This is a genomic window from Metabacillus litoralis, from assembly GCF_020524045.1.
Lineage (GTDB): Bacteria > Bacillota > Bacilli > Bacillales > Bacillaceae > Metabacillus > Metabacillus litoralis_C.
Window position 1 is genome coordinate 115,344 of record NZ_JAIVKL010000007.1, and the last position, 115,343, is coordinate 230,686.

A 115,343-nucleotide genomic window follows, 5' to 3' on the forward strand; every position below is an offset into this window, starting at 1 on the left:
GCCAGTACTTCCAAAAATAACACCAATACCACCGCTGAATTGTGCGAACACAGGCGCTCCAGCTATTCCTACCAATGCATAAATCGTCATAGAAAGTGCACCAAGGCGACTACCTAGTAGTAAACCTGCTAAAATACAGAAAAATGGTTGCATTGATAATGGTACACCTGCTACTTCAAGAAAAGGTGCCCAAGAAGTAATGTTTGCGCCAACTGCCATTAACGCGGCAAACATACCAACTAATGAAATATCATATGTACTTAATTTTTTCATCTTAACTCCCCCTTAGATATAATGATTATGATTAATATCTATAGTTAGAATAATCGAGAAAAAAAATTATGTCAACTTAATTCTAAATATAGTTAACAAATGAGAAAGGAGAGTTTTCTTTATATGTATTTTGGAAAAAAGAAAAACAGAGATAATCAGTCAGAAAGAGTTCCACCAAATCAAAATGTGACCACAACATTTCCTGTTTTACATTCAGGAAATGTGCCTTATTATACAGATCTGTCAAAATGGAATCTACAAGTATATGGGCTTGTTGATAATCCAAAGTTATTTACAATAGAGGATATCATGACTTTTCCTCAAACGGATTTATTAAATGATATTCATTGTGTAACAGGTTGGTCAAAGCTTGATGCAAACTGGCAAGGAGTTAAAACTCAAGATTTAGTAGTAGATGTGAAAATCAAATCTACCGCAAAGTTTGTTATTCTACACGCAGAAGAAGGCTGGACAACAAATCTTTCTATCAGTGATTTCTTAAAAGAAACAAGCCTTATTGCTCATTCATTTGATCATAAAAAATTAACACCTGAACATGGCTATCCACTTAGAGGTGTTTTTCCTCACTTGTATTTTTGGAAAAGCGCAAAATGGTTAAGAGGTATACAATTTACCGAGCATAACCATCCTGGATTTTGGGAGAGAAATGGTTATCATATGGAGGGAGATCCTTTTAAAGAACAAAGATTTAGTTATGACTGATTAAGCTTGGTTTTTTGAAGAAGATTATTTTGAGTGGTTAAAAGCAACAAGGTTTACGAAATTGGCCTTTATTAAAGATGAGTGAGCAAGACATAGATGTGTTATGGAGAATAAGCTGCATATGTTGTTTTGACTAGTCTTGCCCAATAAGGTTAATGGTGGTCAAAATTGTTTAATATTATAACAAAATAATGTGAGAAGATTTAGTGTTATTTCGACAACCTGTAAAATTTTTGTAGTATTTTAACACGAAGAAGCTGTAGAAACTGCAAAACTGACTCATGATTATGAGTCAGTTTTAAGTGATTAAGCCTTAAAATCAACTGATTTTCCAAGGCTAGGGTGAGGTGCTTCTAACATCTTGAGCATCTGCTCACTTGTTTGTTGAGATGCGTCCATTGTTTTCTTTGCTAAAGCAATGCTAATACTTTGACCTAATGAAGCTTGTTTCATTCCAATAGATAAAGCAGCTATATCCATAGAATTCACCTCCATTATAAATATCGGTAAGTTCTTGGATTTATGTAATAGCAAAGTCGATTTTCACTAAGTTTGTTCTTATGGGAAATAATTAGAACCAAGTAAGCCTTTTAAAATACCAATGTCTACAAAAAAAGCTTAGTAAATAATGTCCATAAAGAAAAACAAGAGCAATCCATTGGAAAGCTCTTGTAGGGTTTTATTAAACTTCTTCTAAAATATTTACTGTCTGACTACATTGATTCAGTGCTGCCTCTACAGTTTGTAATGAACTTTGGATCTTTTCTCGATTAGAATCTTTTTCTACTGTTTGAAGAGCATTCTGTAGAGACGTTTTCGCAGTTTCTAAGGCTGAGTATGAATCTTGAACATAACCTCTTGCATTTTTTTGCATATAGAATCCTCCTTTTGTAGATAAAAAAGTGAAAAAATCTTGTTTTGCTTTTCTAGCTTTAGGCACCATCAAATCAAAGTTATATGACTATTTGTAACCAGAAAGTTAAACAACTATTTTTTTGACCAAATGTTTTTAATTGTCGCCTAAAACTATCTTAGCTTGCAGATTTTCTTATCAAAGTTAGTTTGTGAAAAAATAGCAAAAATATGTTCCTTCTTTTAAAAAAGGCTGTTTTCGTAAACTTTGTTGCTTTAACAACTCCAAGTAAACAGCACTATTTAAAGCATGGTGGCATTTTTCTTCATAGGATAGTACCTATTTTGCTATAACAACAATGTTTCCCCTGCATAATTAGGTCAATTAGCAACAATCTTTCAGAAAAGAGCCTTTAAAAAAGGGAGGAGTGATATTACAAGGAACGTTTTAGTGAATGTAAGTCATCATCTGTTTGGGTATTACGATTATGTATTAATTTGATCGAGTCTTGAACACCTGCATTATAAAAATATGGACCAAGCTTTTCTATGCAGAATTCAAGAAACGCTTCACTTGCAATATCACCTATTTGCTCGTTTCTTTCTTCAGAAAAAAAATACTTTATTTCTTCAATGATCACATCTTTATCTTCTTTGCCAATTTTAATAAACATATTTAAACCTCCTATCAATTTCCCTTAGAATAGCATAAAAAAAGAGGATGATAATAGATATCATGCCTCTTTCATATGGATAATTAAAATATTTCAGTTTGTAATTTCACATCAATATTACCGTTTGTTGCTTTAGAGTATGGGCAAACACCATGTGCCATTTTCACTAATTCCTCAGCTTCTGCTAATTCTACTCCATGAATTGCAACTAACAAAGTTGCTTCAAGTTTAAAACCACCATCAGTATCTTTCCCGATTGACACTTCAGCTGTTACTTTTGATTCGATTTTCTTTCTTGCTTGTCGTGCGACTAATCCAAGAGCACTATCAAAACAGGCTGCATAGCCTGCTGCAAATAGTTGTTCGGGATTTGTAGCGCCTTCATCACCTTTGCCACCTAAAGCTTTTGGCATAGATAAAGCTAAATCTAAAACACCATCACTACTTTGAACTTTACCTATACGACCACCCTCTGCAGACGCTTTTGCTGTGTATAATAATTCCATACTTATCCCACCTCTTCTAATGATATATTGCTTAAAATTATATTGTGTACAACTTAATATTAAAACGTTCCATGATAATTGTCAACAATTAGATTGTGAACAATATAAAATAGATATGGTATGATATTGCTATGTTTATTGTTTTAGTAGAAAGGAATTAGCGAGATATGAAAAATGACATTTTATCTTTAGAAAATCAACTATGTTTTAAACTATATACAGCTGAAAAAGAGATCATGAAAATCTATCGTACTTTATTAGAGGATCTTGGTGTAACGTATCCACAATATTTAGCATTGCTGGTTCTTTGGGAGGAACAGGATATTTCAGTGAAAAAATTAGGTGAAAAGTTATTTTTAGACTCGGGAACTTTAACACCAATGCTAAAAAGAATGGAAGCAAACGGCTTGATTACTCGGAAAAGATCTTTAGAGGATGAACGAGTAGTTTTAATTACTCTTACAGAAAAAGGTGAGAATTTAAAGCAAGAAGCTAATTGTATTCCAAAGCAACTTGTAGAAAAGTTAATGTTAAATGAAAGTGACTTAATTCAATTAAATAATATCTTATCATCACTAATTGGCAAGCTTCATTAAAAGGAAAATAAAGAATACTTAGCTTTATATGTGAATTTACACACAAATAAAAAAGCAATCCGAAAACGAGTCGGATTGCTTTGAATTTATTAATTTAATGAATATTCTTTTTCAATGACATCTCTAACTTCTTTATAAGAATAACCTAGATCTTTAGCAACAGCTTCGTATGTGATTTCTCCTGCTATTACGTTTACACCTGCTTGTAGTGCTGGGTTATCACTAATTGCTCTGTATGCGCCTTTATTTGCAATTTGCAGGGCATAAGGAACCGTAACATTTGTTAAGGCAATTGTAGATGTGCGAGGAACAGCTCCTGGCATGTTAGCAACAGCGTAGTGCAATACACCGTGCTTTTCATATGTTGGGTTATCATGTGTTGTAATATGATCAACTGTTTCAACAATTCCACCTTGGTCAATCGCAACATCGACAATAACAGATCCAGGGTTCATGGCTTGCACCATTTCCTCTGATACAAGTGTCGGAGCTTTTGCACCAGGAATTAGTACCGCACAAATTAGTAAATCTGCTTCAGCCACTGCATTAGCAATATTCATTGGGTTAGACATAAGAGTTTTAATTTGTGTGCCAAAGATATCATCTAATTGACGCAAGCGCTCTGCACTTAAATCAATAATGGTCACATCAGCACCTAATCCGATTGCCATTTTAGCTGCATTTGTTCCAACTACACCACCGCCAATAATCGTTACTTTACCACGGTTAACGCCTGGAACACCTGCAAGTAAAATCCCTTTTCCACCTTTAGGTTTTTCAAGGAATTGTGCACCGATTTGTGCTGCCATACGACCTGCAACTTCACTCATTGGAGTAAGAAGTGGGAGTGTGCGGTTAGCCGTTACTGTTTCATAGGCAATTGCAGTGACACCGCTATCTTTTAATGCTTTTGCTAGATTAGGCTCAGCTGCTAAATGGAGATATGTGAATAATACAAGGCCTTTTCTAAAATACTGATACTCAGAAGGTAGAGGTTCCTTTACTTTCATGACCATTTCAGCATCTGCCCACACTTTTGCAGCATCTTCAATAATTTCTGCGCCAGCAAATACGTAATCTTCATTTTCAAACCCACTGCCTAAGCCAGCATTACGTTCTACTAATACGCGATGACCAGAAGCTACTAATTGAGTCACTCCACCTGGAGTTAACGCAACACGATTTTCATTATTTTTAATTTCTGTAGGAACACCAATAATCATAAAAAACCTTCCCCCTAAAAATCCAAGATTTAAAAATCATCTATTTATTATCGCAAGTATAAATAAAATGAATTGAAAAATCTTTGTTTAAAATAGAGAAAGGTTTTTTAGTTGTTTGTGAAAAATCACAAAGACAAGCGATCAAGCTTTAGATCAAGGTAAATTGTTAGCTTTTGATTCATATTCTTCAAGTTAATTTCAGCAATTTCAGATATTCTCTTGAGCCTGTAATTAAGTGTGTTTACATGGATATTTAACGCCTTTGAAGCATCATGTACATGGCTATCTAGATTTAAGAACACTTCAAGAGTTTCCACGAGATTTGAACTATGTTGTTTATCATATTGTTTTAGCTTTTGTAAGGAATAATTAACATAATCAGATTGTTTTCTTAGATCGTAAAGGATATCAAGATACTGATAGATACCAAGCTCTGAAAAACTAGTTAACTCATTCGTTTCCAATGGAAACTTCTTTTTTACTGTTAAAACAGCTTCAGCTTCTTTATAGCTATTCTCGATAAAAGTCGGATTGGTAAAAATGCCACCAATACTTGCCATCACATTTTTGAATGAGTACCGTTCATGTAACTGGTGAAGCATATGTGTTGTAAATTGTTTGATATCAGTAAGTGGTGAAGCACCCTTCGAAGATAGAAGAATGACTAACTCATCAAAATCAATTGTATGAAAAATAATATTTACCTGCTGTGTTGTCTGTAACATATACGATAATTTTTTTTCAGCTGTATCATTTAATTCATGAGGAAATTTGAATACAACAATGGTAAAAGGGACAGGCAAGCTTAAATTTAATTCTTGAAACCCAGTTGTAATTTCAGTTTCAGAAGATATATGACCAGTAAGAAGCTTCCAGAAGAATTCTTGATTTCTTTCCTCTTTTTTTGTTTTTCTTACTTGTAAATTTAACATTTTGTTTTTTACAGCTTGTGCCGCTTTCTTAAGTAGAAGCAATTCGTTTTCTTCAAGATGTTTTTCGATTTCCAGTGCCCATATAAAACCTAACACCTCATTATTTTTCCAAATGGAGATGGCGATTCGATTTCCTAGGCCCACTTCATCAATTTGACCAACTCTTACAGGCTCGTCCGTTTTTAATAGCTGTGGAATCGTTCCATCTTTCCATAAACTATTAATGACTTTTTCAGGAACACGTCTTCCAATAATAGTTGAGATTCTTGCTTGATCTGTGCAATCATCATGGGTGCTATAAGCTAATAACCGATGATTTACATCTTCAATGGTAATTGGACATTGAAGTACCTCACTAATCTTATCCGCGACATCTTCTAATCTTTCAAAATGATATTTAAATGGATCATAAGAAAATCCGTTCATCTTATCCCTACTAACTTAAGCAATTTTTCTATGTTTATTCTGATTTTAGATTAGTATGAAGCAAGAGGTTTGTCAAAGGTACAAATAGTCAATGCATCACTATAACTCAAGTGTGTAGATAAAATACACTTGCTAGTAAAATAAATTGAATAAAGACGGCTTTCTTAGGTTAAATCCTTGTGTAGAGAGGAGTTTCAGGAAAGGTAATGAAGCACCACACCAAGATCAAAAAAATTAAAAGCAGCATCGGTAAGTTAGGATGTAGTTGAGAGGTTAGGGCAATGGTATTTTATAAGTAGAAACCGAAAAATGGTTGTAGGTGTAGTTACGTCGCTCCTGAAATATACTCGGCTAAGCTAATGCGCTGTTCGGAATCTTTGTTCATGACTACGTTTTGTTCCAGATCCATAATAAAACGAGGTCTATTTCTTGTGAATGATTAGACGACGAAGCGTTTTTTTAAAAGTCTTAGTCATTGTATATGACTTGTTTTAGCGATGCTCCTATGTTAAAAATGAAGATAGATAGGGATTAATTGGAAAAAGGAGAACTCAGAAAAATGGACTATTATATTATAACAGGGGCTTCACGAGGATTAGGTGAAGCAATAGTAGAGCAATTAATAGGAAAGGAAACGATTATTTATTATCTATCAAGAACAAAAAATCAAGCATTACATAAGTTAGCTTCATCTAAAAAAGTGAAGCTTTTCTTTGAAGAATGTGATTTATCAAATATAGATCAAGCCCAAGCTGTATTTAAAAAGGTGTTAACTCACGTAGATAATCAAAATGCTAAAAAAATCACTTTAATAAATAATGCTGGTATGGTGAACCCAATAAAAAACGTAGGTACGGCACAAGCAGAAGATATGATCTCAAATGTCCATCTTAATTTGCTTACACCTATGCTTCTTTCAGATATGTTCATCAAGCATACGAAAGAGTTTAATACGAAAGCAGTTATTGCTAACATTACATCAGGTGCAGCCAATCGTCCAATTAGTGGGTGGAGCGTATATTGTAGTACGAAAGCAGGGTTAAATATGTTCACAAATACGATAGGAGTCGAACAGAATGAAGGACAAAATCAAGTGATGACAATAGGGTTCTCACCTGGTGTTATGGATACTGAGATGCAACAAACAATACGTAAAGCTGATAAAGAAGATTTTTCTGCGATAGATCAATTTAAAGAATTTCATGAAAAAGGTATGTTACGATCTCCAAGCTTTGTGGCTCAAGTTTTCGTCCAATTACTTTCTATGACATTAGAAAATGGAAGAATATATGATGTGAAAGAATTTGTGTGAATAATCCATAGATTTCAATAAAATCAAATAATAAGTGGAAGAATTGCTAATTTTTTATAGATAAATCAAAAAAAAGATCGCAAATTTTGTCAAGTGATGCAATAATAAATTTATATAGAGAAAAGGTGAGCTAATAGTACAAATAGCTTACAACACAGTAAAATATTCATTTTGAATTTCTGTAAAAAAGAGAGTGTTGAGGTGGCTGAATATTAAACAATTAAAACAGAAAAAGTTTGCAGTCATCATCTCCGTAACAATGTTAATGATTACGGTTCTGACATCACTCAATTTATACACCACCTATACAAGCACCAAGAAAACAATTGAATTAACTATTGCAAGCCAAGCGATGTCCACAGCTTATGCTGTGTCAAATAATTTCAATGTAAATATGTATGAAGAATATTTAAATGATCAAGATTCAAGAGACAAACGACTCAAATTAGAAGAAGAACTTCATCGAGCGAAAAATCAAACAGGTGCTATATATGTTTATATTCTAGTAAAAGGTCCTCTTGAACACCCTATACTCATTGCTGATGGATTTCCTAAGCTTGACTTGACCACATTAGATGATTGCTGCAAATTTTATAAAAAACCAATTAAGGGATTTTTAGATAATGATCCATTCACATCTAGAATACGTGATGGAGAAAATGGAACATACATAATGTCTGGTGTACCAATTACTAGCACAAAGGGAAAAGTAATTGGATCTCTTGTTGTAGAAACAGGAGTAGCAAAAGTAAGTGAAATGACGAATGAAGTGATAAACCACAGTTTAACTTTTTTCATATATAGTGGCTTAATTATCCTATTTTCTTTTATTATATTTATGGCTACTCAATTCTGGTATAGAAAAGAAGTAACATCGCAAGTTGGTGAAGCAGAAGAAACATACCAAGGTGAATTTCAGTCTATGTTGCAAACAATGCGTTCCATTCGTCATGATTTTATCAATCATATACAAGTTATTCAGGGACTTTTGAAGATTGGTAGAGAAGATCGAGCGTTTGAGTATGTTAATTCTCTTTCAAAAGAAGTAGAAACGATGGAATTACCTTTAAAAATAAAACATCCAGCTCTTTATATTTTATTACAAACAAAATGGGCCAGAGCTCAAAATGATAAAGTTGATATGCATTTGTTAATCGATGACCATCAATTTCCTAAAATTAATTCAATAGATTTAATAAAGATTTTTTCTAATTTAATAGATAATGCGTTTGATGCAACCTTCACATTACCAGAACTAGATAGATTTATAAGTGTTGAGGCAACAGTAACACCAACATCTTATCTATTTAAAGTGGAGAATATTGGTCCAACAATTGCGGAAGATCAATTAACAAAAATTTTTCAAGTGGGCTTTTCAACAAAAATTGAAAGAAATGGCATTCCTAGAGGCGATGGCCTAAGCATTGTGAAGCAGGTTGTAAATAAGTATTCTGGGAAGATATCTGTTCAATCTCAAAAAAATACGACTTGTTTTATTGTTGAAATACCAGTTAAATCTTAGGGAGGATAACTTAAAAGGGAAAACCCTTTATAGATAAGTTATCCTCTTTTTGTTGTTTTAAAGAATAATCTTATGAAAAAATCGAAAAAATGTTCCAAAATTAATTTTTCTTCATATATATGAAAAAAGGTCTTTATTAGCATGTAAGAAAAACTGCCATTTCAGTTGAACAGATAAAATAATTGTGTTAGATTATTCTGAATATCATTAAAAGGAGGATGATCATGCGACGAGTAAAATTGGTGGATGTTTTCACACATCCTATCTCACAAAAATATTTGAATCGTTCTGGTGTTGCCCATGCGATAAGAGTTGCCCAATATGCCGTACAACTCGCCGTAAAGCATGAGGTTAATCCTGATATTGCGGCAAAGGCGGCACTTCTTCATGATATTGGTCATTATGAATGGTATACAGATGGAGAATGGGACTTTGAAGAATACAAAAAAAATGATATACATGCGATTAAAGGTGCGGAGCGTGCTCATAGATTACTGATCAGACTTGGAGAAGATCGTCAACACGCAAAGGAAATTGCTTTAGCGGTATTACTCCATACAGATTCATACTTGCCGGATCAATCAATACAGAAAACTTCCCTTCAACAAATCATAAGCTTAGCTGATGAAATGGATGAGGAGCCATTTGGCAAACATCATTATCGTAGAATTCAACTTGAAGAAGCTTTAAACCATGTTATGCAGCTAGATAAAGAAATTGATCGTCATTTAATAAGCGAGTATAAAAAATCTGTGTAATGAAAATGAAATTATCGTGTCATTCACCTACCTCCCTTCATATAGTGTAAAAGATTCAAGAAGGGAGATTAAAAACATGAATTATTCAAATCAAATGCATGCTGGTCCAGAAATGATTACGTTTGTTGAGCCATATGTTTATCAGACATTACAAACATTAATAGGGAAATTTGCAGTGATTCAAACTGTTAGAGATAGTTTAAGAGGCAAAGTGATGGATGTTAAGCCAGACCATATTGTGGTACAGGTGGGAGATTCAACATTTTTTGTTCGTTGTCAGCAAATCGTATCAGTTATGCCAGATTGACTTTAGAATAAGATTTTAAAACAGGCCAACTAGTGCCTGTTTTTTGTATACATAAATAGTATTAATAAGCCTCTTTTCTGAATGATTGTTGCTTAGTAACCGAAATTTATAGTGTAAACAGTGTTCCATCAGGGGATTATTTTATGAAGAAAAGATGCCTCTAGACTTGATACAGTGCTGATTGCTTCAGGTATTTAAAAGCAACAAAGTTTGCGGAAAAATAGTAATATCTTAATTTTAGAAACATATTGTATTCGTTATAAGAAAAATGTAAAAGTGTAACGTTTGACTGTACGGTTTGGAACGTTTAAAATAATCCTATCAATATTACGAGGTGATAAGATGGGGTTTTGTTGTTTAAAATAGGGGAATTAGCTCAAAAGGCAAATGTGTCTAAACGAACAATCGATTATTATACTCAACTAGGTTTGTTACATGTGGAGACGACCTCTGCCTCTAATTATCGTTTATATTCTGAAAAAGCATTAGATGATATCCGTTTTATAGAATCTTGTAAAAAGTTACATTTGAATTTACAAGAAATCAAAGAACGTCTTGAATTAAAAAGGTTAGATAAGAAATCTTATGAAAAGCACGAAACATGTTTAAGGCTGGCTGAGTTATTAGAAACACATATGAAACAGTTAGAACATGAGATTAATGAATTAAAACCGATATTTGAACAGCTAAGCGAAGATTCACAAAAAAAGATTTCAAACCATATAAATCCACAAAGTAAGGCACTCATGCAGTCTATTGTCTTGTTATTACAATAAACAAAGAGATTAAAATATATAAAGATTATAATAGTAAGAGGAGGAATGGAAAGTGTTTTTCCATCCAATGGATTTTTTAGTATTCGCAGCATTTGGACTGTCAATTTGGGCTCAATTTAAGGTAAAGGGTAATTTTAAGAAGTGGTCCGAGGTAGGGGTATCCTCTCAAAAGACAGGTGCTGAGGTGGCACGTCGCATTCTTGATCAAAACGGATTATACCAAGTAAAAGTAGAGGCAGTAAGGGGAACATTAACAGATCATTATGATCCACTTTCACGAGTGGTTCGACTTTCTGAGCCAGTATACTATGGACACTCTATTGCGTCAGTTTCTGTTGCAGCTCATGAGGTAGGCCATGCAATACAACATCAACAATCATATGGCGCTTTAGTGCTAAGACATAAATTTTTTCCAATTGTTAATTTAACATCAGGTATTGCTCCATTCCTCTTAATTGGAGGTTTATTGTTAGATCAGCTGAATTTAATTGGGCTAGGAATTATCCTTTTTTCTTTTGCGGTAGCATTTCAGTTAATTACATTGCCGGTTGAGTTTAATGCAAGCTCACGTGCAAAAAAATTAATGGTGGCAGAAGGGATTATTCGCAACGATGAAGAACATGGTGTAAATAAGGTTTTAGGTGCAGCTGCATTAACATATGTTGCAGGGGCTTTAATGGCTTTATTTGAGTTGATTAAGTTTATTATGATTTTCTTCCAAGGTAACGAAGAATAAAAAGAGGTTGTTCAAAAAGTCCGGGAAAAAGAACAGTCGAATTTCGGCGTCAGCTTGCTACTCCGCTCCTCACGTATAAATAACATACGCTGTGGTGCTCATAGCTGCACTTCCTTGAACTTCTCGGTTCTTTTTGTCCTCCTTTTTGAACTTGAATGAAGAGGTTGTTCAAAAAGTCCGGGAAAAAGAACAGTCGAATTTTGCATTAGAAGGATATTCCATATTAGTAGGAGGTGACAGGGATTGGTCAGTAAACAGTGTCTTTAATAGTCGTGTAGTAGAGTTACACTGTTGGCCGTCCCTAATTTTGGATATAGTTAATTTGATTATTGTTGCGAGTTTAATTGCACTAACTGCATTTTTCGTTGCATCGGAATTTGCGATTGTTAAATTGAGGAGTTCACGAATTGATCAGTTAATAGCAGAAGGAAACACTGCTGCATTAGCTGCTAAAAAAGTAACTTCTAACCTTGATGGATATTTATCAGCATGTCAGCTGGGAATAACGATCACGGCTTTAGGACTAGGTTGGTTAGGAGAACAAACTCTAGAAAGCCTTTTGCATCCGATTTTTGAATCATTAAACATAAATGAATCTCTAGTAAATGTGTTAACACTTGCTATAGCGTTTATCTTGATTACGTATTTACATGTAGTGATAGGTGAACTGGCTCCTAAAACTGTTGCCATTCAGAAGGCTGAATTTATAACGCTAATCTTTGCGAGACCGTTGATCTTCTTTTATCGTGTGATGTATCCATTTATATGGATTTTAAATGGATCTGCGAATTTACTTGTTCGACTTTTTGGCATGAAACCTGTATCAGAGCATGAATTGGCACATACAGAGGAAGAATTAAGAATTATCCTTTCTGAAAGTTATAAAAGTGGTGAAATTAACCAATCTGAGTTTAAATATGTTAATAGAATCTTTGAATTTGACGATCGTATTGCAAAAGAAATAATGGTGCCTCGGACAGAAATCGTAACAACTTCAGTAGAAAAATCTTTCCAAGAAAACTTGGATATCATGAGAAGTGAAAAGTTCACAAGATACCCAGTGGTTAACGGAGATAAAGATCATATTCTTGGTATGGTTAATATTAAAGAAATTTTCACTGATTTATATTATTTAACTGCAGAACAACGCAAAAATACATCCATTCAAAAATATATTCGTCCTGTGATTCAAGTAATAGAATCGATCCCGATTCATGATCTTTTAATAAAGATGCAAAAAGATAGAGTTCATATGGCGATCTTAATGGATGAATATGGTGGAACGGCTGGGTTAGTAACGGTTGAAGACATTATTGAAGAAATAGTTGGTGATATTCGAGATGAATTTGACCAAGATGAAGTACCATATATCCAAAAACGTGGAGATATGCATTTTATTGTTGATGGAAAAGTCCTAATATATGAAATTAATAATATGTTAAATTTGGATATTGATGATGAAGATATTGATACACTTGGAGGATGGGTCCTTACACAAAATATTGAGAGTAAGCAGGGTGATAAATTAACCTATAAAGGCTTTGAATTTCATATTATTGATATGGAAGGCCATCTTATTCGTTCTGTTGAGATTAGTAGAATCGCTGAACAGGAAAACGAGTCTATTCAATTAGTAGAGGTAGAGGAATAAATATCACGTTTAAAGAAGTCAGCTAAACAATGTCTGGCTTCTTTTTTATAAGCTCTTCTAATTGATTTTTCTCAATTATGACAGACAGAAGGATTAGATAATGATATCAAGCTGTTGCAAAACTATTTTAACAAAAAAGAAACTGAACAATAGTTGTAGGTTTAGTTACGTCGCTCCGGAATTATATTCAGCTAAGCTATAACTTTACTTTGTTTAGCCTTTTTCTAATCACTAATTTATGTCCTAGCCTCATGCCACTACACTTTATATCGTCTTGTTTTCTTCATATGTCTAAAAGCAACAAAGTTTCCGAAAACAGCATTATTAAAAAAGTAACAGAACATATTGGTAAAAACAGGCTAAATATTGTACATTTGTATTAGAATGTAAAAATGTGAAACCTTTAATAGAGTTTATACGTATTTTAGGAAACATACATAGAAGTATATTAAAAACAGTTTTATTTTATAGTGAAGTACATAGTTGTAGTGCCTAGCTCCAGCATCTAGTCTCGAGGAGAAAAGGAGAAACACACCTTCCTTTTTTTCTGGGTCATAAGTCAATGAGAAATTGACGTTTAAGTGACATCTTCTATTCCTCACTATCCTTTGCCCTAGACTAATCAAGGTCTTGCGCTTTTTTAAGATAAAATCATTGAAACAAGGAACATGAGAAATTATTTCAGGAGGAACTTTTGTGTTTAAATCAAAAACTCATTTTTGGACATTACAAATATTATTGCTATTATTAATCGTTTATGTTGGAACAAGGGTTTCTTTTTTATTTGAACCAATAATTGTTTTTGTGACAACGTTGTTCTTTCCAATACTTATTGCCGGGATTTTATTTTTTATCTTCAATCCTTTAGTAAGATTATTGGAAAGAAGTAAAGTCCCGAGAACACTTGCAATATTGATTCCATATATTGTTTTTATTGGTGTAGTATCAGGGCTAGTTGCGTTTATAGGACCTATTGTTTCACAACAGATTTCCGATTTAATAAAAAATTTCCCAAGGTATGTAGAGGAATTTACAGATTTTATTATTGGTATGTCTGAGAAGGAATGGTTCACATGGGTGATGGAACAGCAGTATGTTTCATTAACACAAATGGAAGACACATTAACAGGATATGCAACAAGTTTGCCAGAAAACATTACAGCAAGCTTTTCAAAAGTACTTGGTGTTGTTACGAATATTACCTTAACTATTATTACAGTACCTTTTATTCTTTTTTATATGTTAAAGGATGGTCATAGGCTTCCTCCAACGGCTGTAAAAGTATTACCAACAGCTTATAGACGTGAAGGGTTAAAGATTCTTCAAGATTTATATGAGACTTTAGCAGCATATATACAAGGTCAATTAATTGTCTCACTTGCTGTAGGTTTAGGGTGTTTTATTGGATATACAATCATCGGATTGGATTATGCATTAGTTCTTGGTATTGTTGTTGCAGTGGCTAATATTATTCCATATCTTGGCCCATTTATCGGTGCTGCACCGGCTGTTGTGATTGCTTTGCTTGATTCACCTACAAAGGCTTTATTGGCAGCATTAGTTGTAACGATTGTTCAACAAATTGACGGGAATTTTCTTTCACCACTTATTATTGGAAAGCGACTTAATACACACCCGTTAACAATTATTTTATTGTTAATTGGAGCAGGTAGTTTTGGTGGGATTATTGGAATGATATTGGCTGTCCCTACTTATGCTGTATTGAAGGCTGTCACATTACATATTATTCGCCTTGTTAAATTAAGATCAAAATATAAAGAAGAAATGAAGTCAGAAAAAATAGATATCTAGGCAGAACATCTCTTTCTTAATTCCATATAATAATTTTATCTTACGGAAACAGGAGGAGAAAGGATGCCGGCATTTGTTGGTCCAATTCAATTAAACACAATTGGTAGAAGCGCAATATTTACTGTAGGTGATTCATTTGCTTTATCGCCAAAAAGTCAAAGTCAGTCATCAATAGGTTCTGGTAGTGCAAATACAGGTGATTTTATTGAAAACCAAAATTTCTTTAGCATCTCTAATTTTTATGATGCTGACATAATTGATCAAGTTGACGTGACGAATATGTAAGAGGAAGAAAAAAGGACTTTCATAGAAGTGTCCTTTTTCTTCGGTCTTTTTTAAATGTTATACATACTAAAAATGATTTGTGAAAATGAAAGGATGAAAAAAATGAAGATCAGAAAAGCAAATGTCCATAATGAAAATGAACTAATAACAAATGTTTATATTTATGAGAATAAACAGCAAGAGTATAGTTTGATTGCTATTCCAGAGATAGAATGGTCTACTATCATACCTTATGAAGAAGAAAGGGTTGTTTTAAAAGAAAGATTATCAGATACCCTATCGAAAAGAGTACAACAATCAGCTGCAGAAGAGCTAACAAACAAAATAGCACATTGGGTTGGAGAAATGTAATTGTCATTTAGGTTGTGTCATTTGTTGATTTTTAAATGTGAAGTAAAAAGAACTGTTTCTTCTGTGATTGATAAGAACGCTACACTAAATATATAAAACATTAAGGCTCTGTTAAACTTCGTGGTTGATTTCCGTTACAGGCATTCGCTTTCCCGGGAAAAAATGCAGTTCGTTTTTTCCTAGGTCAGGAAGCCTCCTCGTAAGCTGCGCGCCTGTGGGGTCTCCCTTCGACACGCTTCTCCCGCAGGAGTCTCATATATTCACCTCCAATCAACCAAGTGCTAAAAAACAACCTTAAGCTTTAACATAGCCAACATTAAAAAGAAAGAGGTTAAACTAAATGGAATCCTCTTTCTTTATATTTAAAAAGTCGTTTACTATATCAATGTATTCATCACGAGGGTAGCCTTTATATAATGTTGATGCTAACCTGACCGGATCACCAAAGAAGTAACGTTCATACTGCGTTTGCCTCGTTCCAAAGCTACTCATCGTTAAATCCCATATCAATCTTAAAATCTTAGTTTTTGTTTCAGCATCACAAGCTGTACCTTGATAATAAAGTTCAAGATCATTAAATAAGCAAGATTGAAAATCCTCTTCAGATGGAATCGAAACCAAGCCTCCTGCACCAATCAATTGCAAAATTTCTATCATTCTAGGATACAATTTTGGAAACATATTAACTGCTACATATAAAGAGTGGGTATGTGGAACCATAGTACCCCATTCATCTTCCTTAGCTAAAAGTTCAGCTCGATCTAACAGCGCCTTCAATGATTCTAATCCAATAATCATTTCACTGATTTTTTCTTGTATATGATGGTACTCTGAGAGATTTAACAGTTTTACCATAGATTGCGCAAGCCCTAGAATAAATTCAGATTTAGTTATTTGACGTATTACTACTTGATGCAATGTATGCGCTGTGAAACTACTACGAGAAAACAGCTTCATTGCGATATCTTGACGATGATAAAAAAATACACGCTCCCATGGTACAAACACATTGTCAAAGATAATCATTGTATCAATTTCATGGAATCTTGAAGAAAGTGGATAGTTGAAAGTAGATTCTCCAAGATAATAGGATTCACGGCATATGAATTTTACCCCTTCTGCGTTACTTGGGATACTAACACAAAATGATTGCTCTTGATCATGAATCTTGCCACCAGAAGGAAACAAGATGATTTCATCGGTCATTCCACCTTGTGTAGCTAAAAGTCTTGCTCCTTTAATGAACACACCATCATGGTTTTTCTTTACAATTCTTGCTGCTATAGGTGGTTGAGTAGTTGATTCTTCATAAGAAATGGAGCGATTTATTTGAGGGTTAATAAAGCTATGTGTGAAAGACAGATCTTTTTCACGAGCAGTTTCATAAAGATTAATTAAGTTTTGAGTAAACTGTTCATCTTGATCAGATAAAATACTTGCTGATGCAGTTAAAGTCATGATGACTGTGTTTAAGTAATCCGGGGTTCTTCCCATCATACCTGCTGTTTCCAATGCCCAAGTTTTCATCATATGTCTTCTCGCCTCTAAGTCTTCCTTTGTTCGAGGTTGTAAAAATGAAAGACCAACCCGATTATTTGTAATGGGTGAAATATAGGTCATTTTTTTTATTAAATCTGGCTTAAGTTGTAAGTCATATAATGATGCCTTTGTGATTAACGCACCTTTATATACAGGATGTTCACAAATATTATCTGTGATTTTTTGCCCTTTAATCCAAACATTCGCTTTTAGATCTTTCATTCTAGCTAAGTACTGATCACCATTAATTGCAGGCAAATTCAACAACTCCTTACCTATTGAATACGTACTTACTATATGAATTATGTTCAAAGTAGGTGCAGGATGACTTGATAAAAAAATCTTGTAAGAAATTGCTGAACGAAAGAAAGAGGAATTTCGATATATGGAAATGAATAATTAATTAATATCATAAAAATATTATTGGAAGCGCTTTCTATATGTTTAATTTTGTGCACCAAGGCAAGAATATTGAAATGTTCATATTCGAAAGGTGTGATAAATAATGGTTGAAGAGAATTTCTTTAAAGGTATGTTATGGGCGTCACTATTAAGTATTCCATTATGGTTATCTTTTTTTGGATGGCTCAAACTAACAATAACTTTTTTTAGTTATTTATAAAGCAAACGATCTAAGTTCAACATTTCGTGTATAGGACTTTGTACCCTAGATAATGAATATATTTCTAATAATAGTAAATTATTGTGAAAAATATAGTAGAATAGATGAAGGATGAAAATATGATTCGTATTTTTGGGGGTCAAATATATGGAAGTGTTTGTTGCAAGACAACCTATTTTAAATAGCAATGAAGAAGTTATAGCATATGAGCTTTTATATAGAGGCAGTAAAGAAAACGTTTTTCCAAATATTGATGGTGATCGAGCTACCACAGAAGTTATTATTAATAGTTTTTTAAATATAGGAATGCAAGATTTATCTGAAGGAAAAAAGTGTTTTATTAACTTTACAGATGCCTTATTAAAATCAAAACTTCCTACTTTTTTTAATCCAAGTTCGATAGTGGTAGAAATTTTAGAAAATGTAGAAATCAATCAAGAACTAATTTCAACATGTAAAGAATTAAAACAATTGGGCTATACAATTGCTTTAGATGACTTCAAAGTACAAGAATCTTCAAAATTACTACCTGCACTTTTAAACTATATTGATATTATTAAAGTTGATTTTATGCAATCTTCTCCACAAGAGATTCTGTCTCTTGTTAATAAATATAAAGCGTTAAATATAGAACTTCTCGCTGAAAAGCTAGAAACGAGAGAAGAATTTATTTATGCCAGGAAAATTGGCTATACGTTGTTTCAAGGGTACTTTTTTAGTAAACCGATCATCATTTCAAGTCATGATGTACCAATGTATTTAAAAACTTATTATCATATTTTAGGTGAAATTTCAAAAACAGATCCTAATATTGATGTGATTTCTTCAAATATAGAACATGATATTTCATTATCTTACAAGTTGCTAAAGCTAATTAACTCGCCAGCATTTCGTCCTATCAATAAAATTAAATCTATTAAACAAGCAATTGTATTACTAGGATTAAATGAATTGAAAAAATGGATATATGTTCTTTCATTGAAAAATATAAAAAATGTGAACGACTCTACAATGGAAGAAGTAATTAAAATGTCGTTAGTACGTGCAAAATTATGTGAGCATTTTGCCAATCACATCGGTATCAAACCAACTGCTCCTTATATGTTAACAGGATTATTTTCTTTAATAGATACACTACTTCATAAAGATCTACAGGATGTGTTAAATGAACTACCGTTGTCAGAAGAAATTCAGGATGCTCTTTTAGGAAAAGATAATGACCTTAACAAGATACTGTCATGGTCATTGCAAGTTGAACAATCCGATTGGGAGCTAGATGGAATAAACTTATCTAAAGAAGAGATTAATAGTTATTACGTTAGTGCCATTGATTGGGCTGTACAATTAATGAAATTTGATGATAATCAATAAATAAAAACTAATGTGGACAATGAAATGTTTTTGAAATACTTTATTTTTAGCTATTTGAATTGGTAATTGATCAAGTGATTTAATAAAATACAATTTTTACAAAAGAGATATCAAAATAAAAAGGATATGATTAACTTTTGTAGAATGGTATAAACATAATCACACTTCATTGTATTAACTTCGATTTGAACTAAAGGAGGTTTTTACTCAATGGTAGGGCAACCAACTTTTTTTGTATTAGATGATAAAATGGTTGCAGTATTTTCGGTGTTGCAAAATAATTGCGAAGTGAAAATGGAATGTTTGTTTTCTAAAACAGGAATTGAGGATTACACCTTAGAGTATAAAGGACCTTTAGAAAGAAAATCAGAGTTAATTAATTTAGCAAAAGTAAAAGCACAAAGTATTTTTAAAGAAAATGTTTTTTCAGTTTAATTTCTTGAGGAGAGACTAACACAATTGATGTTTAGTCTCTTTTTTTTAGGGAAATACAAACAAAATGTTTTTTTTAGTTATTTCCTAAACTGCCCTCAAAAAATTGAGCATGTATTCGTATCCTTTTAAAGTCTTAGTGTTTTCCAATTATTACATAATAGATGTTTGAAATGTAGTGGTTACCTATACACAAAATATATATTTTGGACTATTGCGTTTCGCTTGCGGTATCACGCATTGAGTATTACGAATTATTTTCGGTGAAAATCGACCTGATATAGCGTAGTATTTAACTATAGAGAACTAACATGTGAAAGTTGGCCATGCATTCGCGCTTACCAACAGTTAAGGAGGGTGAAATAGTGGATCAGCAAAAAATTGAAGAAATGACAAAGCTGCTACTTCAGATCGAGAAAGAACTAAAAGAAACGAAAGAGTCTCTTCTATCTATTAACGAAAGTATTGATAAATACGATAAATATGGATTTTTAAATGTATCATAAAGAACTTAGCGATTAGCTAAGTTTTTTTTAGAATTAACATTGACATATATTGGTGTTTTAGGTGAAAATATAATAGATTAGTTGTATCATGTATACTTTTGCTACTAAACTAATTAGTAATATAGTAATATATATATAGCAAAAGGGGTGGGTGGTATAGAGAAAATTGAGTCCGGTAGGATTAAGGAAAGTATGTTTAATTTAATTACTACTCAGATAAAACATGATGGACTTAAAAGCTTATTCATATCTTTCTTACAAAATAAAAAAGAATTGAATTTTGCTAAACTCACAATGATACATCACCAAATCTATGATCGGAAGAATCCAGAAATACTCAAACTGGCTGCTGCAGTTGAACTCTTAATATTATCTTTTGATATACTAGACGATCTAGAAGATTTAGATAATATGGAAGAGCCGTGGATGAAGATGGACCATTCAATCGCCTTAAATGCTGCAACAACATTGTATACGTTAAGTCAACAATCAGTGTTAGCACTGTCTTCTCCATATAAACATCAAATTCTTGCTTCGCTGCTAAAGTACTCTTTGCAAGCTATGGAGGGACAGCATGATGATTTGGAGAATAGGATTTCTACTGAGGAAGAATGCCTACAGGTGATGAAAATGAAATCTGGATCGTTAATTGCGTTAGCATCAGTATGTGGTATGCAACTAGCGGGAGAAGAAGAGTCATTAGTTGAAGAGTACGCATACCAAATTGGTATTGCTGCACAAACAGATAATGACTTTAGAGACTTATTCAATCCATTAAAAAATGACATCAAAATTCAAAAGCAATCATTAGCATTTCTTTATTTACAAAGAAAATATAATGAAGACGCCATTGATTTGTTGGATTTTTATCAAAGTGGAAAAGAAATACTAGATGAGTTTGGAAGTATTGAAAATTATAAACAAAAGCTTTTAGATTCTGGAGTTATGCAATACTTAAATGTAGTTAAGCAAATAGCTCTAAACAGAGCTTCAAGAATGATAGATAATTTAAATATAAAAAATGAATATAAAGATTTTGTTAAATCGAATTTAATTACAAATAAAACGAAATAATAGGGAGAGATCGTGTATGCAGGAAATCGTAAACTTTTTAATTGAAAATCCAGAGGTTTTAGAAAAAGTAGTTAATGGACAAGCTAGCTTACTTGGTGTGGATATTGAGGATGTTTTAGGATTAGTTGAAGGAATCGTTGGCTCAGGAAAGTTATTTAGTACTTATTGGATCTAAATATTGAAAGGTGTATGTAATGCGAGGTAATAATAAAAGAATTTACCAAGTAATTGTATTCATTAGTATTATTCTAACAATTTATATTACTTTTATTAATATTAAATATCCTTATGTTGGAGTAAACTTGAATATAAATAAGGAAAATGAAGTAATAGTTACCAACTTAGAGCCAAAATCATGGGCTGAAAAAAAAGGTATTAAGGTTGGAGACGTCCTTGTAAAGGTAAATGGGGGAGATCCATTTGAGCACAAACCAATTATCAAATATGAGGTCTTAGAACAGGTTAATAATTTCACTCTTATTAGAGATGGAGTTGAAAAGGACTATAAGGTGTATACAGCTATACTTAGTACACAAAGTCTTTTTATAATTATAATTCCATTCACTGTGCTTAGTTTATGTATATTCTGTAGTTATTATATTTATAGGTCTAATAAAAATGTTAATTTAAAATCAGCCAACTTGTTGAACTTGTTTTTATTAATTATTGCTTTGGCATATATAAGTGCTACAGGCTCATCAAGAGGCGATGAACTTAGTAGATTTATTAATCTATTTTTATTTGTTCTAGTTCCTGTGAGTTACTTACATTTCCTTTATCAATATTTCATTGAATTAGGGAAAAAAATTTTTAGTTCAAATTATATTATATTTGGATATGTACTTGTAACTATAAATGTACTTGTTGAAATTTTTCAAAAGTTTATTGATTTTAGTTTTCAAATTAATAAATCAATAAATCTAGTCTCATTTTTCGTAATGCTTATAATGACTTTTATCTTAAAATTATCTGCATTGAAGAAAATTAAATATTCTGAACAGTCATATATAATAAAAGTATTAATAGTAACAAATATTTTAGCTTTTACTCCATTTCTAATATTTTATGTTCTACCTTATTTGATTTTCCAAAGGTATATTTTTCCACCAACTTTTCTAGCTGCTTTTCTATTATTAATACCTTTTTCTTTAGTTTATCAATTTTTGGCTACAAAAATTTATGATATTGAATTCATGTTGGGGAGAATTAGATATTATTCCTTATTAGCAATTATCCCAACTTTTATTCTTGTAGGTTCTATGCTTAATTTGAAAGAGAATAATCCTGACTTTTATCAGATAAAACTCTCAATAATAATATATTTAATCTTAATTTTAATTTTCTACATCAAAGAAATCTTTGACTATCGCTTCAGACTGAAGAGATTTTCTGAGAAATATAATTACCAGGATAGTATATTTAAATATACACAAAGTATTCGCAAGGCAAGTACTTTGGAGCAGGTTGTTTCGGAGCTTAAGCAGGTAATTACAGATGTGCTGATTGTTAGTAAAGCTTACTTTATTGAGGTGGATAAGGAAAAAAATATTTCAGCTGTTGATCCACATGCAAAGAATTCAGATTATGGCCAGTATGTTAATGAAATTAAGGATGTTTCGAATGAAATAGGGAAAATTATTGAGGTTGATAAAGGATTTATAATTAACATCGGTGAAACAGATGATAAAAGCTATGTTCTGTTGTGCTTATCAATATTAAATACACCTATTTTAACAAGAGATGAAATTTCTTGGCTAAAGACATTGTCCTTTTATACAAATGTATCCTTGGAGAACTTTCTGAAGATCGATGAACTGATCCAGCATCTGCAGAAGGTTGAAACAGAAGGTCAGAATCCTGGTTGGTTAACAAAATTGTTATTCTCAATCGAAGAAAAACAAAGATCGAATTTAGCGAAAGACCTTCATGATTCAGTTTTGCAGGATTTGGTATCGCTAAAGAGACAGTGTGAAATGGCTTTGGTTGAAGTTGATATGGATTCCGATAAATTGAAAACACAATTGCAAGAAATGAATAGTAATATGACCAAAATTATTAAAACAACAAGGGAAACTTGCCAAGAATTACGCCCGCAGTTGCTTTATGATTTAGGTTTAGTGAAAGCTCTAAATAAACTAGTGATGCAGTATCAAGATATCGTAGATTTCGATATTCGTTTAAATACAGGAAATTTTACGATGAATTTGGATATTGATACACAATTAAATATTTATCGAATTATTCAAGAGCTTTTAACTAATGCACAAAAGCATTCAAAAGCTTCTAGTGTATTAATTATTTTAGTTTGTATTAAAGATAAAATTGTTTTACATTATGAAGATAACGGGATTGGCTTTGAGTATAAAGATATGTATGATCAATCTGAAAGCATGGGTCTCTCAGGTATTAGTGAGCGAGTAAAGGCGCTTAAGGGAACAATTAATATTGAAACTTCAATAGACGATGGATTAAAAATAGATGTAGAAATATAGACTTGGCATATGCCAGGTCTCTTTTTTACAAAGGTAAGAAATTTTGCATATGATTACTTTGTCAAAATTCATCTGTTATTGGCTCTAGGTCACATTCAAAAAAGAATAAAAGGTAATGAGCACCATCTATTCTTAAAGCCTTATGTTTGTCAACTAAGCCTTTAAGCCTTGCGCTTTTTAACAAGAAATGAATAAAGGGTGAAAAAATGATACATATATTAGTGGTAGATGATCATCCAGCGGTACGAGAAGGAACAAAAGCCATTCTAGAGGCTGAGGCTGGAGTACAGGTGGAATGTTTAAATCCACCATATACAGTTGAAGAAATGAAAAACGTAAACTTTACGCCCTTTGATGTGATCCTAATGGATTTGAACTTAGGAGAAATCAATGGAATGGAGATATCTGCAGCAATCTTAAGTCATAATCCTTCTTGTAAGATCATTCTATATACAGGTTATGATGTAGAGGATTATTTTGAGGAAGCACTGAGAATTGGTATTTTAGGAGCTGTGAGCAAAACGGAGTCAAAGGAGAAGCTTCTAGATCATATAAGACATGCTATTGATGGTGAAATCGTTGTTCCATATCAATACTTTAAAAGATTACTTCTTGAACAACGAACAAATACTGTAGAAGCCGATTTAAATAATCAATTATTTAATGAAAGAGAAAAAGCCATTTTACAAGAAGTAGAGAAAGGGCTGACTAATCAGGAAATAGCAGATTATCTTCATCTTAGTAAAAGAAGTATTGAATATAGTTTAACATCTATCTTTACAAAATTAGATGTTAGCAGTCGAACTGAAGCGGTTCTTATAGCAAAAGCAAAAGGGATTATTGATTAAGTAAATTAAGCTGCACTATATTAATTTACAAAATTTATACAATTTCTCAATACTGCCATGATGTTCATCGTATATGATGTCTTTTATATCCTTTTTTTTCTGGAAGGAATTCCAAAAAAGATTAGGGGGTTATAATGGATATTATGGCAGTGCTACCCATTTTACTTCTATTAATGATTTATTTTATATTTGTTGTATATGTGCTAAGAAAATAGAAAATATTTTATTTATCCATTTCATGATCGAGATAAAATTCGTAATTAACGGAATATGGGGGAATATTTCTAGATGGATTATAATGTAAAAAATACCTTAATGGAATCATTAGGAATAGAGGTAATATCAGTTTCAGCTGAAGGTGTTGTAGCGACAATGCCAGTTGATCATCGAACACATCAGCCCTTTGGTTTATTGCATGGGGGAGCTTCTGTTGCACTTGCAGAAACAGCAGCTAGTATTGGTGCATATTACTTGATTGATCAAGAAAATGAAATTTGTGTTGGACTAGAGATTAATGCAAATCATATCCGTGGGAAGAAATCTGGGGTTGTAACTGCTTATGCAACACCAGCCCATCGTGGAAAAACAACAATGGTGTGGGAAATTAAAATAGTTGATGAAGAAGATGACTTGGTTTGTTTATCACGGTGTACCATGGCTGTTTTGAAAAAAAAATAAGAAAAAACAACTTGAACTAGTTTTTTTAAAGACTAGTTTTTTGTTTGTTATTGGGGATCCAACCTTTAGCTTATATTCAACCGATAAAAATCATTCCTATTTGCTACTATCTTGTTTAGAAGCACCTCTTATTGCTTTATTCTTGGCTACCTATGCAAATAATAACGTAGAAGGATTGGCTTTCAAAGCTAACTAGTGTCTTTTTTAGTGTACCTGTTGTAGCTTCTTTTTCAGAATCACCTTTACGAAACAGCATTACTAAAAGAAGCCGCAAATTTCCTTTTGGAATTAGCGACTTCTTTTGGTATCTCAGTTCATAAATTGGTAAGTATCAATTCAATTTTTATTTTTAACTTTTAGGCGAGATTTTTTTAAATCGTCTTGTACACTACCTTTCCATAGTGGAACACCGATGTTATATGCCGCTCTACTAATGAGATGACCTGCAACTGGAGCGGTTAAGAAGACGAAAACAATTCCTAACAAAACCCTAGAATTTGCTTCATGGTCAACTACTAAGTAATAGATGAATAAACCTAGTAGAATACTAATGACTCCTAATGTAGCGCTCTTTGATGCCGCATGATTGCGTGTATATACATCAGGTAGTCGAACAACACCAATTGCAGCCACTAAACTTAGTAAAGCACCTTGAAGAATGAGGTAGCCAACAATAAATTTACCGATTTCTATCATTTTCGATTATTTCCCCCTTCTCTAAGTATTTAGAGAAAGCAACTGTCCCGATGAAGGCGAGTATACCTAATAATAAGATAACTTCAACAAAAGCACTCGTATTAAGTACAATTGATATAATAGCCGTTATTGCAATGAAATTAATTCCAATTGCATCTAATGCGATGACTCTATCAGGTGTAGTTGGACCTTTTACTAGCCGATAAACAAATAGTAGGGTTGAGATTGCGACAATCACAAGAGATAGGGTCATAATAATTTTAAACATTAACGACTCACCTCCATGATTGCTTTTTCAAATGTGTTTTTGATATCTAGCTTTGCTTGCTCAACATCATCGATATCCATTGCGTGAATATATAGTGTTTTGTTGTCATCTGAAACTTCAATAACAAGTGTACCAGGTGTGAGTGTGATGAGATTAGCCAAAATGGTAATCTCCCAGTCTTTTTTTAACTCTGTTTCTAAAGAAAATATGCCTGGTTTCATATTTAATTTTGGTGTTAAAATGACCTTGAAAACAGCTATATTAGATTTTATTAACTCACTTAAAAAAATGAAGACCAGCTTAATTACCGCAATGATATTAAAGAAATAAAGTCGATGTTCAAAAAATCTTCTAAGTGCGAAAATAATTAATCCTCCAAAGAAAAAGCCTTTAAAAAATGCTAAAGAGGAATAATCATTTGAAAGAAACATCCATAGAAATGCTAAGAAAAAGTTTAATAATATTTGAAATGCCATATGCACTACTCCTTCAATACAGCTTGTATATAAATTGTTGGATCAAGCAGCGTATCGGTCGCCTGTGTAATATAAGGTGAAATTGATTCTACACCGAAACCATATGCAATCGATAAAATAAGTAGTATGGCTATAGGTAAAATTAAACCTTTAACTGACTTGTCCTTATATACATCTTCGTTTGTTGGTTCTCCCCAAAAGCCATTTATAAAGATTTTCATAACTGAATATAGAACGAGTAGGCTAGATAATAAAACAACAAAGGCAATTGTGTATTCTTCAGCTTCAAATCCACCTTGAATGATTTTAAGCTTGCCTATAAAACCACTAAGAGGTGGAATCCCAGCAAGAGATAATGTGGAAATAAAGAACATCCATCCTAGCAACGGATGACTTGAAATTAATCCACTAAACTTTCGTAAATTACTCGTTCCCGTAATTGCAATGATAGCACCTACTATGAAAAATAGTGCGCCTTTTATGATCATATCATGAACTAAATAATAAATAGAACCTTCAACACCATTTGGAGTGTTTGCTGCAATTCCAAATAAGATCACACCAACAGCTGTGATGATATTATAAATAATAATCTTTTTGATATCCCAATAGGCAATTGCGCCGATTGCGCCGAAGATAATCGTTAATGCAGCTAGCCACGCTAAAATTTGGTGTGTATACGATGGTTCATGGTAAAAAATCAATGTGTAGACTCTTGTAATGGAATAAATCCCAACCTTAGTTAATAGTGCACCAAACAGTGCAGTGATAACTGCTGGAGGTGCTTGATAAGAACCAGGTAACCAAAAGTATAAAGGGAAAATGGCCCCTTTTAAACCGAATATGACTAAAAATAAGATAGCGATAACGGTTAGTAAACCTGTTTGACCCATATCGGCAATTTTAACACTTAAATCAGCCATATTAAGTGTTCCGGTCACAGCATATAGATAGGCAACGGCAATGACAAATAAAGCAGATGAGATAATATTAACTAGAATATACTTGATTGATTCACGAAGCTGAATTTTTGAGCTTCCTAATACGATTAACATATAAGAAGACATAAGCATAACCTCAAAGAAAACAAACAAGTTAAAAATATCACCTGTTAAAAACGCGCCGGTCACACCTAAAAGTAAAAATTGAACAACAGGATAGAAATAAAACTTTTCCCTGTCTGGTGTTATGGAAGAGAAGGCAAACAGTAATGCTGTCAATCCAATAATACTTGTTGTTAATACAAGTAAACTTGCGTACATATCAGCGACGAGCACGATCCCGTAAGGAGCCTCCCAATTCCCTATGGCTAATGATTGAATACCATTAACATGAACTGTGTGAACAATCATTACAGAAACCACAATTGCGAGAAGAGAAGCAAACGCACTTATTAGCTTCTGTGCTTTTATATTTTTATTAAAAAAAATTAAGATAATCCCAGCTAAGAAAGGGATGACGATTGGTAAGATAATTAAATTATTCATATTGATCAGTTCCCCTTAGTTGATCCATATCATCTGTACCCAATTCTTGGTATGAACGATAAGCAAGAACAAGGAAAAATGATGTCACTCCAAAACTTATAACGATAGCTGTTAAGATCAAAGCCTGTGGAAGTGGATCAACATATACTTTGGCATGTTCTCCTAGTAATGGAGCAGCACCAGTTTTAAGACCACCCATTGTTAAAATGAGTAAATGTGCTCCATGACTTAATAAACCAGTTCCGATAATAATTCTGAGTAAGCTTTTAGATAACATTAAATAAACAGCAGCACTAAACAAAATACCAACAACAATAGACATTAATACTTCCATTATTCCGTCTCTCCAATCGTTTGAATAATGGTCATTGTGACACCGATAACAACAAGGTAAACCCCTAAGTCAAATAAAACTGCGGTAGCCAATGCCGTCTTCCCAAGTAATGGGAGTTCTACATAACTAAATGTTTGTGTGAGAAAAGGGACATTATAGAAAAATGAACCTAACCCAGTTAGAACTGCAATAAGTAATCCAGTTGCAGTCATTTTAATATAGTCAACATTTAATGTCTTTTCGACAGTTTTGACATCATAAGCTAGTAATAACAGTACAAAAGCGGCAGCGGTCATTAATCCACCAATAAACCCTCCACCAGGTGTGTAATGTCCAGAAAAGAAGAGGTGTAACGAGTAAATAATAATGATAAACGCTACAACCTTTGTGACTGTTTGAAAAATAACGTCATTTGTTTTTACATGCGTTTTTTTCACCCTTCTTCCCCCTTTCTAACCTTTAAGCGAATCATGCTATAAATTCCTAAACCGGCAATACCTAAAACGGCGATTTCAAACAAGGTATCAAACCCTCTAAAGTCTACTAGAATAACGTTAACCATATTTTTACCGCCAGCAAGCTTATAACTATTTTCAATAAAATAAGTAGAAATTGTTTCTGACACACGTTGACTGTTTGCTGATAAAGCAATTAATGTCACAATCGTTCCAACACCTAATGAAATAAGAAGATTTGTCAGTTTAAAATTAAGTTTTTTCTCTTTTTTCTTAAATTCAGGTAAATGGTAAAAACACAGTAAAAAGAGAGCAACGGAAACGGTCTCAACAAGTAATTGTGTCAAAGCTAAATCAGGTGCTCTAAATAGAACGAAAAAGAGTGACAATGAATATCCTACTGAACCAAGCGCGATAATTGCTGTTAATCTAGATTTTGAAAAGAGCACAGTAACCGTTCCGATCACCATAACAACAGCAAGAACGGCTTCATAAATACCAATTGGTGCTGTACCTTTTAAAGTAAAGGAAAATCCGTCAGTCAAAATTAGCGTTGTACCTAAAATCAGAATAAAGAACGTAAAAATAATCGCTAAATAATCGCGGATAAATCCTGTCATATAAAATCTTGTAATTTTAAATGTAGATTTATCTAGAGTATATAATGCGGCATCATACCCTTTATTTAAAGCTAGTTTCTCAGGAACTAGCTTATAAATACCACGCCATTTTCTTAGGAAGAAATAGCCTAGAACACCTAATGCAATAACTCCTAATGTCATAAATAACTCTATGGAAAAACCATGCCATGCATATATATGTACATGAAAATGATTTTCATCACCTAGTAATCCTGGAATGATTGACGCCATTGCTGGTTCAATAATTGTATAAGCAAGAATGTTAGGGAAGAAGAAGAAAATAATCACAAGTGATGCCAAAATAATCGGTGAAATTAGCATTCCGATTGGGGCCTCATGTGGTTTTTTCTCTAGCTTTTCAGGCTGATATTTTCCGGTAAATGTTTTGAAAACAAGTACCATGCTATAAATAAATGTAAATATACTACCTACCCAAGCGACGATTGGGAACAGTAGTCCAAGTGTTTCTAAATTAAAAACATCCATTTCAAGTATGCGTATCATACTAGTAAAGAACATTTCTTTACTTAGGAATCCGTTAAATGGAGGCAAACCTGCCATTGAGAAAGCACCGATAATAGAAATGGTAAATGTAATTGGCATAAAACTCATTAAACCACCAAGCTTACGAATATCTCGGGTTCCTGTTTCATGATCAACAATACCAACTACCATAAATAAACTTCCTTTAAAGGTAGCGTGATTAATTAAATGAAAAACTGCTGCAAGTGTAGCGACAGTGTATACACTATTATCAATCGAATCAATTGCTAGTGCTGCTGAACCTACACCAAGCATTGACATAATCATTCCTAATTGGCTGACCGTTGAAAATGCAAGAATGCTTTTCAAATCTGTCTGCTTTACTGCATTAAATGAGCCCCAGAACATCGTGAAGATCCCAAAAGCAGAAACGATCCAAAACCACTCTGGAGTACCTGCAAATACTGGACTAAAGCGAGCAACAATATAGATACCTGCTTTAACCATTGTAGCGGAGTGTAAATAAGCACTAACAGGTGTAGGTGCTTCCATTGCATCAGGAAGCCATATGTAAAATGGAAATTGTGCAGACTTTGTAAATGCACCAAATAAAATAAGAATTAATGCAGGTATAAATAATTCATGCTGCATAATCTCAGGAGCAACCTCAATAATTTCTCTAATGCTGAAGGTATTTGTCATGATGTATAGCATAATAAATCCACCGAGCATTAGTAATCCACCAAAAATCGTTATTAGCATAGATTTTTGCGCACCATAACGAGATTTCTCACGTTTATACCAATAACCAATTAGCAGGAATGAAGATAATGATGTAAATTCCCAAAACGTATAAAGGACAATTAAGTTATCTGATAAAACAACACCTAGCATTGCACCCATGAACATTAATAAATACACATAAAATGTATTAAGTTGCTCTTTTTCCTTTGATAAATAATAAATTGAGTAAAGGATCACAAGTGCACCAATTCCAGTGATCAGCAAGGCGAACAGTAAGCCAAGTCCATCTATGTATGCAGTAAAGTTAATACCTAATGATGGAATCCAACTAGCTGTTTGTTTTATTGTTTCACCATGCATGTTCGAACTTATGAATTGGGTAAAGTAAATGAAAAGTAAAATGGGTAAAATTAAAACGAACCATCCTGTATGAATGTTGCGAAAATATTTATACAGAAATGGAACAAGTATGGCAAATAAAAATGGTGATAAAATTGCCACATGAAGTAATGACATCTTTGAACCTCCTTACAGTTTTGGCAAGTGAAATTTCTATAAGAGCTATTTAATCTGGTTTATGATAATAAGACAGTGTAATCTTCTTCTACTTAGTTATTATGTTCCAGATTATGTATTACTATGAAATAATATCAAATTAATGATCATTTCAAGTTCATATGAACATAAAAATGATAACAAATTTCTGCTTACTTGTATATTATTTATCACCACAGAGCATGATAATTCTTGAGGTGATATTGTGCATAAAATGAAGATATTTATCACAGGTTGTATATTTTCGTCCCTTTTTACTGGTGCATGGTTTGTAAATGAAAAGTTAAGAAGAGAATATGTTGAACAAATTGTTTTTGAAGAATCGATCATTGAATTAACAAATACTGAAACACCTATTGAAGAGATCAATGTTTTTGAAAAGTTTGGACCTCGTGAATATGTTCGTGTAGTACTTAAATAACCATAATTAGAGGAAATGAAACGCGAGTGGGAGCTTCTTCAAACAGAAAAAAACCGGGAGACCCGGTTCAATTTATCCTGATATAGAATGATTATTTGTTGCGTAGATATGTGACTTAGCTTTAGCTTTGTTATGGAATATCATGATGAGCAAAGGAAAAATAAATAACATGGATAGCATAACAAGAGAAAGTATGAGAGAAGGAACTTGAATTTCTTTATGTAACCCCTCTGATTGCTCTGTAAAAAACTTTTCTGCGGCTTCATTTTGAACGATATTAGATAAAATTAGAAATTCATTTTTACTGTTGTCATAATAATATAAATCGTATTTATCAAAATAAAATAGCGAATCTCTTTTTTGTTCATATTTTACAAATGCCATGGTGAAATTAGAATTATATTCTTCTGTTTTTTCTTCATTCTCCTCTGTTTCTGGATCGTCTGCAGAGATTAATTTAAATATTTTCCCATCCATTGTTAGTGCCTTTTCAAATTGAACCGAGCCTTTATTGTAATAATTCACTTCATTTTGTAGCTTTTCTTCAAGTTTACTTTTAAATTCTTTTGAAACGCTTTCATTTTCTGCATGAGTAATATGTAGTGGGGTTAATAAGATAAAACAAATGGTTAAAAAAAGTGCACTTAGTTTTTTCATGCATTTTCCTCCCTAGAAAATATAGTTATCTTAAAATGTATATTTATGATAACTTAGTTAAATTATACCATTATTTATATCCTTGGTTAGAATAGGTAGTAAAGCTTCGGAAAATTGTCATATATTTCTTGTCAAATAAGAGACTCTACTTCATAATGATGTTGAAATTCATTAAATGTATAGTTAGGATCGATAATCATGAAAAATACATACTTCACTAGTTATTTTCCACTTATTACTATTTTATTGTTTAGCACATCTTTATCAATTGCCACAGTGATGCTTGCAATTGATTATTTACAACTACTAGGTATTTATGATGGTATGCTTGAGTTTTTTTCGAATAACGGAATAAAGCTTGCTCTATTTATTATTTTTGCTCTTATTTATTTTATGATCTTCTCTGCATTAAAATTGATTGCAAATACAGTAACAGAGCTTTCGTTATTGTTTTTCTCTAAAGATATAGCGGGAGAAAATCTAACAAAGATAAGAGGAGGTTCCGTCATTTATGTTATTGGGGGAGCCTTATCATTATTATCTATTCAAATTCCAATGCTCATTATTGGCTTGTTTCTCATTTCGACACTCGGATATTTTGTTTATGTCGTGTATAAAATAAGTCATTCACTTACTTCATTTTCTTTGATCGGTTTAGTGCTTTTTCATGTGTTCTTTTGGTTCATATTTATTTTAGGCACTTTATATGTATGTTTTAGACTGTACAACAGCGTGATGGCAAGTTTACCAGTGTGATTTTTAAAGGACGTTTCGAGGGGCTTTTTCTCTAGGTGAAAAATATCTTGTACTTAGGCTAAACACTTTTCGATTAACAAGTCATAAGTTATGCTGATAATAAAATCTAGGATAAAAATCGCTTTTTCATTTCAGGAGTAGGAATCATACATTGATCAGCTTTTCCAAACCATTTATAGCGATTTTTTGCAACAAAATGGTAGACCGCATCACGAAGGGGTTTGGGTATAAGAATGAATGGATATAGAATGACCCAAAATCCGCCAAGCCTTTTGCATACTTTTAATGCTGCGGTAGACTTAGTGAAAACATGATTTTTTTCTATCATAACAATGCTATCAAAATGACTTGTTGGCATGTGCATCATTTCAAGAAGGTTTTGTCCCGTTGTGGATTGAAGTGAAGCAAATTTAAATGCTTCCTTCTTATCACAGCGAATCACAAACTGAACAGTTTGATTACAAAGATTACAAACACCATCAAATAAAAGTATTGGTCCTTCTACATCCTCAATCATTGGATAAACCATCCTCCTTCATTAGCATTTATAATCATTAATTCATTATTTCTCTCCATATAAGTACTTGTGGATTGCTAGAGTAGATATGACTTACATTTCCACCTGAATCTCTACCTACCCAAACAGCAGCAGTATATCTGTCTGTTAATCCAACAAACCATAAGTCTTTATAATCGTTGGTTGTACCAGTTTTACCCCCGACATAGCTTTTAGAAATAGCTGCCTTTTGCCCTGTTCCACTTTTTACTACAGAAGAGAGTAGTTCCTTCATTTCTTTATTTGTCGATTCCTTCCAAGCTCTTACTGGTTCCTCTTGCCATTGATATATAGTTTTTCCATTTAGATCAGTTACTTTTGTAATGGCATGATTTTCGTAATATAAGCCATCATTTCCAAAGGTAGTATAAGCACTTGTAAGCTCAAGTGGTGATACACCATACTCAAAGCCTCCTATTGCTGATGCGAGTTTATAATCACTTTTAGAGATCTTATCAAATTTAAAGGGAGTTAAATAAGAAAATCCTTTTTCAATGCCGATTTTGTCAAGCATTCGAACAGCAGCAGTATTGTAAGAATACTTTAGTGCTGTTTCTAACGTCACCATTCCATAATTTCGTTCATTATAATTTTTAGGGCAATACCCATCTTTACAAAATTCCCTTGCGTCTATTTTAGAACTTGTAGTCGCTCCAGTAATGTCAATATATGGTGCATAATCTAGTATAGGCTTAATAGCAGATCCAGGTTGTCTATACGCTTGATAAGCTCGATTAAAGGCGAATTTTTCATAATTCTTACCCCCGAATAATGCAACAATATGATGTGATTGATGATCAATTACAGCTGCAGCTCCTTGAACTTGATCATAAGGAAGATTCTTAGATATGGACTGAGTAAGTTTCTGTTGAAGATTAGTGTCTAAAGCGGTGTGGATAATTAATCCACTGCTAACTATTTGATTGATCTTATCTTCAATTTGTTTCTCAATCACTTCTTGATTTTCTCCAGTTGCAAGTTTCTGAGCAAAACCTTCTTTTTCAATAATCATTTGTTTTAGTTCATGGTGAACATAAGTGACATAATCTGCTTGTGTGTCGATGCGTTCCTTTAGAGATAACTCAATTGGAAATTGAATAGAACGTTCTAGCTCATCCTTTGAAAGATACCCATTATTGTGAAGGAGTTTTAGTAATCTTTCTTGTCTTTCCTTAGTTGCAGTAAAATTTTTAATAGGATCATACATTGTTGGATTGTTAGGTATTGCACTTATAAATACAAGCTGAGCTGTATTCAACTCTTGAATTTGTTTATTAAAATAATAAGTTGAAGCTGTTCCAATCCCATATGTGCCATTAGCAAAATAAATAGCATTTAGATAGCTTTCAAGAATTTGTTCTTTAGTGAAGTTTTTTTCTAATTGGTATGAATAGAGAAGTTCGCTTAATTTTCGATTGTAAGATTGTTCATGTGATAAAAATACATTTCTTGCAAGCTGCTGAGTAATTGTGCTTCCACCTTGCTCAACAGATTGTGATTTAGCATTTATCATAACAGCTCTTAGCATTCCTTCCGCATCAAAACCGATATGGTTAAAAAAACGTTGGTCTTCAGATAGAATATAAATGTTTTTTACAGTATCAGGAATATTTTCATACTTTGTGAACACTCGATTTTGTTGTTGTGATGTAACCTCAGAGATAAGACGTCCATCGCGGTCAAATATAAAACTATTTTGTGGCAAATTTAAAGAATCAATGGGTATTTTTTCATCTAATACAGTACCTAATCCTTTTATAGCTTCTGATTCTTTACCTGCAGCTAATCCGCATAATAGGAAAACAGGTACCATAAACAGAACACAAAACCATCCAAATAAACTTCTCATGTTCTTCACATTCTTTCTAAAATAATGATTTTTCCTAGTCTTATTGTACCTAATTATACAATAATGCTGGAGTGAATTTCATATAGGTTATTAGTTATATATTGAGTATACCATTTTTCAGGGAAATTCTAAGCGAGCTAAGAATGAGAAAATCTTTGAAATTAATGCCTAACTTAAGAGGTCATTGAATATATTTCTTAGAAATAAATCTGTTTAGCAGTAAAAATAGTCAAGGGGTATTTCATTATTTTTTGAATATTTAAGTTCTTTCTCTGCTTACGATGATATAATAATAGAAACAAATTTTTCATCTTAATTAGAAGGGAGGGAAGGATAAAGTTGGCAGAATTAGAGCATTTATTGTTTATTGATTTTGAATTTACGATGCCAGAAGGAAAGTCTAATCCGAAAGGTTTTTTTCCAGAAATAATTGAAGTAGGAATTGTTTCGGTTGTTAATCAAACAATTCAAGACCAATTCTCCTCATTCGTAAGGCCGAACCACTTCCCGAAATTAACAGAACGTTGTAAAACATTTCTGCAAATCTCCCAAGATAAAATTGATAGTGGAATGACCTTTAATGAATTGATAAAGGTATTAGAAAATTATAATTTATTCCAACCAGTTACAGTTATCACTTGGGGAAATATGGATATGAAGGTTCTCCGTCAAAACTGTCACAGCAGTAATGTAGATTTTCCTTTCACTGGGAAATTTAGGGACTTATCAATGGAATATAAAAAATTCTTTGGCGATCGAAATCAAACAGGCTTATGGAAGGCAGTGGAGGATTATGGTAAAAAAGCGACGGGGAAACATCATTGTGCATTAGATGATGCGATGACTACTTATAATCTGTTTAAGTTGGTTGAAGAAGATAAAAGGTACTTACAAAAACCAAATCCTCCAACAATCGGTGATCGAATTGATTTTTCAAAGGTACTAAAGAAATATGCAACATAAGAATAGGACAAATATAACTCACATATTACTAATATTTATCACCTTACTCAATAACAAGAGTTATCGACAAACGTTTAATTTCTTGATTCTTAACCTTAACTTGTGCTGAATCAACCATTTCACACTTCAGCTTAGTAATTATTCTGAAATTGTTATTGAGTAAGATGTTGTTATTTTATCATTTTCGAAAGTAATCCTTTTCTAAACCCCTTATTTTATTTAACGATTCTTCAGCCCAAGGTGAATCATTCTCAATAAGTTCCTCTTTCATGGTAGTGATCGCTTTTTTTAATGATTCCATATAATCAGGAATCTCATTTCCAAAAGGTTTAACCATTTGTTTAGGTATATTTGTTTGTTCATTATATGCTAATGCTCTACGCTCATGAAAAAGTTGCACATCAACTTGCTTTGGATTGTGTAAATCACCTTGTTGGGGATGCTTTAAAACAGCCTTAATTTTGACTAAATAATGGCTAGGTCGAATATCTGTGATTTCACCAATATACTTCCCGGTTTTGTAGATTCCTGTGACAATGTGACCAATTTGTTTATCTTCCATTTTATTCATCCCTCTCAAGTAACTTTTTACCAACACATATCCATTTAACATTACCATGATTGAACTTAAAAAGTAAGGTATGTATGAACGTTTCATGACATTTAAGAATGGACCATAAATAAACTAGTGATTCTGTTTAAAACTTGCTATAGTATGTACAAAGAAAGGTCGTGAAATGATATGCAACTATTTATTCCAATTATAGGTTTGTTTTTATATTTCCCAGAAGATAAAACAGAATATATCCCAGCTGCCATTACAATGGTCGTCTTTACTATTGCCGCTATTTTTGCATTTCGTTATATTGTTAAATTATCAAAAAAAGAACAAGGTAAAGTAGATGAGCTTGTTAATTCTATAAACAATAAGGAAGATCAAAAATAATTATTTACCCAGTTCCGTATAAAAAGAAATAAAAAAACAAACAATACCCTTTAGCCAACGTATTAAAATGGAGGGTATTATGAAACGTAAAGTCTACTTGTTATTTGTTTTGTTCTTTATCTTGTCAGGATGTATGGAAAAAGAAATAACAAAAATGGAAGTTGAAATGTTTAACGCTACTGGTGATTCGTTAGGGACGATAAAGGTGGATGAACAATCTGAAGGTGTGCAATTAACCGTTTTACTGGAAGGTCTTCCACCAGGCGAGCATGGATTGCATATACATGAAAAAGGAACATGCAAAGCACCGGATTTTAAGAGTGCTGGCAATCATTTTAATCCTGAAGACTCTATGCACGGACTATTACATCCTGAAGGTGCACATGCTGGTGATTTACCAAATATTATCGTTGAAGATGGTAAAGTTGATGCTCAATTAATGGCACCACAATTAACGTTAAAGAGTGGGAAAAAGAATTCTTTATTACGAGTGAAAGGTACAAGCATCATTATTACAGAAGGTAAGGATGATGGAATGACTCAACCTTCAGGTGATTCGGGAGCTCGGATAGCATGTGGAGAAATCACTGATAAAGAAGCAAAAAGAGAAGATAAAAAAGAAGTAAAACCTCCTGAAGAGGAATGAGTGGTACCCGTTTTGTTTGATGATATGCCTAAAAAGGTTATTCATTAGAACGTATGAAAATTTGATTATGAACTCAATCTGCTGTCACTCAGAGCTAGCTGAAAATAGCAGAGAGTGTCGTTCATTAGGGATATTTATAGGAGTCCGAACATGTAGTAGATTTAATGAGGCTCCAATGACTGCCTTTAGGAAGGTTACTGAATAAAAGTATAATTTGGACTTTTTAATAACCTTCCCAGGGGAACTGGATACTGTTTTAAGTACTACAACAGAAATCATACTTAGGTAGATACAAGAAAACAGCACCTCAATAATCAACCCGTTTCTGTTTTCTCTATTGGTGATTCGATTGTTAAGTGACTGTTGTTGTTACTCGTGTCTATGTAAAAAGGTAAAGTTATGGTTGCACGAGTTCCTTTATTAATTTCACTAGTATAACGTATGGAACCACCATGATTTTTTAATATCGAATAGGTAACAGTCAAACCAAGTCCTGTTCCTGTATTTTTCAATGTGAAGTATGGTTCACCAAGTCTAGCAATTTGATCTTCCGACATTCCCATACCATTATCAGATATTTTCACAATAACCGTTTCATCCCTCAAAAATGCTTCGACTGATACTAATCCGCCAGATTCAGGAACAGCTTCTATTGAGTTTTTCATAATGTTGATGAATACCTGTTTTAGCTTTGCTTCATCTCCGAACACATAAATATTTTTTTCAATATTATAATCAAATGTAACTGCCTTAAAATTTGCATATGAAGTTAAAAGAGCTGTTAAATCATTAAGCGTATTTGATAAATTGACTTTTTTCATTGTTATGTAGTCTTTACCAGCGAGACTTAGATAATCAGTTATGATGGATTGAGCACGATCAAGCTCTGAAATGACTAGGTTCATATACTCTTTTTTCTGAACAAGGTTTGTGTCTGGTGAATTTCCGATTAATTGAATGAAGCCTCTTACTACCGTTAATGGATTGCGTACTTCATGAGCCACACTTGCGGCAAGTTCACTAACAATTGAGAGTTTTTCGGCCTTCGCAAGTTCACTTCTTAATAATGCATTTTCTCTCATATATTCAATCAGGTAGACAGCAATTATTAGAATAATGATAAAAATCAAAACTGAAATACTATGAGAGATTATGTTATTCGCTGATAAGTGACGAATATGTAAAGCGCTTACAATAATAAAATTCACCATGGATAATAGCAAGATATAAAGACCATATAAAAGTGATGTTGTTAATTTTTGCTTTAAGGTTTTCTTATGCCAATTTTTCTTCATGAGACTGGAGAAAATAGCAAATGCTAAAATGAAAATTAAAATATAAAACCATTGAGCATGTGAAGAATGAAGAAAATAAGCAAATGTTGTTAAAGTTGTTAAAAAGCCAGCCAGATTTCCTGCATAGACAAAACTAATAAAAAGCGGAATTCCTTGGAGGTTAAAAAAAATACCATCCACAATTTCAATAGGCCATATAACACAAAATAAAGATGAAGAAACGGTACTGCAAATGATGATTACTTTATTAGGCTTAAGAACATGAGTGTGATCTTTACTTAACCAAAATAAATGGTAACTAAAGATGGGAAATAAAATAAATGCTACTTGCAAAATAATATCTTTAATAAGCGCCATTCAAAAGTCACCTTTTAGTAGTTATTTCCTTAATTATATCACCAGTTTATGGCAAAATCCTCAAATTTTCAATAAAATTTTACAATAGCTCTATAGAAGTGATAAATAAATATTTTAAGATAATATCAAGTAATTGCTATTACTTGGTTTTATTAAATTTGATCTAGGAAATGTCCCTATTTAATTTTCTTGAAAAATTTTAAGAAGTAGTTATTTATGGCTCTTTTCTGAAAGATTGTTGCTCATTAACCTAATTTCCTGTGAGTAACAATGTTTTTATTATAAATAAGTACTATTCTAAGAAGGAAAGATGCCACTAGACTTTATATAATGCTGTTTTCTTCATGACTAAAAGCAACAAAGTTTACGAAAATAGCCTTATTTATTGATCTGTACGGGCATAATGAGGTGTTTTTTTTGTTTTTAGAAGAATTCAATCCTAAATTCGAGTTCAATCAGCTAGGGATAAGTCAAATAGGTGAAGAACAACTTTTTCCTATTTGACTTATACTTGTCGCTAAAAAGGTTATTCATAGTATGATTGTTTTCAAATGTGAACTCTTGAAAACAAACAATCTATATTACTTTTTTAAAGCTATTTTTAGTCTTTCTAACCCATCCTGTAATGTTTTCTTTGAACAAGCTATATTCATTCTAAGGAAACCTGCACCATTATCTCCAAATTTAGATCCTGGTTCCAAAGCTAGTTTCCCTTTCTTTAGAAGGAGGTCTTTAATTTCATCATCAGACTTATTTAATGCTCGTGCATCTAACCAAATGAGGTAAGTTGATTCAGGTCTCATTACTTTTATATCGGGTAAATGCTTGTGTATATATTTTTCAATTAATAAGACATTTTCCTCTAAATAAATGAGAAGTTCATTAAGCCAATTTTCTCCATGTGAGTAGGCAGCTTCCATTGCTTCCTGACCGAGTGTGTTAATTGTTATTAAACCAAATTTTTGTTGTGTTTCGTTATATTTTCTTTTTAACGAATCATTAGAAATAAGAACAGCTGAAGCTTGAAGACCAGCCAAATTAAACGTTTTACTAGGAGCTATACAAGTTATTGTGATATTCTCTATTTGTTCATTTACAGAGGCTAAAGGGGTATAGCTATTATTAAATAATAATAAATCCGAGTGAATATCATCAGATAAAATGAGAACATTGTGTTTGACACAAAGATTCCCGATTTTTGTTAATTCATCTTTACTCCATATCCGCCCACTAGGGTTATGAGGATTACATAAAATAAATAGCTTTGTCTTGGGGTTGGAAAGTTTTTCCTCAAGATCTAGAAAATCAATTTCGTAGCGAAAATCATTATTTAGAAGTAGCTCATTGTAAAGTACTTTTCTTTTGTGCTTTTTAGTAATTTCAAAAAATGGATAATAAACAGGTGATTGTACAACAACATGATCTTCTTCAGAAGTAAATGCTTCAATGGCTAAGCTAAGAGCAGTGACTATACCAGGGCTATATGTAACGATTTTCCCATCAATATCCCAGTTGTGGCGTCTTTTTAGCCATTTTTGAATAGCTTTTTCCATACTAGTGCCGGGCATTGTATATCCAAAAATTCCATGATCAACCCGAGAATGAAGAGCATCAATAACATCTTCTGGAGCAGGGAAATCCATATCTGCAACCCACATTGGAAGAACATCATCTACTCCAAAGATATTTTTAGAATAATCCCATTTAACAGAGTTTGTGTTTTTACGACTTATTACTTGATCAAAACGACTCACTGCCACCACTCCTGTATGATTTATTATTTTATTATTCGAAAATTAGAAGTCTCCAATATGGTTACAATTTTCAAGATAACTCCCATAGTTAAAACCTACTTATTACTATCATAATTGTGATACAATGACAGTGCAAAAAATAAGATTAAAAAAGGTGAAAATGATGGAAGCACAGCACACAAACATAAAATTGATGGAACTGTTATTACAGTGGGATCCATTAGGTTATGGTGAAGGAAGTTATGAAACAGAAGTGGTTGATGTGTTACAGGCAGTCCATGTTTATGATGAAGTCAAGACTCTTGCTAGGAAAATTCAAGCTATATATGAGTTTTCATTTGAAGAGATCATTCCTTTACAATCATGTGAAGAACTATCAACCAAGCTAATAATGATAAAAAATAACTTTAGTTGTGAAATATAATATGGCTATAGGCAAAATGTAACCTCTGTTTCCTTTTGCTTACATTTTGCCATTGACTATTGAGCTTGAAATAAAAAGTTACCAATCTTTTCTGAAACGTGCTCTGGTTTTTCCTCTGGTACAAGATGACCAGTATGCTTAAAGGAAACAAATGTTGAATTTGGTAAATCTTTACGCAGTCTCTCACCTATGTGAATAGGTACAACTCTGTCTTCGTTTCCCCAAATTAGAAGACTAGGTTGTTCGATTAAGTTTAAATCCTCAGTTGATAAATCACCTTCATGATCACGAATCATTCTGTTTAATGCCATAAAAATACGATCATCTGTAAAAGGCTCCATATAACCATCCATCATTTCTTGATCAATAAGGCTACGATCATGAACGACATTATGCAAATTTTTAAGAATTCCTTGACTAGCTAACCAATGCTTAATGCCTAAATAAAAATAAGGAAAATACGAACCAAACTTGAGTGTTGGACTTACTCCCTTCATGTAACCTGAGCTACATAAGAGAACAACTTTGTGAAAGAGGTCTGGCCTTTGTTTAGCAGCATTAAGTGATACTTGTCCACCCATAGAGTGGCCTACAATAAAAGCATTTTTGATTTGTAGGGCTTGAATTAGTTCAATAACGATTTTAGCCATATTTGTATAAGAGTGAACAAATTTTGTTGATTTTTCAGTTTTTCCAAATGGCGGAAGATCAATAGCGACAATTGTGAAATCCTTCTGTAATATTGGAATAATTTTACGGAAGCTAAAGCTAGAGGATAAGAAACCATGTATCAAGACAATTACTGGATTAAGGCGATTTTTTTCATACATTTCATAATGAACTTTCACACCAAGAATGTTCATAGTATTGCAATGAAAATTGCTTTTTTCCATAAGCATTCACTCCATTTTAGTATATATATAAATTTGCTCTTATGATAAAATGTTTATTTATTACTTAAATATAGAAATCTTCGACAAATACAACGAATGTTACGGTTGATCTAAAAATAGCGTTAAAAAATGAACGTTGATAGTAAAGAGACATCTCATTAAAAGTTTATTATATTTTGACCGAAATTACGTGAATTACACATGTAAAATCTACCCGTAATTCTTCAATTGAAACATATGAAAAACAAGTTAGTAGATGTTATAATTATCTGAAGATTTGAAAAGTAGGAGTGGTGACAATGAAGTTTACCGAAAAGGAAGTTGAAATATTAGAGATATTGGAGGACGATTGTCGCTTATCTGTGGAACAAATCGCCAAAATGATTGATACACCAGAGTCAGAGACAAAAGAAATGATTCGCAACCTCGAAGATCAACGAATTATTGTTGACTATACAGCACAAGTCAATTGGCGCAAAGTAGATGGTCATGAAGGTGTTAAAGCGATGATTGATGTGAAGGTCCAACCAAAACGTGGCGTGGGCTTTGATGATATTGCTAGTCGAATTTATCGATTTAAAGAAGTGAAATCTGTTTACCTAATGTCAGGAGCTTATGATCTTTCTGTTATTATTGAAGGTAAGTCAATGTCAGATATTGCTCATTTTGTTTCTGAAAGACTGTCTACCCTTGACTCTGTTTTATCAACAACAACTCATTTTATCTTAAAGAAATATAAACATGATGGCACTATATTCGAACAAGATGATGAGGACAAGAGAATTGTGGTGTCTCCATGATTGAGCCGTCTCATTACATCGCAAGAACTGTCAGAGAATTAAAGCCATCTGGAATTAGAAAGTTTTTTGATTTAGCTGCAAGTATGGAAGGCGTCATTTCACTTGGTGTGGGAGAGCCTGACTTTGTGACTCCTTGGTCTGTTAGGGAAGCTTCGATTCTTTCCCTTGAACAAGGTTTTACTTCTTATACAGCAAATGCTGGATTATTGGAGCTTAGAGAAGAGATTGGTTATTATCTGCAGGGGAAAACGAAAGTCTCCTATAATCCAAAGGAAGAGATATTAGTGACAGTAGGTGCAAGCCAGGCGCTGGATATTGCTTTAAGAGCAATTGTAAATCCTGGTGACGAAGTAATTGTCATAGAACCAAGTTTTGTTTCTTATTCTTCTTTAATATCATTAGCTGGTGGTGTTCCAGTTTCTGTACAAACAAGTGGAGAAATGGAATTTAAACTACAGCCTGCTGAATTAGAAAAAGCGATTACTGAAAAGACAAAAGCAATCATTTTATGTTCACCAAGCAATCCAACTGGGACTGTTCTAGAACATGAAGAACTGGAAAAAATAGCTGAAATCATTGAAAAGCATGATTTACTTGTTATATCAGACGAAATTTACGCAGAGCTGACGTATGATCATGAATATACAAGCTTTGTGTCAATAAATGGAATGGCTGAACGAACAATACTCGTATCAGGCTTTTCAAAAGGCTTTGCTATGACAGGGTGGAGATTAGGTTATATTGCTGCGCACAAGGAATTTTTGAGTGAGATGTTAAAGATTCATCAATACTCAATGATGTGTGCTCCAACTATGGCACAATATGCTGCAATTGAAGCAATGAAAAATGGTAGAGAAGATGTACTTTATATGAAAAAAAAATACAAACAACGTCGAAATCTAGTTGTTAGTGCTTTAAACGAAATGAACTTGGATTGTCATTTACCTGGAGGCGCATTTTATGTTTTTCCGTCAATTCAAAAAACAAATCTATCTTCAGAAGAATTTGCAGAAAAGCTATTGATGGAGGAGAAGGTTGCTGTTGTACCAGGTAATGTTTTCGGTGAAAGCGGTGAGGGGTTCATTAGATGTTCTTATGCTTCATCTTTAGAACAATTACAAGAGGCATTAAAGAGAATGCAGAGATTCGTTGAAAAGCAAATATAATTAGTAACATCTACCGAACAAATCGAAATCCATGTTACTCAAAAAAAAAGCTGACCAATTAGTGGTCAGCAAATATAGAGAAACAAAAAGGGGGGGATACTAGAAAGCCTTATGCTTTTATCTTTCCCCTTTTTTGTGTTTATAAACATAACTTCAAAAAAAATCTTCACTTCGCCCCCTTCTTACAAACAGGAAACTTGTTTGATTTTAAGATACTTGCTTTCCAAGGAAGGATTGTGAAAATACGATCTTTCTAAATTCATTCTATACATACCCCTATCGTCATTTTGAGAGCTCATTCTCATGAGAGTTATGTAAGAGTTTCAACAGACAAGCTCCTTCCTTATGAATCTTTTAACTACATTTAATTTAGGCTATGTTAAGGCTTAATGCTAATTTTCGGCACTTTGTTGATTGGAGTGGAGGAAAAAAGGTGCATTTTTCCCGGGAAAGCGAATGCCTGTAAAGGAAATCAACAACAAAGTTTAACAGATCCGTAATTTGAATAGCACTTATTTTATTTAATATCACTAAGTGGTGAAACAAACCACAGTAATTGTCCGTTATATTAGATGAAAGAGGAGGGTAGCTAACATGAGTGAAGAAGACATAATAAAAAAAGCCAAGCAGGGAAATATAAATGCCTTTCAACAATTAGTAGAACTTCATTATCCAATTGTTGAAAAATTTGCTTATCAGCTAGGAAATAGACAGGAAGAAATTGAGGATATTACGCAAGAAGTGTTTATTCGTGTGTATCGATTTCTTGATCAATTTACGAAAGCAAAATTTTCAACATGGTTATATAAAATAACACTTAATGTCACAAGAGACTTTGCTAGAAAAAGACAATCAAACATTCGTAAGGTGTTTAAAATACAACAGGATTTTCGCAATGAAGATTATCCTGAAATAGAGTCAAAGATCATCAGAAATGAAGAAGATCGAGTATTACACATATCCATACAAAGATTGGATGAAAAATATCGCATACCAATTGTTCTGTACTATTTTCATGATAAAAAATATGAAGAAATCTCTGAAATTATGTCAATTAACATATCGACTGTAAAAACGAGAATAATGCGTGGTAAAACATTACTGAAAAAAATGATGGAAGAGGTTATCAAGAAGGAAGGTGATACACATGGATGAGAAATTATTTGAAGAACGAATGGATCGGTTAAAGAATTCATATGAAAAAATACAGCCTGTTTCTTCTGTTGAACATATTATAAATAATGTAAAACTGACTGAGGTACCAAAAAAACGGAGAAAATTACGTCCTCTAACATATGTAGCCTCTTTTATAGGTGTTCTCTTAATAGCTGGAATCTTAGGTACACAGTTAGTTTCTCAATCAACTAAGAACAGTGGTGAAAAGTCACCTACAATTGATAATCAAACCGTTACAGAAACGGACATAGAAGATTCGATAAATGAAATAAGAGGTTTTTATGAAAGAAATCTTGATGAATTAAAAGAGATGTTACAATTTGAAGATGTTGAACAATATAAATTCGTACAAGAAGCTAAGAACACAGTGGAGAACTTTGAGGAAAGAAGGGAATATTCCTCACAAGAAGAACTTCAAAATTATATGAAGAATGTAAAAAATATTATTTCCTTGAGAGTATCAATGCCAAATGAAGAATTAATCATTTTAAAAGAAAAAGCTGAAAATGAAAATAAAATAGATGAAACACAACTAATTAGCTATTTAATAAAAATGGAGCTGCTCAAGGAACATTTTAATGAAAAATGGGTTAATGTAAGGCAATTTCCGACTGAAGGTAACTTAGTAACATATGTGGATAAGCTAAATAAACAAGAAGTTGAGAATGGTTCTGATGAATATCTAAATTTAATTGATACTTTAAGATCAAATGGATATCGTTTTATTTTTGTTCCTGAAGGTGAAGGTCAAATTGATATAACAATTGATCCGCAAATCATTCTAGAAACATTCGAAGATATGCTTAGTGATCAACTTATTGCTTACCTACGTTATAAAAGGGATGTTATTGAACAAGGATCTGTGTTAGGTGTAACTCAAGAACAATTAACAACTCGTGTCATGAAATTGGAGGAGACGATCGTTGCATATCCACATTTCGAGAAAATTGCTGACTTGAAAATGGAGTATCAAAAACACCTCATTCATTTTATACAATATAGTGATGAAAAGAGTCTGAATGAATTTGTAAGGAATTATCCACATTCCTTATCTGCAAAACAAGTAGGTGAATTTTTAAATGCAGATGAAATTCAAGAGTTTGTTCCTGGTCAAGAAATGAGAGAAAGGATTAGTTCTAAAATATCACCAGAGTTAAAAACAATTCCAGGAAATTATGTGCAATTATTTCCATTGACTGATTCTTTACTGGCAGTTTATCAGGAGTATAAAAATACACGTAATGATGAAATTCTTCAAGGGCCTTTTTTAGGTACAAAAAGCTCAATAGAAGTCTCAATTGCACGGATGTATATGTATGCCTTAGAAAATAAAGATTATGAAACAGCCTTTTATTTAACTTACGATGGCGAGGATTCCAAAAGACCAGGTTTAGAACGATTTAAAAGCGAGATGGACCAATCCGCTGTAGATTATCAAGAGCTGTCAAATAAAGTAATCAAAGTCAATACAACATATAAGGAAAATGGCAGATTAGTACAGCACATATTTACGACAGAAGATGGAGAATCAATAATCTTCAATATGAAACGTAATAGTGAATTTGAAAAGCTTAGGATTGATTATCTTCCATTTCCATAAAGCAACGACTTTGATCGTTGCTTTTTTGGTTATACTACATGTGAAAAGATATTTTTGAAAAAAATGAAAAGTTGTGATATAATTTTATATTGCGTATAAATAGACATTTAATATAAGAAAATTAGGAGTGTTATTATGACAACAAATTACGAAATAGGCAGTGTTCATACAGGAAAAGTAACAGGAATTCAACCATACGGAGCGTTCGTTGCACTTGATGAAGAAACACAAGGATTAGTTCATATTTCAGAAATTACTCATGGTTTCGTTAAAGATGTTAACGAGCACCTAAATGTAAATGATGAAGTACAAGTAAAAGTACTTTCTATTGATGAAAAATCAGGGAAAATCAGCTTATCAATTCGTGCAACTCAAGAAGCACCTGTAGAAGAAAAGAAAGAAGCACCAAGAAAGCCTAAAAAGCGCCAAGCTACAGTAAAAGCTGAAACTGAAACTCCACAAGGTTTTAACACATTAAAAGATAAGTTAGAAGAGTGGATTGAGCAATCTAAGCGTGAAGAAGTAAAAAAATAATTAAATGTAGAAATAAAAAAAGGTGATCGCATAGTGCGTCACCTTTTTTTATTTCTACTCTTCGTGCTAAGCGGTAGCTTAAGCTTTTAAGCCAATACGTCCAGAAGGTTAAAGAACAACCTTCCAGCCGTCTTGTCTTATGCTTGTCGCCTATAAACGGGCAGCTTCCGCTTTTCTTATTGGCTAGCTGCAGCTGCCATAGGCTCGAGTCATAAGCCAATACGTCCAGAAGGTTAAAGAACAACCTTCCAGCCGTCTTGTCTTATGCTTGTCGCCTATAAACGGGCAGCTTCCGCTTTTCTTATTGGCTAGCTGCAGCTGCCATAGGCTCGAGTCATAAGCCAATACGTCCAGAAGGTTAAAGAACAACCTTCCAGCCGTCTTGTCTTATGCTTGTCGCCTATAAACGGGCAGCTTCCGCTTTTCTAATTGTCCAGCTCCAGCGCCTAACCCTCGAGTCATAAGTCTAATAGGAATTGAAGGTAAAGAGCACCTTCTATTCCTATTCGCCTTATGCTTTTCGGGTCTGAACAAGGCGCTTCCGCTTTTCTTATTACCTTGCTTCTGGGCGTGGTTCTCTTGCTACTTCTTCGGATGGTTTGAATAGTAAGCCAAGGTTGATTAGACCTGCTATTCCAACTAGGCCATAGATGATTCGGGATAGTGCTGATTCTTGGCCGCCGAAGATAGCTGCGACTAAGTCGAATTGGAAGAATCCGATTAGTCCCCAGTTAATCGCCCCTATTATTGTAAGTACAAGTGCTATACGTTGAATTGCGCTCAATTTTACAACCTCCTTAGTTAATAACTACATTTTTATGATGTGAAGAATATCAAAAACTATTCATTAAAAATTTTTAAAGAAAAGCACTTTTCTTTACAATTATTATTGAAATCTACATAATCTATAAATGGAGGCGATATTTAATGGAAAACTTTACATACTTTAATCCAACAAAATTAATTTTCGGAAAAGACCAAGTGGAACAATTGCAAAATGAGGTGCCTAAGTTTGGTGACAAAGTTCTGATTGTTTATGGTGGGGGCAGTATTAAAAGAAATGGTCTCTATGATCAAGTTTTGAACATTTTAAAAGATAAAAATCTTCAACTTTTTGAATTAGCTGGTGTTGAGCCAAATCCAAGATTATCAACTGTTCATCGTGGCGTTCAATTATGTAAAGAAGAGAAAATAGATTTTATATTGGCGGTTGGTGGCGGAAGTGTCATTGATTGCACAAAGGCTATTGCAGCTGGCGCTAAATATGAAGGTGATGCTTGGGACATTGTGACAAGAAAACATATTCCAACAGAAGCCTTACCTTTTGGGACAGTTTTAACTCTTGCTGCTACGGGTTCTGAAATGAACTCTGGATCTGTTATTACTAATTGGGAAACAAAAGAAAAATATGGTTGGGGTAGCCCACTGACATTTCCAAAATTCTCAATATTAGATCCTGTTAATACTTTTACAGTTCCTAAAGATCAGACTGTTTATGGTATGGTTGATATGATGACACATGTTTTCGAGCAATATTTTCATCATACAAAAAATACTCCATTGCAAGATCGCTTTTGTGAGTCCTTATTAAGAACGGTGATAGAAACTGCTCCACAGCTATTAGAAGACTTAGAAAATTATGAGTTACGTGAAACCATCTTATATTGTGGTACGATCGCTTTAAATGGCCAATTACAAATGGGTTATCGTGGTGATTGGGCGAGTCATAATATTGAGCATGCCGTTTCAGCTGTTTATGATATTCCTCACGCAGGTGGATTAGCTATCATCTTCCCAAATTGGATGAAGCATAATTTAAATGAGAATATCTCACGTTTTGTTCAATTGGCTGTAAACGTATTTCATGTTGATCCAACTGGAAAAGACGATAAAACAGTTGCTTTAGAAGGAATCGAAAAACTACGCGAATTTTGGAGTAGTATTGGAGCTCCAAGTCGATTAAAAGATTATAATATAAATGATGAAAATATAGATGTAATGGCAGACAAGGCTATGGTGAATGGTCCATTTGGAAACTTTAAAGCTCTTCAAAAAGAAGATGTTGTAGCAATCTTAACAGCGTCACTTTAAATAATAAGAAGCTGGGACATAATTAAGTGATTTACAAAAATTCGAACAAAGTAATACTTAGAGGTTGAATTGACGTAGACTCCTGCGGAAAAGTGGTGTGATTTTAGGAGCGTCATAACAACATTTTCAACCATTGTTCGTTTTCTATTTTGTTAAATTTCTTTTGTTCCAGCTTCTTCTTTTTTTTTATCACTCTTGAAAAGGGTCATAATATTATTTAATAATGCCTATTACAAATTAATATAGCGTTTAACGCGCTTACATTATGAACTTTGCTTGATTTAAAGGACTAGTTTAGATAAAGTGATAATAGCGATAAATTCAAGATGAAAATGGAGGGAATATTAATGACACATGTACGTTTTGATTATTCAAATGCATTATCATTTTTCAATGAGCATGAAATTACATACTTACGTGACTTTGTAAAAGTTGCACACCATTCAATTCATGAACAAACAGGTGCAGGAAGTGACTTCCTAGGTTGGGTAGATCTTCCGAAAGATTATGATAAGGAAGAATTCTCACGCATTCAAAAAAGTGCTGAGAAAATTAAATCTGATTCAGATGTTCTTCTTGTTGTAGGTATTGGTGGATCATATTTAGGGGCACGAGCTGCAATTGAAATGTTAAACCATTCTTTTTATAATTCCTTATCAAAAGAACAAAGACAAGCTCCACAGGTTATTTTTGTTGGAAACAACATTAGCTCTACATATATGAGAGATCTTCAAGATTTATTAGAAGGAAAAGATTTTTCGATCAATGTTATTTCTAAATCTGGTACGACAACAGAACCTGCATTAGCGTTCCGTATTTTCCGTAAAATTCTTGAAGGAAAATATGGGAAATCAGAAGCGAAACAACGTATATATGCTACAACAGATAAAGCACGTGGAGCACTAAAAACGTTAGCTACAGAAGAAGGCTATGAATCATTCATCATTCCTGATGATGTTGGCGGACGCTATTCTGTATTAACAGCAGTAGGATTGTTACCAATCGCTGTTACAGGTGTAGACATTCAAGCGATGATGAACGGTGCTGCAGCAGCTAGTGATGACTTCGGTAAATCTGAATTAGAAGAAAATCCTGCGTATCAATATGCTGCAGTTCGAAATGTTCTTTACAATAAAGGGAAAACAATTGAAATGCTTATCAACTACGAGCCAGGTCTTCAATACTTCTCTGAGTGGTGGAAGCAACTATTTGGCGAAAGTGAAGGGAAAGACCAAAAAGGTATCTATCCATCATCTGCAAACTTCTCAACAGATCTACATTCATTAGGTCAATATGTACAAGAAGGTCGTCGTGATCTTTTTGAAACAGTTATAAATGTTGAAAATTCTAGACATGAATTGATTGTTGAAGAAGAAGAGAATGATTTAGACGGATTAAATTACTTAACTGGAAAGTCAGTTGATTTTGTTAATAAAAAGGCATTTCAAGGAACAATGTTAGCACATACAGATGGCGGTGTGCCTAACTTAGTTGTAACAATTCCTGCTATGGATGCTTACACATTTGGTTATTTAGCTTACTTCTTCGAAAAAGCATGTGCAATGAGTGGATACTTATTAGGTGTAAATCCATTTGATCAACCAGGTGTAGAAGCGTACAAAGTAAACATGTTTGCTTTACTTGGTAAACCTGGATTTGAAGAGAAAAAAGCGGAGCTAGAAAAACGTTTAGAAAAATAATATTATAGGAAGTCAACATTAACAAAGTTGGCTCCCTTTCTGTTTGATTTAGTTAATAGCGGGTCAAAGAAGAATCCTTTTGAATGCATTTTCTCATGATAGGAAAAGCTATAAAAAAGGGGGTATTTTAAGTGATTGAAATTCCGTCAAAGATAGAAAATCAAAGCTTTCAGTTATATTTCTTAGAACAAAAACTTAAACCATTAGGGTATGATATTGGTGGAAATTGGGATTATGACCATGGATCATTTGATTATAAGATTGATTCTGAGGTGGGTTATCAATTTCTAAGAGTTCCTTTTGATGCTGTAGATGGACAGCTTGATTCACATAACACAACAGTCAAAATCGGTAGACCATTTCTATTATCCCATAAATATCAAATAGGACTTGATGATCATGTACACATTGGGAATTTTAGTGCTTCATTTGATCAATTCCAGGAGCCGCAGGATAAGGATGCCACCTTCCCAGAAGAATATATTGATCTAGGGAAGGCGCTTGTGAAGGAACTTGAAGCTGAATTAGTTGATTAATGAGTAAAAACAATAAATGCATCATTATTTTCAATAACGTAGGAGAGGGGCGGATTAACTTTCGTTTCCTCTCCTCTTTTTATCCCAATTAATATCGATTCATCTTCTAGTAGTTGATGACTAGCTTCTTTGAATGTTTTACCAATAAATGCGTTTGTTACTGGTAGAACTTGAAATAAATTTCCACTCGCAGGATTTAACTCTGAATAAAATTGCGATAATCCATTTTTTGCAAGATAGCTACTCATAATAAAATGGCTAGTTAATTTATAGGTTTTTATGATTTCATCTGCACCTGCTCTTGATGCATTATTAAACTGTTGCTCAGTTAGAAGCTCTATTACACAATATAATTTAGGATTTACTCCTTTTAAAGATAAAAGAATAAGAATTGAATGCATATCAGCATCATGTTCATTTTTATGTTGATCAGCGGTAATAATAGCTGCATCTGCTTTAAGGATATTAGCTTTATGAAGAGTTTGGTCATTTGCTGGGTTACCTCGAATAAAATGAACATTTTCAATTAATGGTGACTCAGTTAAAGAATCATCGATTAATACAATTTGCTTATAAGGTTTAACAATTCTAAGAGAATCAATCATTTCATTAGCTTTTTCATTCCATCCAATTAAGACAACATGATCCGTACCTTTAAATGTGACACGTCCTTCTAAATAGTTATGTTGTTTTTTAATAGCAGCTGCAGATATACTGGCGAAGTATGCAGTAACAAAGCTTGCTCCGGCTAATATCATAATCATCGCTACTCCTCTACCTATGTAGGTTTCAGGAACATAATCACCAAATCCAACAGTTGAAACTGTAACAAGAGCCCACCAAATACCATCAAAAGTTGTTGGAAATTCATTAGGTTCGACTAATGCAATAATCTCACCTGAAGTTAGTATGATTAAAAGAACAACAAGGGTAATTCGATAATGAATAGGCCAACGCAACCATTGGGTAATTATTTTATTTGTTTTTGCCACTGGAATCATCCTTCTTGGTTGGTAAAAATGATAATACTTCTTTTACGATCGTATTAATTTTAGATGTTACTTCTTCTTTTCCATAAACCTCGATTGCTTTTTCAATACTTTTTATTGTTTCTTCTGAAAACTCAATGATTGCTTTATCTTCTTCAGAATCATTATAAAATTCTATAAAAGAATCTAGACCCTCATTCATTTTGTCAATTGCTTCGCTTAGTAACTTTTTTTCATCGTCGTTTACCTTCAATGTACCACCACTCTCAAAGGGTAATAATTTATTCTTACTATAGTATGTACAGTTCTTGGTATTCCTTGCAGAAAACCACTAAATGGAGGTAGAAAAAAGTTTTCTTTGCTAGAAATTCTGATATTGACCAAACTATAACTAAGAGTAGAAATCAAAAGGAGTGTGATACAGTGTTTTTTCATCCGTTGGATTTTTTGATCTTTATTGCATTTGGATTATCAATTTGGGCTCAATTTAAAGTGAAAGGAAACTTTCAAAAATTCGCGAAAGTAAAAGCTTCCTCAGAAATGACAGGAGCTGAAATCGCTAGAAAATTACTAGACCGAAATGGATTGATGGATGTAACAGTCGAGAATGTCAGAGGAACGTTGACAGACCATTATGACCCAATTAAGAAAGCAGTTAGATTATCTGATTCTGTTTATCCAAGTCATTCAATTGCGGCTATTTCTGTAGCAGCTCATGAAGTAGGACACGCCATTCAGCATAGCGAAGCATACGGAGCACTTGTGTTAAGGCACAAAATGTTTCCTATTGTAAATTTCACTTCAGGAATTGCTCCGTTTTTATTAATAGGTGGTTTTTTGTTAGGTAGTTTAAATTTATTAGGATTAGGAATTATTTTTTTCTCTGCTGTAGTCGTATTTCAGCTTATAACACTTCCTGTGGAATTTAATGCAAGTAGTAGAGCTAGGTATTTAATGGTATCAGAAGGAATGATCATGAATGAAGAAGAAAATGGAGTGAAAAAAGTCCTGAATGCAGCTGCTTTAACTTATGTGGCAGCAGCATTATTATCACTGCTTCAGCTATTAAAATTTATAGCCATCTTTTCGCAAGGAAATCGAGAGTAAGTAAATGTAGCTGGGACAAAAGTATATTAACAAAATAAAACCGAACAATGGTTTTAGGTGCAGTTGCGACAATCTTGAAATATACTCCACTTTACCCGCCTTAAAGAATAGAGCCATTATTAATATAAACACATTGTAGAAGGAAAATATGTCGTAATTTGTCTTTAAATATGCTAATAATAGTGATAAAGAATTAGAATGTACGAATGGTAAAAAAAAGAGAAATATGAAATACGTTTATGGTAGGAGAGACCAATGAATAAATACTTACAAACATTAGTTAAAAATGTACGAAAGCAACTTGAATCTTGGTTAAATGAGCAGCAAGTTATTGAACATAAAGAGTTATTCCGCTTTTTACACTCTATTTCAGGTACAGCTTCTACTATTGGTTTTACAGTAGCAGGAGAAATGGCACAAAAATTGATGAATCAAATAAAAGAAAATGAAGAAAAAGTGTGGACGAAAGAAGAATTACAAGCATTTTTATTTCCCTTAATCTCAATTTTTTATTATGAAGAATTTTCAAATGTAGATGAAATAATAGAAAAACAAAAAAATATCGAAGATCAAAAGCTAATTTTAGTTATTGATGATGATACAGCTTTATTAATGTATATAAAAGATCAATTAGAAATGAACGGTTGGGTTGTTATTGCAGTGGCAGACTCAGAAAGAGCTATTAATTCCTATTATGATCTAAATCCAGATTGTGTCATTATAGATCTTCATATGAAAGATAAAAATGGCTTGGAAGTTTTATTGCATTTAAAAGACCAAATGAACCAACAATTTATTCCAACAATTATGATTAGTGTTGATAAATCAAAGGCCATGAGAGTAAGAAGCTATCAGTTAGGGGCAGATGATTATATAGAAAAACCACTAGAAATGGATGAATTTATTGTTCGTATTAATCGACAGCTAGAAAGAAAGCAAGCGATAGATGATTTAATGTTAATAGATGAATTAACAAGGGTATATAACAGAAAATATTTGTCCCAAACTTATGAACGATTGATTAGCCATTTAAAAAGGCAATATGAAACATTTAGTATGGCTATGTTAGATTTAGATCATTTTAAACAGATAAATGATTCTTATGGACATGTTGTAGGTGATAAGGTTTTAGCGACGTTCGCTGAAATCATAAGAAATGGCTTACGACTTAATGATATTATCATCCGCTATGGTGGCGAAGAATTTATCGTCTTGCTTCCTGATACAAAAGCAAAAGAAGCACAGATTGTGTTGGATAGAGTTTTGAAAGAATTTTCTAATCACTCTTTTACATCAAATCAGGGTGAAGAATTTACTTGTACATTTTCCGGAGGAATTCATGAAATTCAGCTAGATCAGCAAGATATGAAGAAAAATATTGAAATGGCCGATAGTGCTTTATATGAAGCGAAAGTTGCTGGTAGAGCACAGTTAAAGCTGGTGCCTGTTAATAATGTACACTATCATAAAAAGCCTATACACATCGGCATTATAGATGATGATCCGATTATCCGTACAATGTTAGAAGATTTAATCAATAAAAGTAAATATACCGAGGGATTCACTTTGGACATACAGTGTTTCAAAGATGGAATGGAGTTTTTCGAATCAAACTGGCATGAACAAAAAAATGAGCCTTATTTAATCATATTAGATGGTATGATGCCAAGAATGGACGGATTAGAGGTATTACAAAAGCTTAGAGAATCTCGTTATCAGGAGCGTATAACAGTCATGATGCTCACTTCCCGAAAAAGTGAACAAGATATTTCAAGAGCATTGCAACTTGGAGCTGATGACTATATTACAAAGCCTTTCAAATTAATGGAACTTGAAACAAGGCTAGGCCATTTAATAAAAAGGATGAAGTGAAAATGATTGAAGTGGGCATTGTATTTTTATTTCTTTTACTATTAGTGTTATTTTTCATTTTACTAAGTTTGTTTATTTATTTAATGATTGAGAAATATATAAATAATCAGTCTAGGAAAAAAATTAATGAGTTGAAGGAAACATATCGACTAGATATGTTTCATTTTTTACAAACTGGAAAAGACGATGAACTTAGTCCGGTAGGAAGCTCCGAGAAGTTTATTGCTTTCTTAGAGCTTCTTAGTGAATATGCAAATGTGTTAGATAGTATGGATGTAAAACAAAAAATAAGTGAATATGCTAAAAAATATTTCACAAATCATATAAAAAAGGAACTGAAAAAAAGGCGTTGGAGCTTAAGAATGAATGCTTTATATATGATAGAGGATTTCCATATGGATCACCTTAATAGTTCCTTACATGAATTGTATAACAAGAAAAATCTTACTATTGCTGAAAAAGCTCAAATTTTAAGGATGTTTGCAAAATTTAATGACAATAGATTGACTAGTTATCTGCAAAAATCGGATCCGGGATTATCAGATTTTTCTATTTTAACCATTTTATCCATTATGAATGAAGATAACTTTGAGATACTTGTTGAAGATTTTGTCAATCTAGATAAAAGAACTCAATTTATGATTATTGATACGATTGGAAAAGAACAATTGATACAATATCATCCTTTATTGGCTAAACTTCTTGAAAGTAATGAGGAAGAAATGAGAATTAGAGCGCTAAAAGCATATTCAAATATGGGGGCTCCTATCGATAAAACTCAATTAGCAGAATTTTTCTCTTTTGAAAGCTGGCAAGTTAGGATGATGGCAGCAAAAGTTGCAGGTACGCAGAAATTAACAAACTATAAAGGTAAATTAATAGAGTTACTATCTGATCAAGAATATGTTGTGCGTGCTGAAGCGGCAAAAGCTATTATTCAATTCAAGGATGGATTTGATATTCTCAAACAAGTGATTGACGAAACAGAAGATGACTTTGCTAGAGATATGGCTTTAGAATGGCATGAAAAGAAAAGAGTTGATTATTATTAACTGGGCTGGAATGATCGTTTTTGTTAACTGGTTTGTTTTCATTTACATGTTTATCATCATCATTGTTTATGGATTTATGTTATTCATATCTTTATTACAAATTAGAAGAAGATATGAGCTAGATAATTTTGAACCTTATGAAGAGCTTTTGCAATCAGAATACACGAAGCCAGTATCCATCTTAGTTCCAGCATACAATGAATCTGTTGGAATTTACGGAACAATTCGTTCACTAATAAGCATCGAATACCCAGAATATGAAATTATCATTATTAACGATGGATCAACAGATGATACTCTTGAAAAGCTAATATCAAAATTCAACTTAGTAAAAGTAAACCGTGTGATACGTAAACAGCTAGAAACAAAAGAAATTAAAGCTGTTTATAAATCAGAAATCTATCCTAATTTAATCGTGTTAGATAAAGAAAATGGTGGAAAAGCCGATGCGCTTAATGCGGGAATTAATTTGTCAAGATATCCTTATTTTTGTTCACTAGATGGTGATTCAATTATTGAACGAAATGCTTTTTTAAAAGTTTTAAAACCAATTATTGAGTCAGATGATGAGGTCATTGCCTCTGGGGGTAGTGTTAGAATTGCAAATGGCTGTGATATTCAAAATGGTGATTTAATAAGTGTAGGTTTATCGAATAAACCTATTGTCGTTATGCAAGTAATCGAATACTTACGTGCATTTTTAACCGGGAGAATTGGATTAAGTAAAAATAATTTGCTCCTTATTGTATCGGGGGCATTTGGTGTTTTTTCTAAGAAATGGGTAGTTGAAGCTGGAGGTTATGCCCATACTGTCGGAGAAGATATGGAACTTGTTGTTAGACTTCACAGACTGAATAAAGAAAAAAAGCAAAATAAAAAAATTGTCTATGTACCTGATCCTGTTTGTTGGACAGAAGCTCCAGAGTCTTTAAAGTTCCTTCGCAGACAGAGAAAAAGATGGCATAAAGGACTATTTGATAGTCTCTGGAAGCACAAAAAATTAATGTTTAATCCTAAGTATGGTTCAATAGGATTGTTTTCAATGCCATATTTCTTTTTTATTGAATTTCTCGGACCACTTATAGAGTTAATTGGTTATATTTCTTTAGTTATTTCTATTTTCGCAGGAAAGATTTATTTTGAATATGCTATTATATTCCTCCTTCTTTCTTTAATTTATGGATCAATCTACTCCATGGCAGCAGTGTTACTTGAAGAATGGAGTATGGAAAGATATCCAAAGGTCAAACATTTTACCATTTTGTTTTTGGTTTCATTAACAGAAACCTTCTGGTATCGTCCATTAACTGTTATATGGAGAGTAGAAGGGATTATTGAAATGATATTTGGTAAAAAAGGCTGGGGAGAAATGGTTAGGAAAGGTGTGTCAAATGACTAAGAAAAAGATTCTATTGGCAGTTAGTATTCTCGGACTTCTTATTTTATTTACTTCTCCATTATGGACATGGCAAATAAAAAAGACTGAAAATATGAATGTTTTGATTATTGATAAAACAGTACCTGATCAATCATACCGTGAACATAATGGGTTAATTTGGTTATTAAATCATTTGAAAATTAAGAAAGATAATAATCAAAAATATAATGTGAAAGAAGATTATGTAGGCTTCGTCCCAACTGATCAGCCACCTAAATTTAACGTTAGAGAATTCCCGGATGATTTATCGAAATACGATGTCCTTTATGTCGCAGACGGGTATGGTGTGTATAAGGATGAATATTTAGATGGAGGCGAAGAAGGTGATCGTTCTGAGCTTTTATACGGTGGTATTAAGCAAGAAGAAGTAAATGCGATAAATGCATCTTTAATTGAAAATAATCAAACATTAATAGCAGAATTTAATACATTTGGTTCTCCTACAGAACCTAGGGTTAGAGAGAATTTCTATCATTTATTGAATTTAGACTGGACAGGCTGGATGGGTCGTATTTTTAATGATCTTAGCAATAAGGAAGTACCAGTTTGGGTAAAAGATAATTATGAGAAGCAATATGGAGAGAAATATAGCTTTACAGGAACAGGGTTAATTTTTGTCAGTGAAGAGGATGAGGTGATTGTTTTTACTGACAAAGAGTTAAAGAGTGAGTTTGTGACATTTAATTTTACTGAAAATGGTCAAAAACAATTTAATATGAACGAGCAAATACAGTATAATTACTGGTTTGATATTGTAGAAGCAAGAAATGAAGAAGAAGTGCAAGCGACTTTTGAGCTTTCTTTATCTGACAAAGCGAAAGCAGAGTTAACTAAATATGATATACCGCTAAAGTTTCCTGCAGTTATTCATCATCAAGATCGATTATATGATACGTATTACTTTGCAGGTGATTTCGTTGATCATGATAAAATTCCTAGTATTTATCAAATTTCAGGCTTAACATGGTGGCAAAAAATGTTTTCTTTTGAACAAAAGGGTAGAACGGATACGTTTTTTTGGAAAGCATATGTACCAATGATGAAAAAAATATTAGCTGAAACACAAGATAACACTTCTGAGTCTGAGCTAGCACATGTGGAACCTGAGGTATTGGTTAAAGATGGAATGAAATTAATAGGATCAACAAATGACAAGTATCTACAGGTATATAAAGACGGTGCTTGGGAGGACATCCTCATTAAAGGTGTAAATATGGGGATTGCTAAACCAGGAACATTTCCTGGTGAAACAGGTATTACAAAGGAAGAGTATGCACGATGGTTTGATCAAATTAGTGCAATGAATGCAAATGGTTTAAGGGTTTATACGATTCATCCTCCTGCTTTTTATCAAGCATTGTATGAACATAACTTAAATAGGGAGGATCCACTCTATTTATTTCACGGTGTGTGGGTAAATGAAGAAACATTTCTTGAAAAGAAAAATGCATTTGACCCCGCTGTGATAACTGACTTTAAAGAAGAAATACAGAGAACAATTGATATTATCCATGGAAATGCAACAATCGAACCCAGATTGGGTCATGCTAGTGGCAAATATGAACATGACTTATCTCCATATTTATTAGGGTGGGTGATAGGAGTAGAGTGGGATCCTGAAGGAGTAGTCGGTACAAACGAAAGTAATCCAACCATTTCAAGTTATGATGGTAAATATATTACAACTTCAGGCGCTTCACCATTTGAAGCATGGCTTGCAGAAATGATGGATTTCACTGCGACTTATGAAGCAGAGACTTATGACTGGCAACATCCTATGAGTTTTACTAACTGGGTAACCACTGACTTACTGGAGCATCCTGCAGAACCAAGTGAAAAAGAGGATATGGTATCAGTTGATCCAAATCTGATTAAAGCAACTTCCTCCTTTTATCCAGGATTATTTGCGTCGTATCATATTTATCCATACTACCCAGACTTCTTAAATTATGAAGAAGAATATGTTCAATATGTAGATCACCGTGGAGAAAAAAATAATTATGCTGGTTATCTTCATGATATGAAAGAAAATCATGATATACCATTGCTGGTAGCTGAATTTGGAATTCCAGCATCCAGAGGAATGACACATGAGAATGTATATGGTCTTGATCAGGGAAATCACTCGGAAAAGGAACAAGGAGAGTATATAGTGAGATTGTTTGAAGATATTGTTGAAGAAGATATGGCTGGTGGAATGATATTCACATGGCAAGATGAGTGGTTTAAACGAACATGGAATACGATGGATTATGATAATCCTGATCAAAGACCTTTTTGGGATAATATACAAACAAATGAGCAGCATTTTGGTTTACTTAGTTTTGATCCTGATAAAAAGGATACTCAGCTACAAATAGATGGAGATCATTCCGATTGGATGGCTAGAAATGCTGAACCGATTTATAAAGCAGAAAATAATCCTATAGAAAATGTTTATCTATCAAGTGATAGTAGAGGTTTATTTGTGCGGATTGATTATAATGAGAAGCTTTGGAATACTGAAGATTACAACACATACCTTCTACTCGACACAATAGGCAATCAAGGACAAACGAGCATTCCGGAAGTTGAAGGAATAGAAGAACAAGGAATTGACTTTCTTGTAGAGTTAAAGGGTGAAAATAATTCGAGAGTATTAATTGATAGCTACTATGATACGTATTATTATCACTATGGTCACATACTGGAAATGATCGATAAAAAAACATATGCAAATCAGAAAAATAACGGAAATTATCATCAAATTCACTTAACTTTAAACAAAGAACTGACGATAAATAAAGAAGAAGGTCAAGTTACGATTCCATTCTCTGATTATGAAACAGGTGAATTACAATATGGAATTGGAAACCCAGAAAAAGAAAATTCTAATACCCTTTCTGACTACTATATTAAGGACGGAACATTAGAAATCCGATTACCTTGGTTATTATTAAATGTTAAAGATCCTAGTCAGAAAGAAATTATGGGTGATATTTGGTCAGAAGAAGGTCTGGATAGTAAGCAACTCATTGATTTATTAAAATTGAAAGTAGTTTTAACGAACAAGAAACAAGAAGTACTACAAACAGCACCCGAACAAACAGGTAACTGGTTAAATTATAAATGGGAAAATTGGGATATACCAGTTACTCATGAGCGATTAAAAAAATCCTACTATGAATTGCAGGAAGCCTACGAAGGTGCCACAGTAAAAAAAGATTAACCAAAACGATACGCTCAGACTAAATGTTTTATATTGAGGTCTGAGCGTTTTTTAACAAGGCTGTTTTCACAAACTTTGTTGCTTTTAACAACTCCAAGTAAACAGCACTTTATCAAGCATGATGGCATCTTTACTTATTAAAATGGCTCTGTTAAACTTTGTTGTTGATTTCCGTTACAGGCATTCGCTTTCCGCGGGCGGTCAGGGAGCCTCCTCGGCGCAAGCGCCTGTGGGGTCTCCCATTGACACGCTTTTCCCGCAGGAGTCTCATGCCTTTCACTCCAATCAACAAAGTGCTAAAAATCAACATTAAGCTTTAACATAGCCATTAAAATAGTAATTATTATGCTATAAGAACAATGGGCAGACAGCAATATAAGGGCAATTAGCAACAATCATTCAGAAAAGAGCCTTTAACAATTAAGGGAGAGGAGTTTAGTAATGGCTAAAATATTACTTGCAGAAGATGAAGAAGTTCTGCGTATGCTTGTTGTTGATACATTAGAAGATGAGGGATATTCAATAGATGAAGCATCTGATGGAGAAGAGGCATATAGCCTAATTAAACAGAACCAATATGATTTAATTTTATTAGACTATATGATGCCGGTATACACAGGACTTGAACTGATTGAAATGATTCGCAAAGATCAAAATTCAACAAAAATTATGATGTTAAGTGCGAAAAGTCAAACAGCAGATCAACAAAAAGTGTTGGATGCCGGAGCGAATTATTTTATGTCAAAACCATTTAGTCCGATTCAGCTAGTAGAAAGAATAGAGGAGATTTTAGGTGAATCTGAATAAATATCTAAAAACTAGTTTAGCAAAGCAATTTAGTTTATTAACAGCTACGATTATTATTGCATTTAGTTGTTTAATTATTTCTTTATTAATACATCAAAACAAATTAACTCTTGATTTTCATGAGCAAAATGAGCAATTAGAAACGAAACTTGATTTATCTTCAGACTTAGATTATGCCTTTAATTTAGCTATTTCAGAAATGAGAGCACATTTTGCGTATGAAGCCGATTCTTACTATGAAAATGTCAAAAAACAAGAAGAAAAAATTGAAGATAAAATGGTGCTTTTACAAAAATACTCAGATAATGAGGAGGATATTTTATTTTTACAAGAAGTTCAAAGGTTTTATAGCTACTATTTTGAAGATGTTATGCCTCGATCTAAGCAACTTTTTGATGATGGCAAAAAGGCTGAAGTAATAGCTATTGCAACCGAAAATGCTTCTGACAGAATTAGAGCGTATCAATCAAGTTTAAAACAATACACAGACAGTCTTCAACAAGCAATAGAAGATAACTACCAACAGCTTGAAAGAAATATCCTTTATAGCCAAATAGCTTTTGCAGCAGCACTATTTCTCTTAATCATTGCAATGGTTATTTACACTAGAATGATGTTAGTTAGAATTGGGAAACCATTAAAAAATCTTACACTTGCTGCGGGACAAATTGCTGAGGGAGAAACAGTCATTTTTTCTGAAACAACAAATCGTCAAGATGAATTAGGTCTCTTATCTATTGCTTTTGAGAAAATGTCAAAAAGTATACAAGATAAAGAACAGGATTTAAGTGCACAAAATGAGGAATTACTTGCTCAGCAAGATGAACTTCAAGCACAGCAATCAGAGCTTGAAGAAGCACTAGAGCTAACACAAAAGCGTGAATTGGATCTGAAGCTTCGAAATGATTTGGTTAAGGGTATCTCCAATTCCTTAAATAAGAAAGAAGTGCTTTCAAGTATTGTTGAGACAATGTGCCAAGTCATGAAAGCTGATAAAGGAATCATTGTTACTCTTGATAAAGGACATGATCATGCAAGCTTTGGTTTATCAAAGCAGGGAGAAGAACAGTTTATTAGGCAGCTTGAATCTGGATTAATTACTAGGTTGGTTCAAACGAGAAAACCGTACACAATAAAAAGAGATTGTTATGTAGAAGAAATGGCCTATCACACTTCTAGCTCTTATTGCTATGATATGTACATGCCTATTCCTTCATCATCAGGTAATGTCGAAGCAATTATGATGTATTCGCGATTTTCTGATCAGTTTGATGAAAGAGAAATAGTCGAATATGAAGCATTAAGTAAACAAATAGCGATCTCATTGGATAAGATAAAGATTTATGAACAGTCAGAACAAGAACGTTTATTAGTTCAAGATATTTTAGATAATATTAAAGAGGGAATACAGCTTGTAGATACGACAGGAACTGTGATCCAAATGAATGAAAAGCTATCTGATATGTTTCAAATTCAAAGTGATTCAGACTCATTTATTCAAAGCACGTACGAAAAATGGGTGAAAATATTATCAATGTCAGTTGAAAATAAACATGAACTCAAGAAGTTTCTTGACAAGGTCATAATTGAAGGTAAATTTGCGGAATCATCTTTTATTTATCATCAACAAAGTCCTGTGAAACGAGTAGTCCAAATTTATTGTGAGCCTTTAACAAGAAAAGGAGAAACGTTCGGTACTGTTATCGTACACAGAGATATCACAAAAGAATACGAAGTGGATTTAATGAAATCAGAGTTTGTGAGTACTGTTAGTCATGAATTAAGAACACCACTTGCAAGTGTGCTTGGTTTTACAGAACTAATGCTTAATAAAGAATTAAAACCAGAAAGACAGAAGAAATATTTAACAACTATTTATCAAGAAGCTAAGAGACTAACAGCTCTTATTAACGATTTCTTAGATGTACAACGAATGGAAGCTGGCAAGCAAACCTATGATAAAAAATATGATGATATCTTGCCTCTTCTAACATCTATCGTTGAAACGAATCAAATAAATAGTCCAAATCACACCATACATGTTACAACAGAAACAAACAATACTATGGTATTAGGTGATAAGGATAAAATAAGCCAAGTTTTTAATAACTTACTAAATAACGCTATTAAATATTCACCTGATGGTGGAAATGTATATGTAGATGTATACGAAGATGGTCCCAACTTGAAAATAGCAGTTAAGGATGAAGGACTTGGAATTCCTGCAGAAGCTATAGAAAAGTTGTTTACTAAGTTTTATCGAGTCGATAACACAGATCGACGAAGAATTGGTGGAACTGGATTAGGCTTGGCTATTGTAAAAGAAATTATGAAAGCACATGATGGAGAGATCTCTGTGCAATCAGAACTTAAGGAAGGTAGCACATTTACTGTAAGTTTTCCACTTGTTATTGGTATACAGAATCCTTTCCAAGACTCTAGCCAAGTTAATGATAATAATAAAGTAAATGTAATTATTGTTGAGGATGATAGTAGTCTCGCACAATTGTTACAAGCAGAGCTAGAAGAAAGTCATTTTCATGTAAAAGTATATAATGATGGAGATACAGCATTAAAAGCAATAAAAACGGAACAACCCGATGCAATCGTTCTTGATATCATGCTTGAGGAAAAAGGAATCAATGGCTGGGATATAATCAAGGAATTAAAGGAAATTGATCAATTACAATCAATCCCAATTTTTATTTCTTCAGCTTTAGATGAAAAAGAAAAAGGTCTTGCATTAGGTGCTAATGAGTATTTAGTTAAACCATATCAACCTAGCAAGTTATCGAAGCTTATTCTTCAGACCTTGCTAAAAAAAGATTGGAGCGGTCAAATCCTTGTTCCAAGTGAAAGTAATGATGAAAACTCTTATTAAAGAATGAAAGTTAGTGAAAAAAGAGGTTGGGACGTACTTAAATAAGTCATTCAAAAGACGAACTAACCTAAATTCAGTTAAGTTGAAAGAAACAAGTTTGTTCCATTGCGCTGCAGACATAAGATTCGCCGGGGAGGAAGCTAAGCCTCCTCGGCGCAAGCACCTGTGGGGTCTCAGCCTTTCCTCTGCACCCGCAGGAGTCAAATGTCTTCCGCTCCATTCCACTAGTTCTTAAAAATAGTGTGCAAAATCAAAAAAACTATTGAAGACTGTAAACCCGAACTATTAGGCGAATGTTTAATTGACATATCACCTAATGATTCGGGTTTTTCCTTAGCTTAAATACTTATTTTAGTATGTTGTTTTTACAAGTTTTCGTAAATCTGTGTTGCTGATTTCCGTTACATGAATTCACTATTTTGTCTAGAAAAATTTAACCTCTTTTGCTTCTGTTGAAAACTCCCTAATAGAAGCATTTTAAGTAGGGAGTAAGTAACTTGTGAAAAGATCAACGATTCGGTAAGGTTGAATAAATATTACTGGAAATGATTATATACCTCTTATAAGTTTACAAGCTGTGTAATAACGGTAATATATAGGTAGGTAATCAGGAAGGGTGGCGTTAGATATGGTAAAAAAACATTCGATCAAAACAAATATGCGAGATGAAATGATTGATATTACAAATATTGTTCAAGAATTTGTTTATGAAGAAAATATTCAAGAAGGTGCAATTATTGTTTATTGCCCACATACTACTGCAGGTATCACAATTAATGAAAATGCAGATCCAGACGTGAAGAGCGATATGTTAAGAAGATTTGATGAAATCTATCCGTGGAATGTTGTAAAAGATATGCATGCTGAAGGAAATACTGCTTCACATATGAAAGCGAGTACTGTAGGAGCTTCACAAACGATCATTGTTACAAAAAGGGGATTGCTGTTAGGTACATGGCAAGGAATTTATTTTTGTGAATTTGACGGACCTAGACAGAGGGATTTTTACCTTAAAACTTTAAATTAATGGATGTATTTAATTCTTACTTTAGTTACTTTCTTTATGGTAAAATGAGTAAAATAAATGAGAACTTGTTCGTTTGAGGTGATGTATGGAATTTTTACTAATTCTTATTATCTTTCCAGCTTTGATTCTGCTTTTATCAACATTTGGATATATGATTACAAAAAAAAGTTATGTAACACCAGCACTCATTTTTGTTGTATTTTCTTTTATAATGTTGATTTTCTTTAATGAGACTTTTTTTATATGGGTGATTGCTTATACTGTGTTGTCAATTATCATGACATCTTTACTAATCTTATTTAAAAAGTTTTATTCCAAAAAATAAGTGATCTGATACGTTTAGGTAAAAACTTAAAGTTTTTACTGACAACGCCGTTTGTTGGACTACATCAATAATGGTCTTCGATTTCTATGAAGATAAAAGCTAGCACATAAGTATTTCGATAATAATAAATCCGAATTATTAGGTGGTATTTCAGTTGATCTTTTCCTAATAGTTCGGATTTTTATTTTTAAAAATATTTTTTTGATTTTGCCTGCTATTTTTAATAACTGACGAAATGGAGCGGAAGTGCTGAGACCTAGAGGTGTAGCCGAGAAGAGGTTTAAGTCTCCCCGGCTATTTTTGAGTCTGCAGCGCAATGGAACGAATTTGTTTGTTCCGCCTTATCTGATCAAGACCATTATGAATGATTTCTTTAATTATGTCTCAGCCACTAAAAATGTGATAGTAGCAGTTATTTGTACTTAGAGAGAAATTAGTAATTAAAGTATAAGCTTAGGTAAAAAGGATGTTTTGTTATAGTGATACGATATTACGTCCAACTCTCACTACAATAGAGTTTGTTGCGATGAAAGTTGTTTCGTTATTTCGTGAATAAACTCGAGAAAATTGATATAAATAGTTATCATCAATTCGTGTGACTTGTGATAATAAATGGGCCGATTCGGTAGCCTGTGCACTTCTTCTTTTATTTAACGCTTCAATTATACCTTCAGCTGTTTTAATGCCTATACCATGACCAAAATATAAATCATTTCCTAAATCAATGGCATTTTCTCCTTGCCACTGAGGAGTATTTGGATTGAATTGTGGATTATTAAAATATAAACAATCTCCGGGTAGATAATCATTTCCCCGATTTGTATATATGGGTAAATCTTCATCTGATTGCCAGTCACGTAAATATAAGCCTTGGTACAGTCGATCAAATTGTCTTGAATCTATTGAGGATAATACACCTGTATAAAAGATAATAACCATAGCTGTTGCACATTCAAAACCATATAATAGGCCATTTTCATAAATATCTTTTATTGCCACAGACGGTTTTACGCCGGATTTAAGTTTAAAGCCACCTTGTGCTGTTAACTGCCAATAGTTTTCATTACAATGTGCTCTTTCAAATGTAGTGAATTTAGCTTTACTAGCATATAGATTACGTGCCGAGTTAATGATTTCTAATCGAAGATGGAGGACAAATTTTAAATGTTCATGATTTAAAAAAGAATACTTATTATTGTAGCGACTCATCTTTGCAATTATTTCATTTTGCTCTGTAGAATAGGAAGATGAGGTTAGTTGGTTTTCACTTTGAGGTTGATTTCTAATGATAATCATAATTACCCTCCGATATATAAGTCATAATAAAGTATATGGTTAAGAATCATTGTGTAGAAATAGGAATTAAGATGAAGAACTAAAAAAAGGATAAGATCCTAATGAAGAGAATCAAACCCTTTTTTATGAATTATTTTTGATTTTCAGGAATTTCTTTTTCGTCAAAGGTTTCTGCTAATTTTCTTAGGTCAGTTGTTAGTTCATCATCTGCCATCGGAAGGCCATGTCCACTAATTGCGACAGTAGGTTTTAATGCTTCGAGTTTCTTAACAGACTCTGATGCTGCTTTCCAATCGGTGGTGAAGTAAGCAGGTGGTCCGTGCATTTCTTGTTTTTGTGTCATAACATCATATAGAGATTCCTGTTCCACAGTTGTAAAAGCATCTCCAACTACTAGTGCCGAATCACGATCTCTAAAAAGAGAGATATGTCCTGGTGTGTGCCCAGGAGTATGAATAAAACGCCAATCTTTTAGTGGAGGCACAATTCCGTCATCTTGAAGCAATTGTAAATGGGTGCTGATATCTATACTATGTCTAGGGAACATAGGAGACATTTTCGCCACCAAACCCTCGACTTCAGGATTTGGTGGTGGATAATCGGATTTTCCTGTTAAAAAGGGAGCTTCTAAAGAATGAGCATATACTGGTACATCCCATTCTTTTATTAAGTCATGAATTGCTCCAACATGATCAAAATGTCCGTGTGTTAATACAATGTTAGTCGCTTTGGCATTTTCACCAAATCTCTTTTTTGCTTCATTTATGATCAGGTCAGCTGACCCAGGCATTCCCGCATCAATTAAGACAAATTCGTTTGTCTCTTTCGGATTACCTATAAAGCAAATGTTGACAATTTGTACAGATAAACAAAATACATCAGGTAGAACCTCAATTCCCATCCCACTTGTTATTGAAGTCATAGGCATTTTTTCCATAATCACCCTCCATATATCAATTTCTATGATAGTATCTCTAATTCCCTGAAGTAGTATGAGTGTTTTTAACTTCGCATGTGGATAAAAGGTTTTAACGATAATTTAGTTGCTTTATAATAAGAGAATGAAAGAAATAATAACAATTTATGTAGGGAGAGTTTTTTCATGTATATCGTACATTCAACCTTCCATGTTCCAGTGGACAAGGTAGAAGAAGTCATTACAATATATCGGACTCGATCAAAGCTTGTTGATCAATATGATGGGTTTAAATACTTTCAGTTATTGCAAAATGAAGTGAAAAAAGGCGAACTCACTGTACAAATCGCTTGGAAGTCAAAAGAGGATTATGTGAATTGGGTAACAAGCGATGCTTATAAAAAAGTCCATGAATTAGAAAAGAATTATCCAGATCAAGAGCTTGCTTCTATAAAGCCTATTGTTCAACGATTTGAAGTGGTAGCAGAATGAAACAGGAGTTTGTAGCTAAAGTAATTGAAGAAGTTGTAGAAGGAATTTATAAAGCCTATCCTATGTTAGAAGAGAAATATGGCAGTGTGGGCCGAGAAAAATGTGTAGAAGATAACTATCATCATTTTAAGCACCTCGACACAGCATATGCTTTGAATGAAACAAAGATATTTACTGACTACGCTCTATGGTTAAACAATATTTTGACTTCACGTGGAATGAAGGAAGATCATCTTATTGACAATTTCGAACGAATACATCTTTCATTACAAGCTTATGATGATGAAGAAATTAGCAGTTACAGTGGGTATTTAACCTCTGCAATAGCAACATTACAAAAGGAAAAGCAAAAAAAGGGGAAATGAGCTCTTTTTTTGCTTTTCTTTTTCTGTTTTTAGGTGGATTAAATTCAACAAATTTCACATGAGAGAATTAGGACTTTAAAGACACAAAAAGGCATCTCGAAAATTTCGAAAGAAAAAGTATCAAACATCGGATCAGGTCAATTTTGTCTTAGTAATCCTTATATATAGGGATTGAAAGGTTATATAATTCGCCTAAGTATTATTTATTGACAGAATTCCGATAACGTTTTATAGTTAAACACGTTAATAGTTAAAGTGTTGAAGTAGATTAAAGTGGGTGGCATAAAAAATGAATGATAAACATATAGAAGAATTGATTAATCGATATCTAGTTGTATCTTTTTCTGTGACCAAAAAGGGTGAAAACCTTGTGAAAGATAGTATTGGGGAATTTATTACAAATGACCAACATTATACATTAAGGTATATACATAAAGTGGGTGTATGCACTTCAACAGAGCTGGCAGAAGAATTTGATGTAAAGCGAAGTGCTATTACAGCGATCATCAATCGTTTAACAGAAAAGGAACTAATAAAACGAACACGAGATGAAAATGACCGACGAGTTATATACTTGACATTAACTGAAAAAGGTACTGAGTTATATGTGAACACAGAGGAGAAAATCCGTAAATTAGTAGAGTCAATTATTACAAGTTTTGATGAAAGTGAAATTACCTCTTTTGTAGAAACATATGAAAAATTAAATACTTTATTAGACAATTTAAAAGAATGTAAAATGGAGGAATAGAATTTGAACACAATAATTAAAGGAAAATGGTTTGTCATTATTGGCTGGATTGCTGTTGTCGTAGGTTTATTTTTTATTGCTCCTAACATGGCAGATTTAGTTCGAGACAAGGGTCAAATTAGTGTACCTGATGGTTATTCATCATCATTAGCAGATGAAATATTAGCCGAAGTTCAGGCGGATGAAAGTGTTGGTGACATAACACAGGCTGCACTTGTTTTTCATAATGAAGATAAATTAACGAATGATGAAATAAAAGAAGCAGAAAAAGCTGTTTCGTTACTTGAAAAAAATAAAGAGCTTGATGTAACAGAGATATTAACTCATTTTAATGAGGAAAGCCTAAAAGATCAGCTTGTTTCAGAAGATGGTAAAACCATTCTTGCTTCAGTTTCTATTAATAGAAATGATCGAGAAGCCAAAGAGTTATCCGCACTATTATATGATGTTATTGAAGAAATCAATGTTGAACACTACTACACGAGTGGATGGATGATTGATCAAGATGTTATGACAAGCTCGCAAGAAGGATTGAAGAAAACAGAAGGTATTACCGTTGTCTTTATATTAGCGGTCTTACTACTTGTTTTTAGATCATTAATTGCACCAATCATACCGTTAATTACAGTAGGGATCACTTATTTGGCATCACAGTCAATTGTGTCAATACTAGTTGATCAATTGAATTTCCCCATTTCTAATTTCACGCAAATATTTTTAGTTGCCGTATTGTTTGGGATTGGAACAGATTATTGTATATTACTTTTAAGTCGTTTTAAAGAAGAACTAGCACATCGTGAAAGTGTAACAGAAGCCATTGTGGAAACATATCGCAATGCTGGTAGAACTGTATTTTTCAGTGGATTAGCAGTATTAATAGGTTTTGCCGCTATTGGTTTCTCACAATTTAAACTGTACCAATCAGCATCAGCTGTAGCAGTAGGAGTCGCAGTTTTATTGATTGCGTTATTTACGGTTGTACCTTTCTTTATGGCAGTATTAGGGAACAAAATATTCTGGCCATCAAAAGGTAAACTTGAGCATAAAGATAGTAAGTTATGGGAGACTGTTGGTCGTTTTTCATTAGTGCGTCCAGTTATTGCTTTACTTATAGTGGCAGCTGTCTCAACTCCATTTCTACTTTTATATGATGGTAAGCTATCTTATAATTCTTTAGAAGAAATCGGTGGAGATGTTAATTCAATCAAAGCATTTAATGCCATTTCAGATAGCTTTGGACCAGGTGAGTCTATGCCAACTGAAATTGTTATTAAAAATGATGAGGAAATGGACTCAACAGAATATATTGCATTAGCAGAAGAAATTAGTAAAGAGCTAGAAAAAGTTGATTTAGTAGATTCTGTTCGATCTGTTACAAGGCCAACCGGAGAAACTATTGAGGACTTTTATGTGGCAAAGCAAGCTGAAAGTCTTGAAGAAGGACTAGGAGAAGGAAATGATGGGCTCGTTCAAATCAGTGATGGTCTTGCTGAGGCAGAATCAGAATTATCAAAATCAACTCCTCAGATGAAAGAAGCAACAAATGGGATTAATGAATTAATAAACGGTACAAGTGATATTAATTCAGGAATGACTGAAATCCAAACAAATTTGGCGAAAATTGAACAAGGCATCCGTCAAGGCTCTGCAGGTTCAAACGAAATAAAAAATGGTTTAGCAGAAGCGAAAGCTGGTGCGGAAGAAATTCTAGCAGGAAGTAACCAATTACTTGCTGGTTATGAAGAAGCAGTGCGTAATTTAGGAACTCTTAATGGTAAGTACGAAGAGGTTAAAACAGGTTTACTGGGGCTTTCAAATGCTCTTAAAAATTTAAATAGCCATTTTACAGCACTTGAAGAAGCATATGATGGAATTGAAGAAGAAAATGACGACTATAAAATGATAAAAGGTACTGTACTTAATGTAGCTACTAAGCAGCTCCCAAGTGTAGCTGGTGGATTAGATGCACTAAACAGTAATCTTGCTAAAATTACCGAGGGTGTTGGTTTAGCTAATACTCAATTCACAGAATTAATTAAAGGTCAAAAAGAATTTTCTCAAGGTTTAGCACAACTAATAGCTGGCATCGAACAGCAGCAAGCAGGCTTAGATCAGTTAGCAAATGGTCAAGGTCAAATTGTTGGAAGCATACCTAAATTACAAAATGGATTGTCAGGTGTAACTGAAGGTCAAAAACAACTGTTAGATGGCTTTGGTGATCTTGATGGTCAAATGTCACAATTAACAAATGGTTTAGCTGAAAGTGTTGATGGTTTAAATCAAGTATCAGATGGATTAGGATCGGCACAGGATTATTTAGCAGATTTATCAAAAACATCAACTTCTTCTGGCTTTTACTTACCTGAGGAGGTTTTAGAAAGTAAGGATTTTGAACAGGCATTGAACACTTACTTATCTGATGATCGAAAAGTAATGACACTTAATGTTGTATTTGAGGCAAATCCATACTCTAATGAAGCAATTAATCAAATAGATAAAATTAATGATGCAGTCGAGCGTGCAACAAAAGATACAAAGCTTGAAAATGCAAAGGTTGCAATAGGTGGAATTACGAGTGTAAATGCTGACTTAAATACAATGTCCAACAATGATTATTCACGTACAGTTGTACTAATGCTTGTTGGAATATCTATTATACTAATATTCTTATTCCGTTCAATTATTATGCCATTGTATTTAATTGGTTCATTAATTTTAACTTACTATACTGCACTAGGAATTAACGAGGTAATCTTTGTTAACATTTTAGGATATACAGGCATAAGTTGGGCTGTACCGTTTTTCGCCTTTGTCATTTTAATTGCACTTGGTGTAGATTATAGTATTTTCCTAATGGATCGATTTAATGAGTATAAAGATATGTCTGTAGGTGAAGCAATGCTGTTAGCAATGAAGAAAATGGGAACAGTTATTATCTCTGCGGCAGTTATTTTAGGTGGAACATTTGCTGCAATGATTCCTTCTGGGATGTTATCACTTATTCAAATCGCATCAATTATATTAACAGGATTGATTCTTTATGCGTTAATTGTATTACCTTTGTTTGTACCAGTTATGGTAAAAACATTTGGCTCAGCAAATTGGTGGCCATTTAAAAGAGTTTAATAAACATCTAAAAAACAGTTGATTTCATTAAGAAATCAACTGTTTTTTGCTTTGTTAGTACTGCTTTGTTGAATTCGATACAGGTAACTTTTACAAGATCCAAGGTATTTCTTTTAAAATGAGCTTTTAACTCTAAATCATTATATGCTTATCTTTGCTGAACAAGGCACCTGGGCTTCTGTAATTTATTAGGTTAACATTTTAACGTGCAAAGTAATTGAAAAAGAGATAGAATAAATCAGTAAGTTATCATTTTCGACAATTATTGTAAATTTAATGATTACATAAGGAGAAAGTTCTATGTCTCGCATCAATTTACGTACTTTTTTTGCCATTTCTTTTCTACTCTTTATTGTTTTATTAACCGCTTTTTTAACCACTGTTATCTCTATAAAGTCAAGTGAAGAAATTAAAGCTGAAATTGGAGATTCTATTTCAAGTATTGCTTATCAAATGTCAGACAAACTAGATTTTTTTATGTGGTCTCGTTATAGTGAAATTGAGATGATCAGTCAATTAAATCTATATAAAGAAGATGATCTTAATGATGATAAAAGAATATTAATTAATCAATTAAAAGAGAGTATACCTTCATTTTCTTGGGTGGGCTTAACAGATGCCAAGGGGAATATCATTGCTTCAACAGATGATATTTTAAAAGGAACAAATATTGCAGAAAGACCTGTTTTTCAACAGGCACAAAAGCAGCCATTTATCGGAGATGTACATGAAGCTGTTTTACTAGCAGAATTATTACCAAATCCGACTGGTGAACCTCTTGAATTTGTCGATATCAGCTTTCCGATTATAAATCAAAATGGTGAATTTAAAGGTGTTTTAGCATCACATCTTAGTTGGGAGTGGTCAAAGGAGATTGAACGCTCAATTATTAAGCCTTATCAAAAAGACTTAGAGAACTCAAAGCAGATGGAAGTTTTTATTGTAAGAACAAGTGATCACTCGATCTTGTTGGGTCCTAAGGGTATGGTAGGGGAAACATTACCTTCTAATGTTTTAAAAAAAGAATATGGAGTAAACAATAGCTGGAAAGTTAAAACATGGGCAGATGGAAAGGAATATGTAACAGGTTATTCGGCTACAGAAGGATACTTGAGTTATCCAGGGTTAGACTGGACTGTTCTAGTCAGAGTACCGATAGAACAGGCATTTACATCTGTTAAACATTTGCAAAATTATACGATTTTAATTGGAGTTATTGCAGCATTTATATTTGCTGTTTTAGGTTGGATTATTGCTAGCAAAATTTCTACACCACTTCACCAGATATCTAAAGCGGCTAATCAGCTAACAGAAGGAAAAAAGGTAGATATTCCGCAATTTAAGAGAATAAAAGATTTGCATGTTTTATCTCTTTCGTTAAGTGAGATGGTCACAACAATTACCGAAACGAAATCAGAGTTAGGACAAATGAAAAGGCTAGCACATAATGATTCACTTACAGGACTACCAAATCGAATTGCATTATACTCATTTATTGATAAAAAACTTGAAAATGAAAAAACAGGTGAAAAATATCTTTTTCTCTTTTTAGATTTAGACGGATTTAAAGATGTGAATGACACTTTTGGTCACCAAGCAGGAGATCAATTACTTAAAGTGGTTGCTGCTCGTTTGAAGCAGTTTGCTGATAAAGATGATTTTGTTGGCAGACTCGGTGGAGATGAATTTATTGTCATCTCTCGTTTAAAAACATCTTCTCCAGTTAAAGAAGGGGAGAAATTAGGAGAACAAATTATTGAGTCTATAAACAAGTCTATTTCTTTAGATGATGAAGAAAAAGTGGTTATAAAATGTAGTATTGGTGGAGCATTATGGCCGGATTATTCAATAGAACCTGATGATATTATACAGTTAGCAGATGAAGCATTGTATCAGTCAAAACGAAATGGTAAGAATAAATTTACTTTTTACAAAAAGTAGTTTTGTTTGGATGCTTTTCGGTGAACTCTTTACTTAATGTTGTGGCGGTCCGGGAGAGATGAGCTCCTGTGGTCTCACTTTGACTGATAGCACTCTCTAACCAGGAGTCTCATATATTTTTATTTCGCTTTAACATCGTTTTTCAATAAAACGTTCATAAATAATCTAAGACTAATTCCATATAAACAAAGCCCGAAAAATGAATACGTATGAGTCCACCATTTTAGTTTAATATACATACCCAAATCGCTAAAAGCCACTTCAATGACATAAGCTAAGAACAGGGATAGGATCACATAACGCCATAAATAGGAAAACAAATTATGTGAGTATTGATAGATAATCATTGAACATATAGGAATAACCACAAGATCAGCAGGTAAAAGTGGTGGGAGAACGGGTATTAATTTGTCAGGATATCCCCAAAGTCCTAAAGTTGTACCAATTAAATCAAAAAATGAAGCACTTATTGCACTGAAGAGACCCAATGCAGAGATTTCTATTAGACGATTTTTATCGACTATTCTCCACCATATAAAATAAGGGAGAACTGTTGCAGATAATAATAGCCACCAATTGAAAGCAAATAGATCGTCTTGAAACCAGTGTAAATAGCCTTGGTGATTTAATTCATCACTTAAACGTTGTATATCGTCAAAGGATGGGGGAATCATGATACCCTCCTTAAATGAATGTATTATTATGATATATTTTGCTTAAACCATAAAAATTATGTATGCTAAAATCATGAAAACATTTTCAAGTATTCTTATTTATGAATCTTGATTTCAGTAAATGATAGTGTTACAATTGACTTAATTATTTTTGTTCGGATAAGGCTGAAAGTAGGAATTTGCTTTTCTAAAGCACCTCTTCAAAGATCGTTGTCTAGCAAGAATAGTAATACAATGTGGATGATTATTTTCCACGTAGGAGGAAAAACAATGTTACAAGGTAAAGTTAAATGGTTTAACTCAGAAAAAGGTTTCGGTTTCATCGAAGTTGAAGGACAAGACGATGTATTCGTACATTTCTCTGCTATCCAAGGTGATGGTTTCAAAACTTTAGAAGAAGGCCAAACGGTTACTTTTGAAGTTGAGCAAGGAGCTCGTGGACCACAAGCTGCTAACGTTCAAAAATAAGTATAATGCTGCTTAAGCAGCTACTATAAAGATCCCTTTTTGGGGTCTTTTTTGCTATCAATATATATTTCTCTCAAGCTAGTCATACTCTTTTTGTCCTCAAAGTACCGTAATTCACTTTAAAATACGTTACACTTCCTACGTGTTTCTCAAGATCATATACTTTATAAAAAAATAGTAAGCTACTATTAAATTAGGAAATAGATGTAAGTGTATTATGTTTATCAAATCAACGAATAAAAATAAATCTATGTTAAAGCTTATGGTTGATTTTTAGCACTTGGTTGATTGGAGGTGAATATATGAGACTCCTGCTTAGAGAAGCGTGTCGAAGGGAGACCCCACAGGCGCTTGCGCCGAGGAGGCTTCCGGACCGCCCGCGGAAAGCGAATGCCTGTAACGGAAATCAACCACAAAGTTTAACAGAGCCAAAAATAATTAAAAACAGATGTTGGACGTTAATTCCTTAAATTGTACAAGTTAGCTGAAAAAGTTAGAATGAATTCATACAATATTACATAATAACGGTGGGTGCAAAATGAAAGTTCTTGTCATTGAAGATAATTTAAGTGTGTGCTCGATGATCGAGATGTTCTTTTCGAAGGAAGGCATAAGTGGCGAATTTATCCATGATGGTTATCAAGGTTATGAAGTATTGAAGAATGGTCAATGGGATGTATTAATTATTGATTGGATGCTTCCGGGGTTAGATGGAATTTCATTATGTAGAAAAATTAGAGAAGACAACCATACAATTCCAATTATTATGCTTACTGCTAAAGACAGTGAATCAGATCAAGTATTAGGATTAGAAATGGGTGCTGATGATTATGTCACAAAGCCTTTTAGTCCACTTGCATTAATGGCAAGAATTAAAGCTGTGACGAGAAGGTATCATGTTTCAGAGCAAGAGAAAAAAACATTGTCTTCAGACGTATTGAAGTCTGAGAATTTTGCGATAAGCAAATCAACAAGAGAAGTGTTGCTGCAAGGTAAGAAAATTACGAATCTTACTCCGAAGGAATTTGATCTTTTGTATTACTTCTTACAAAATCCAAGGCAAGTTTTTTCTAGAGAGCAGTTATTAGAACAAGTGTGGGGCTATCAATTTTATGGTGATGAACGAACGGTCGATGTACATATTAAACGATTAAGAAAAAAAGTTGAAACACCTCAAAACCCATTCTTTCATACAGTTTGGGGAGTTGGTTATAAGTTTGATGAAGAATTGATAAAGAATCATGAAAATTAAATACATTTATCAACAATTTCTAAGTCATATTAGTGTTCTTATCGTTGCATTTTTAATTTTAAGCTTACTTTTTACACATTTTGTTGAAAACGTCGTTTATCAAAATAAAGTAAAAGAATTAACAAATTATGGTGAATCAATTTTAACTGATTTTGAGCAAGCTGGGCAAAATCATGTATTGCTACAATATAAACGAGTGTTAGATGGACAAAATATTTACTTCAGTATCTTTGATCAACATGGTCGAATTGTTTTTCCAATATCAAATAGTTCACCTCAGACTACGATTACAGAGGAAGACTGGAATAAGCTTTCCAATGGTGAGAAGGTTGTAACAAAGCATAATATCAAATGGGCAGACCAAGAGGTTTCGTTAGTTGCGATTCCCTATATCGCGAGAAGTGGCTTAACAGGGGGGATATTACTTATCTCACCCATAAGTGGATCAAGAGAAATGATTAGTGAAGCAAATCAATATCTCCTCTTTACAGTTTTAATTGCACTATCAATTTCCTTTTTACTAAGCTGGATTCTTTCTAAGATTCATGTTAATCGTATTAAAAAGATAAGACGTGCGACCTCAAAAATATCGAAAGGTGACTATAATGCATATATAGCTACTTCAAACTTTGATGAAATTGATGAAATGGCTAATGATTTTAATAAAATGGTTGATCAATTAAAGCTATCAAATGAAGAAATAGAAAGCTTGGAAATGCGGAGAAGAAGATTTATGGCCGATGTTTCGCACGAGCTTCGCACACCTTTAACAACGATTAGTGGTGTTATAGAAGGTCTAAAACATCACATGATTGAAGAAGCTGAAAGAGAAAAAGGAATAAATCTCGTAAGTGATGAAACAAAAAGACTTATTCGTCTTGTTAATGAAAATCTTGATTATGAAAGAATTCGTTCTAATCAAATTAAATTAGTCAAAGAGAAAATAGATCTTAAGGAAATATTAGAAATAATTAAGGATCATTTGTATTATCAAGCAGAAGAAAAACAAATAAAACTAGTCATTGAAGCTCAGAAAGAAATGATCATTCATGCTGATTATGATCGTCTTTTTCAAATATTGATGAACATCACAAAAAATAGTATTCAATTTACAGACAGTGGCCAAATTTTGTTAAGAGGATGGCAAAGTCATCACCATTCATTTATACAAATAGAGGATACTGGAATTGGAATGGATCAAGAAGAAATCGAATCAATTTGGAAGAGGTTTTATAAAGCTGATATATCAAGATCTAGTAATCAATTTGGGGAGTTTGGGTTAGGTCTTTCCATCATAAAGCGATTAGTTGAGTTACACAATGGCGAAATTACAGTTGAAAGTAAACCAAATAAAGGTACAAAATTTACAATAATGTTGCCAAACTAATTTAGTAGAGAAGTTAGTTTGGTTTTTTCAGTATAAAGAGTGAAGATTTCTAGAATATTTAATCCTTTGTTCATAGTTTATTCATAATATTAAGATATGCTTTACTAAACAGCAAAAGAAAAATGATAACGAATGAAGGAGCTTTTTAAATGATAGAGAAAATTTTTTCAAGTAAAAAAACAGTAGCAATTCTAGCGATTCTTTTAATATTAGTAGTAGCTTTATTTGTATATATGACAACAAGAAGTGAATTGGTTGCAAAAATTGGGGATAACTCCGTAACAAAGGATGACTTATATACATTTTTTGTTGAGCAAAATGGAGAAGCAGCTGTAGATTCAATGATCACGAAAAATTTAATTGAACAAGAAGTGGAAAAAGAGAATATTACAGTTACACAAAAAGAAGTAGATACTGAGGTTAATGAGATCATAGCTTCTTATGGTGGAGAAGAAACCTTTAATCAAACATTAGCAACAAGTGGTTTAACGATAGAAGATGTTAAAGGAGATATAAAAACAAATCTTCAAATTGAAAAATTACTCAAATCTCGTATAGAGATCACAGATGAAGAAATAAAGACATACTTCGATGAAAATAAACAATCCTTTGCAAAAACTAAGCAAGTGAAAGCAAGTCATATATTAGTAGAAGATGAAGAAACAGCGAAAGAAATCAAAGGCAAGCTTGATAATGGAGAAGATTTTGCAGAATTAGCTAAAGAATATTCAACAGATACTAGCTCAGCTGAAGCTGGTGGAGATTTGGGCTTCTTTGGTGAAGGTAGTATGGTTCCAGAATTTGAAGAAGCTGCTTTCTCAATGAAGGTTGATGAACTTAGTGATCCTGTTAAATCTGAATATGGTTACCACCTAATAAAAGTGACAGACGTACAGAAAGCGGAAGAAGCAACGATAGAAAATAGTAAAGAAGAAATACAATCCATTCTTTTTGATGAAAAACTGACAACTGAATATCCAACATGGCTAGAAGAAAAGAAAAAAGAATATAATGTAAAAAACTATCTCGTAACAGAATAAGAGGTAAGAATTCTCTCAGCATTTAAATTGATGCTTACCTATTATCCTATGAAAATAATTGAAGTGTTTTTCTGTCATAGAAAGAGACTTATATTGAATACAGGTCCTGAATTAACAGTTGAGAACTCCTTTATAGGGGTTCTTTTTTTATGTGTTCTTGATTAGTTTCAGCTCTTAAACGTCATTAGAAAGATTATAAATGTTAATTAACTTTAGCTTCTAGATTCATGCGCTTGATCTTTCTTTATTATATTTAAATACAAATTTGTTAGAAAGGATGATCGTTAAATGGTATAATTTATTTATTCAGAATTTTTAGGTTTCATGTAAAGGGGAGAATATATAGATGACGAATGAAACAGTAGAAAAAGGTTATTTTGGAGACTTTGGTGGTAGTTTTGTTCCACCAGATTTAAAGAATGTACTAGGAGTTTTAGATGAGAATTTTGAAAAATATAAAAATGATCCTGAATTCATAGAAGAATTTAATTATTATATGAAAGAATATATTGGACGTGAAAACCCCCTAACATTTGCTGAGAATTTATCTAAGCAAGTTGGTGGTGCGAAAATCTATTTAAAGCGAGAAGATTTAAACCATACCGGTGCACATAAAATTAATAATGCAATTGGTCAAATATTATTAGCTAAACGAATGGGTGCCACACGTATCATTGCAGAAACCGGTGCAGGTCAGCACGGAGTGGCAACTGCAACTGCATGCTCTATTATTGGTGGAATGGATTGCATCATTTATATGGGGAAAGTAGATACAGAAAGACAAGCTTTGAATGTATTTCGTATGGAGCTGTTAGGTGCAAAGGTCGTTGCTGTAGATAAAGGGCAAGGAAGATTAAAGGATGCTGTAGATGCTGCTTTAAATGATTTAGTTGAAAACTACGAAAGTACATTTTATCTTCTAGGCTCAGCTGTTGGACCACATCCGTTTCCGACAATGGTTAAACACTTTCAATCAATTATAAGTGAGGAATCCAAAAGACAAATACTAGAAAAAGAAGGTAAGCTACCAAAAGCGGTTGTTGCATGTGCTGGAGGTGGTAGCAACGCGATCGGAGCCTTTGCACATTATATTGAAGAAGAGTCAGTAAGATTAATAGGGGTCGAGCCAGCAGAAGCACCTTCTTTGACAGAAGGTGTTCCAGCTATCATTCACGGATTTAAATGTTTAACCCTTTTAGATGAAAATGGTGAACCTAAACCAACATACTCCATTGCAGCAGGTTTAGATTACCCAGGTGTTGGACCTGAACATAGCTACTTAAAAACAACAAAACGTGCAGAGTATGTAACAGTAACAGGGCAAGAAGCACTTGAAGCATTTCAGCTTTTATCAAAAATAGAAGGAATCATTCCAGCTTTAGAAAGCTCACATGCGATTGCGTATGCTATAAAATTAGCAGGTGAATTAAATCAAGAAGATTCAATCATTGTTAATCTATCTGGTAGAGGAGACAAAGACGTAGAACAAGTTTTTAACATGCTTCAAACGGAATAACGCAAAAAATATAATGTATAAAAGAAGGTCAATATCGGCCTTTTTTTATACATTTTTTTTGACTCAATATTGATTGTAAGTAACGAATGGCTTTCAATAGCCAATAATTTTTATTGAATTTGTTATATTTTTCTCATTGTGAGGTTTATCACATCATAATTAGCTTTTCCCTATTAATCTATAGATAAGAAAACTTTGTTTCACTGAAAATATGACTTAGGGGGAAGTAAAATGAAAGCAGCTGTTGTGAAAGAGTTTAAAAAATCATTAGTTGTTCAAGAAATAGAAAAGCCACAAATAGGATACGGAGAAGTTCTTGTCAAAATGAAAGCTTGTGGGGTATGTCATACAGACTTACATGCAGCACACGGAGATTGGCCAGTAAAACCGAAGCTTCCATTAGTTCCAGGTCATGAAGGAGTAGGAATTGTAACAGAAGTAGGAGAAGGTATTACACATGTAAAAATTGGTGATCGTGTTGGTGTGCCTTGGTTGTATTCAGCTTGTGGTCAATGTGAATATTGTTTAAGTGGTAAAGAAACCCTGTGTGAATCACAGCAAAACTCAGGCTACTCTGTTGACGGGGGGTATGCTGAATACTGTAAAGCAGATGCAAATTACATTGTGAAAATTCCTGATCAATTAACATATGAAGAAGCAGCACCCATTTTTTGTGCTGGTGTAACAACATATAAAGCGTTAAAGGTTTCTGGTGTTAAACCTGGGGAATGGGTTGCAATCTATGGAGTTGGTGGTCTTGGGCATGTTGCTGTTCAATATGCAAAAGCAATGGGAATGAATGTAGTAGCTGTTGATTTAGGAGAGGTGAAACTTCAATTAGCTAAGGAATTAGGTGCAGATTTAATTGTTAATCCTAATGAAGAAGATCCAGACCAATTTATTAAATCACATATTCAGGGTGTGCACGGGGCAGTTGTAACAGCTGTATCTAAGCCTGCATTTCAAGCAGCATTTCAATCTGTTCGAAGAGGAGGTACTTGTGTACTTGTCGGATTACCTCCAGAGGAAATGCCGATTCCAATTTTTGATACTGTATTAGGTGGTATTAGTATTATTGGTTCAATTGTTGGTACTAGAAAGGATCTTCAAGAAGCACTTGAGTTCGCTGCAACAGGAAAAGTTAAAACAATCATTGAAGTCCAGCCTCTAGAGAAGATTAATGAAGTTTTTGATCGTATGATAAACGGAGATATTAACGGTCGTATTGTTTTGAGTTTAGAAGATTAAGAATAAATTAACATTTGATAACTTACCATTGAATTTCATTTAGTGGTAAGTTAGCTATTTTTAGTAATAACTATTCAATACCTTTTGAACATGTTTTTAAAATAGTAAAATAGCGTATTTTCTTCAGCTGTCCTATCACAAAATGACTCCAATACTTTTTTCCAATGGGCTCTGTTAAACTTTGTTGTTGATTTCCGTTACAGGCATTCGCTTTCCGCGGGCGGTCCGGGAGCCTCCTCGGCGCAAGCGCCTGTGGGGTCTCCCTTTGACACGCTCCTCCCGCAGGAGTCTCATGCCTTTCACTCCAATCAACAAAGTGCTAAAAATCAACATTAAGCTTTAACATTGCCTTCCAATGAATAATCAACAAAGGTGGATCACATGAATAGCCAAATCAAACAAGAACAAGTAATAACCCATATTATTGAAGAGTATGAAAATGAGTTGAAAGAAATTTCAATGTATCTCCATGAAGAAATTGCTCAAAATTTATATGCGGTTTTTAATCATTTGCAATTTCTACAACAGCATATGGATAAGGTAGATAGAATGACAATAAATAACATGATAAAATTAACAAAGAAAACAATCGAAGATACGAGGCAACTATCAACGCAAATTCATCCATTCTTTCATAAAGGACTTGATGGTGCATTAGCCACATTTATTGCTGATACTAGAAAAAATGAACGAATTGAAATAAAGTATGTAAATGATAACGAATCAAAAAGGATACCGTTATTTACAGAATTAATGATCTATCGAATCGTAAAGGACATCATTACAACTTATAATGATCATTGTAGAGTTCAAAAGATACTTGTTGAAACAATATGGGGGAAAGAACTCCACATAAAAATAGATATAGAAGAAATTGAAAAAACAACAATAAATAAAGATGGATTTTCTTTGTTATATCAAGGGGTTGAGCAAAGAATCATGCTATTAGATGGAAGAGTTGATATGATAAATTTAAGTGAAACGCAAACAGTCATAAATCTTATTATTCCGAATGTGAGGTGAAAGAGTTGATAACATCAATATTACTAGTTGATGATCATGCAGTTGTTCGAACTGGGTTAAAAATGTTATTAAATGATTTAAACGATATGGAAGTAGTCGGTGAAGCCTCTGAAGGAGAAGAAGCAATAAAGAAGGTAGAAGAGCTTCAGCCGAAAGTTGTATTAATGGACCTTAGCATGCCACATGGAAAAGACGGACTATCAGCGACAGTTGAAATAAAAAAACGATGGCCAGAGGTTCAAATTTTAATTTTAACCATGCATGATGATGAGGAATATCTATTTCGTGTTATTCAAGCGGGAGCATCAGGCTGCATTTTAAAAAGTGCTCTTCATCATGAACTCATTCATGCGATTTCGGTTGTTGCAGAAGGCTCAGCTTATTTGTATCCTACTGCAACAAAGAAATTAATGGAAGACTATTTAGAGCGTATGAAAAGTGGAAAAGATGCTGACACATATTCTTTACTATCAGATCGTGAAAAAGAAGTATTAACTTTAATAGCTAAAGGTTTTTCAAATAAAGAAATAGGCGAGAAACTTGTTATCAGTGTGAAAACAGTTGAAAATCATAAATCAAATATTATGGAAAAATTAAAATTAAAAACAAGGCCAGAGCTTGTTGAGTATGCGTTAAAAAAGGGATTATTAGGTTATGGAATATAGCAAGCCGATCAATACGTCTATAGAAAGGGAACATAACTTACAGATGGTGAAAAAAGAGAATAATCCACTGATTATTGTTAATGAAAATGGAAAGATTGAATCATTAAACAAAGCTGCTGAAAAGCTACTTGGATATCAATCAATTGAAATTAAAAACAAAGAAGTATCCTCTATTTTTACTCATATAAATAGTAAAGAATTAATGAATTCAATAGAAAAAGTGATTGAAACAAATGTAAGCCTAGAAAATAAAAAACAAAGATCTGTGAAAATCTACACCGAGTTAGTTGAAATAATTGGTCAATCACTTTTCTTTATTTCCATAGAAGAAAAAATTGATCATGAGCAATATTTTCAAAAAATAGAAAGTGAGCTACAAGAATCTTTATCTGAACTGATTGATTTGAAATTCGCCTTAGACGAATCATCGATTGTCGCTATTACAAATTCAAAGGGTATTATTACATATGTTAATGAAACGTTTTGTACGATTTCTAAATATACAAATGAGGAATTAATCGGCAATAGTCACAAAATTATCAATTCTGGTTACCATTCTAAGGAGTTTTTCAGAGATATATGGAAAACAATATCATCTGGTAAGGTATGGAAGGGTGAAATAAGAAATAAAGCGAAAGATGATACTTATTACTGGGTAGATACAACGATTGTTCCGTTTTTAGATAAGAAGGGTAAACCATATCAATATTTAGCTATTCGAAATGAGGTTACCGCTCGTAAACGAGCAGAAGAAGAATTGCAAAGAATGATGTCAAAGTTAATCGGTATCCAGGAAGAAGAAAGAAAGAATATTTCTAGAGAACTGCATGATGGGATTGGTCAAAACCTATACAGTCTTCTTATCATGATCAATCGCTTAAGAACAAATTCATCTCCTGAAATAATTGAACAGTTAGAAATGGAGATTTCTACAATTATAGAAGAAATTAGACAAATTTCTTGGCAGTTAAGACCGTCTATTCTCGATGATCTAGGGTTAGTTCCTGCCATACGTTCATTTGTAAACAAGTTTTCTGAGCATTATGGTTTTAAGACAAATTTCACCTATAAATTACAAAAACGACTTCCAACTGAAGTTGAAACTAGTATATACAGAATTATTCAAGAAGCTATGACAAACATAAGGAAGTACGCAGAAACCAAAGAGATTTTCCTATCATTATCTGAAGAAGAAGACTATTTACTTGTACAAATTGTAGATGATGGAATCGGCTTTGATCCAACTATCAAAAGAAACGGTGTAGGGCTATTTAGTATGGAAGAAAGAGCCCGTTCAATAAGGGCGAAAATCGATATTCAATCAAAAATAAATGAGGGAACAACAATAGTAGTAAAAGTTCCTTTTCATAAGGCTCTTTTCTGAACGATTGTTGCTTTGTAACCAAAATTTGAGGGAAAATAGTGTTTTTCACTATAAGTGTACTATATTATGAAGAAAAGATATCATAGACTTAATACAGTGATGATTGGTTCGGGTATTTAAAAGCAACAAAGTTTGAGAAAACAGCTTTTCATAATTATGAAGAAGAGCATCAGATCTAAAATCTGGTTGCTCTTTTTTATATGCAAAGTAATTTCGAGTACTAACATAACAAGTAAAACGACTAGGATGAAATGCCACAATTTCATGCTTTTATACATAATAGGGGATATTCCCTAAAGAAATAAGGGAATTCCCTGATAACAATTTTTGTATTTATTTTCTACAATGAAGATAAGATAAAAATTTATGATTTTGGGATGTGGATGAAAATGCCAACAACTATAAACCGAAAAACAAATCAAAAGGTAGCAAATACTAATATTTTTTCAATAGATAGCATGAACTCTTTAAGAAATAAAATGAAAAAAATTACTGTAAAGAACGAGGATCATTTATATTATGAGGGAGATAAGGTTGATAAGCTTTATTATTTAATTGAGGGAACCATTACTTTATATAAAAGTACAGAAGATGGAAAAGTATTAACATTAAATTATTATGAAGCTGATGATCTGTTTGGTGAGTATCATGCAAACGAGCGTGGAGCTATGGAGAATGCCAAAGCACAGGGTGATTCAGTGATCGGTATCATAGATAAAGAGGATATTGAGATGCTGATTTGGCAAAATCGTCAATTTTCTTTAGAATTTACAAAATGGATTAGCTTCACACAACAGCTTACACAAACAAAGCTTCGTGATTTAATGTTTTTTGGAAAGAATGGAGCACTTGCATCAGTAATTATTCGAATGACTAATACGTATGGTGTTCAAAAGGGTGATGTGTGGGAAATTTCAAAGAAATTCACACATGATGAAATTGCTTGTTTAATAGGTACACCAAGAGAAACGGTCACACGTATGCTGAATCAATTAAAAAAAGACGGACTTATTGATAATCAAAAAGGTTTTATAACGGTTTATGATCTTCAGGGTCTTCGTCAAATCTGTCGTTGTGAATCTTGTCCATTACAGGTTTGTCGACTTTAAAGAATAGACATAAAGATTGATTCTATAATAGAAGGACTTAGATTTGTGTGTAAACTTTGTTGCTTTATAACAAATATTGTGATGGTTGATTTTCGCTACAGGTTGCTCGCTTTCCGCGGGGCGTGCGGTGAGCTTCCTCGGCGCAAGCGCCTGTGGGATCTCACCTGTCCCGCTGCTCCCGCAGGAGTCTCGCACCTTCCGCTAAAATCAACTATAAATAGTTTTGCTCATTAAGTATATTCATCCTAGGAAATGTCATGCACTTAAAAGCGCTGTTGAATTCATAATCAACAGCGCTTTTTTAAGTGTATTCCTTTATGTTTTTTAAAGAGAACTACATGTAATATAGGTTATATGCAGTTTAACAATATTTAGTGTAAAGTCTAAATAAATAAATTTTTGATTAATCTTCATTCGTGGTAAAATCAACAACCATTGCCGTTAAAACAGTTGTGACAAGCAGTAAAACACAAACTACTGAAAACATATCAATCATCTCCCTACCATGTTTTAAATCCAGAAGAACCAGGAGGTGCATGTTCAATCATTTGAATCAATGGAATCGTATAGGCAATAGCAATTAAAGCAATAGCAATACCTATCCAAATCCACCAATTTTCCAAGAATTTAGGTGTACCAGTACTATCACTTTCTGCCATAGGGAATTCAACTTGTTCTTCTATTGAATTTGCTTTAGGTGCTGCAAATAATGTATAAAACACAATATAAATTAAAATCATGGCAGATAAGAAGAGAATTGTTCCTCCAATGGCCATTGTTACATGATTGGAAAGAATTCCTTGAAACCACTCTAAAGCATTAGGATCATCCATATAACCTGCATAAGCTGTTCGTCTCGGTGCACCAAGTAATCCTAAGATATGTTGAGATGTACTCATGAGTAGCATCCCTATCGACCAAGTGATTACTTGAATAAAAGCAAGCTTTTGAATCGCTTTTGTTAATTTTCTTCCCGTTAAATAAGGAATCAGCCAAAATGTTAGTCCCATAAATGTCATGGCAACGGGAGTACCAACAGTTATATGAAAATGTCCAACGACCCATAATGTATTATGAATCACTTCATTTAATTGAAAACTAGCGTTTATAATTCCTCCAGCCCCACCTGGAATAAAGAAGAACATCGCAATAAATAAAGAAGTAAATCGAATATCCTTCCAAGGTAATTTAAAGAACCATCCAAATAATCCTGTAGCTCCTTTATCTCTACCTGTTTTTTCAAATGTTCCAAACATAGAGAATGCAGTCATTAAAGAAGGGATAATAACCATAAAAGTTAAAATGGTTTGTAGGAATTTCCAAAAGCTTGATATTCCAGGCTCTGTTAACTGATGGTGAAATCCTACAGGAATTGAAAATAAAATAAACAACACAAACGATAATCGAGCTAAGGAATCACTAAATACTTTTCCACCAATGATTTTTGGTACAATCACATACCATGCAATATACGCCGGTAATAGCCAGAAATAAACAAGTGGATGACCAAAATACCAGAACAAAGAGCGACTTAGCTCAACATTAATTGTATCAACCCAACCAAATGCCCACGGAATAAACTGGAATAATACAGTAGCAACTACTCCTAAACAAGCAATAATCCAAAGAATAAGTGTTGCGATTGTCATAAAAGCAAATAGTGGACTTAATTGTCCTTTATTTTGCTTTTTCCATTTTACATAATGACCGATTAAAGCAAAGCTATATATCCATGTACCTACGACAAAAAGAGCTAACCCAACATAATACCATCCACTTGCTTGAAGTGGAGCATAAAATGTATAAAGAACTGATGCTCTACCTGCAATGATTTCAACAATGGCGAGTAATGTTCCCGCAGTTGTAACAATAAAACCGATCCACGAAAATAAATGAACTTTAGGTCCAAATGAACCAAGTGAATAACTCATACCAGTAATGAGAAAACCAAATATAAAATAAGTAGTAAAAATAAGTGCCAGTAATACACCGTGTGCTGTTAGAATTTGATAGTAATCAAGCCATGGTGGTAATGTTAGTGCATCATTACGTATAAAAACTTGAAGTAAACCACAAAACGTACCAATCAAAAATGCAATATAAGCAAAAATAATATTTGTTAACGCTAATCTTTTGTCTGCCAAACTAATTTGTTTCATTACTCAACCACCTCTATCGTTGTCTTCATAAAATGATGACCAGATCCACAATATTCGTTACAGATTACTAAATACTCTCCAGGTTTATCGAAGGTATGCTCTTTTGTATTGATTTGACCAGGCACAACCATCATATTTACATTTGTGTTAATGATTGAAAAACTGTGAGTCACATCTGTACTAGTAACCTTAAAGATTATTTTCTTTCCCGCAGGTACCTTTATTTCAGGTGGTTCATAGCCAAAAGCTTTTGCAACAATAATCACTTCATACGTATCATCATTGATTTTATGAACTCCAGGATTATCAAATGGTGCAGTTTGCTCAACTTTCTCAGGATCGATAGTCTCCAAGCCTCCAGATGGCTGATGATTAAATGCAAAAGCAGTTACACCAATAATGCTTAAAAATAATATTAATGATAAAATTCCAAAACCTAACCAAATTTTTTCAAACTTATGAAAATGCATCTTAAAATGCCCCCCTTAATTAACGTGTAATATAAAAGAAATAAACACTAAACCACATGACCAAGATTAATAATCCGATAGAAAACACACTAATCAATGTACCTTTAAGCTCGTTATTGTCTTCACCTTTAAATTTTTTGCTCACTGAGATCCCCCCACGTTTTACTTTCGTTAATGTAAGGGTAAAGGAATTTTATAAAAATAGATGTGATAAATCTCACGAATTGATATGGAAAGATAAGAGGAGGAAAAAAACATGTCTGTAGAAAGTAAATCGTTGTTCCTTAAAAAAGGAGAAAAAATTCCAAATAACGAAAAATTGCCAGTTGTTATTTATCAACAAGTTAATAGTAAGGATATCGAAAAGTTATTTCATAAACATAATTGGTTGAACAGTTGGACAAATGGAGTTTACAGCTATCATCATTTTCATAGTAATACTCATGAGGTACTATGTGTGGTAGCGGGTGAAGCAGTCATTTTACTTGGAGGAGAAACAGGGGAGAGCATTGATGTTTCTTCTGGAGACGTACTTGTCTTACCTGCAGGAACGGGTCATAAAAAGGTGTCATCTTCAAGTGATTTTAAAGTTGTAGGAGCCTATCCGTCTGGGATGGAACCAGACTTAAAGAAAGAGGATGTACAATGTGAAAAGTATAGGGTAGATATTAATTCGGTACCATTACCGAACCAAGATCCTATATTTGGGTCTCATGGTCCTTTGATAGAATACTGGAATATAAAATGAGGATGGGACAAAAGTATTTTAACAAAATAGAAACAAAACAAGGATTGTAGGTGTAGTTACGTCACTCCTGAGATATACTTCGCTTTCCGCGGGAAGCTGGCAAGCCTCTTCGTGTTAAACACTGTGGAGACTTGCCCTTGCTTTTTATTCCGCATTAGGTGATCATGTCCTTTAGCGGCTCTATGACGACCATTTACTAAAGCTTTCCTGACTTGCACTTGCTTTTGGGCATCATCCGGTCGATGACGGACATTTCACATGGGTTCACACTTGCTGTTGGGCTTCATCCGGTCGATGACGGACATTTCACATGGTTTTGCACTTGCTTAAGTCCATCATTCAGTCGATGACGGACATTTCACAAGGGCTTGCAGTTGCTTAAGTCCGTCATCCGGTCGATGACGGACATTTCACATGGTTTTGCACTTGTTTAAGTTCTTCATCCGGTCGATGACGGACATTTCACAAGGGTTTGCACTTGTTTAAGTCCTTCATCCGGTCGATGACGGACATTTCACATGGTTTTGCACTTGTTTAAGTCCTTCATCCGGTCGATGACGGACATTTCACATGGGCTAGCACTGGATTATGTCCTTCATCCGGTCGATGACGGACATTTCACAAGGGTTTGCACTTGCTTATGTCCTTCATTGGTCTTCTGTCAAGAAAGTGGACATTTCACATGGGCTTGCATTCTCAAAGCTTCGTGCCTCTTAACTTGTAAAAATACTTTGTCTATAAAAATATGAACTTCATTTATGAAGTTCACTTTTTTATAAATCACATTTACCCCCATTGCGATCCCCATTTTTTCATTTCTTTTAACATCATATGAAGTGAATGGCCTTTTTCTGTTAATGTATATTCAACAGTAACAGGTACTGTCGCAAAGGACTGCCTAGTTAGTACGTCATTGCTTTCCAAATGACGAAGTGTATCAGTTAATGCTTTAGGACTAATCTTTGGGATCGCTTTTTGTAATTCACCGAATCTTCTTGTTCCGTCAAAAAGCTGTTTGATCACAAGAAAAGACCATTTTCCACCTATGATATTTAGGGCTTTTTCAATAGAACATTCAATATGTACCTCATTTATTTTCTCCATAGTATCCTCCTTATAGTTACTATAAAATATATAGTAGATTACTTAATTTTTATTATATCAATAATATTTCAGTACTTGTATAGACAAATTTAAATATCTATAATTTATAAATGTAAACGATATCATTAATGAAGGTATTTAGAGTCATCGTAAGGAATTTTTTAAAATAAGGAAATATGCGATTAGTTTTCAAGCGAGATGAAAATTACTTACTATCAGGTATTCCGTAACAAAATTTTATAAAATGGAGATGTTAAGGATGAAATATAGACGTTTAGGAAGATCAGGATTAAAAGTGAGTGAAGTGAGTTTAGGAAGCTGGCTTACATATGGGGCTTCGACAGAAAAGGAAAAAGCAATTAAAACAATTGAAACAGCTTATGATTTAGGAATTAACTCATTTGATACAGCAAACGTTTATGCAACTGGAGAGTCAGAAAAAGTAGTTGGAGAAGCACTTGCGAAGTATAGTCGCGATTCTTATGTGTTAGCAACTAAGGTTTATTGGCCAATGGGGGAAGGACCAAATGACAAAGGCCTTTCAAGAAAGCATGTATTTGAGCAGCTTCATAGTAGTTTAAAACGTTTAAATACTGATTATGTCGACATCTACTATTGCCACCGTTATGATACGGAAACACCAGTAGAAGAAACATTAAGGACAATTGACGATCTTATTCGACAAGGGAAAATTTTGTATGCTGGTGTTAGTGAATGGACAGCACAACAAATCCAAGAAGCAGTTGGAACAGCGGATAAATATTTATTGAATCGAATTGTTGTGAATCAACCAAACTATAATATGTTTCACCGTTATATTGAAGAAGAAGTTGTTCCAGTCAGTGAGCAGCATGGTATTGGTCAAATAGTGTTTTCTCCTTTAGCACAAGGTGTTTTAACTGGAAAATATAGTTTGAGCAATCGAGCTCCAGAGGGAAGCCGTGCGACGGATCCTAATTCCAACATGTATATGAATCAATTTTTAACTGACGAAACTCTTGCAAAAGTGGAGAAATTAGGAGGAATAGCAAAAGAATTAGATATTAGCTTATCTCAATTAGCGATTGCCTGGATTCTACGTCTCCCGAATATTGCAAGTACATTAGTGGGAGCGACTAGACCAGAGCAAATTATTGAAAATGCTAAAGGCTCTGATGTTATTTTAACAAACGATATCATTACACAAATTGAAGAAATTTTAAAATAAGGTGTGAAAATTATGAAAAAAGTCGTTGTAACTGGTGGAAGTGGCCTTCTTGGTCACTCTGTGATAAAGGAATTTCAGGATAGCGGATATGAAGTATTAAATGCAGATATCAAACATCCAGAGGATCCAATTTGTAAAACGGTCATTACAGATTTACAAAACTTAGGTGAAGTGTATGGAGTATTAGCTGGTGCTGATGCAGTTGTTCATCTTGCAGCCATCCCTGTAGCTTATTCACATCCTAATGAGGTAACTTTCCAAAATAATGTCATATCTACATATAATATATTAGAAGCAGCTGGAACTCTTGGGATCAAAAAAGCGGTTATATCATCTAGTGAGTCATCTTATGGTTTGGTCTTTGCTCTTAAAGAGCTATTGCCTCACTATGCTCCACTTGATGAAGATCACCCACAATTACCAGAGGACAGTTACGGCTTATCGAAAATTGTGAACGAACAAACAGCTGATATGATTCATCGTCGAACAGGGATGCAAGTTGTTTCCATGAGATTAGGTAATATCATTGCTCCTCATATGTATGATAACTTCCCTCAATTCATTAATGATCCAGAGCAGAGAAAGGTTATTATGTGGAGTTATATCGATGCAAGAGATGCAGCAGTTGCCTATCGCTTAGCTGTTGAAACAGATGGACTAGGTTCGATTGCATTAAATATTGCAGCTGATGAAACAAGCATGAATATTAAAAGTAAAAGCTTGATGGAAACAGTTTATCCTGCTGTAGAAATTCGTAAACCACTAGAAGGATATGAAACACTGTTTTCTAATGAAAAAGCAAAGAAAGTATTAAATTGGCAGCCACAACATAGATGGAGAGATTATGTGAAGGTTGAGAAATAATTATTGATCATGAGGACCTAGTGAATCACTGGGTCCTTTTAGTACGTGGGTAAGCTTAATTTTCTTGAACAAAACTGTGTGAAAAACCAACAACTAGTTATAATAGAACAAAAACAATTTGCTATCTCAATTCATTTCATATTAAACTGTGAAAGGGTAATAGAGGCTGTGCTTTTTACATAGAGCTATTTTCATTAAACTTTTTAACGTTGTAAACAAAGTATATAAAATCTAGTGGTATCTCAACGCATAATTGATTTATGCAAAAAAAGAGCACTACATAAAGAGAGGGAATTACCATGTTACATGAATTTTTAATAAATGTACCATTTAAAGAGATTGAGGAAGTGACTGATCTCCTGAATGCAGCAGGCATTTATAATTTATATTATGAGTCACCTATCGAAATCATTAAGGTTCAAAATGGTTATGGTTATGAAGAAAGGCAAGATCAGCAAGTTGAATTTAAAATATATGCTAGTGATTTAGAAGTTGAAAATCTTCCTGATGCGTATTTTCCTCTTTTAGAATCAACTTTGTCGATATCAAGAGACAGTATTACACATACAGCACATGAAGAAACAGATTGGGAGCAAACCTATGATTTTCAAGATATTGACTTAGGAAATAATTGGGTTATTCAGTATCCTTCTTCTAGTGAGATATATGAGAATAAGAATGTGTTAAAATTTGATCCATTAGCAGCCTTTGGAACAGGTCTTCATGAGACAACTCAAGGGTGTTTACGAATGATTGTAGATAAAGATTTTAAAGGTCAAACTGTACTTGATTTAGGGACAGGATCTGGCATGTTAGCAATTGCTGCTTCATTAAAAGGTGCCAATAAGGTTGTAGCAGTTGATTATGAAGATGTAGCAAGAGAACTTTATCATAATGCGAAATTAAACGAGTTAGAAAATGACTTGCAAGTAGTACAAGCTGATTTAATTACTGGAGATTATACCATTAGTGAAAAATACGATTATATCTTTATAAATATCGGTGCAAATGAAACGATGAGCATTCTAAAAAAGCATACATTATTAAACAATAGCAATGAATTTATTATTTCAGGTCTTGTTGAATGGCATATTGATCAGTTAATAGAAATGTTTCAAATAGATGGTTTCTCAATTAAAGAGAAACAGCAAACAAATGAATGGGTAACAATTCATTTTACAAAAGCATAATGATCAGATAGTGATCGTCTAAATGCTCTGTTAAACAATGTGGTTAAAATAGTATGGAAGTATACTAATTACAACTACTTTTAACAGAGCGTTTTTTCAGATAATCAAATAGAGGAACTAGTATACATGCCTTTTCATATTTAACATAATCGTTTAAAATGTAGTTGGTGAATATTGGATAAGTTGAGGTGCATTGTGAAAGAGAAATTAGAGGAATTTATTGTTGAAAGTTTAGGATTTTTACCAGCTGAAATCATTGTTATTATCGTCTCTGCATTACCAATTTTAGAGCTTAGAGGTGGTCTGCCTTTAGCATATCTCCATTATGATTTTTCTCTATTAAAATCTTCAATATTAAGTATTCTTGGGAATATATTACCGATTATTCCTATATTAATCTTGTTTCAGCCTCTTAGTAAATGGCTTCGAAGATTTAACTGGTATAGGAAAATGTATGATTGGCTTTATAATCGCACAATGAAAAAGAGCGGTAGTGTAGAAAAATTTGGTGCAATCGGATTAATGCTTTTCACTGCATTACCATTACCAACAACAGGGGCTTATAGTGCCTGTGTTGCTGCAATTATTTTTGGTATTCGTTTTCGATATGCATTTCTATCAATTACAGCAGGAGTATTGATTGCTGCCTTAATTGTAAGTCTAGGTCTTGCTTCGTTTTCCTTATTTTAAGTTGGTTTTTTCGGTATTTTCTTAATTTATAAATTAAAATTATGATATGATAGACTATATTTCATTTATAAAGGAGATAGTTATGGAAAAAGTACTTGTTTTTGGTCATAAAAATCCTGATACAGATACAATCTGTTCTGCGATTGCCTATGCTGAATTAAAAAATAAAATTGGTCAGAATGCTGAACCTATTCGTTTAGGTGAGGTAAGCGGTGAGACTCAGTTCGCACTTGATTACTTTAAGAAAGATGCACCACGTCTTGTGGAAAAAGTAGCGAGTGAAGCTAGCAGTGTAATTTTGGTAGATCATAATGAACGCCAACAAAGTGCTGACGATATTGCTGAAGTACGTGTACTTGAAGTAATTGATCATCATCGAATTGCAAATTTTGAAACAAGTGATCCTTTATATTATCGAGCTGAACCAGTTGGTTGTACTGCAACAATCTTAAACAAAATGTATAAAGAAAATGGAGTGCAAATTGAAAAAGAAACAGCTGGTTTAATGCTATCAGCGATCATTTCTGATTCACTATTATTCAAATCTCCAACATGTACTCAAGAAGATATTGATGCAGCTAAAGAATTGGCTGAAATTGCTGGTGTTGATGCACAGGTTTATGGTTTAGATATGCTTAAAGCTGGAGCTGACCTAAGCGATAAATCAGTAGAACAATTAATTTCACTTGATGCAAAAGAATTCCAAATGGGATCTAGTAAAGTAGAAATTGCACAAGTAAATGCAGTTGACACAAATGATGTGCTTAAACATAAAGCTGAAATTGAAGCAACATTATCTAAAGTTGTAGAAGATAAACAATTAGATTTATTTTTATTTGTAATTACAGATATCTTAACAAACGATTCTGTTGCTGTAGCGATTGGTGATGCAACAGCTAAAGTTGAACAAGCGTTCAATGTATCACTTGATAACAATGAAGCTGTACTTAAAGGTGTCGTATCACGTAAAAAACAAATTGTTCCTGTATTAACAGAAGCATTTGCAAAATAATAACTTAATTCAAGAGCCACAATCCTTTCTTTTTAAGGGCTGTGGCTCTTTCCTTTTTCAAACTATGTAACTTCTTCGTTGATATTTTTTCCAAAATGTGGGCTTTTCAAAAATGAAGTTTATTGACAACATCTTAAAAGCGTTTTATATTGTTGTTGAGGTTATCGGTAACTTAATATAAATAGACCGAAATGATAGCGTTGTCAAAATTCAATGAAGAATGAGAAGGTCTAATTTAGAGGGACTGGTCAATTGACTAATGAATTTCAACATTGTTTCTTGAAATTTCGAATGGACTTAATGTGGTGAACCAACAAAACGGATGATTAGACTTTATACAGTACTGTGGCCTTTGTGTTTTACTAGCAAAAAGAAGGTTTTTTTTAATGGTACTGTCAATTATTCAGAAGGAGTGAAGAAGTTGCGATTAGCAGGACCTGTATTTATTGAAGAAATGAATCCAGAAAGTTGGATTGAAGCGGTTAAGAAAGAAGGTTATCGTGCAGCAGTGTGTCCAATAGATCACACAGCATCTCATGATGAAATTGAACGCTACAGAATGATTGCTGATAAAAATGACATCATGATTGCGGAGGTAGGGGCATGGAGTAACCCAATTAGTTCGAATAAAGAAGAACGAAAAGCAGCGCTGGATTATTGTAAAAAGCAACTAGATCTTGCTGAGAAAATTGGTGCAAAATGCTGTGTGAATATTGCTGGTTCAAGGGGACTTCAATGGGATGGACCACATCATGATAATTTTTCTGATGAGACGTTTTCTATGATCGTGGATTCTGTCCGTGAAATTATTGATGAGGTAAATCCTACTCGTACACATTTTACACTCGAAACTTTACCATGGATTTTTCCTGATTCAGCAGATTCATATTTGTCTCTTATTAAGGCAATTGATCGAAAAGGTCTTGCTGTGCATTTAGATCCGGTGAATATGATCAGCAATCCAAGGTTATTTTTTCATAACGGAGAAATGATAAGAGATGCATTTAAAAAACTGGGACCTTTTATTAAATGCTGTCACGCAAAGGATATAACGATGTCAAATGAATTTATGGTTCATTTAGACGAAGTACGTCCAGGAAAAGGATCCTTAAATTATCAAGTATTATTAACTGAATTAAACAGACTTGATATAGACACTCCTATTATTTTAGAACATTTACCTTCTCAGGAAGAGTATCGATTAGCTGCAGCATACGTAAGAGAGAAGGCAGCTGAATTGAACATATCACTATAAATTTTAAAGAGGCTGGGGCACCACTTAGTAATTAACAAAAATACCGAACAAAGTAATAGCTCAGTGGAGTATAAGGAGCGAAGTAACTGCATCTACAACCATTGTTCGGTTTCTATTTTGTTAAAAAATTTTTGTCCCAACCTCTCTTTTCTTTTCATTATAAATCAGATATTCTATTGAAAAAGGTGAAACTAGGAGAATCAATATGACTAATTTACTATTCTTAAAAGGCTATCAAAACGACCAAAAATTTCGAGACAGTTTTAATGAATTAGCACAATCGACTTTTGGGATTAACTTTGAAAGATGGTATGTAGAAGGTTTTTGGACAAATCGATATGTTCCTTATTCTTTTTTTTATCATGGCAAAGTAATAGCAAATGCGTCAATAAATAAAATTGATTTAGTTATGAATGGTGAGTTGAAAAAGGCTATCCAAATTGGCACTGTAATGACACACCCTGATTATCGAAATCAAGGGTTGTCCAGAGATTTACTGAATAAAATTTTAGAAGAATACAAATCAGATGTTGATTTGTTTTATTTATACGCAAATGAAAGTGTGTTAAACTTTTACCCTAAATTTGGGTTTGAAAAGGTAGAAGAACAGTTGTTTTCAATTAAGTTTCAAGCAAATATTACTTCAAGGAAAACAAGTATAAAAAAATTAGATGGTAATAATACAACAGACATTTTATTTATCTATGAATTTGCTAAAAAGAAGAAACTACATTCTTTACGATTTTCAACAGTAAACACAGAAGAACTGATCATGTTCTATGCAATGTATGTTTTTCCAAACAACATCATTTATTTAGATCATGTTAAAAGTATTGTGTTTTATGAAATGGAAGGAAGTATATTGCATCTCTATGATGTGATTAGTCTTCAAAACGTAAATATAGCAGACATACTAGAAATAATAGGAAATGAAAAGACATTGGAAGTGATTTTTTACTTTACTCCAAATGAAATAACGAGTGATTATAACAGTCGAACGTTTATTGGAAATGAGACGTTGTTTATGAAAAAACAGAAAAATATTCAAATACCCGACAAGTTTAAACATCCTATCTTGTCCCAAGCATAGAAGAATTAACGTTTAAATTAGCATATTGTAACTAGAAAATTATCTCCATCTTAGCTCTTTATATGGTAACATTTAACTAGGAAGTTTTAACAATAGGTTATTCGTGCTTCGAAAATAACTTATATTTGCTCTTTTTTCCTCAGTGTAGTCCTATTACTCTCTAAAATAAGACAAAACATAAAATACCAAAACCACTTAGAAAGAGCCAAACAAATAACAATGGAGTTCGTGATTATGCCTTCAGATATCTTTATTTATATTGTATTAATGTCTGTTGCTGGTGTATTAAATATTTTTATAGGTATTTATGCATATGTTAAACGCACAAGCTTTTTAGGTAGCAAGACATTTATTTTCATATCGTTATTTTCTGCTATATATACATTTGGACATGCATTTGAATTATCGAGTCAATCGTTAGAAATGATTGTTCTTTGGACATATTTTCAATATGTAGGTCTGCCTTATATCGCCCCATTAAGTTTGATTTTAGTTATACAATATATTGGAAAAGATAGATATTTAACAACGAGAAATCGTATGATGATTTTTTTCATACCTTTTATCACAACCATGCTGGTCTTAACAAATCATCTTCACCATCAATTTTATCAAACCGTTTATTTAAGAGATGATGTTACTCCGATGATTGATTTTGTTATAGGACCTTGGTATATCGTGCATGGTAGTTATACATTTGCTTCGTTGTTAGCAGGTGGAATTCTTTTGTTACATTATTGGAAACAAACAAAAGCAGCATACTGGAAGCAAATTTTTGTCTTACTTCTTGGTTTGTACCTACCTATGATTTCATCATTTCTTTACCTTTTAGGATACACTCCATATGGTATGGATCCAGTTCCTATTGTCATGAGTGTGACATCATTTTTGTATATATGGGCATTTTTGTCGACGAATATTCTTGAGTTAGCACCAATTGCTAGAGGACTTATTTTTGATAGTATGAGAGACGGTGTATTAGTTTTAGATCCTAATCTACGAATTGTTGACTTTAATGATGCAGCAAAAAGAATCATAGGAAATAAATTAAATGATCAAGCAATAGGAAAAAACATTCATTCTTTATGGAAAGAAAATGAACTAAATGATTTCTTATTTCCTTCAATTGAACATTTAAATAATAAAGAAGAATTTGAGCTTGAGTGGACAGGTTTACATTCGTATTATCAAATTCGTTCTACACCAGTTAAGAAAAAAAAGGGATTTATTGTTGGAAGTACGATTGTTATTGCTGATATTACAGAGCAAAAACTTCTTTATCAAAAGTTAGAGCTGCTTGCTTACACAGATGGATTAACAGGTATTTTGAACCGTAAAACGTTTATTGAAAGAAGTGAAAGCATTATTAAGCAAATGTATGAAAAAGGGCATTCAACTTCAATCATTATCTTTGATATCGATCATTTTAAAGCAATTAATGATCAACATGGTCATCGAATGGGTGATGAAGCAATCTGTCATGTTGTATCAATATGTAAGACATTTTTGCAACCTAATGATCTTTTTGGACGTTATGGTGGTGAAGAATTTGTATTGTGCTTACCTTCAACAACACTAAATGAAGCTAGTGAATATGCTGAAGCGATAAGAAGAAGTATAGAAAACACACCATTTGAAGTAGAAAATAAAAAAATATCAATTACAGCTAGCTTTGGTGTTACACAGGCTAGTGAAGCGATCATGATGGAAGAAATATTAAGTTATGCAGACAAAGCATTATACAAATCAAAGCATAATGGGCGAAACACAGTTCATCTTGCTGAAGCTAACAGAATATTTCATGTGACAGATGAATTGTCTACAACTTTATCATAAAGGCTGTTTTCGCAAACTTTGTTGCTTTTAAATAACCGAAGCAATCAGCACTGTATTAAGTCTAGTGGCATCTTTTCTTCCTAAATTAGTACCCTTATAGTGAAAGAACACTGTTTTCACTCCGAATCTTGGTTACATAGCAACAATCGTTCAGAAAAGAGCCATCATAAAAGAAGAGCCGAGCCATTCATTAAGGAGAGAACTTAATTGGGTGGCTATTTTTTTCGGATGATTGTTGTTATATCAAATATAAAAACAACAAATATTAAGGAAACAACATAGTGAAAAAGCACATTAAGATTTGACGTAAGAAAAAATCAGTTCTATATTTACATTAATAAAGAATAAATTGCTTAGAAGAGGAGGATTGAATTGACAAGAGGAGAAGATCAAAAAGCGAAAATTATAGATGCTGCACAGCAAATCTTCGGTAAAAAAGGCTATTATGATACAAAGATGCTTGAAATTGCTGAACTTGCTGGAGTATCGAAAGGAACAATTTATTTATATTTCTCTTCTAAAGATGAACTATATATTGAAACCCATGATCGAGGATTTCGTCAATATCTTGTGATGCTTGAAAATGAAGTTAATAAATTTACCACCTTTAAAGAAAAGTTAATATGTATCGCTGAAAAACAATTAGCTGTTTTTTATAACGACAGACATACGCCTAATAAGTACTTACAAGCTTATAATAATGATCCGAAAATGATTCAATGTCTTCATAACTTTCTAGATAACTACCACAAATATGTTGTTTCTGTTATGAAAGAAGAAAACATCGAAAATCCATCAGAACATGCAAAGGCATTTGTAGGTATATTAGAAAATTATAAACGTGATATTTTTTTTAATAAAGATTATGATTATTCTATGTTACTACAAACGGTTTTATTTGTTGTTGATTTATTTATACATGGTTGTAAAAAAGAATAGTTGAGGGTATTCCTCATGCTTTAATAGTACCCGTTGGTCATTCTGTTGTTGAAGTAACTTTACGTATAAAAGGTTTTTATGTGGTGATATAGTACCCGTTGGTCAGTTTGGTGTGGTATGGTCAATGAAGTGAGGAATGTGTCGTAAATTGTCTAATCGCTGATAAATTCGGAAAATCGCTGATAAATCTCTATAATCGCCGATAAATCTGGAAAATCGCTGATAAATCCAGAAAATCGAAGATAAATCTCCGTTGCATCCTGTGGAAACAATTTAGTAAGTCCAAGAACACTAGTAGAGATAGGTAATAAGAAGATTTATTTAACCTTTAGTGATACATTATGTAAAAATATAGCCTTTTTTATACTGAATTTCACAAAAAAAAGCAATTTCTGCAGCATTCAAAAGTCAGAATGTAGGCAAAAGAAATGGAGGGAATAATAGATGTTTGATTTGTTTATAAAAAAACCGAAAGTTACATTAACGTTCTTGGTGTTATTGATCATTGTTGGTGGATTAACAGCATTCCAACTATCTAAACGAGAAATCCCTGAAATCTCTGTAAATGTGGGAACAGTTACGACAATTTATCCAGGAGCAGTTCCTGAAGTAGTTGAAAGGTCGATTACAAATCCTTTAGAAGAAGAACTTGAATCTATTAAAGGAATTGAGAAATTAACTTCTGTGTCTGGAGCTGGTATTTCAAATATTGTTCTTGAAATCGCTGATAATCAAGATAGAGAAAAAGTATTTTCCGAAGTACGACAAGTTGTCTCAGATACAAGCAAAACATTCCCCGAGAATGCACTGAATGCAACAGTGAATTCAGATATTCAAACAGGTGCATTATCTTCATATCATTTGTTAAGTGATAATAGAGAATTATTGCAAAATCAAAGAGATCTTATGATGTCTTGGAAAAAAGAAATAGAAAACATTGATGGAGTACGTAAGGTAGCATTTAAGGGAATTAGTGAAGATGAATATCTTCTCACGCTTGAACAAGAAAAGATGAAAGAGTATGGAATTATTTTTCCAGACGTTATCAATGCAATAAATAACGAAGTTGAGATTACACCTCTTGGTAGTCAAGAAATCGATCGTGAAAAGAAGCAGCTTTCTCTAGAACATATAGAAAACATTGAACAAATTGAGGATGTTTTTGTTAAACGGGTGACTAACGGTGATGAAGTCTTTATTGGTGATATTGCAGAATTACAATTGGTACCAAAAGAAAAACCAAGCATTGTTAATTACAACGATACACCAGCTATTTCAGTGACAATTTTGCAGGAAAAAGGAGTAGATATTCCTTCACTTCATAATAAAGTTGATGAGAAAATTAAAGAGTTAGGGAAAGATTTACCGAATGACATTACCTTGGATATGTATTATACACAAGATACAATTGTAGGAAAGATTTTTAAAGATTTAGGAACATCTTTTTTAATTTCTATTTTAGTTGTTGTTCTTGTTACATTATTGGGATTAAATTTAAATTCAGCTTTATTAGTGGCAATTGCTATACCATCTTCAATTGCATTAGGACTTATTCCTCTACCATATATGGGAGTGGATTTAAATCAAATTTCGATCATTGGTATGATCATTGCACTTGGTATCCTTGTTGATGATGCGATTGTTATTAATGATAACATCCGTAGAAGATATGTTTTAGGTGATAGTCCTTTACAAGGCGCATTACAAGGAGCAAAGGAAGTTAGGGTATCTATTATTACATCAACTTTAGCTATTGTTTTTACATTTCTTCCATTGACATTTATAGGTGGTTCTAGTGGTGCGTTTATCAGAGCATTACCGTCTGTCTTGATTACTACTATTATTGGATCAACAATTATTGCACTAACAATTGTTCCTATATTCTTAGTTTGGAGACAGAAAGCCTTTGAAAAGAAATCAAAAGGAATAGGACAACAAAAAGATGGTCTCTTAGGAAAGCCTTTAGAGTCATTAGCTAAATGGTATAGTCATAAAATATTGAAGAAAATTGTGAAATTTCCAATGAGAACTGGTTTGATTGTCTTACTATTTTGTACGCTAGTTTATGGATTGGTTCCATTTATTCCAGTTGTCTTTTTCCCAAGTGCTGATCGCGAAGAAGTCACAGTAACTGTGACTTTGCCACCAGAAGAAACAATGGAAAAGACAGAAGAATATTTAGAAGACATGCGTTCTTATTTAGAAGAAAATGACCAGAATATTTATGAAGTAACAATGTTTGCTGGTACAAGTGAACCTGGTTTATTTGGAAGTGTTGTCTCAAATCCAGGTGAAAATATAGGGCAATTGGTACTTAGGGTGGACCGAGAATCTCAAACAGCATCAGAAACGATTGATAAGTGGCAGGATAAATTAAGAGATACCTATTCTGAAGCGGTCATATCAATGTCAACGATTGAAGCAGGTCCTCCTGTTGGAGCACCGATTGCTATAACCGTTACAGGAGATAAATTAGACGAATTGATGGGTGTTGTAAATAAGATAAAAGGAGATATCGGTAATCTAGAAGGCAGTGGTGCAGTTCTTGATGATGTCGGGAAACCACGCCCAACGATTATGTATAATCCAATCAGAGAAGAACTTCAAAAACATGCAATTACTGCAAGTGAAATAAGTCAGCAAATCCGATTGATAACCGATGGTGTTCCAATGGGATCTTATGACAATGGTGTAACAAGTCGTGATTTTACAATTAAGTTAGATGGTGTGGAAGAAGGCGAGAGCATTGATTTAGAAGAAATACAGCTACCTTCTAAAACAGCTACCCAGCAAGGGCCACCATTGCTTGTTCCATTATCAGATCTTGTTAGTGTGGATGAAGGAGAAGAAATTCAATCTATTCCACATATTAATGGAGAAAGAACAGTGACAATACGCACATATCCTAAAGATGAGCAAAAAACTCAAGTGGAATCTGAGATTGAAAAAATTGCAGATACCTATGAATCTGATTCAATTTCGGTTTCTGTTGGGGGAGAATCATCTGCACGTTCAGATTTCTTTGTTGAAGTCGGAAAACTATTTATTATTGTGGTTTTCTTAATCTATATTTTAATGGTTGTTCAGTTTAACTCACTAAGAATTCCGCTATTAATTATGAGTTCAGTTTATTTAGCCATTTCAGGTGCCTTAATTGGACTGTTTATCACTCAAACTGGTTTAGGATTTATGGCGATGATGGGCATTGTATCATTAGCAGGAATTGTTGTTCGGAATGCTACAGTATTTATTGAATTTATGGAGCAACGAGTTCAAGAAGGTGCTAGTTTAGTAGAAGCTGTTGTAGAATCTGGGCAAGCGAGATTACGACCAGTTATTTTAACAGCTGTCACATCTATGGGAGCATTACTTCCTATCGCACTTAGCGGTGACGTGTTATTTACGCCTCTAGCTATCTCGATTATTTCTGGTATCTTTTTCTCAACAATATTCACATTACTATTTGTACCAGCTTTCTATATTATTATAAAAAGAAAAAAAGTGAATAGTCATGAAAAAGCACAAGTACTAAAATAGACAAAGCTATGGTATTGATAATAAATAGTAGAGCTAAATAAAAAGAGGTTGGGACATAAGTATTTAAGCTAATGATAAACCCGAATTATTAGGTGATCTGTCAATTAAACATCACCCTAATAGTTCGGGTTTTTATTTGCTGTCTTCAATATTTTTTTGATTTTCCATACTTTTTTTAAAAACAAGTGGAATAAAGCGGAAGACACTCGACTCCTACGGGTGCTGAGGAAAGGCTGAGACCCCACAGGCGCTTGCGCCGAGGAGGCTTAGCTTCCTCACCGTGGAAAGCGAGTGTCTGCAGCGCAATGGAACAAACTAGTTTCATACAGCTTAACTGAATTTCGATTTATTCGTCTTTTCCAATGACTTCTTTAAATATTTCCCAGCCTCTCTTTTTTTATTTTCACTGATGAAATGTTGTTAATAGTAAGTGCAGTGCACATCAAAAACGGTTGAATATAATCCAAGCGTTTTATCGTGAATTCTATTATTTATTTTACTTACTACCTTGCTTTTACAATCATTTATCCAATCACCCAATCTTACTTGTAAAGTCCATGCTTTTCTTTTAGAGAATCTGGAGCCAACTTAATCATTCTTTCTAGAATAAAGGTGGCTATGACAATATCATCGACAATTCCGAGCATTGCTAAGAAGTCAGGAATCAGGTCAAATGGAAAGAACGCGTATGTGCTGATCAATAAGACACCAAGTACTTTTTTATAAGTCTGAACTTCTGATGTGGTAAAGAAATCCTTCAAAAAGGGGATAAACTTCCAAAACTTAAAAATGAACTTTATTCGTTTAAAATACCTAAACATGTAATCACCCCTACTTGTTTTGAATGAATAGCTTACAATAATTGTTCCAATACTTGTTTGAATTCTAGGGGAGGGTCAGATCTAGTGGTAAAGATGGCTACCTTTTCTTTTAGCTTTACACAATTAAGATCTATTTACCTTTATATTCTTGAGATGCTACTTGGAAAAGTAAATACTCATTTGTACGTATCTTCATTTATAATCAATAAAGTTAGACAACTTTGATAATATCTTGATCTCTACTTTCTACACCTTCATTAAAGGTTAGTCTTGTTTTGAAACGATAAGAAACATTATCACAAGATACTGGAATATCCTCGGGAAGTTTAAATGTAAAAGAAACTTTATTATCTTCTTCAGCATTAATTAATTTTGAAGAGAGAATGGTTGTCGTATCTATGACTCTCTCAGTATTTGTAGATTTATCTATTAACACAAGATCACTATCAATTCGTTTTAATCGCTGCTCAATGGTTCCACCTTTAATATAAAAATGCCCGTTTATCAGTTCACCTTTATTATAGTTTTCTTTAGGTAAAATGAGGTCAATGATCGCAGAACCTATACCTAAAAGTGACATGTATTTTCTTAATAACATCATCGATATCCCCCTAATTATTTGTTTTGAGAACTGTATTTTTCATCAATTCGTTTTTCGATTTTTTCTAGTTGTAATTTATCTTTAAGAAGTTCTTCTTTGTTCTTTTTAATTAACTCTACCATTGCCATCTTTTTAGAAAACATTTATTTTCTCCTTTTTTATCGTTCTCCTAAAAGTAAAAGGTTTAATAACAAAGAAAAAACCTTTACCAATGAGGTAAAGGTTTTTTTAAAAAAATAAAGACCTTTACCAAATAGTAAAGGTCTTGCTAACAACTTACGTTGCCAACAAAGCCGAGAGTGATAAACTCTGTATTGACGACTTTGTTGTAAAAGCTACTCCCCTTTAGGAGACCGATTCAATTAATTAAAGTAATCATAAAGTATTTTTCAATAAACGTCAACATTTTTTTAGAAAATATGTTTTTATCTTAGTTTCATTGTTTGAAGAATATCGATCATTTGTGGTGTAATTTCTTCTGTTTCTTCTTTGTTCAAATAGTGAATGGTAAAACGAATAAGAACATGATCTATCTTTTTTACAACAATATTTGTTTGTGTTTTACTATTTGAGCCGTGGAGGAAAAATTCAACATTTTGATAAAATATATGAGATTTATTATTTATAGGATACTCAGTGATTTTATTTCCTTTAAGATATGCTATTGAATTCTCCTTAATGTCGGATATGTTTGTTTGTGAATCTAATATTTCAACTCTTGAAAAATATGAACCTTCTTTCGTGTATTGAAGAATAAATCTTCTAGGTTCTTCTGCGTCAAAAGTAAAGCCTGGTTTTGTTTTTACATAAACATCTAAATTTGATGGATCATAACTTAATGGTTGCTCAACTCGATTTTTATTACTGGATACATTCAGCAATTGGCCAGCCTTAATTGTGTGGGATGTTAAATAGTTAATTGATTGTAATTCTTTAACGGTTAATCCATAATTTCTTGCAATACTGTATAGAGTGTCACCTTTTTTAACAGTTACATTAGTTGGAATAATGAGGTTTTCCCCTGTATAGATTGTATTAGAAGAAATAGTGTTGATATGTTTTAATTGCGAAACAGTACTGTTGTATTTTTTTGCTAAGCTATATAAGGTGTCTCCTTTCTTAATGGTGATTGTAGTGGGAATATTCAAGTAACTGCCAGTATAGATCGTCGAAGAAGCAAGATTATTAAGTTGTTTTAGTTCTGTAACAGTGATATCACTTTCTTTAGCAAGATTGTATAAAGTATCACCTTCTTTGATTTTATATAGAGTCGATGCATCTGCTACATTTGATGCAAAAAGCCCTGTTAAACCTAAAGTAAGAGCAACCGTTTTAATTAATTGATTTTTCCGCTTCATAGTGTACCTCCATTTTGATTGATTAGAGCTAGTTACGGATGGAGAGATCATGATTTAGGTTTTATTGAATTCATTAGATTGTTCCGTATTACTGTATTTGACGTATGAAAAATTAGAGAGGTTTCACAGAGATAAGCCTATTTTTAACTATTTGTCATAACAGGTGAAATATGGAGAAATTTGCAGATTTTTTTTGTGGGAATTTAAAGTGTTTAAATGAGACTTTTTTGTTCTATCGGGTTATAATTTTGAATATAATAATTTTCACGAATGAACTGTGTGAAATAGCTATTACAGTTTGTTTCACGTATATAGCAATAATTAAAAGCCTTATATTTTGGTAGAAGGGTGTGTGTAATAACATGGAAGCTAAAATTAATAACAATATTACAGTTAATTCAACAATCTCTTTAAAAGGTATTGTGAAAGCTATTTTTCAAGATACTGTACATGTACAAATTGGTGGGAAAATTATTACCATGCCAATTACTGATTATAATATTTTAACAGGTGATCAGACAAAGAATGATTAAATGAAAAAATCGCGACGTGTGTAACTACGTTGCGATTTTTACGTTTAGGATTTTATAATTATTCCAAGATACACAATATATGTGACGTCAAATTATTTAAACCAACCTTTTTCTTTTGATTGAGTAATAGCTTCAATTCTATTTTTAACATCTAATTTTTCTAATATCGTGGAAATATAGTTTCGAACAGTTCCTGTTTTAAGACTAAGTTGATCAGCAATTTCCTTCGTATTTAAGCCATCTGCTACTAGTTCTAATACCTCTTTTTCTCGATCTGTTAATGGATTTTCCTCACTGTATACATCATCCATTAATTCTGGAGCATAAATTCTTCTACCGGCAATAATGTCTCGAATAGAGCTTGCTAGCTCGTCGCTAGGGCTATCTTTTAAAAGATAGCCCTTTACACCTGCTTTTAAAGCTCTTTGAAAATAACCAGATCGAGAAAATGTTGTAAGTATTATGACTTTACAATCAAAGTCCTTAAGATTTTCAGCTGCCTCAAGACCAGTCATACCTGGCATTTCGATATCCATTATACAAATATCAGGTTGATGTTGTTTAACGAGAGTTAGTGCTTCTTTGCCGTTACTAGCCTTACCGACTACTTCCATATCATCTTCTAAATTAAGTAAAGACCCTAAGGCACCTAAAAGCATTTGTTGATCTTCCGCAATAACAATCCTAATCATAATAGTCCCTCCTAATCCATCTGTTTTACGACATTAGGTACTTTTATGACTAGCGTTGTACCATTTTCCGTAATGATTTCCAAATTACCATTAACAAATTCAAGGCGCTCTCTCATACCAGAAAGTCCATTTCCTTTGATGAAATCGTCCGTTTCACAACCAATTCCATCATCTTTCACAATCATTTTTATTTCATTTTCTGTTTGCTCTAATGAAATATAACAAGTAGAAGCTTTACTATGTCGAACAACATTTGTGACCGCCTCTTTTAAACACATGCTTAAAATATTTTCACTTAATAAGGGGACATTGGATAATGAAGTTTTCTCGTCCATAACAAAACGGATTTGTCCGGCACTTAGAATTTGTTTCACATGGATTAATTCATCCTTTAATCGAATTCCTCTCATCTGTGAAACAATCTTTCTCACCTCATTCAGAGCGGTTCTAGCAGTTTGCTGGACATCCTTCATCTCATTTTTCGCTTGTTCAGGATCTTTATAAATGATTTTCCTTGCTAAATCACTTTTAAGACCAATCATTGATAGCTTTTGTCCTAATGTATCATGAAGATCACGAGCTATTCGCTGTCTTTCTTCTAATATTACTAATTCAGAGATTCTTTTATTTGCATCCTCAAGCTTTTCTTGAAGTTGATCGCGTTCTTTGCGATTATGAACACTAAACGGTAATAATACGACACTAAGAGAGCTTATTAAAACGAAGGGTAGCTGTTTTAATAGGAGTGCCTCATGTAGTACAATACTAAAATTAATCGCAATCGCTGTTATTACCAAATGGACGATATATAAGGTTAGAAAAGGAACGCGATCCTTTATATTTCCAATATAATAAGCAATATAAAAGGAAAAATAAAAATAGTTAAAAAGATATGTGGATGTAAAGGAAATCCCAATGAGAATGCAGGCTAATACATAAATTCTCCAGCTCTTAGCAATAAAGGCATAGCGAAAAGTAATGAAAAATACAATCGTTAATAAGATTCCGACAATAATTTCCGCTGTAGAAGAGGACTGGAAAATAAAATAAAAAGGTAAAATGCTTAAAAATGCCCATATATAGGGGGATACTCCGCTGCTTTTCTGGAGAATCGTAAATTTCTTCTTCATAATTCAGCCTTCTTTAATGAAATGACATAAGATATTTTTAGTGATATTTTACCATAATTCTCTATTTTTTGCTTGAAATACTGCCAACAATAAAAACTTACCAAAGGAAATTTAATTCCCTCTTATATAATTTTAATACCGTTCCTTAACAAATAGACGTATTTTGAATAATTTCATTTAGTTTGAATTTTTTGTCTAACATTCTCCTATTTCCAAGAGACAAGATTGAACTTAAATATGTTATTTATATGTTCTGTATTATTGACTATGTTAAAGGTTAATGTAGTTTTTTTCTCATTGTTTATTGCAACGTAAATACCAAAGTAAACAATATCTGCAATGGCAATAACAAAACATATACGGTACCTTCCACTAAAAAAAGAGTTGCAATTCTCTTAATCTAGGAATTTATACTTTTTAGAAATAATAGACATATAGTAGATGTTAAAGTATAATGAAGAACATCATTAACAATCCAAAAAACTTCCAACGTAAAGGGGAGTAGCGTCAGGTGTATCCTGAAACAAAGTCGTCATCACATGAACAGTTGTTCATCGGCTTTGTTGGCATATTTTGTGCTTAGCGAGACCTTTGCCTATATGGCAAAGGTCTCTTCTTTTTTGGGTTTTTTTAAATAATTAAAACTATTGTTTTAGGGGGAACACCATTGGAAATGGAATTTCTTAGTGCACTTTTAGCTATTGTTGTCATTGATTTAGTTCTTGCAGGAGATAACGCAATCTTAATTGGACTTGCTGCAAGAAACCTACCAAAGCACCAACAAAAGAAAGTTATTTTATGGGGATCACTTGGGGCTATCATTATTCGTATTATTGCGACTTTAGCAGTCGTGTGGCTTTTAGAAATACCAGGTCTTCATTTAGTAGGTGGTTTACTACTAGTTGTTATTGCTTATAAATTACTTGTTGATGATTCTGATCATGGGGATGTAAAAGCTGGAGACAACTTTTGGGCAGCGATTCGTACAGTAATTATCGCGGATGCTTTAATGGGACTTGATAATGTACTAGCAGTAGCAGGTGCATCACATGGTAATATGACTTTAGTTATCATTGGTTTATTGATATCAGTACCGGTAGTTATGTGGGGAAGTACACTTATTCTTAAGTGGATTGATCGTTACCCAATCATCGTTACTATAGGATCAGCTGTACTTGCATGGACGGCATCTAAGATGATTGTAGGAGAACACTTCTTAAGCGGTCTATTTGGAAACAACTTTGTGAAGTATGGTTTTGAATTATTAGTTGTTGCTGGGGTTATTTTAACTGCAAGATATGTTAAAGCAAAAGCAGTAGCAAATAAAGAGGAAACAGTGCTCTTAAAAACTGGATCTTCTAACTAAGTAAATAATAAAAAAGGATCAAATCATGTTCAATGATTTGATCCTTTTTTGGACTTTCAGAAGTGGATTATAGTAAATGGTAAGGTGAACATATTCTTTTAGTAATCTCATTTAAAGGCTCTTTTCTGAAAGATTGTTGCTAATTGACTTAATTATGCAGTGTAAACATTGTTGTTAAAGCAAAATAGGTACTATCCTATGAAGAAAAGATGCCATTATGCTTTATATAGTGCTGTTTACTTGGAGTTGTTAAAGCAACAAAGTTTACGAAAACAGCCTATTTAAAAAGTCCCAAACTTATAAGTGAAGCAATATTTTTAGCTGTTTTTGTTGTGTAAGTATCTGCTTGTTTTAAAGCCTGCGATAAAGGAATTGCACCTGGAACGATACTAAATAAAGCATCAATTCCATGGTTTTTAACGATTTCACTATCATTTGATATTTCTCCAGCAATCGCAATAACAGGAATGTTGAATTTTTTAGCAGCTCTTGCCACTCCAATTGGTGTTTTTCCATGAATCGTTTGAGAATCAATTCTTCCTTCTCCAGTAATGACAAGTGATGCATTTTTAACATGGTGATCAAAATTGACTTTCTCCAAAACAATATCAACACCTTTTTTAAATTGAGCTAATGATAAAGCAGCCATTGCACCAAACCCAAGGCCACCAGCTGCTCCAGCTCCAGGATTATTCCTCAAGTCTACATGTAAGTATGATTCAATCATTGAAGCGAAATGAGCTAAGTTATTATCGAGTATTTCTATCATTTTAGGTGAAGCACCTTTTTGTGGCCCAAAGACCGATGATGCTCCATTTGGACCTAATAAAGGATGATTAACATCACAAGCTACTTCAATTTTTGTCGTGTGTAATCGTTTATCAATGGTCGTTAGATCTACTGATGACAACTCAATTAAATTTGATCCACCAAACCTAATTTGTTTTCCTTTACTATTTAGTAATTGTCCTCCAAGAGCTTGAATCATACCAGCACCACCATCATTTGTGGCGCTTCCACCAATTCCGAGAATAATGTGCTTTACTCCGTAATCTAAGGCAGCAGATATTAGCTCTCCTGTTCCATAGCTAGTTGTAATGAGTGGATTTCTCTTTTCTTGTGGAACAAGTTGTAATCCAGATGCTGCAGCCATCTCAACTATAGCTGTTTCACCATTTCCCGATAAACCAAAATATGCATGTATAGGTATTCCTAATGGACCGATCACTTGTTTTTCAAGAATTCTTCCTTGTGTTGCATCAACGATTGATTGAACTGTTCCTTCACCACCATCTGCCATTGGGATTTTTACATACTCAGCATCTGGCAATATTTCTTTGAAGCCTGTCTCTATAAAATTAGCAACCTCAATTGCTGTTAAGCTTTCTTTAAACGAATCAGGGGCAATAACGATTTTCATTTTGATACACTCCTATCTAATCTTAAAGGGTGTTTTGTGAACTTTGTATGATATGGTGTAGCATAGTATGATTATAAAGTTTTTCTGGAAAAATTTTTATAAAAAATTGTAACTCTTCTGAATTAGATTCGACTAATCTATGTAAAGCTTATTTTAAAAGGGAATGTTAGTATATTCTGAAAAAATCGTTTATTCTAACAGTTTATTATCCAAATAAATAGAGGTTCTTCTCAACTTAATGTATGGTAACTCCTTTATTTGAAATCACTACATTGACAACTAATAACCTATTAAATTTTCCTGAAATAATAGTTGAAATTACTTAGAGTAAAATCTATAATACTATAGGTGAAGTGACATTTCTATTATTTACAATATATGTTTTAAATTGTAATTAGTAAAATGTCTTCATACATACATATCAGAAAAAAGAATAATGGAGGGTTTTAACATGAAAAAACTTTGGTTTTTATTTTCCGCTTTAGCATTATCATTTGCATTAACAGCATGTTCGGATGATAGCAGTGAGGCAGCTGATGACAAAGCAACTGGTGAAGAAGCGACAAAAGAAACAGAAGATACTGCAAAAGAATCAAAAAGTGCTATGATGCAATTTTACATGACAGTTTCAAAAGCAATCAATGCACAAGATGGAGATTTAAATACATATGAAGCATCTGAAGAAGAACCAACAGCAGAAATGAAAACAAATGCTGAAGCATCAGCAACAGCTGTTGTAGCTGAATTAGAAAAAGTTGAAATTCCTGAACAACTATCTGATCAGAAAGCTGATCTTGAAGCAGCTTTAAGTGATCTTAAGAATTCTTATCAAGCAAAGGCAGATGAACTGAAGAAAGATGCTCCATCATTAGATGCTGCTAATGAAACATTTACAAAAGCTGAAGGTGCTATTAGCAAAGCTTTTGAAGATGTTGGATTAAACGCTTCAAGCCTAGGAACAGAGGTTAATGGATAATTTTTAAAAAAACCAGTCTTAAACTTTAAGACTGGTTTTTTTTACTTCTGTTAGGATTAAGAGTTGTATTTTTAATACATAAGTGGAGAGAGATAGACAAATTAAACAGTATTTTAACAGGATTAAGAATAACAGGACTAGAAATACTATAATGATGTAGAATTAGGAAATAAATAGGGTGTCATTATGGAGGAATTGTATGGAAGGGATATTTTTACCACAAGGAAATAATGAATTTACTTTATTTTCTGTGGAGCATATTCTTACATTATTCATATTTATTTTGTTAGGTGTCAGCATATTCATCTTTCGTCATGTACTCAGAAAAGAGCGTTATAACTTTGTTGTACGTCTATCATTTTTTATAACAATGATCATTTCTGAGTTAAGTCTTCACATTTGGTTGTACTGGTATGATTCATGGACATATCAACATTCGCTTCCATTACA

General features: G+C 33.1%; 112 protein-coding genes (2 of these 112 cut by a window edge). 73 read left to right on the plus strand and 39 right to left on the minus strand.

What is annotated here, in order from left to right; translation table 11 throughout:
* Positions 1 to 273, minus strand: the start of a protein-coding gene (locus LC076_RS12610; RefSeq protein ID WP_226669452.1) for a biotin transporter BioY. The gene continues 312 nt to the left of window position 1, outside the view; only the first 273 of its 585 coding nucleotides appear in the window; its start codon is at positions 271 to 273; the stop codon falls past the left edge of the window.
* A gap of 123 nt (positions 274 to 396) precedes the next feature.
* Here LC076_RS12610 and LC076_RS12615 point away from each other — a divergent pair, with 123 nt between their 5' ends.
* On the plus strand, positions 397 to 996 hold the full coding sequence (locus tag LC076_RS12615) for a sulfite oxidase-like oxidoreductase (protein WP_226669453.1): 600 nt from the start codon (positions 397 to 399) through the stop codon (positions 994 to 996).
* 306 nt (positions 997 to 1,302) lie between these two features.
* Here LC076_RS12615 and LC076_RS12620 read toward each other — a convergent pair whose 3' ends face one another.
* From LC076_RS12620 to LC076_RS12635, 4 genes are all read right to left on the minus strand, one after another.
* Positions 1,303 to 1,476 (minus strand): YjfB family protein, encoded by a 174-nt coding sequence (locus LC076_RS12620; RefSeq protein WP_226669454.1) that lies wholly within the window; start codon positions 1,474 to 1,476, stop codon positions 1,303 to 1,305.
* Between the two features lie 202 nt (positions 1,477 to 1,678).
* Positions 1,679 to 1,870: a hypothetical protein gene (locus LC076_RS12625; RefSeq protein WP_226669455.1), complete on the minus strand. Its 192-nt coding sequence runs from the start codon at positions 1,868 to 1,870 to the stop codon at positions 1,679 to 1,681.
* A 412-nt stretch (positions 1,871 to 2,282) separates the two neighbouring features.
* Positions 2,283 to 2,522, minus strand: coding sequence for a DUF2164 domain-containing protein (locus tag LC076_RS12630; protein WP_226669456.1), 240 nt, complete (start codon positions 2,520 to 2,522; stop codon positions 2,283 to 2,285).
* An 83-nt stretch (positions 2,523 to 2,605) separates the two neighbouring features.
* On the minus strand, positions 2,606 to 3,028 hold the full coding sequence (locus LC076_RS12635; protein WP_226669457.1) for an organic hydroperoxide resistance protein: 423 nt from the start codon (positions 3,026 to 3,028) through the stop codon (positions 2,606 to 2,608).
* Between the two features lie 167 nt (positions 3,029 to 3,195).
* Between LC076_RS12635 and LC076_RS12640 the strand changes: the two genes are divergently transcribed.
* Complete coding sequence (locus LC076_RS12640; protein WP_226669458.1) at positions 3,196 to 3,624, plus strand: MarR family winged helix-turn-helix transcriptional regulator; 429 nt, start codon at positions 3,196 to 3,198, stop codon at positions 3,622 to 3,624.
* Between the two features lie 89 nt (positions 3,625 to 3,713).
* Here the strand turns inward: LC076_RS12640 and ald are convergent, their stop codons facing one another.
* Positions 3,714 to 4,847: an alanine dehydrogenase gene (ald, locus tag LC076_RS12645; protein WP_226669459.1), complete on the minus strand. Its 1,134-nt coding sequence runs from the start codon at positions 4,845 to 4,847 to the stop codon at positions 3,714 to 3,716.
* A 125-nt stretch (positions 4,848 to 4,972) separates the two neighbouring features.
* Positions 4,973 to 6,205: a PucR family transcriptional regulator gene (locus LC076_RS12650; protein WP_226669460.1), complete on the minus strand. Its 1,233-nt coding sequence runs from the start codon at positions 6,203 to 6,205 to the stop codon at positions 4,973 to 4,975.
* 559 nt (positions 6,206 to 6,764) lie between these two features.
* On the opposite strand from LC076_RS12650, the gene LC076_RS12655 reads away from it, so the two are divergent.
* From LC076_RS12655 to LC076_RS12700, 10 genes are all read left to right on the plus strand, one after another.
* The gene (locus LC076_RS12655) at positions 6,765 to 7,517 is read left to right on the plus strand and encodes a (S)-benzoin forming benzil reductase (protein WP_226669461.1); all 753 of its coding nucleotides are present in this window, start codon (positions 6,765 to 6,767) and stop codon (positions 7,515 to 7,517) included.
* Between the two features lie 193 nt (positions 7,518 to 7,710).
* Positions 7,711 to 9,039 carry a sensor histidine kinase gene (locus LC076_RS12660; RefSeq protein WP_226669462.1) on the plus strand — a complete coding sequence of 443 codons (1,329 nt, stop codon included), beginning with the start codon at positions 7,711 to 7,713 and terminating at the stop codon, positions 9,037 to 9,039.
* Between the two features lie 224 nt (positions 9,040 to 9,263).
* Positions 9,264 to 9,797, plus strand: coding sequence for an HD domain-containing protein (locus LC076_RS12665; RefSeq protein WP_226669463.1), 534 nt, complete (start codon positions 9,264 to 9,266; stop codon positions 9,795 to 9,797).
* Positions 9,798 to 9,873: 76 nt separating this feature from the next.
* Positions 9,874 to 10,104 carry a YuzF family protein gene (locus LC076_RS12670; RefSeq protein WP_226669464.1) on the plus strand — a complete coding sequence of 77 codons (231 nt, stop codon included), beginning with the start codon at positions 9,874 to 9,876 and terminating at the stop codon, positions 10,102 to 10,104.
* A 353-nt stretch (positions 10,105 to 10,457) separates the two neighbouring features.
* Entirely contained in the window at positions 10,458 to 10,880 is a 423-nt protein-coding gene (locus LC076_RS12675) for a MerR family transcriptional regulator (RefSeq protein WP_226669465.1), read from the plus strand.
* Positions 10,881 to 10,947: 67 nt separating this feature from the next.
* Complete coding sequence (locus LC076_RS12680; RefSeq protein WP_226669589.1) at positions 10,948 to 11,616, plus strand: zinc metallopeptidase; 669 nt, start codon at positions 10,948 to 10,950, stop codon at positions 11,614 to 11,616.
* A gap of 307 nt (positions 11,617 to 11,923) precedes the next feature.
* On the plus strand, positions 11,924 to 13,267 hold the full coding sequence (locus LC076_RS12685) for a hemolysin family protein (protein WP_226669466.1): 1,344 nt from the start codon (positions 11,924 to 11,926) through the stop codon (positions 13,265 to 13,267).
* A gap of 696 nt (positions 13,268 to 13,963) precedes the next feature.
* Positions 13,964 to 15,079, plus strand: a complete 1,116-nt coding sequence (locus LC076_RS12690; RefSeq protein ID WP_226669467.1) for an AI-2E family transporter — start codon at positions 13,964 to 13,966, stop codon at positions 15,077 to 15,079.
* 63 nt (positions 15,080 to 15,142) lie between these two features.
* A complete protein-coding gene (locus LC076_RS12695; RefSeq protein ID WP_226669468.1) occupies positions 15,143 to 15,364 on the plus strand; it encodes a spore germination protein in 222 nt (73 codons plus the stop codon).
* 102 nt (positions 15,365 to 15,466) lie between these two features.
* A complete protein-coding gene (locus LC076_RS12700) occupies positions 15,467 to 15,715 on the plus strand; it encodes a YueH family protein (RefSeq protein WP_226669469.1) in 249 nt (82 codons plus the stop codon).
* Between the two features lie 336 nt (positions 15,716 to 16,051).
* On the opposite strand, the gene hpaB is transcribed toward LC076_RS12700, so the two are convergent.
* Positions 16,052 to 17,512, minus strand: a complete 1,461-nt coding sequence (gene hpaB / locus LC076_RS12705) for a 4-hydroxyphenylacetate 3-monooxygenase, oxygenase component (protein ID WP_226669470.1) — start codon at positions 17,510 to 17,512, stop codon at positions 16,052 to 16,054.
* A gap of 511 nt (positions 17,513 to 18,023) precedes the next feature.
* On the opposite strand from hpaB, the gene LC076_RS12710 reads away from it, so the two are divergent.
* The 8 genes from LC076_RS12710 (at position 18,024) to LC076_RS12745 (ending at position 25,277) form a co-directional block, all read left to right on the plus strand.
* The gene (locus LC076_RS12710; RefSeq protein ID WP_226669471.1) at positions 18,024 to 19,247 is read left to right on the plus strand and encodes an EAL and HDOD domain-containing protein; all 1,224 of its coding nucleotides are present in this window, start codon (positions 18,024 to 18,026) and stop codon (positions 19,245 to 19,247) included.
* A 210-nt stretch (positions 19,248 to 19,457) separates the two neighbouring features.
* Positions 19,458 to 19,682 (plus strand): hypothetical protein, encoded by a 225-nt coding sequence (locus LC076_RS12715; protein WP_226669472.1) that lies wholly within the window; start codon positions 19,458 to 19,460, stop codon positions 19,680 to 19,682.
* Positions 19,683 to 20,044: 362 nt separating this feature from the next.
* A complete protein-coding gene (locus LC076_RS12720) occupies positions 20,045 to 20,185 on the plus strand; it encodes a DegQ family regulator (RefSeq protein WP_226669473.1) in 141 nt (46 codons plus the stop codon).
* Positions 20,186 to 20,377: 192 nt separating this feature from the next.
* Positions 20,378 to 21,259, plus strand: a complete 882-nt coding sequence (locus tag LC076_RS12725; RefSeq protein ID WP_226669474.1) for a polyprenyl synthetase family protein — start codon at positions 20,378 to 20,380, stop codon at positions 21,257 to 21,259.
* A gap of 16 nt (positions 21,260 to 21,275) precedes the next feature.
* Positions 21,276 to 21,434, plus strand: a complete 159-nt coding sequence (comX, locus tag LC076_RS12730) for a competence pheromone ComX (protein ID WP_226669475.1) — start codon at positions 21,276 to 21,278, stop codon at positions 21,432 to 21,434.
* Positions 21,435 to 21,453: 19 nt separating this feature from the next.
* Positions 21,454 to 23,751, plus strand: a complete 2,298-nt coding sequence (locus LC076_RS12735; RefSeq protein ID WP_226669476.1) for a sensor histidine kinase — start codon at positions 21,454 to 21,456, stop codon at positions 23,749 to 23,751.
* 206 nt (positions 23,752 to 23,957) lie between these two features.
* A complete protein-coding gene (locus LC076_RS12740) occupies positions 23,958 to 24,599 on the plus strand; it encodes a response regulator transcription factor (protein WP_226669477.1) in 642 nt (213 codons plus the stop codon).
* Positions 24,600 to 24,887: 288 nt separating this feature from the next.
* On the plus strand, positions 24,888 to 25,277 hold the full coding sequence (locus LC076_RS12745; protein ID WP_226669478.1) for a hotdog fold thioesterase: 390 nt from the start codon (positions 24,888 to 24,890) through the stop codon (positions 25,275 to 25,277).
* Positions 25,278 to 25,613: 336 nt separating this feature from the next.
* On the opposite strand, the gene mnhG is transcribed toward LC076_RS12745, so the two are convergent.
* The 7 genes from mnhG to LC076_RS12780 are packed head-to-tail and all read right to left on the minus strand — an operon-like array spanning position 25,614 to position 31,377.
* Positions 25,614 to 25,973: a monovalent cation/H(+) antiporter subunit G gene (gene mnhG / locus LC076_RS12750; RefSeq protein WP_226669479.1), complete on the minus strand. Its 360-nt coding sequence runs from the start codon at positions 25,971 to 25,973 to the stop codon at positions 25,614 to 25,616.
* On the minus strand, positions 25,957 to 26,241 hold the full coding sequence (locus tag LC076_RS12755; protein ID WP_226669480.1) for a Na(+)/H(+) antiporter subunit F1: 285 nt from the start codon (positions 26,239 to 26,241) through the stop codon (positions 25,957 to 25,959). The genes mnhG and LC076_RS12755 overlap by 17 nt, the downstream gene beginning before the upstream one ends.
* Positions 26,241 to 26,717, minus strand: a complete 477-nt coding sequence (locus LC076_RS12760) for a Na+/H+ antiporter subunit E (protein ID WP_226669481.1) — start codon at positions 26,715 to 26,717, stop codon at positions 26,241 to 26,243. Before LC076_RS12760 ends, LC076_RS12755 begins: the two co-directional genes overlap by 1 nt.
* 5 nt (positions 26,718 to 26,722) lie before the next feature.
* A complete protein-coding gene (locus tag LC076_RS12765; RefSeq protein ID WP_226669482.1) occupies positions 26,723 to 28,204 on the minus strand; it encodes a Na+/H+ antiporter subunit D in 1,482 nt (493 codons plus the stop codon).
* Positions 28,197 to 28,538 carry a Na(+)/H(+) antiporter subunit C gene (locus tag LC076_RS12770; RefSeq protein WP_226669483.1) on the minus strand — a complete coding sequence of 114 codons (342 nt, stop codon included), beginning with the start codon at positions 28,536 to 28,538 and terminating at the stop codon, positions 28,197 to 28,199. The genes LC076_RS12765 and LC076_RS12770 overlap by 8 nt, the downstream gene beginning before the upstream one ends.
* Positions 28,538 to 28,975 (minus strand): Na(+)/H(+) antiporter subunit B, encoded by a 438-nt coding sequence (locus tag LC076_RS12775; RefSeq protein WP_226669484.1) that lies wholly within the window; start codon positions 28,973 to 28,975, stop codon positions 28,538 to 28,540. Before LC076_RS12775 ends, LC076_RS12770 begins: the two co-directional genes overlap by 1 nt.
* Positions 28,972 to 31,377: a Na+/H+ antiporter subunit A gene (locus tag LC076_RS12780; RefSeq protein WP_226669485.1), complete on the minus strand. Its 2,406-nt coding sequence runs from the start codon at positions 31,375 to 31,377 to the stop codon at positions 28,972 to 28,974. The genes LC076_RS12775 and LC076_RS12780 overlap by 4 nt, the downstream gene beginning before the upstream one ends.
* Before the next feature lie 253 nt (positions 31,378 to 31,630).
* Here LC076_RS12780 and LC076_RS12785 point away from each other — a divergent pair, with 253 nt between their 5' ends.
* Positions 31,631 to 31,837 carry a hypothetical protein gene (locus LC076_RS12785; protein WP_226669486.1) on the plus strand — a complete coding sequence of 69 codons (207 nt, stop codon included), beginning with the start codon at positions 31,631 to 31,633 and terminating at the stop codon, positions 31,835 to 31,837.
* Between the two features lie 72 nt (positions 31,838 to 31,909).
* Here LC076_RS12785 and LC076_RS12790 read toward each other — a convergent pair whose 3' ends face one another.
* Positions 31,910 to 32,494, minus strand: a complete 585-nt coding sequence (locus LC076_RS12790; protein WP_226669487.1) for a hypothetical protein — start codon at positions 32,492 to 32,494, stop codon at positions 31,910 to 31,912.
* A 198-nt stretch (positions 32,495 to 32,692) separates the two neighbouring features.
* Here LC076_RS12790 and LC076_RS12795 point away from each other — a divergent pair, with 198 nt between their 5' ends.
* Positions 32,693 to 33,250 (plus strand): DUF5366 family protein, encoded by a 558-nt coding sequence (locus tag LC076_RS12795; RefSeq protein WP_226669488.1) that lies wholly within the window; start codon positions 32,693 to 32,695, stop codon positions 33,248 to 33,250.
* A 106-nt stretch (positions 33,251 to 33,356) separates the two neighbouring features.
* On the opposite strand, the gene LC076_RS12800 is transcribed toward LC076_RS12795, so the two are convergent.
* Both LC076_RS12800 and LC076_RS12805 read right to left on the minus strand, forming a co-directional pair.
* Positions 33,357 to 33,767, minus strand: a complete 411-nt coding sequence (locus tag LC076_RS12800) for a thiol-disulfide oxidoreductase DCC family protein (RefSeq protein WP_226669489.1) — start codon at positions 33,765 to 33,767, stop codon at positions 33,357 to 33,359.
* 37 nt (positions 33,768 to 33,804) lie between these two features.
* On the minus strand, positions 33,805 to 35,655 hold the full coding sequence (locus LC076_RS12805) for a transglycosylase domain-containing protein (RefSeq protein ID WP_226669490.1): 1,851 nt from the start codon (positions 35,653 to 35,655) through the stop codon (positions 33,805 to 33,807).
* A 384-nt stretch (positions 35,656 to 36,039) separates the two neighbouring features.
* On the opposite strand from LC076_RS12805, the gene kapD reads away from it, so the two are divergent.
* Positions 36,040 to 36,618, plus strand: coding sequence for a 3'-5' exonuclease KapD (kapD, locus tag LC076_RS12810; protein ID WP_413465987.1), 579 nt, complete (start codon positions 36,040 to 36,042; stop codon positions 36,616 to 36,618).
* Positions 36,619 to 36,796: 178 nt separating this feature from the next.
* On the opposite strand, the gene LC076_RS12815 is transcribed toward kapD, so the two are convergent.
* A complete protein-coding gene (locus LC076_RS12815; protein ID WP_226669492.1) occupies positions 36,797 to 37,180 on the minus strand; it encodes a kinase-associated lipoprotein B in 384 nt (127 codons plus the stop codon).
* Between the two features lie 180 nt (positions 37,181 to 37,360).
* Between LC076_RS12815 and LC076_RS12820 the strand changes: the two genes are divergently transcribed.
* Entirely contained in the window at positions 37,361 to 37,564 is a 204-nt protein-coding gene (locus LC076_RS12820; RefSeq protein ID WP_226669493.1) for a hypothetical protein, read from the plus strand.
* Between the two features lie 79 nt (positions 37,565 to 37,643).
* Positions 37,644 to 38,210, plus strand: coding sequence for a superoxide dismutase family protein (locus LC076_RS12825; protein WP_226669494.1), 567 nt, complete (start codon positions 37,644 to 37,646; stop codon positions 38,208 to 38,210).
* Between the two features lie 314 nt (positions 38,211 to 38,524).
* Here LC076_RS12825 and LC076_RS12830 read toward each other — a convergent pair whose 3' ends face one another.
* Positions 38,525 to 39,862 carry a sensor histidine kinase gene (locus tag LC076_RS12830; protein WP_226669495.1) on the minus strand — a complete coding sequence of 446 codons (1,338 nt, stop codon included), beginning with the start codon at positions 39,860 to 39,862 and terminating at the stop codon, positions 38,525 to 38,527.
* Between the two features lie 581 nt (positions 39,863 to 40,443).
* Positions 40,444 to 41,616, minus strand: a complete 1,173-nt coding sequence (locus LC076_RS12835; protein ID WP_226669496.1) for a MalY/PatB family protein — start codon at positions 41,614 to 41,616, stop codon at positions 40,444 to 40,446.
* A 163-nt stretch (positions 41,617 to 41,779) separates the two neighbouring features.
* Between LC076_RS12835 and LC076_RS12840 the strand changes: the two genes are divergently transcribed.
* The gene (locus LC076_RS12840; RefSeq protein ID WP_226669497.1) at positions 41,780 to 42,040 is read left to right on the plus strand and encodes a DUF1871 family protein; all 261 of its coding nucleotides are present in this window, start codon (positions 41,780 to 41,782) and stop codon (positions 42,038 to 42,040) included.
* Positions 42,041 to 42,096: 56 nt separating this feature from the next.
* On the opposite strand, the gene LC076_RS12845 is transcribed toward LC076_RS12840, so the two are convergent.
* Positions 42,097 to 42,933 (minus strand): alpha/beta hydrolase, encoded by an 837-nt coding sequence (locus LC076_RS12845; protein WP_226669498.1) that lies wholly within the window; start codon positions 42,931 to 42,933, stop codon positions 42,097 to 42,099.
* A gap of 299 nt (positions 42,934 to 43,232) precedes the next feature.
* On the opposite strand from LC076_RS12845, the gene LC076_RS12850 reads away from it, so the two are divergent.
* The 5 genes from LC076_RS12850 (at position 43,233) to yugI (ending at position 48,209) form a co-directional block, all read left to right on the plus strand.
* Entirely contained in the window at positions 43,233 to 43,733 is a 501-nt protein-coding gene (locus LC076_RS12850) for an Lrp/AsnC family transcriptional regulator (protein WP_226669499.1), read from the plus strand.
* Positions 43,730 to 44,899: an aminotransferase gene (locus tag LC076_RS12855; protein WP_226669500.1), complete on the plus strand. Its 1,170-nt coding sequence runs from the start codon at positions 43,730 to 43,732 to the stop codon at positions 44,897 to 44,899. Before LC076_RS12850 ends, LC076_RS12855 begins: the two co-directional genes overlap by 4 nt.
* 594 nt (positions 44,900 to 45,493) lie before the next feature.
* Positions 45,494 to 46,054, plus strand: coding sequence for an RNA polymerase sigma factor (locus tag LC076_RS12860; RefSeq protein WP_226669501.1), 561 nt, complete (start codon positions 45,494 to 45,496; stop codon positions 46,052 to 46,054).
* Positions 46,047 to 47,675: a hypothetical protein gene (locus tag LC076_RS12865; protein WP_226669502.1), complete on the plus strand. Its 1,629-nt coding sequence runs from the start codon at positions 46,047 to 46,049 to the stop codon at positions 47,673 to 47,675. Before LC076_RS12860 ends, LC076_RS12865 begins: the two co-directional genes overlap by 8 nt.
* A 135-nt stretch (positions 47,676 to 47,810) precedes the next feature.
* Positions 47,811 to 48,209 carry a S1 domain-containing post-transcriptional regulator GSP13 gene (gene yugI, locus LC076_RS12870; protein WP_226669503.1) on the plus strand — a complete coding sequence of 133 codons (399 nt, stop codon included), beginning with the start codon at positions 47,811 to 47,813 and terminating at the stop codon, positions 48,207 to 48,209.
* 553 nt (positions 48,210 to 48,762) lie between these two features.
* Here the strand turns inward: yugI and LC076_RS12875 are convergent.
* Positions 48,763 to 48,993, minus strand: coding sequence for a DUF378 domain-containing protein (locus LC076_RS12875; protein ID WP_146948199.1), 231 nt, complete (start codon positions 48,991 to 48,993; stop codon positions 48,763 to 48,765).
* Positions 48,994 to 49,136: 143 nt separating this feature from the next.
* Between LC076_RS12875 and LC076_RS12880 the strand changes: the two genes are divergently transcribed.
* From LC076_RS12880 to LC076_RS12890, 3 genes are all read left to right on the plus strand, one after another.
* Positions 49,137 to 50,300, plus strand: a complete 1,164-nt coding sequence (locus LC076_RS12880; protein WP_226669504.1) for an iron-containing alcohol dehydrogenase — start codon at positions 49,137 to 49,139, stop codon at positions 50,298 to 50,300.
* Between the two features lie 347 nt (positions 50,301 to 50,647).
* Entirely contained in the window at positions 50,648 to 52,000 is a 1,353-nt protein-coding gene (locus tag LC076_RS12885) for a glucose-6-phosphate isomerase (protein WP_226669505.1), read from the plus strand.
* Positions 52,001 to 52,131: 131 nt separating this feature from the next.
* Positions 52,132 to 52,536: a YugN-like family protein gene (locus tag LC076_RS12890; protein ID WP_226669506.1), complete on the plus strand. Its 405-nt coding sequence runs from the start codon at positions 52,132 to 52,134 to the stop codon at positions 52,534 to 52,536.
* Here LC076_RS12890 and LC076_RS12895 read toward each other — a convergent pair.
* Positions 52,533 to 53,528, minus strand: a complete 996-nt coding sequence (locus LC076_RS12895) for a potassium channel family protein (RefSeq protein ID WP_226669507.1) — start codon at positions 53,526 to 53,528, stop codon at positions 52,533 to 52,535. The genes LC076_RS12890 and LC076_RS12895 overlap by 4 nt on opposite strands.
* Positions 53,512 to 53,778 (minus strand): atypical membrane-integrating protein (Mistic protein), encoded by a 267-nt coding sequence (locus LC076_RS12900; RefSeq protein ID WP_226669508.1) that lies wholly within the window; start codon positions 53,776 to 53,778, stop codon positions 53,512 to 53,514. The genes LC076_RS12895 and LC076_RS12900 overlap by 17 nt, the downstream gene beginning before the upstream one ends.
* A gap of 170 nt (positions 53,779 to 53,948) precedes the next feature.
* Here LC076_RS12900 and LC076_RS12905 point away from each other — a divergent pair, with 170 nt between their 5' ends.
* The 9 genes from LC076_RS12905 (at position 53,949) to LC076_RS12945 (ending at position 67,242) form a co-directional block, all read left to right on the plus strand.
* Positions 53,949 to 54,632, plus strand: coding sequence for a zinc metallopeptidase (locus LC076_RS12905; protein ID WP_226669509.1), 684 nt, complete (start codon positions 53,949 to 53,951; stop codon positions 54,630 to 54,632).
* 255 nt (positions 54,633 to 54,887) lie between these two features.
* A complete protein-coding gene (locus LC076_RS12910; protein WP_226669510.1) occupies positions 54,888 to 56,504 on the plus strand; it encodes a diguanylate cyclase in 1,617 nt (538 codons plus the stop codon).
* Positions 56,505 to 56,506: 2 nt separating this feature from the next.
* A complete protein-coding gene (locus LC076_RS12915) occupies positions 56,507 to 57,556 on the plus strand; it encodes a HEAT repeat domain-containing protein (protein WP_226669511.1) in 1,050 nt (349 codons plus the stop codon).
* A 10-nt stretch (positions 57,557 to 57,566) separates the two neighbouring features.
* Positions 57,567 to 58,955 (plus strand): glycosyltransferase family 2 protein, encoded by a 1,389-nt coding sequence (locus LC076_RS12920; protein ID WP_226669590.1) that lies wholly within the window; start codon positions 57,567 to 57,569, stop codon positions 58,953 to 58,955.
* The gene (locus tag LC076_RS12925; RefSeq protein ID WP_226669512.1) at positions 58,948 to 62,202 is read left to right on the plus strand and encodes a hypothetical protein; all 3,255 of its coding nucleotides are present in this window, start codon (positions 58,948 to 58,950) and stop codon (positions 62,200 to 62,202) included. Before LC076_RS12920 ends, LC076_RS12925 begins: the two co-directional genes overlap by 8 nt.
* Before the next feature lie 441 nt (positions 62,203 to 62,643).
* Positions 62,644 to 63,009, plus strand: a complete 366-nt coding sequence (locus LC076_RS12930) for a response regulator transcription factor (protein WP_226669513.1) — start codon at positions 62,644 to 62,646, stop codon at positions 63,007 to 63,009.
* A complete protein-coding gene (locus LC076_RS12935; protein ID WP_226669514.1) occupies positions 62,996 to 65,890 on the plus strand; it encodes an ATP-binding protein in 2,895 nt (964 codons plus the stop codon). Before LC076_RS12930 ends, LC076_RS12935 begins: the two co-directional genes overlap by 14 nt.
* Before the next feature lie 628 nt (positions 65,891 to 66,518).
* On the plus strand, positions 66,519 to 66,917 hold the full coding sequence (locus tag LC076_RS12940) for a secondary thiamine-phosphate synthase enzyme YjbQ (RefSeq protein WP_226669515.1): 399 nt from the start codon (positions 66,519 to 66,521) through the stop codon (positions 66,915 to 66,917).
* Between the two features lie 85 nt (positions 66,918 to 67,002).
* A complete protein-coding gene (locus LC076_RS12945; RefSeq protein ID WP_226669516.1) occupies positions 67,003 to 67,242 on the plus strand; it encodes a DUF2651 family protein in 240 nt (79 codons plus the stop codon).
* A 474-nt stretch (positions 67,243 to 67,716) separates the two neighbouring features.
* On the opposite strand, the gene LC076_RS12950 is transcribed toward LC076_RS12945, so the two are convergent.
* Positions 67,717 to 68,538 carry a protein-glutamine gamma-glutamyltransferase gene (locus LC076_RS12950; protein WP_226669517.1) on the minus strand — a complete coding sequence of 274 codons (822 nt, stop codon included), beginning with the start codon at positions 68,536 to 68,538 and terminating at the stop codon, positions 67,717 to 67,719.
* Positions 68,539 to 68,668: 130 nt separating this feature from the next.
* Positions 68,669 to 69,475 (minus strand): MBL fold metallo-hydrolase, encoded by an 807-nt coding sequence (locus LC076_RS12955; RefSeq protein WP_226669518.1) that lies wholly within the window; start codon positions 69,473 to 69,475, stop codon positions 68,669 to 68,671.
* A gap of 165 nt (positions 69,476 to 69,640) precedes the next feature.
* Here LC076_RS12955 and LC076_RS12960 point away from each other — a divergent pair, with 165 nt between their 5' ends.
* The 5 genes from LC076_RS12960 to LC076_RS12980 all read left to right on the plus strand — a co-directional run bounded on the left by LC076_RS12960 (position 69,641) and on the right by LC076_RS12980 (position 76,129).
* Positions 69,641 to 69,946, plus strand: coding sequence for an antibiotic biosynthesis monooxygenase family protein (locus tag LC076_RS12960; protein WP_226669519.1), 306 nt, complete (start codon positions 69,641 to 69,643; stop codon positions 69,944 to 69,946).
* Positions 69,943 to 70,311, plus strand: coding sequence for a hypothetical protein (locus tag LC076_RS12965; protein WP_226669520.1), 369 nt, complete (start codon positions 69,943 to 69,945; stop codon positions 70,309 to 70,311). The genes LC076_RS12960 and LC076_RS12965 overlap by 4 nt, the downstream gene beginning before the upstream one ends.
* A 289-nt stretch (positions 70,312 to 70,600) precedes the next feature.
* A complete protein-coding gene (locus LC076_RS12970) occupies positions 70,601 to 71,062 on the plus strand; it encodes a MarR family winged helix-turn-helix transcriptional regulator (protein WP_226669521.1) in 462 nt (153 codons plus the stop codon).
* A 3-nt stretch (positions 71,063 to 71,065) separates the two neighbouring features.
* Positions 71,066 to 74,188, plus strand: coding sequence for an MMPL family transporter (locus LC076_RS12975; protein WP_226669522.1), 3,123 nt, complete (start codon positions 71,066 to 71,068; stop codon positions 74,186 to 74,188).
* A 300-nt stretch (positions 74,189 to 74,488) separates the two neighbouring features.
* A complete protein-coding gene (locus LC076_RS12980; RefSeq protein ID WP_226669523.1) occupies positions 74,489 to 76,129 on the plus strand; it encodes a diguanylate cyclase domain-containing protein in 1,641 nt (546 codons plus the stop codon).
* Positions 76,130 to 76,248: 119 nt separating this feature from the next.
* Here LC076_RS12980 and LC076_RS12985 read toward each other — a convergent pair whose 3' ends face one another.
* Positions 76,249 to 76,803, minus strand: a complete 555-nt coding sequence (locus LC076_RS12985; RefSeq protein ID WP_226669524.1) for a CBO0543 family protein — start codon at positions 76,801 to 76,803, stop codon at positions 76,249 to 76,251.
* A 270-nt stretch (positions 76,804 to 77,073) separates the two neighbouring features.
* Between LC076_RS12985 and LC076_RS12990 the strand changes: the two genes are divergently transcribed.
* The 10 genes from LC076_RS12990 (at position 77,074) to LC076_RS13035 (ending at position 87,895) form a co-directional block, all read left to right on the plus strand.
* The gene (locus LC076_RS12990) at positions 77,074 to 77,271 is read left to right on the plus strand and encodes a cold-shock protein (RefSeq protein WP_026558957.1); all 198 of its coding nucleotides are present in this window, start codon (positions 77,074 to 77,076) and stop codon (positions 77,269 to 77,271) included.
* 538 nt (positions 77,272 to 77,809) lie between these two features.
* Entirely contained in the window at positions 77,810 to 78,523 is a 714-nt protein-coding gene (locus LC076_RS12995) for a response regulator transcription factor (protein ID WP_226669525.1), read from the plus strand.
* Positions 78,513 to 79,910 carry a sensor histidine kinase gene (locus LC076_RS13000; protein WP_264191529.1) on the plus strand — a complete coding sequence of 466 codons (1,398 nt, stop codon included), beginning with the start codon at positions 78,513 to 78,515 and terminating at the stop codon, positions 79,908 to 79,910. The genes LC076_RS12995 and LC076_RS13000 overlap by 11 nt, the downstream gene beginning before the upstream one ends.
* Positions 79,911 to 80,059: 149 nt before the next feature.
* Complete coding sequence (locus tag LC076_RS13005) at positions 80,060 to 80,950, plus strand: peptidylprolyl isomerase (RefSeq protein ID WP_226669526.1); 891 nt, start codon at positions 80,060 to 80,062, stop codon at positions 80,948 to 80,950.
* Positions 80,951 to 81,296: 346 nt separating this feature from the next.
* Complete coding sequence (gene trpB, locus LC076_RS13010; protein ID WP_226669527.1) at positions 81,297 to 82,466, plus strand: tryptophan synthase subunit beta; 1,170 nt, start codon at positions 81,297 to 81,299, stop codon at positions 82,464 to 82,466.
* 231 nt (positions 82,467 to 82,697) lie between these two features.
* On the plus strand, positions 82,698 to 83,714 hold the full coding sequence (gene adhP / locus LC076_RS13015) for an alcohol dehydrogenase AdhP (protein WP_226669528.1): 1,017 nt from the start codon (positions 82,698 to 82,700) through the stop codon (positions 83,712 to 83,714).
* A 381-nt stretch (positions 83,715 to 84,095) separates the two neighbouring features.
* Positions 84,096 to 84,737: a hypothetical protein gene (locus tag LC076_RS13020; protein WP_226669529.1), complete on the plus strand. Its 642-nt coding sequence runs from the start codon at positions 84,096 to 84,098 to the stop codon at positions 84,735 to 84,737.
* An 8-nt stretch (positions 84,738 to 84,745) separates the two neighbouring features.
* Positions 84,746 to 85,402, plus strand: a complete 657-nt coding sequence (locus LC076_RS13025; protein ID WP_226669592.1) for a response regulator — start codon at positions 84,746 to 84,748, stop codon at positions 85,400 to 85,402.
* The gene (locus tag LC076_RS13030; RefSeq protein WP_226669530.1) at positions 85,392 to 86,786 is read left to right on the plus strand and encodes a PAS domain-containing protein; all 1,395 of its coding nucleotides are present in this window, start codon (positions 85,392 to 85,394) and stop codon (positions 86,784 to 86,786) included. Before LC076_RS13025 ends, LC076_RS13030 begins: the two co-directional genes overlap by 11 nt.
* A gap of 389 nt (positions 86,787 to 87,175) precedes the next feature.
* A complete protein-coding gene (locus LC076_RS13035; RefSeq protein WP_226669531.1) occupies positions 87,176 to 87,895 on the plus strand; it encodes a Crp/Fnr family transcriptional regulator in 720 nt (239 codons plus the stop codon).
* A 500-nt stretch (positions 87,896 to 88,395) separates the two neighbouring features.
* On the opposite strand, the gene LC076_RS13040 is transcribed toward LC076_RS13035, so the two are convergent.
* The 3 genes from LC076_RS13040 to LC076_RS13050 are packed head-to-tail and all read right to left on the minus strand — an operon-like array spanning position 88,396 to position 90,669.
* Positions 88,396 to 90,054: a b(o/a)3-type cytochrome-c oxidase subunit 1 gene (locus LC076_RS13040; RefSeq protein WP_226669532.1), complete on the minus strand. Its 1,659-nt coding sequence runs from the start codon at positions 90,052 to 90,054 to the stop codon at positions 88,396 to 88,398.
* Positions 90,054 to 90,524 carry a cytochrome c oxidase subunit II gene (locus tag LC076_RS13045; protein ID WP_226669533.1) on the minus strand — a complete coding sequence of 157 codons (471 nt, stop codon included), beginning with the start codon at positions 90,522 to 90,524 and terminating at the stop codon, positions 90,054 to 90,056. Before LC076_RS13045 ends, LC076_RS13040 begins: the two co-directional genes overlap by 1 nt.
* Before the next feature lie 19 nt (positions 90,525 to 90,543).
* The gene (locus LC076_RS13050) at positions 90,544 to 90,669 is read right to left on the minus strand and encodes a cytochrome C oxidase subunit II (protein ID WP_226669534.1); all 126 of its coding nucleotides are present in this window, start codon (positions 90,667 to 90,669) and stop codon (positions 90,544 to 90,546) included.
* A gap of 111 nt (positions 90,670 to 90,780) precedes the next feature.
* Here LC076_RS13050 and LC076_RS13055 point away from each other — a divergent pair, with 111 nt between their 5' ends.
* Positions 90,781 to 91,272 carry a cupin domain-containing protein gene (locus tag LC076_RS13055; RefSeq protein ID WP_226669535.1) on the plus strand — a complete coding sequence of 164 codons (492 nt, stop codon included), beginning with the start codon at positions 90,781 to 90,783 and terminating at the stop codon, positions 91,270 to 91,272.
* A gap of 786 nt (positions 91,273 to 92,058) precedes the next feature.
* Here the strand turns inward: LC076_RS13055 and LC076_RS13060 are convergent.
* A complete protein-coding gene (locus LC076_RS13060) occupies positions 92,059 to 92,376 on the minus strand; it encodes a winged helix-turn-helix transcriptional regulator (protein ID WP_226669536.1) in 318 nt (105 codons plus the stop codon).
* A 259-nt stretch (positions 92,377 to 92,635) separates the two neighbouring features.
* On the opposite strand from LC076_RS13060, the gene LC076_RS13065 reads away from it, so the two are divergent.
* From LC076_RS13065 to LC076_RS13110, 10 genes are all read left to right on the plus strand, one after another.
* On the plus strand, positions 92,636 to 93,583 hold the full coding sequence (locus LC076_RS13065; protein ID WP_226669537.1) for an aldo/keto reductase family protein: 948 nt from the start codon (positions 92,636 to 92,638) through the stop codon (positions 93,581 to 93,583).
* Between the two features lie 12 nt (positions 93,584 to 93,595).
* Entirely contained in the window at positions 93,596 to 94,447 is an 852-nt protein-coding gene (locus tag LC076_RS13070; protein WP_226669538.1) for an NAD-dependent epimerase/dehydratase family protein, read from the plus strand.
* 299 nt (positions 94,448 to 94,746) lie between these two features.
* Positions 94,747 to 95,637, plus strand: a complete 891-nt coding sequence (locus LC076_RS13075) for a 50S ribosomal protein L11 methyltransferase (RefSeq protein WP_226669539.1) — start codon at positions 94,747 to 94,749, stop codon at positions 95,635 to 95,637.
* Positions 95,638 to 95,832: 195 nt separating this feature from the next.
* Positions 95,833 to 96,327 (plus strand): COG2426 family protein, encoded by a 495-nt coding sequence (locus LC076_RS13080; RefSeq protein ID WP_226669540.1) that lies wholly within the window; start codon positions 95,833 to 95,835, stop codon positions 96,325 to 96,327.
* A gap of 82 nt (positions 96,328 to 96,409) precedes the next feature.
* Positions 96,410 to 97,339, plus strand: a complete 930-nt coding sequence (locus LC076_RS13085; RefSeq protein ID WP_226669541.1) for a manganese-dependent inorganic pyrophosphatase — start codon at positions 96,410 to 96,412, stop codon at positions 97,337 to 97,339.
* Positions 97,340 to 97,751: 412 nt separating this feature from the next.
* Positions 97,752 to 98,594: a sugar phosphate isomerase/epimerase family protein gene (locus LC076_RS13090; protein WP_226669542.1), complete on the plus strand. Its 843-nt coding sequence runs from the start codon at positions 97,752 to 97,754 to the stop codon at positions 98,592 to 98,594.
* Positions 98,595 to 98,799: 205 nt separating this feature from the next.
* Positions 98,800 to 99,684 carry a GNAT family N-acetyltransferase gene (locus LC076_RS13095; protein WP_226669543.1) on the plus strand — a complete coding sequence of 295 codons (885 nt, stop codon included), beginning with the start codon at positions 98,800 to 98,802 and terminating at the stop codon, positions 99,682 to 99,684.
* Positions 99,685 to 99,918: 234 nt separating this feature from the next.
* The gene (locus tag LC076_RS13100) at positions 99,919 to 101,520 is read left to right on the plus strand and encodes a histidine kinase N-terminal 7TM domain-containing protein (protein WP_226669544.1); all 1,602 of its coding nucleotides are present in this window, start codon (positions 99,919 to 99,921) and stop codon (positions 101,518 to 101,520) included.
* A 372-nt stretch (positions 101,521 to 101,892) separates the two neighbouring features.
* Positions 101,893 to 102,459 carry a TetR/AcrR family transcriptional regulator gene (locus LC076_RS13105; RefSeq protein WP_226669545.1) on the plus strand — a complete coding sequence of 189 codons (567 nt, stop codon included), beginning with the start codon at positions 101,893 to 101,895 and terminating at the stop codon, positions 102,457 to 102,459.
* 444 nt (positions 102,460 to 102,903) lie between these two features.
* On the plus strand, positions 102,904 to 105,996 hold the full coding sequence (locus LC076_RS13110) for an efflux RND transporter permease subunit (RefSeq protein ID WP_226669546.1): 3,093 nt from the start codon (positions 102,904 to 102,906) through the stop codon (positions 105,994 to 105,996).
* 542 nt (positions 105,997 to 106,538) lie between these two features.
* On the opposite strand, the gene LC076_RS13115 is transcribed toward LC076_RS13110, so the two are convergent.
* The 4 genes from LC076_RS13115 to LC076_RS13130 all read right to left on the minus strand — a co-directional run bounded on the left by LC076_RS13115 (position 106,539) and on the right by LC076_RS13130 (position 108,776).
* Entirely contained in the window at positions 106,539 to 106,817 is a 279-nt protein-coding gene (locus LC076_RS13115; RefSeq protein ID WP_226669547.1) for a YkvA family protein, read from the minus strand.
* 211 nt (positions 106,818 to 107,028) lie between these two features.
* Entirely contained in the window at positions 107,029 to 107,418 is a 390-nt protein-coding gene (locus LC076_RS13120) for a sporulation protein (protein WP_226669548.1), read from the minus strand.
* A gap of 14 nt (positions 107,419 to 107,432) precedes the next feature.
* On the minus strand, positions 107,433 to 107,561 hold the full coding sequence (locus tag LC076_RS13125; RefSeq protein WP_226669549.1) for an FbpB family small basic protein: 129 nt from the start codon (positions 107,559 to 107,561) through the stop codon (positions 107,433 to 107,435).
* A 282-nt stretch (positions 107,562 to 107,843) separates the two neighbouring features.
* A complete protein-coding gene (locus tag LC076_RS13130; protein WP_226669550.1) occupies positions 107,844 to 108,776 on the minus strand; it encodes a LysM peptidoglycan-binding domain-containing protein in 933 nt (310 codons plus the stop codon).
* A 362-nt stretch (positions 108,777 to 109,138) separates the two neighbouring features.
* Between LC076_RS13130 and LC076_RS13135 the strand changes: the two genes are divergently transcribed.
* Positions 109,139 to 109,309, plus strand: coding sequence for a hypothetical protein (locus tag LC076_RS13135; RefSeq protein WP_226669551.1), 171 nt, complete (start codon positions 109,139 to 109,141; stop codon positions 109,307 to 109,309).
* Positions 109,310 to 109,401: 92 nt separating this feature from the next.
* On the opposite strand, the gene LC076_RS13140 is transcribed toward LC076_RS13135, so the two are convergent.
* Together LC076_RS13140 and LC076_RS13145 are read right to left on the minus strand one after the other, a co-directional pair.
* Entirely contained in the window at positions 109,402 to 110,001 is a 600-nt protein-coding gene (locus LC076_RS13140; RefSeq protein WP_226669552.1) for a response regulator transcription factor, read from the minus strand.
* Between the two features lie 11 nt (positions 110,002 to 110,012).
* Complete coding sequence (locus LC076_RS13145; RefSeq protein ID WP_264191533.1) at positions 110,013 to 111,131, minus strand: sensor histidine kinase; 1,119 nt, start codon at positions 111,129 to 111,131, stop codon at positions 110,013 to 110,015.
* Positions 111,132 to 111,804: 673 nt separating this feature from the next.
* Between LC076_RS13145 and LC076_RS13150 the strand changes: the two genes are divergently transcribed.
* Positions 111,805 to 112,497, plus strand: coding sequence for a TerC family protein (locus tag LC076_RS13150; protein WP_226669594.1), 693 nt, complete (start codon positions 111,805 to 111,807; stop codon positions 112,495 to 112,497).
* A 277-nt stretch (positions 112,498 to 112,774) separates the two neighbouring features.
* Here the strand turns inward: LC076_RS13150 and LC076_RS13155 are convergent, their stop codons facing one another.
* Positions 112,775 to 113,917, minus strand: coding sequence for a glycerate kinase (locus LC076_RS13155; RefSeq protein ID WP_226669553.1), 1,143 nt, complete (start codon positions 113,915 to 113,917; stop codon positions 112,775 to 112,777).
* Between the two features lie 451 nt (positions 113,918 to 114,368).
* Between LC076_RS13155 and LC076_RS13160 the strand changes: the two genes are divergently transcribed.
* Positions 114,369 to 114,893 (plus strand): hypothetical protein, encoded by a 525-nt coding sequence (locus tag LC076_RS13160; RefSeq protein ID WP_226669554.1) that lies wholly within the window; start codon positions 114,369 to 114,371, stop codon positions 114,891 to 114,893.
* A 199-nt stretch (positions 114,894 to 115,092) separates the two neighbouring features.
* Positions 115,093 to 115,343: the start of a TIGR02206 family membrane protein gene (locus tag LC076_RS13165; RefSeq protein ID WP_226669555.1), read on the plus strand. Its footprint extends 481 nt past the window's final position; 251 of the gene's 732 nt are visible here — the first part of the coding sequence; the start codon lies at positions 115,093 to 115,095; its stop codon lies off the right edge, out of view.

Bases quoted from the DNA above. Each gene is read 5' to 3' on its own strand.
- LC076_RS12615 (WP_226669453.1), top strand. From the start codon at position 397: ATGTATTTTGGAAAAAAGAAAAACAGAGATAATCAGTCAGAAAGAGTT.
- LC076_RS12620 (WP_226669454.1), bottom strand. From the start codon at position 1,476: ATGGATATAGCTGCTTTATCTATTGGAATGAAACAAGCTTCATTAGGT.
- LC076_RS12625 (WP_226669455.1), bottom strand. From the start codon at position 1,870: ATGCAAAAAAATGCAAGAGGTTATGTTCAAGATTCATACTCAGCCTTA.
- LC076_RS12630 (WP_226669456.1), bottom strand. From the start codon at position 2,522: ATGTTTATTAAAATTGGCAAAGAAGATAAAGATGTGATCATTGAAGAA.
- LC076_RS12635 (WP_226669457.1), bottom strand. From the start codon at position 3,028: ATGGAATTATTATACACAGCAAAAGCGTCTGCAGAGGGTGGTCGTATA.
- LC076_RS12640 (WP_226669458.1), top strand. From the start codon at position 3,196: ATGAAAAATGACATTTTATCTTTAGAAAATCAACTATGTTTTAAACTA.
- ald (WP_226669459.1), bottom strand. From the start codon at position 4,847: ATGATTATTGGTGTTCCTACAGAAATTAAAAATAATGAAAATCGTGTT.
- LC076_RS12650 (WP_226669460.1), bottom strand. From the start codon at position 6,205: ATGAACGGATTTTCTTATGATCCATTTAAATATCATTTTGAAAGATTA.
- LC076_RS12655 (WP_226669461.1), top strand. From the start codon at position 6,765: ATGGACTATTATATTATAACAGGGGCTTCACGAGGATTAGGTGAAGCA.
- LC076_RS12665 (WP_226669463.1), top strand. From the start codon at position 9,264: ATGCGACGAGTAAAATTGGTGGATGTTTTCACACATCCTATCTCACAA.
- LC076_RS12670 (WP_226669464.1), top strand. From the start codon at position 9,874: ATGAATTATTCAAATCAAATGCATGCTGGTCCAGAAATGATTACGTTT.
- LC076_RS12680 (WP_226669589.1), top strand. From the start codon at position 10,948: ATGGATTTTTTAGTATTCGCAGCATTTGGACTGTCAATTTGGGCTCAA.
- LC076_RS12695 (WP_226669468.1), top strand. From the start codon at position 15,143: ATGCCGGCATTTGTTGGTCCAATTCAATTAAACACAATTGGTAGAAGC.
- LC076_RS12700 (WP_226669469.1), top strand. From the start codon at position 15,467: ATGAAGATCAGAAAAGCAAATGTCCATAATGAAAATGAACTAATAACA.
- LC076_RS12710 (WP_226669471.1), top strand. From the start codon at position 18,024: ATGGAAGTGTTTGTTGCAAGACAACCTATTTTAAATAGCAATGAAGAA.
- LC076_RS12715 (WP_226669472.1), top strand. From the start codon at position 19,458: ATGGTAGGGCAACCAACTTTTTTTGTATTAGATGATAAAATGGTTGCA.
- LC076_RS12725 (WP_226669474.1), top strand. From the start codon at position 20,378: ATGTTTAATTTAATTACTACTCAGATAAAACATGATGGACTTAAAAGC.
- comX (WP_226669475.1), top strand. From the start codon at position 21,276: ATGCAGGAAATCGTAAACTTTTTAATTGAAAATCCAGAGGTTTTAGAA.
- LC076_RS12735 (WP_226669476.1), top strand. From the start codon at position 21,454: ATGCGAGGTAATAATAAAAGAATTTACCAAGTAATTGTATTCATTAGT.
- LC076_RS12740 (WP_226669477.1), top strand. From the start codon at position 23,958: ATGATACATATATTAGTGGTAGATGATCATCCAGCGGTACGAGAAGGA.
- LC076_RS12745 (WP_226669478.1), top strand. From the start codon at position 24,888: ATGGATTATAATGTAAAAAATACCTTAATGGAATCATTAGGAATAGAG.
- mnhG (WP_226669479.1), bottom strand. From the start codon at position 25,973: ATGATAGAAATCGGTAAATTTATTGTTGGCTACCTCATTCTTCAAGGT.
- LC076_RS12755 (WP_226669480.1), bottom strand. From the start codon at position 26,241: ATGTTTAAAATTATTATGACCCTATCTCTTGTGATTGTCGCAATCTCA.
- LC076_RS12760 (WP_226669481.1), bottom strand. From the start codon at position 26,717: ATGGCATTTCAAATATTATTAAACTTTTTCTTAGCATTTCTATGGATG.
- LC076_RS12765 (WP_226669482.1), bottom strand. From the start codon at position 28,204: ATGAATAATTTAATTATCTTACCAATCGTCATCCCTTTCTTAGCTGGG.
- LC076_RS12770 (WP_226669483.1), bottom strand. From the start codon at position 28,538: ATGGAAGTATTAATGTCTATTGTTGTTGGTATTTTGTTTAGTGCTGCT.
- LC076_RS12780 (WP_226669485.1), bottom strand. From the start codon at position 31,377: ATGTCATTACTTCATGTGGCAATTTTATCACCATTTTTATTTGCCATA.
- LC076_RS12785 (WP_226669486.1), top strand. From the start codon at position 31,631: ATGAAGATATTTATCACAGGTTGTATATTTTCGTCCCTTTTTACTGGT.
- LC076_RS12790 (WP_226669487.1), bottom strand. From the start codon at position 32,494: ATGAAAAAACTAAGTGCACTTTTTTTAACCATTTGTTTTATCTTATTA.
- LC076_RS12795 (WP_226669488.1), top strand. From the start codon at position 32,693: ATGAAAAATACATACTTCACTAGTTATTTTCCACTTATTACTATTTTA.
- LC076_RS12800 (WP_226669489.1), bottom strand. From the start codon at position 33,767: ATGATTGAGGATGTAGAAGGACCAATACTTTTATTTGATGGTGTTTGT.
- LC076_RS12805 (WP_226669490.1), bottom strand. From the start codon at position 35,655: ATGAGAAGTTTATTTGGATGGTTTTGTGTTCTGTTTATGGTACCTGTT.
- kapD (WP_413465987.1), top strand. From the start codon at position 36,040: ATGCCAGAAGGAAAGTCTAATCCGAAAGGTTTTTTTCCAGAAATAATT.
- LC076_RS12815 (WP_226669492.1), bottom strand. From the start codon at position 37,180: ATGGAAGATAAACAAATTGGTCACATTGTCACAGGAATCTACAAAACC.
- LC076_RS12820 (WP_226669493.1), top strand. From the start codon at position 37,361: ATGCAACTATTTATTCCAATTATAGGTTTGTTTTTATATTTCCCAGAA.
- LC076_RS12825 (WP_226669494.1), top strand. From the start codon at position 37,644: ATGAAACGTAAAGTCTACTTGTTATTTGTTTTGTTCTTTATCTTGTCA.
- LC076_RS12830 (WP_226669495.1), bottom strand. From the start codon at position 39,862: ATGGCGCTTATTAAAGATATTATTTTGCAAGTAGCATTTATTTTATTT.
- LC076_RS12840 (WP_226669497.1), top strand. From the start codon at position 41,780: ATGGAAGCACAGCACACAAACATAAAATTGATGGAACTGTTATTACAG.
- LC076_RS12845 (WP_226669498.1), bottom strand. From the start codon at position 42,933: ATGGAAAAAAGCAATTTTCATTGCAATACTATGAACATTCTTGGTGTG.
- LC076_RS12850 (WP_226669499.1), top strand. From the start codon at position 43,233: ATGAAGTTTACCGAAAAGGAAGTTGAAATATTAGAGATATTGGAGGAC.
- LC076_RS12855 (WP_226669500.1), top strand. From the start codon at position 43,730: ATGATTGAGCCGTCTCATTACATCGCAAGAACTGTCAGAGAATTAAAG.
- LC076_RS12860 (WP_226669501.1), top strand. From the start codon at position 45,494: ATGAGTGAAGAAGACATAATAAAAAAAGCCAAGCAGGGAAATATAAAT.
- LC076_RS12865 (WP_226669502.1), top strand. From the start codon at position 46,047: ATGGATGAGAAATTATTTGAAGAACGAATGGATCGGTTAAAGAATTCA.
- yugI (WP_226669503.1), top strand. From the start codon at position 47,811: ATGACAACAAATTACGAAATAGGCAGTGTTCATACAGGAAAAGTAACA.
- LC076_RS12880 (WP_226669504.1), top strand. From the start codon at position 49,137: ATGGAAAACTTTACATACTTTAATCCAACAAAATTAATTTTCGGAAAA.
- LC076_RS12885 (WP_226669505.1), top strand. From the start codon at position 50,648: ATGACACATGTACGTTTTGATTATTCAAATGCATTATCATTTTTCAAT.
- LC076_RS12910 (WP_226669510.1), top strand. From the start codon at position 54,888: ATGAATAAATACTTACAAACATTAGTTAAAAATGTACGAAAGCAACTT.
- LC076_RS12915 (WP_226669511.1), top strand. From the start codon at position 56,507: ATGATTGAAGTGGGCATTGTATTTTTATTTCTTTTACTATTAGTGTTA.
- LC076_RS12920 (WP_226669590.1), top strand. From the start codon at position 57,567: ATGATCGTTTTTGTTAACTGGTTTGTTTTCATTTACATGTTTATCATC.
- LC076_RS12925 (WP_226669512.1), top strand. From the start codon at position 58,948: ATGACTAAGAAAAAGATTCTATTGGCAGTTAGTATTCTCGGACTTCTT.
- LC076_RS12930 (WP_226669513.1), top strand. From the start codon at position 62,644: ATGGCTAAAATATTACTTGCAGAAGATGAAGAAGTTCTGCGTATGCTT.
- LC076_RS12940 (WP_226669515.1), top strand. From the start codon at position 66,519: ATGGTAAAAAAACATTCGATCAAAACAAATATGCGAGATGAAATGATT.
- LC076_RS12945 (WP_226669516.1), top strand. From the start codon at position 67,003: ATGGAATTTTTACTAATTCTTATTATCTTTCCAGCTTTGATTCTGCTT.
- LC076_RS12950 (WP_226669517.1), bottom strand. From the start codon at position 68,538: ATGATTATCATTAGAAATCAACCTCAAAGTGAAAACCAACTAACCTCA.
- LC076_RS12955 (WP_226669518.1), bottom strand. From the start codon at position 69,475: ATGGAAAAAATGCCTATGACTTCAATAACAAGTGGGATGGGAATTGAG.
- LC076_RS12960 (WP_226669519.1), top strand. From the start codon at position 69,641: ATGTATATCGTACATTCAACCTTCCATGTTCCAGTGGACAAGGTAGAA.
- LC076_RS12965 (WP_226669520.1), top strand. From the start codon at position 69,943: ATGAAACAGGAGTTTGTAGCTAAAGTAATTGAAGAAGTTGTAGAAGGA.
- LC076_RS12970 (WP_226669521.1), top strand. From the start codon at position 70,601: ATGAATGATAAACATATAGAAGAATTGATTAATCGATATCTAGTTGTA.
- LC076_RS12980 (WP_226669523.1), top strand. From the start codon at position 74,489: ATGTCTCGCATCAATTTACGTACTTTTTTTGCCATTTCTTTTCTACTC.
- LC076_RS12985 (WP_226669524.1), bottom strand. From the start codon at position 76,803: ATGATTCCCCCATCCTTTGACGATATACAACGTTTAAGTGATGAATTA.
- LC076_RS12990 (WP_026558957.1), top strand. From the start codon at position 77,074: ATGTTACAAGGTAAAGTTAAATGGTTTAACTCAGAAAAAGGTTTCGGT.
- LC076_RS12995 (WP_226669525.1), top strand. From the start codon at position 77,810: ATGAAAGTTCTTGTCATTGAAGATAATTTAAGTGTGTGCTCGATGATC.
- LC076_RS13000 (WP_264191529.1), top strand. From the start codon at position 78,513: ATGAAAATTAAATACATTTATCAACAATTTCTAAGTCATATTAGTGTT.
- LC076_RS13005 (WP_226669526.1), top strand. From the start codon at position 80,060: ATGATAGAGAAAATTTTTTCAAGTAAAAAAACAGTAGCAATTCTAGCG.
- trpB (WP_226669527.1), top strand. From the start codon at position 81,297: ATGACGAATGAAACAGTAGAAAAAGGTTATTTTGGAGACTTTGGTGGT.
- adhP (WP_226669528.1), top strand. From the start codon at position 82,698: ATGAAAGCAGCTGTTGTGAAAGAGTTTAAAAAATCATTAGTTGTTCAA.
- LC076_RS13020 (WP_226669529.1), top strand. From the start codon at position 84,096: ATGAATAGCCAAATCAAACAAGAACAAGTAATAACCCATATTATTGAA.
- LC076_RS13030 (WP_226669530.1), top strand. From the start codon at position 85,392: ATGGAATATAGCAAGCCGATCAATACGTCTATAGAAAGGGAACATAAC.
- LC076_RS13035 (WP_226669531.1), top strand. From the start codon at position 87,176: ATGCCAACAACTATAAACCGAAAAACAAATCAAAAGGTAGCAAATACT.
- LC076_RS13040 (WP_226669532.1), bottom strand. From the start codon at position 90,054: ATGAAACAAATTAGTTTGGCAGACAAAAGATTAGCGTTAACAAATATT.
- LC076_RS13045 (WP_226669533.1), bottom strand. From the start codon at position 90,524: ATGCATTTTCATAAGTTTGAAAAAATTTGGTTAGGTTTTGGAATTTTA.
- LC076_RS13055 (WP_226669535.1), top strand. From the start codon at position 90,781: ATGTCTGTAGAAAGTAAATCGTTGTTCCTTAAAAAAGGAGAAAAAATT.
- LC076_RS13060 (WP_226669536.1), bottom strand. From the start codon at position 92,376: ATGGAGAAAATAAATGAGGTACATATTGAATGTTCTATTGAAAAAGCC.
- LC076_RS13065 (WP_226669537.1), top strand. From the start codon at position 92,636: ATGAAATATAGACGTTTAGGAAGATCAGGATTAAAAGTGAGTGAAGTG.
- LC076_RS13070 (WP_226669538.1), top strand. From the start codon at position 93,596: ATGAAAAAAGTCGTTGTAACTGGTGGAAGTGGCCTTCTTGGTCACTCT.
- LC076_RS13075 (WP_226669539.1), top strand. From the start codon at position 94,747: ATGTTACATGAATTTTTAATAAATGTACCATTTAAAGAGATTGAGGAA.
- LC076_RS13085 (WP_226669541.1), top strand. From the start codon at position 96,410: ATGGAAAAAGTACTTGTTTTTGGTCATAAAAATCCTGATACAGATACA.
- LC076_RS13095 (WP_226669543.1), top strand. From the start codon at position 98,800: ATGACTAATTTACTATTCTTAAAAGGCTATCAAAACGACCAAAAATTT.
- LC076_RS13100 (WP_226669544.1), top strand. From the start codon at position 99,919: ATGCCTTCAGATATCTTTATTTATATTGTATTAATGTCTGTTGCTGGT.
- LC076_RS13110 (WP_226669546.1), top strand. From the start codon at position 102,904: ATGTTTGATTTGTTTATAAAAAAACCGAAAGTTACATTAACGTTCTTG.
- LC076_RS13115 (WP_226669547.1), bottom strand. From the start codon at position 106,817: ATGTTTAGGTATTTTAAACGAATAAAGTTCATTTTTAAGTTTTGGAAG.
- LC076_RS13120 (WP_226669548.1), bottom strand. From the start codon at position 107,418: ATGATGTTATTAAGAAAATACATGTCACTTTTAGGTATAGGTTCTGCG.
- LC076_RS13125 (WP_226669549.1), bottom strand. From the start codon at position 107,561: ATGTTTTCTAAAAAGATGGCAATGGTAGAGTTAATTAAAAAGAACAAA.
- LC076_RS13130 (WP_226669550.1), bottom strand. From the start codon at position 108,776: ATGAAGCGGAAAAATCAATTAATTAAAACGGTTGCTCTTACTTTAGGT.
- LC076_RS13135 (WP_226669551.1), top strand. From the start codon at position 109,139: ATGGAAGCTAAAATTAATAACAATATTACAGTTAATTCAACAATCTCT.
- LC076_RS13140 (WP_226669552.1), bottom strand. From the start codon at position 110,001: ATGATTAGGATTGTTATTGCGGAAGATCAACAAATGCTTTTAGGTGCC.
- LC076_RS13145 (WP_264191533.1), bottom strand. From the start codon at position 111,131: ATGAAGAAGAAATTTACGATTCTCCAGAAAAGCAGCGGAGTATCCCCC.
- LC076_RS13150 (WP_226669594.1), top strand. From the start codon at position 111,805: ATGGAATTTCTTAGTGCACTTTTAGCTATTGTTGTCATTGATTTAGTT.
- LC076_RS13155 (WP_226669553.1), bottom strand. From the start codon at position 113,917: ATGAAAATCGTTATTGCCCCTGATTCGTTTAAAGAAAGCTTAACAGCA.
- LC076_RS13160 (WP_226669554.1), top strand. From the start codon at position 114,369: ATGAAAAAACTTTGGTTTTTATTTTCCGCTTTAGCATTATCATTTGCA.